The sequence below is a fragment of the Aeromonas sp. FDAARGOS 1418 genome, assembly GCF_019048585.1.
In the GTDB taxonomy this organism is placed as follows: domain Bacteria; phylum Pseudomonadota; class Gammaproteobacteria; order Enterobacterales; family Aeromonadaceae; genus Aeromonas; species Aeromonas caviae.
Map to the genome: position 1 here is coordinate 2,022,516 of NZ_CP077387.1, position 113,664 is coordinate 2,136,179.

A 113,664-nucleotide genomic window follows, 5' to 3' on the forward strand; every position below is an offset into this window, starting at 1 on the left:
CCCTCATCCCCCTCTCCTATCTCATCCACTTCAAGCGCGAGCGCATGAAGCTGGCGCTGGGCTACCTGATGGCGGTGATGATGCTCTTCTCCCTCATCTGCCTGCACAGCTTCGGCGCGGATCAGGAGATGCAGGCGGGCTACATGGCCTTCCCCTATCTGCTCATCAGCCTGTTCGCCATCTTCCCCATTCCCCTCTCCCTCAGCCTGCAACTGGCGGGGGGCATTCTGGCCACCATGCTGGCGGGCAACTGGCTGCTGGTGGGCCAGCCTCTCTGGAGCGTGCAGACCCTCAACCAGGTCTGGCTGCTGGGGCTCTTTGCCATCGCCAGCGCCTGGGTGCAGTGCGGCCAGCTCAACATGCTGCTGCAACTCTATCGGGAATCCACCACGGACGAGCTGACCGGCATGATGAACCGCCGCCTGCTGATGAAGCAGCTCGAGAAGGCGAGGGCCGCCATGATCCGTAAACAGGCCCCCTTCGCGGTGCTGCTGCTGGATCTGGACCGCTTCAAGCGCATCAACGACACCTTCGGCCATCTGGCGGGGGATGCGGTGCTCAAGGAGGTGGCGGCCACCCTGTCGGAGCAGCTGGAGCCCGGCATGGTGCTCGGGCGTTACGGCGGGGAGGAGTTTGCCATCCTGTTGCCCGGTTGCACGGATCTGGTACAGGCCAAGCGGGTGGCGGAGCGGCTGCGGGTCGCGGTGGAGGCGCGGTTGGTGAAAAGCCCCACCTCCGACGAGCTGCTGGAGGTGACGGTGAGCATCGGTCTGACCCTGGCCCAGCGTGGCGAGGGGGTGGAGGATCTGCTCAACCGGGCAGACGAGTGCCTCTACATGGCCAAGATGGCGGGTCGCAACTGCGTGGTGGCCGAGGCAGGGAAACCCGCGGGCGATGCAGGGCGCACAAAAACGGATGCCGCCTGAGGGCGGCATCCGGTGATGACGGGGCAGGCGTCAGGCCAGGGTGTATTTGCCGGAGAGCTGCTGGGCCAGCAGCTTGAACATGTTGAACACCGCCATGGTCTTGCCGGTCGGGGTGCCGTCCTCTGCCAGGAAGAACTCCCCCTTGAACACCAGTATGTCCCCCTTCTGCTCCACCGAGTCGGCGCGCATGCCGTGGATGAAGTCCTCGTGTTCACGAATGATCTTGTTGGCCATCTCCAGCAGGGCAGTCTCGGTGATCCGCTCTTTTTGTGGTTGCATGCTCGTCTCCTTAAACGACTACTGGGCAGGGGCACAAGGGTCGGCATGGCCGGCGCACCCCGCCTCTGATTGAAGAGGGGGCCAGCATACTGCAAAGCGGGATTTTCTGTCATTGATATGACCCCGCATTTTCCCGCTTTGCGCTCTTCCCTTATCCCAGCACCAGATTGCGCAGCCAGCGCCGCTGGCGAATGCGGCGCTGCACCAGCAGCACCTTGGAGAGCTCCTCCAGCAGGACCACCGCCACCACCCAGGAGAGGGGCCAGCCCAACAGGCTGACCGCCACCCAGGCCAGCGGCAGGCCGATGCACCACATGCCGACGATGTCGATGAAGATGCTGTAGTTGACGTCCCCCCCCGAGCGCAGTACCCCGACGATCCCCACCATGTTGAACACCTTGAGCAGCATGCCCAGACACAGGATGGCGAGCACCTGGCCGGCCTCAGTCATCAGCTCGCCCGGCAGGTTGCCGACCCATTGCAGCAGGCTGCCCTGCATCAGCCAGACGGCGGTCCCCACCAGCAGGGCGCCGACGGGGGCCAGCAGAAGGAAGAGCTGGGAGTGCTGCCAGGCCTCGTCATACTCCTCGGCCCCGAGCCGGTGACCGAGCAGGGTGGAGCAGGCCACCGCCAGCCCGAAGAAGAGGGAGATGAGGATGCTCTCCAGCGTGCCGAGGGTGGTCATGATGGCCAGGGCGTCGGTGCCGAGGTGCGCGTAGAGGAAGCCGTAGAGCAGCATGCCGAAGGCCCAGAGCCCGTCGTGCAGCAACAGCGGCAGGGCGATCAGGGTGAAGCGCACCACCTCCTTGCGTCTGAAGGCGGCGAGCCAGTCTTGCTTGCGCGGGATGAGACGGGGCTCGGCACGCCACACATAGGCAAGCAGCAGCGCGGTCTGGAGCAGGCGCGAAAGGGTGGTGCCCCAGGCGGAACCGGCTACTCCCATGGCCTCGGCGCCGAAATGGCCGAAGATGAGGGCATAGTTGAGGATGACGTTGGCGATGATGGCGATGATGCCGATGCGGGTCGGCGCCGCGGCATTGCCCACCGAGCGCAGGGCCGACTCCAGGGGCACCACCACGGCGGTGCAGAGGATGGTGGCGCCGGTGATCATCAGGAACTCGTCGGCCAGCTCGCGCAGCGCGGGCTCCTGGCTGGCAAACCCGAGCACGCTGCCCGGTGAGAACACATAGACGAGGGCAAAGGGCAGGCTCACCGCCAGGGCGCCCACCAGGGCCAGGGCCAGGGAGCGGCGCACCCCGGCCATCTCGCCACGGCCGAAATATTGTGCCGCCAACACCGAGACCCCGCCCGAGAGCCCCGCTATCACCAGCAGATTGAAGAAGAAGACCCGGTTGCCCAAGCCGACCGCCGCCACAGCCGTGGTGCCGAGCTGGCTCACCATCATGATGTCGATGAGGCCGAGCAGGGAGAACATCATGGATTGCAGCGAAACCGGCAGGGCCAGTCGCCACAGTCGCGTCATGAACTCGCGATCGGTGGTTTGTTTTAAAATCGCTTGCCAATAATTCATTTATGTTAACCGGGTTGGTAAAAATCAGGGTTTGTCGTGGGTATGATAGGGGTGATATCGGGAGGCTTCACTGTGAGCCCCTCTCGGCTTTCTTGTGCAAAACTATCCTGTTGAGGTGCTATGCCATTTATCAACGAGTGTCTGGAAATCGCCCCGGCCTGCGAAGAGCGGATGCTGGGGCGCGAAGGGCTGCCCCTGCTTGGGGAGGCGGGCGTCTTCCTGACCGGCCTCTCGACGATACGGGAGCACTACCTTATCCGCCGCAACCGACCGGAGTTTCACATCCTGATGGTGAGCCATGACGAGGGGGGCGCCCTGCTCACCGATGGCGGGGAGCAGCCCATCCCGGCGGGAGCCCTGGTCTTTCTCCCGGCCGCCGTGCCGGGGGGCCTCAGGCTGGTGGGGGAAGCCTGGCATACCAGCTGGATCCTGCTGGACGACGTGCCGCGCTGGCAGCATCTGCACCGACTTGGTCATCGCATCTGGCAGGGGGAGGAGGGGGAGCAGCTCTATCACCTGCTCAGCCTGATGCAGGGGGAGGGAATACGTTCGCCGCTCCAGCCCCAGCTGCTGAGCCTGTTGCTGGCGCTCTTGGAGCGGACCCTGCAGGGGGAGGTGCGCGGCACGCCGGAGCTGCGGCTACAGGCGCTGTTTCGGCGGGTGGAGGCACGTCTGGACGAGCCCTGGAGCGTGGCCCTGCTGGCTGATCAGATGGCCTGCTCGGTACCCCATCTGCACCGGCTCTGTCAGCAGGTGTTCGGCATGGGCCCCATGGCCTGGCTCACCGGGCTTCGCATGAACAAGGCGCGCCAGTTGCTGCTCTACACCAACTGGCCGCTGGCCGAGCTGGCGGCCCGGGTCGGATACAGCGACGGCGCCAACTTTGCCAACCGTTTTCGCCGCCTGACGGGTCAGACTCCGGGGGCCTTTCGTCGACTGGGTCGCAAACCTTTCGCAAGGGAGGTGCAAACCCTTTGAAATTGTTGGCTCAAGCCCATAGGATCGACGGGCCACACAGTCAAGGTACAGATCCATGTTTGAAGATAATAATCAGAAACGTCCCCTCTACATTCCCTACGCAGGTCCAGCCCTGCTGGAGACGCCGTTGCTCAACAAGGGCAGCGCCTTCACCAGCGAAGAACGCAGCAGCTTCAATCTGGAGGGTCTGCTGCCCCAGAACATCGAAACCATCGAAGAGCAGGCAGAGCGTGCCTATCGCCAGTTCATGGCGTTTGGCAACGACATGGACAAGCACATCTATTTGCGCAACATCCAGGATACCAACGAAACGCTCTTCTACCGCCTGCTGAACAACCACCTCACCGAAATGCTGCCGGTCATCTACACCCCGACGGTCGGCAAGGCGTGCGAGGAGTTCTCCAACATCTATCGCCGCGCCCGTGGCCTCTTTATCTCCTATCCGGACAAGGACAGGATCGATGACATGCTGCAAAACGCCACCAAGCAGAACGTCAAGGTGATCGTGGTCACCGATGGCGAACGCATCCTGGGCCTCGGGGATCAGGGCATCGGCGGCATGGGCATTCCCATCGGCAAGCTCTCCCTCTACACCGCCTGTGGCGGCATCTCCCCGGCCTACTGCCTGCCGGTGGTGCTGGATGTGGGCACCAACAACCAGCAGCTGCTGAACGACCCCTTCTACATGGGGTGGCGCCATCCGCGCATCTCCGGCGAAGAGTACGACGAGTTCGTCGACGCCTTCATCCAGGCGGTCAAGCGCCGCTGGCCGGACATCCTGCTGCAGTTCGAGGATTTCGCCCAGGGCAATGCCACCCCGCTGCTCAACCGCTACAAGGATGAGCTGTGCTGCTTCAACGATGACATTCAGGGGACCGCCGCGGTGACCCTGGGCAGCCTCATCGCCGCCTGCAAGGCCTCCGGTGCCAAACTCTCCGAGAAGCGGGTCGCCTTCCTCGGGGCAGGCAGTGCCGGGTGTGGCATCGCCGAGCAGATCGTGGCGCAGATGAAGGCCGAAGGGCTGACCGACGCCGAGGCGCGGGGCCGGGTCTTCATGGTGGACCGATTCGGTCTCATCACCGACAAGATCCCCAACCAGCTCGACTTCCAGCGCAAGCTCTCCCAGCCGGTCGAGCGGATCAAGGAGTGGCCGGTGGGGGACAACATCTCCCTGCTGGAGGTGATGGAGCACGGTCGCCCGGACATCCTGATCGGGGTCTCCGGCCAGCCCGGCCTCTTCACCGAAGAGGTGGTCAAGACCATGCACAAACACTGTGCCCGTCCCATCATCTTCCCGCTCTCCAACCCCACTTCCCGGGTGGAAGCCACCCCGGCGGATCTCATTCGCTGGACCGACGGCCAGGTGCTGGTCGCCACCGGCAGCCCGTTCGCACCGGTGGAGTACAAGGGCAAGCGCTACGTCATCGCCCAGTGCAACAACTCCTTCATCTTCCCGGGGATCGGCCTTGGGGTGATCGCCTCCGGTGCCAACCGGGTGACCGATGCCATGCTGATGTCGGCCAGCCGTGCCCTAGCGGATTGTTCACCCCTGGTGAAGGGGGAAGAGGGCTCCTTGCTGCCGGATCTGGCGGACATCCATCAGGTCTCCCGCTACATCGCCAAGATGGTGGCCAAGACCGCCATGTTGCAGGGCAAGGCGGTGCAGACCCCCGATGATGTGATCGATCAGGCCATCGAGGCGAACTTCTGGCGTCCCGAGTACCGCCGCTATCGTCGTACTTCCTTCTGATCCCAAGGGGACAGACATGCAGAAGGGATGCCTCGGCATCCCTTTTTTGTGCACGGCAGTGAAGGAAGAGGAGGTTATTGTGCCGGTTGCTCGGCGGGGGCAGGCTCGGCAGGATTGCTGACGCCGGTGACCCGGATTTCGACCCGGCGATCCGGGGCCAGGCAGTCGATGAGGGCAGCCCTGGCCTTGATGGCATCACACTGGGTGCCGGTGACCGGGTTGCTCTCGCCGTTGCCCTGGATGCTCACCTTGTCGGCGGGCAGCCCCTTGCCAATCAGGAAGTTGGCGACCGTGCTTGCACGGGCCTCCGACAGTGCCTGGTTGTTGGCATCCGAGCCGATGCGGTCGGTGTAGCCCATCACCACGGCGTTGCCATCCTTGGGTTTGACGTCGACGATCTGCTGGTAGAGGGCGTCGAGTGCCTGCATCCCCTCCGGTTTGAGCTCCGCCTTGCCAAAGGCAAACAGCACATCCGAACTCAGGTTGAAGGTTTGATCCACCGGCTCGGGAGCCGGGGGCGGCGGTGCCACGACCAGAGGCGCGGCCACCGGCACTGCGGCGACGGTGCGATTGGGGTGAAGCACCAGCTCGATGGTGGCGGTACTGATGTCGCTGACCCAGCGTTTGGTACCGCTGCCCACCTTGTCGTTGTCAGGATCGTCCCCGACTCGCACCATGTAGCGGTAGCGGGTCTGGATGTCTACCCAGTCGCTCAGTCTGGCGGTCAGGCCCAGACCCGCCAGGGGAGCCAGGTTGTCATCTCCCCCGTTGACGGAGTCGACGTGATAGAGATAACCGCCCCCTTCGGCAAAGACAGAGAAGATGTCCCCCAGGGGCAAGCGGCCAATGACCGACAGGGTTGCCCCCTTGCTGTTGAAGTCCTGGCCGGCGATATCCCAGTCACCGGTGGAGAGGTAACCGAGTTCGGTCCCCAGGTTCTCGTTGTAGTTGTAGCCGACAAAGGCGTTGATGGCGGTCGCGTCCTTGCCGACGTCCTTGCTGAAATCATCGATGTCATGGGCAAAGGCCCAGCCACCCCCAGCCCCCACATACCAGTCGTGAACAGGTGCCGCCTGGGCGGCACTCGTCGCCAATGCCAATGCAATCCACACAGGTTTCAGTCTTATGTTCATCGCGTATCCTCGTCGATGTTGGGTGTTATAGGGCTCCCAGCCCTTTGCTATGTATAGCCAACATTATGTATAGGCGATGTGAGCGCATTAACCATTTAAGTGACGCATCTGTATGGAAAATCGGTGAGACAGGCAGGTGGGCTGCCCGCGCTGGCGGTGCCGTCCGGGCATTAAAAAAGGGGCCGGAATGGCCCCTTTTTGCAACAGGTGGTTGTCCCCTTATTGCTGCACTTCCTGTACGCCGGTGACGCGCACTTCGACGCGGCGATCCGGTGCCAGGCAGGCGATCAGCTGAGCCTTGGCCTTGATGCCGTCACACTGGGTACCGGTGACCGGGTTGGCTTCACCACGACCTTCGATGGATACCTTGCCAGCCGGCAGACCCTTGCCAACCAGGAAGTCGGCCACGGTGCGGGCACGGGCTTCAGACAGCTTCAGGTTGTAGGCATCGGAGCCGATGCGGTCGGTGTAACCCACCACCACGGCGCTGCCATCTTTCGGCTGGACGTCGACGATCTGCTGATACAGGGTGTTGAGCGCAGCAGCCCCTTCCGGCTTCAGGGTGGATTTGCCGAAGGCAAACAGCACGTCCGAACTCAGGGAGAAGTTCTTGTCGACCATGACGGGCTCGGGAACCGGCTCGGGAGCCGGTGCCGGGGCCGGTGCCACATAGGTGGTGCGGTTCGGGTGCATCACCAGTTCCAGGGTGGCGACGCTCATGTCGGTTTTCCAGGTTTTCTGATCGTCACCCAGATCCCACATGTAGCGGTAGCGGGCCTGCAGGTCGATAAGGTCGGAGAGCTTGGCAGTCAGACCCAGACCCGCCAGCGGCGAGGTGCCGTTGTCGCTCTGGCCGTTGCCGTTGACGTGGTTGAAGTAGGCACCCCCTTCGGCGAAGACGGAGAAGATGTCATTCATGGGCAGGCGTGCGATACCGGACAGGGTGGCACCCTGGGTTTTGAAGTCGACGCCATCGACGCCAGCCTTGCCGGCATAGAGATAGCCGAGCTCGGCGGCAAAGTTCTCGGTGAAGTTGTAACCGCCGAACAGGGAGAGCGCGGTGGCGTCCTTGTCAGCATCCTGGCCAAAGGTATCCAGGTCGTGGCCATAGGCCCAACCTGCACCCATACCCGTGTACCAGTCGTCGGCCGCCTGAGCGGTGGTGGTTCCCATGGCTGCAATGGCCAGAGCAATCAGGGTTGGTGCCATTTTCATTTTCATCGTTTTATCCTCGTTGAGTTGCCGTGCTATGGGCGTACTGCGCACTCTTTGTTATACCGGTCGCAGATGACACTTCATGTGCGACACCGTGAGCGAATCACGGACGGCTTGAATAAAAAATGGATGGAAACCTGGATTCTCATGAAGCTGTTTCTCCATGGACAACTAACCGGGCACTGAGCACTTTTAATAGTTCATCCAATGTCTTACAAGCGTTGCTACTGTATTCTTTTGAATCAGCGTGATCAAGTTTCTGCACAGATATGCAGCGCCGATACCGGTGTCGCGGGGCCGCAATACGGGGGTAAAGGGGAGAAAGGTGAGACAGAGAGTGTCGCTGGGGGGAGGAGAGAGACAGCAAAAGGGGATGCCGTGGCATCCCCTTTTTTACGTTACCTGAGCGAAGTCAGATTACTTTTGAACTTCTTGTACGCCGGATACGCGAACTTCTACGCGACGGTCCGGAGCCAGGCAGGAGATCAGCTGAGCCTTGGCCTTGACGCCGTCACACTTGGTGCCGGTGACCGGGTTGGCTTCGCCGCGACCTTCGATGGCAACCTTGCTGGCAGCCATACCCTTGCTGACCAGGAAGTTGGCAACGGTGCGGGCACGAGCTTCAGACAGCTTCTGGTTGTAAGCGTCGGAACCGATACGGTCGGTGTAACCAACAACAACGGCGTTGCCGTCTTTCGGCTGGAACTCAACGATTTGCTGGTACAGAGCGTTCAGGGCTTGCACACCTTCGGCCTTCAGGCTGTCTTTGCCAAAGGCGAACAGCACGTCGGAGTTCAGGGCGAAGTTCTTCTCAACGATTTGCGGAGCCGGGGCCGGTGCTTCTTCAACAACCGGGGCCGGAGCAGGCGCTACGTAGGAAGTACGGAACGGGTGGTAAACGGCTTCCAGGGTCGCAACGCTCTGGTTGGACTTGTAGCGTACGTTGTCGGCGTGCAGGTCAGCCACGTCCCACATGTAGCGGTAGCGAGCTTGCAGATCCAGCGCGTCGTTGACCTTGTAGGTCACACCGGCACCGGCCAGCGGGGATACTTTGGTATCGCTGGTGCCCAGACCGTCGGTGTGGCCCCAGTAGGCGCCAGCTTCACCGAACAGGGAGAAATCGTTGCCCAGCGGCAGACGAGCGATACCGGACAGGGTGGCACCCTGGCTCTCGTAACGGTTGCCGTCGGTGTTGCCACGGCCGGTGTACTGGTAGCCCAGCTCGGAACCGAAGTATTCGTTGAAGTTGTAACCAACGAAGGCATTGGCAGCAGCCGCATCTTCTTCGCCAACGTTCACGCCTTCGATCTTGTTCAGACCGTTGAAGTGAGTTGCACCAACACCGGCGCCGAAGTAGATGTCGTCAGCGGCGTGAGCTGCAGTTGCACCCATGGTGGCCATAGCGATGGCGATCAGGGAAGGAGCCATTTTCATCATAAAATAATCCTCGTTGAGATGGCACGTTGTTCACGTGCTTCGCACTTTGTAATTTATGTAAGCTGCTGGCTCTGTCGACCAACGACGTTGGTGCGAACAGGGATCCTAGATCCATCCAGGAGGCACGTATCTGGGTGCACAAGTGCGCGGGTTGCACTGTCGACAATGCATACTCCGCCACGAACAGCCGACGTCATTCCGATGACGTGGCGCACTTTATGCCCATTTCAAAACATGATCAAGCTCACAGATAAGGGATGGGGCAAATTGTGTCGTAGGGATAACTGGCTGTTTCTTGGGATTTATTAGTGATCCAAGTAGGCGCGATGCAGTTTCTTCTCAAGCTTCATATAAGCCTCAGCCCAAGCGTGCCGCGGGGTGGCGTCACCCGCCCTGACTGAGAGGACAGCAAGATAGTCTGCCTCGGTTGCTTCGCACAGCAAGGGTGTGAAACTGAGCAAGAAGTGACGGGCGAGGTAGGGATCGAGAGGCCAGATGTTGAGGATGGCCCGCGCCACGGGCTGGACGGCGGTGGAGCAGATGAAGTGCCGATGACCCGCTTCCAGCCATTGGGCCATCTCGGCGAGGCTTTCTTCCGGCACGATGCCGCCATCGCCTTTCTCCCTGGCCAGCGTCATCGTATGACCATTGCCCAGTGCCAGGGTGCCGTTTTCTGCCACGACGCCGTCGTGGCTGCGCAGGGGAAGCGTCGCCTGGCCTTCAAGATAGAGGCTGCAGCTGTCCGGGAGGGCCGCCAGCACGGTGGCGGCGTCCCCCTGCATGGCCATGGGCAGCCAGAACGCTTCGGCCCGGGTCTGCATACCCTGGGCGAGCTGACGGGGGAGGGAGTCCGGGTCGGAATGAAGACGGGAAATGATGCCGGGAAATGCCATGTTGATGACTCTCTTGGAAATAACCGGCGAATTATACGAGGGATGGCCGGGCAACAAGAAAGGTTTCTTTTCGAGACTGTTTACCTGAGGCGACGCAGCGATTACCATCCCCGAGGTTTGTGAAGGGTTGTCGTCGAAAGACGCTGATTATAGATAGAGGCTCGACCATAACGAGTCCGTTCAAAACTGATACACTTGACTACGAGTCGTCGCGAAAAATAAAGGTGGAGTCAATCCGCCGAACGGAGTATGGAACACATGAATTCAAATATCGTAACTGTTGGCAAGAAGATCCGTCAGATCCGCGAAGCGGTAGGCCTGAGCCGTCCCAAGTTTGCCGATCTGCTGGGCGTCCCCCCAACCACCCTGAAGAACTATGAACTGGGTTACCGTGAAGTCGGAGGCGCCTTCCTGGTTGCCCTGGCCCACCACCCCGATCTGCACAAGTTCACCCTCTGGCTGCTGGCTGACAAGAAAGTCGCCGAAATCGGCCAGATCGGTCCGGACGATATTGCCAAGGCTTGATTCGGTTCAACCTTGATAAAAATGCCGCCCTCGAGGCGGCATTTTTTATTTGTCAAAATGGATGATTATTTAATTAAATAATGGGTTGTGTGCGGTCAACGGCGATTTTCACTAAATCATCTTGTCGGGCTGGATTAATCCACGGAACACTCCGACCCTTTTAATTCAGGCGGTGATCCACACAGCGAGACAACGATGAGCCAATCCATTACCAAAGCCCGAGATGGGTTTACCAGCACCTTTGGCGTGCTGGCCGCGACCCTGGGGTCTGCCGTCGGGCTCGGCAATATCTGGAAGTTTCCCTATCTGACCGGTGAGAACGGTGGCGCCGGTTTTCTGCTGGTCTATGTCGTCGCCACCCTGCTGGTGGGATTGCCGGTGATGATCTCCGAGATCATGCTGGGGCGCGAGGCCAGGACGGATGCGGTCAGCGGGCTCATCAAGCTGGCTCCGAAGGGGCAACCCTGGTGGCTGATCGCCGCCATGGGGGTGAGCGCGGCCTTCCTCATCATGTCGTTCTACTCCGAGGTGGCGGCCTGGGTGTTTGCCTACATCTTCAAGGCGGCCAGCGGCGAGATCCTCTCCACCGATCCCGCCGTCACGGGTGCTGCCTTCAATTCGCTCATCACGGATCCCTTGCAGAGTCTGCTCTGGCAGTGGCTGGTGCTGGCCCTGATGGGGGGGATCTTGCTGATGGGGGTCTCCAGGGGGATCGAAGCGGTCACCAAGCGGTTGATGCCACTGCTCTTCATCCTGCTGCTGGTGGTAGGCGTGCGCAGCCTGACTCTGCCCGGAGCGAGCGAAGGACTGCATTTCCTGTTCTCGCCGGATTTCTCCAAGGTGACCGCAGGCGTCGTGCTGACGGCCATGGGGCTGGCGTTCTTCAAGCTCTCCATCGGGATGGGCTGCATGATGACCTATGGCAGCTATTTTCGCGATGATCAGCACATCCCTCTCACCACGGTACGGGTGATGTGCGCGGATCTCTTCGTCTCCATGCTGGCGGGGATCGCCATCTTCCCGGCGGTGTTTGCCTTTGGCTTCGAGCCGAGCGCAGGCCCCTCCCTGCTGTTCATCACCATACCCGCAGTCTTTGCCAGTATCCCCTTTGGACACCTCTTCATGGTGCTCTTCTTCGTGCTCTCCGCCATCGCAGCCACCGGGGCCATGCTCTCCATCCTGGAGGTGCCGGTCTCGGTGCTCTCCGAGCGCTTTCACATGAGCCGCACAAGGGCGACCCTGATCAACCTGCTGGTGCTGGGGGCGGTCGGCTCGACCTGTGCGCTCTCGAGCAGCACGCTGGCGGATGTGCAGGTTGGCGGGAAAACCTTCTTCGATCTGTTCGACTTCGTCTCTTCCAACGTGCTGATGCCCCTTGGCGGCATCATCCTCTGCCTCTTTGTGGGCTGGGTATGGGGATTTGAGCGGATGACGACGGCGCTGACCAATGGGGGCAAGCTGGCGTTGCCCATCCTCAGCCCCCTGTTTTTCATCATCCGCTATGTGTCGCCGCTGCTGATCCTGGTGGTGATGCTCAAGGGGCTGGGGCTGTTCTGAGGCGCGTCGCCCGAAACAAAAAAGCGCCTATTGGCGCTCTTTTTATCTTTTACCCCGATATGCCTTCATATCAGGCAGAGTCGTGACAGCTCCTCCTTGAGCTGCTCCAGGTTGCGCTCGACACAGGCTTCCCCCTCGTCGATGGCGTCGCTCGCGCGGTGGAAATCCATGATGGAGAGGTTGCCAAGGCGCGGGCAGAGCTGGATCTCGGGGGGATCCCCGGCCATCCGGGCACGGGTGATGCGCTCCTGCATGATGTTGATGGAGCCCGTCATCACCCCCCACATGCCGGGGGTACTGGGTTCGCGCTCGCCCCGGTTCAACCACTGGCTGAGCAGCCCCCCCTGCACGGGCTCGTCCGGTTCGTCGGTCCAGGGCTGGTGCATATCGGTGTTGAGGTTGACGGCGATCACCACCTCGGCTCCCATGGCGCGGGCCAGGGAGATGGGGACAGGGTTGACCACGGCCCCGTCCACCAGCCAGCGATCCTCCACCCGGGTCGGGGTGAGCAGGCCGGGCATGCCGCAGGAGGCGCGCACGCACTGGCGAAGCGGCCCTTCCTGCAACCAGATCTCGCGACCGGTATCGAGTTCGGTGGCGACGCAGGCAAAGGGCAGCGGCAGGCTTTCGATGGCGGGATCCCCCAGATGGCCGGCGGCGATGCCAAACACCTTGTCACCGCGAAACAGGCCGCCGGAGAGGGCAGGATCGAGCAGCCCCATGACCTGCAGGCGGCTGAAGCCGCGCACCCAGCTCTCCAGCTTGTCCAGTTCACCAGCGGCATAGGCGGCGCCGACAAAGCTGCCGATGGAGCAGCCAGCCACCAGATCCGGCTTGACGCCCAGTCGCTCCAGGGCACGGATGATGCCGATGTGGGCCCATCCTCGGGCCGCACCGCTGCCCAGGGCCAATCCCAGACGGGGTTTTCGTGACACAGTTGCGTCTCCTGACATGAAGTGGGAGTCCAGCTTACTCCGGCTTCTCCTGTCCGTCATCCCGCCACGCTTCGCTGCGATTGCGGCCGTTGGCCTTGGCCTGATAGAGGGCGATATCGGCGCGGCGGATCACCTCCTGCAAGGAGATGGCTGGTGATTGACGACAGTGGCCCAGGCTGACGGTCACCTTCAGCTCGGCCGCGATGGCGCTCCAGGGATGCTCTGCTATGCACAGGCGAAGCCGCTCGGCCAAGGGGGCCAGAGGGATCGCTTCATCGGCGACGAGCAGCAGGAACTCCTCGCCGCCCCAGCGGATCAGGTGGCACTCCCGTGTCAGCAGGGACTGGCAGAGCTGCACCAGACGGATGAGGACCTGATCGCCCACCCCGTGGCCGAAACGGTCGTTGACCTGTTTGAAGTGATCGCAGTCAAACATGATGGCGCCGATGCGTTGGCGGCCTGCCAGGGCCTGGCGGTGTTCGAAGGCATCGAAGTAGTGGCGGTTGAAGGCGCCGGTCAGGGCATCGTGGCGCGACAGGTAGTTGAGGCGCCGGTTGAGGCGCTGGGCACGCAGGCTGGAGACGGTCGCCACCACCAGACAGAAAATGGTGATGAGCGCCGTCGCCGATTGCCACAACAGCGTCTGCAGTAGAGGCAGCAGCGGGATGCGATGGATGAGGGAGAGCGGTGTCTCCGGGATGGGATAGACGAGCTGCAGGGCGCCCTGTTGCCACTCATATTCCGCTGACTGCGCCGTCCTGGCCGGGGGCGGCGCGGTACCGGACTGGCTGCTGGCGAGGATCTGCTGATGGGCGTTGAGCAGGAACAGGGTACCAATCCGGGGGGCGAGGCGGTGCAGGGTCTGCGCCAGCGTGACGGTCTGGATGTCGATGCTGAGCAGGCCAATGATCTGGCCGCCCTGGGTAATGGGCTGGGAGAGGGTGATCATCTGCCCCCGTCCGGCAAAATCCTGGTAGGGGCGCGAGAGCATGGCGTGCTCCAGGTGGGGATGCCTGGCCATCGCCTCCTGCCAGTAGGCCTTGCTGTAAATCACGGGATCGAAGCGAAACTGGCTGGACGGCACCCAGGGATAGAGGTAGATGAAATTGTCCGTACCGGTGAAGTAGATCCAGGCCACGTCCCTGTCCAGCAGCTTGCTGGCCGTGGCGAGCAAGGGGGAGAGGCTGAGGGCGAGATGTATTCTGGCTTGCCGCTCGCTGCCGTCATGGGGTAGCGGGCCCTGCCCGGTCAGGTTGCCGATGAGGGCGGGGGGCAGATCGACGGGGATGCGATCCAGGTTGATGCCGTGCTCCCCGTCGGATTGCAGCGCCTTATAGAGCTGGCGAGAGAGCACGGACTGGGGATTGCTGCGCAGGCGCTCCTCCGCCTGGCCGCGCATGGCCTCGAGGAAGGTCTCCATTCGCTGGTGCTGGCTACTGAGCTGGGTCGCGGCGTTGATGGTGTCACGCTTGTTTATCTCGGTAACCTGGCGAAACGCATGTTGCAGGGCGAGCAGCAACAGCAGCAGGCCGAGGCCCAGCAGCAGCCACTGCAATCGGTATCTGGCAAAGGCGGGGGAGGGAATGGACATGGGCGTACCGGAAGATGGCGAGAGTCGGCATCAGTGTAAGGCAGAACCCTGACGTGCGTGCCGACAAGATGCGTTTTTGATGATCTTCTCACCGGACTGTTACGTTTTGTCACATTTATACATAGTCACGGCATAGTCAGGGGGTAACATGGTGCCATCCTTGATGAAGCTATCTCTTCTTCCTCTCTTTTTGACTGCATGGATCTTGTGATGAAAACGCGCGTGTGGCTGTGGCTTTTCCCTCTTCTACTATTGCTGGCGGCGGGCGACTGGCATCTGCGGCAGGCTGAACCCGCCAGCAAGCCTGCACCAAGAGAGATCAACATCAGGGCCGAAACCGTCAGGCAGAGCCTGGCCGAGCCCTCCATCAAGCTGGTGAGCAAGCTTGCGGCCAATCGCTCCGTGGCCATCAGTCCCGAGGTGACCGGCCGCATTGCCACCATCGCGGTGAGCTCCGGCCAGCAGGTCACACAGGGGCAGACCCTGATCGCCCTGGATGCGGGCAAGCAGCAGGCGGAGCTGGCCGAGCAGAGCGCCAGCGTGCGCGACGAGGCCCGCAAGCTGCGGGACATGCGCAAGCTGGTGGCGCGAGGCGCCGTCACCACCTCGGAGCTGGAGGGGCAGGAGGCGACTGTTGCCCAGGCCCAGGCCCGGGTCGATGCGGCCCGTTACGAGCTCTCCCTGCGCACCCTGGCCGCCCCCTTCGACGGCACCGTCAGCCTCATCGATCTCAGCGAAGGAGCCCTGGTCAACAGCGGCGACGTGCTCTTGCATCTGGACGAGCTGGCAAAACTGCGGCTCGATCTGGCGGTGCCCGAGCGCTACCTCTCCCTGCTGCGCCCCGGCATGGCGGTGACGGCAACCAGCTCGGCCTGGCCGGATCAATCCTTTTCCGGCGTGCTGGAGACACTCGACAGCCGGATCTCCAGCGACACCCAGAACATCAAGGCCCGCGTCATCCTGCCCAACACCGGCGGCCAGCTGCGCCCAGGCATGCTGATGAACGTGGATCTCTCTCTGCCACCCCAGAAGATGACCCTGATCCCCGCCCAGTCGGTGGAGTACGCCGGCGAGCAGCGCTTCGTCTATCGCCTGGAGGCGGACGGACGGGTGAAGCGCGTGCCGGTGGAGCTTGGCGACACCCATGGCGAGGCCGTCTGGGTGCTCAAGGGGTTGAACGTCGGCGATCGCATCGCGGTGGAGGGGCTGGTCAATCTGCGCGACGGCGCCCAGGTACGTGATCTGGGCGAGGTGAAAGGCTGATGTGGCTCTCCGATATCTCAGTACGCCGTCCCCTGGTGGCGGTGGTCATCAGCGCCCTGCTCACCGTGTTCGGCCTGGTGGCCTTCAGCAAACTCACCGTGCGGGAGATGCCGGATGTGCAGACCCCGTCCGTCTCCATCACCACCACCTATGAGGGAGCGGCCCCCGAGGTGATGGAGAGCCAGGTCACCAAGCCCATCGAGGATCAGCTCTCCGGCATCAGCGGCATCAAGAACATCAACTCGGTGACCCGCAAGGGGCGCTCCTCCATCACGGTGGAGTTCAAGCTCGGCTGGAACATGCTGGAGGGCACCTCCGACGTGCGTGACGCCATCTCCCGGGCCAGACCCAAGCTGCCAGACGGGGCGGACGAGCCCATGGTGACCAAGGACAACGGCAACGGGGATGTGGCCATCTGGCTCAACTTCAGCAGCACCCAGATGGATCGTACCGCCATGACGGATTACGCCAATCGCATGCTGGTGGACCCCTTGAGCCTAGTGGACGGGGTGAGCGAGGTCTCCCTCTCCGGGGACCTGACCCAGGTGATGTACGTGCGGCTGCGCCCCGCCGACATGGCGGCCCGCGGCATCACGGTGGCCGACGTGCAGGATGCCCTCAAGCGGGAGAACATCGAGCTGCCGGGCGGCGAGATCCGCAACAACACCATGACCATGGCGGTGCAGATTGCACGGCTCTATCACAGTGCGGAAGATTTTCGCACCCTGCCGGTCAAAACCGCCACCAATGGTCAGAGCATCTATCTGGCGGACATTGCGGATGTGGAGGTGGGGGCCAAGAACGAAGACAGCGCCTATCAGCGCAACGGCCGCGAGAGCCTGGGGATTGGCATCGTCGCCCAGTCCACCGCCAATCCTCTGGCGGTGGCCCAGGGCATCGAGAAGAAGCTCGTGGAGATGCAGCGCTTCCTGCCGGAGGGGGCCACCCTTGAGGTCGATTACGACTCCACCATCTTCATCAAGCAGGCCATCGACGAGGTATACGAGACACTCGCCATCTGCGCCCTGCTGGTGGTGGCCGTGCTCTATCTCTTCCTCGGGCAGGGGCGCACCACGCTCATCCCCGCCATCACGGTCCCCGTCTCCCTGATTTCGGCCTTCATCGGTGCCTGGTATCTGGGCTTTTCCATCAACCTCATCACCTTGCTGGCCCTCATCCTCGCCATCGGCCTGGTGGTGGATGACGCCATCGTGGTGGTAGAGAACATCCACCACCACCTGCAACGGGGCGAGTCCCCCTTGATGGCGGCCTGGCACGGCACCCGGGAGGTGGGCTTTGCCGTCATCGCCACTACCGCCGTGCTGGTGATGGTGTTCGTGCCCATCGCCTTTATGGACGGCATGGTGGGGCGCCTCTTCACCGAGTTCGTCATCCTGCTCTCCCTGGCCGTGCTCTTCTCCTCCCTGGTGGCGCTCACCCTGACCCCGGCCATGGGCTCCTGGCTGATGCGTGCCGTGGACAAGCCCAACGCCCTGACCGCCACCCTGGACAAGGGACTTGGCTGGGTGGAGGAGCGTTATCGCCGCGTGCTGGGAGCCGTGCTGCGCCGCGCCGTCTGGATGCCCCTGGTGTTGCTGCTCTGCCTTGGCGGCATTGGCGCCCTCTTTGGCAAGCTGCCCGCGAGCCTTACCCCGACCGAGGACAGGGGCGTGCTCTATGTGTTCGTGAAAGGGGCGGAGGGCACCAGCATCGAGCGGATGAAGCGCAACATGCAGCAGGTGGAGGCCGCCATCCTGCCGCTGCTCGGCAAGGGGGTGGTGCAGGCCATGAGCTTCAGCACCCCGGCCTTCGGGCGCGGCGGCGATCAGACCGGCATGGCCATCATCCAGCTCAGCGACTGGGCGGTGCGGGACGAAACGGCCACCGAGTTTGGCCGCTCCCTGAGCGGTCGCCTCGCCGGCATCCCCGACGTGATGATCCGCACCTTCCAGCCGGGGTTCAGAGGCGGCTCCACCGCGGCGGTGCAGTTCGTGCTGCAAGGCTCCGATTACGGCGAGCTCAACCAGCAGGGGCTGGCGCTCAAGGAGGCGGCGGCCCAAAGCGGGCTGATGCAGAGCCCGGATCTCGACTATGCCGAGAAGACCCCGGAGCTGCAGGTGACCATAGAGCGGGAGCGAGCCACCCAGCTCGGCATTCCGGTCTCCACCATCGCAAGCTCCCTGCAGGCCCTGCTCGGCGGCGTCAGCCAGACCACCTATGTGGACAGGGGCGAAGAGTATGATGTCTACCTGCGCGCCAACCAGACCCAGTTCAACGGCATCTCCGACATCAGCCGCATCTATTTGAAGGCCGCGAGCGGCGAGATGGTGAGCCTCTCCACCCTGGCGACCGTCACCCAGGTGGCGAGTCCCCAGCGCCTCAACCACTACCAGCGCCAGAAGGCGGTCACCCTCACCGCGGACGTGGCCCCCGGTCACACCCTGGGGGAGGCGCTTGACTTCCTGGATGGCTGGGCCGCAGATCACCTGCCCACCGGCATGTCGGTGGATTATGCCGGCGAGTCCAAGGACTATCGCGACAACCAGGGGGAGATGGCACTGGTGTTCGGCCTGGCCCTGCTGGTGGTCTATCTGGTGCTGGTGGCCCAGTTCGAGAGCCTGCTGACCCCGGCGGTGGTGATGATGACGGTGCCGCTCGGCATCTTCGGCGGCCTGCTCGGCCTCTGGCTCACGGGGCAGGAGCTCAGCATCTACAGCCAGATAGGCATGATCATGCTCATCGGCATGGTGACCAAGAACGGCATCCTCATCGTGGAGTTCATCAACCAGCTGCGCCAGCGGGGTGAAGGGTTCGAGGAGGCGATCATCAAGGGGTCGGTGCGCCGCCTGCGCCCCATCTTGATGACCTCACTCACCGCCATCATCGGCGCCGTGCCCCTGATGCTCTCCATGGGGGCGGGGTACGAGAGCCGGATGGCCGTTGGGACCGTGGTCTTCTTCGGCTTGTCCTTGGCGACCCTGGTGACCCTGCTGGTGGTGCCCGCCATCTATCACCTGATCGCCAGACGCGCGGGGATGACGGGGGCGCGGGACCGACTGGTGGACGAGGTACTGGCCACGGCAACCCCGGCCAGTCCCTCCCCGGTGCCGGGGGCGGTGGCCCCCGAGGGGCGGGACAAACCGGCGGCATAGCGTGCCGACCCGGATGACAGCAAGCAGGGCGCCAATGGGCGCCCTGCTTGTTGATGAGATCTGAGTCTGTCACGCCGAGCTGTCGCGCCCGCTCGAAGGCGCCCCTTCCCCTCGCGTTCTGTAGGGGCAAAAAGCCGTCGCCCCCGCCTGGCTCTGCCGGTATAATGCGCGACCCGAATTGTTCCAGGTGGTCAAAATGCAGCCGGTTACCAACCTCTTCTCCTATCCCCGTTACTGGGCCGAGTGCTACGGCACGGCGCCCTTCCTGCCCATGTCCCGCGCGGAGATGGACAAGCTTGGCTGGGACAGCTGCGACATCGTGCTGGTGACAGGCGACGCCTACGTGGATCACCCGAGCTTCGGTATGGCGGTGATCGGCCGCATGCTCGAATCCCAGGGTTTTCGGGTCGGCATCATCGCCCAGCCGGACTGGTCATCGAAAGATGACTTCATGCGCCTGGGCAAGCCCAACCTCTTCTACGGGGTGACGGCGGGCAACATGGACTCCATGATCAACCGCTACACCGCCGACAAAAAATTGCGCCACGACGACGCCTACACCCCGGGGGATGTGGGCGGCAAGCGGCCGGATCGCGCCACCCTGGTCTACACCCAGCGCTGCAAAGAGGCCTATAAAGAGGTGCCGGTGGTCATCGGCGGCATCGAGGCATCCCTGCGCCGCATCGCCCACTACGACTACTGGTCCGAGACCATCCGTCGCTCCATCCTCATCGACGCCAAGGCCGACATCCTCATCTACGGCAACGCCGAGCGCCCCCTGGTGGAAGTGGCTCACCGCATCGCAGGCGGCGAGACCATCGACACCATGCAGGACATTCGCGGCACCGCCGTCATCCGCAAGGAGCCGTTGCCGGGCTGGCGCGGGGTGGATTCGAGCAAGCTCGACCAGATTGGCCGCATCGATCCCATCCCCAACCCCTATATGGAAGGGGCGCCATGCAGCGATGACGAAGGTACCGCGCCGGTGGAGCAGGAAGCCAAGCCCATCCTGGTGCAGCCCCCTAAGCAAAAGCCGTGGGAGAAGACCTATGTCAAGCTGCCGGCGTTCGAGCGGGTGAAGGAGGACAAGGTGCTCTACGCCCATGCGTCGCGCATCCTGCACCACGAGACCAACCCGGGCTGCGCCCGCGCCCTCTCGCAGGCCCACGGCGATCGCATCATCTGGGTCAACCCGCCTGCCTTCCCCCTCGAGACCGACGAGATGGACGGGGTGTTCGGCCTGCCGTACCAGCGGGTGCCGCACCCGGCCTATGGCAAGGAGAAGATCCCGGCCTACGACATGATCAAGACCTCGGTCAACATCATGCGCGGTTGCTTCGGTGGCTGCTCCTTCTGCTCCATCACCGAGCACGAGGGACGCATCATCCAGAGCCGCTCGGAAGAGTCGATTCTGAAAGAAATCGAAGAGATCCGCGACAAGGTGCCGGGCTTTACCGGCGTCATCTCGGATCTGGGCGGCCCCACCGCTAACATGTATAAGCTCCGCTGCAAGAGCCCCAAGGCCGAGCAGACCTGTCGGCGCGCCTCCTGCGTCTGGCCGACCATCTGCCCGCACATGGACACCGACCACAGCCCGACCATCAACCTCTATCGCAAGGCGCGCGACCTCAAGGGCATCAAGAAGATCCTGATCGCCTCCGGGGTGCGTTACGACATCGCGGTGGAAGATCCGCGCTACATCAAGGAGCTGGCCAAGTACCACGTCGGCGGCTACCTCAAGATCGCGCCGGAACACACCGAAGAGGGCCCGCTCTCCAAGATGATGAAGCCGGGCATGGGCAGCTACTACAGCTTCAAGGAGCTGTTCGACAAGTATTCCAAAGAGGCGGGCAAGCAGCAGTACCTGATCCCCTACTTCATCTCCGCCCACCCGGGCACCACGGATGAGGACATGGTGAACATGGCGCTCTGGATTAAAGCAAACCGCTTCAAGCTCGATCAGGTGCAGAACTTCTACCCGTCGCCACTCGCGAACGCCACCACCATGTATTACACCGAGAAAAACCCGCTCAACAAGGTGAGCCGCCAGGGTGGAGACGTGTTCGTGGTGAAAGGGGAGCGCCGCCGTCGCCTGCACAAGGCGCTGCTGCGCTATCACGATCCGGCCGGTTGGCCGATGATCCGCGAAGCCCTGCTGGAGATGGGCAAGGGTCACCTGATCGGCAACGGCCCCGACTGCCTGGTGCCGCCGGAAGGCCGTGGTGAAGCCAAAGCCGAGCGCAGCCGCAACAAGGGCCTCAAGCCCGCCCTGACCCGCCACAGTGCCATCATCCATCAGCGCAGCAACGGGGCGGGCAACAAGGCCGCCCGCAGCGAGACTGGTGCAGGGAATGCCCCGGCAACCAGCAGAAATGGCGGCAAGGCTGGCAATGGCAAACCGGTGGGCGCCCAGCTCCAGAAAGGGGCTGGCAACGGCAAACCCGCCGCGCAGGGCGCAAGGCTGGGCACTGGTCAGGGTAAACCGGCCGGCAAGCCCGCCCATAAGGGTAAGGCCCCGACCCGCGCCGGCTCTGCCAAGCCGGGGGCCAAACCCGCCACTCAGGGCGGCAAGCCTGCTGCCAAAGGCAACGGCGCCAAGCGACCGGCTCGGTGATACTTTCTGATTGGAAAGAAATGCAAATAAAAAGGCGACCTGATAGTCGCCTTTTTATTTAGTTATTATATGTGACTTTAAATTATATTTATTGGTTAAGTATTTTTATTAATTTATTTCTTCATGATGAATGTCATTATTAATTTTTAATCTTTGAGAGAGTTTTATTAGATGTAAGTTTTCAGGTTCCATCTCGAGACCTTCTTTGACATATTTTATAGCTACCGATTCTTGCCCTGATTTTATAGCTAGCCATGCCATTCTTGATAAATCGGTCCCTTCGGCTTCTGATACTCTATTATCCATCATTTGTAATATTTTACTTGCCATTGCATTATTTTGAATTCTGTCAGACTCTGCAGAGTCTTTTATAAATGAGAAAAATCTGTTAGCTGTATTTGATAAATCATAGAAAGGTACATGAGAGAACTCAGCTCTTTCAGTAAAGGCATGAACCTCACCCAAAGTATCACCCGTCTGATAACAGCAGTGACCTAAAAGACGCCAACCCTCCGATATTTCGAAAGTGTCATTACTATTCTCTAATAAGCGGTTCAGTGCTTGCTTGGCTAACTCATATCCATTTTGATTTCTAAGCTCCATTTTCCATCTGGCAACAATAAGCCATCCTGAAGGATAGGCTCTGCACATTATTTCTATTATTGGTTGATATTTGGCATACTCATCACCAGACTCTACCTTTATTGCAATATTTTTAATTAAATTTTCAATCTTCTTTGCTAACCCTAAAGTCATATCATCTTTACGACTTGGCCCCATCATCTGAAGAATTTCAACGTCAGAAAGTATAGACTGTTTTGCTGGACTTATATTTAGTTTCTTCTTGCCGAAAACACTAGCTACAAGAGGTAGTCGTATGAATTCTTGCTGATCACTTGGGGTGATATATACTTCGGCCATGGAATATTGAAGTAATGATTCAACACCTTTTTCAACTTCTAGACGTTCATTTGTAGACCGATAGAGTACAGCCTCTAGGGCAAGTTTTGGTACAGGTGAATTCCATGCGGATAAAGTTAGAAAAGCTCGTTGTGAACATGGGCTGAGTGACGAATAAGTTCTCTCAAATAAAGCGGTTAAGATATCTTCAGTACCTGCAACGAGTCGGGTTATGCTTCCTGCTGACTTATTTTTTGCTACTTCACCAAGTAGAACCTTTATGACATATGGGTGGCCTTCAGATTTTTCAATTAGCTCTCTTGTGTATTTTCCATCAATGTACCTATCAACGCCTAATTTTATTGCTGTTTGATTTATCAGCTTTGTAGCCTCGTCTTCGGTCATACCACCAACCTCTACTGGGTAATCTCCTTTGAATTCACGAAGCCTCGTTGTAATTAGTGCCTTGTTAGGTAGGCGAATAAATGAGTCAATCCAGCTAAACATTTCTGCCGGGTTTTGTGTTGTTTCAAAATTGTCAAAAACAAAAAGGCATGAACCAAAATCTGATGTTTGTAATTGTTTTTCCAAATATTCTCTTGGGTTGAATAGTTTTTCTTTAATTCTGTCATCCGTTAGTACTAGGCTAGCATAGTATTTACCCATGTCATCTGGTGATAATACTAATGGTCTGACTGGTTTGGGACCTGTTAATTGTAAATCTACGTCTCGGGAACTTAACCACACAATACCAAGATACTTATTGTCTTTGTAAAGTTCTTGAATGATCTTCAATGCTAAGGAGGTTTTACCTATACCTCCTCGACCTAGCAATGTTATTATTGGTCTTTTGTTATCATTAATTAAATCTAGTAATTCATTCTCTAATTCTGGTCTGGATATATAATCATTAGGTAAGTCAGGTGCATTTGATAAACAGTTCCCAATTGGTATCAATTCACCTTTTCCTTCGGTGTTACTTGCAGGTAATGTACCTGGTGGAGTCAAGAATGCAGTGCCATCCCCATCAATCCGATCATCAGTCTCATAAGAGAGTAATTCGTATTTTTTATTGCTCATCCCGCCATTCGATATATAGAAGTCTCTAAGGTCTGAGTTGGTTTCTATTAAGTTTACCTTCCTTAATTCTCCAATTTTTAAGTATATGCCATTGGCATAATTTAAGTCATTCTTTTTAGTGAAGTGTGAAAACTCAGAAACATCACCATTAATTGGTGTTACTCTATATTTTCCGCTCAAGTTCCTATGTAAATGAAGCCATGGTCTTTTGAATATAGAGAAGTTATTATAGATGAGCATAATGCTATTAATTAAGTGTGGTGCGGCATTTGAAGCATTCTCTGATTGTGTGGCACCGTGAGCTCTTGTTTTGTTTCTAAGTGTTGAAAAAAGTCTAAACCATCTTTTTAGATCAGTTCTTGAACTAAACTCTTCAGAATCAAGCCCTAGAATATCAATAGCTTTTTTCAACTCATAGACAGAATCGTATTGCCACTCTCCTTTAGAGCATGACTTTGTTATTTCTGATTGTTCTATCCTTGCTTCAACTGTAAGAAATTGAGACGCAGCTCCAGTTACAGCATCATCTAGCACTCTACCCCAGTCACCGATCCCATCAGCCCTAACCAATTGATGCTCGAGCCTATAGCGATTTCTATCTTTATCTTCGGATATCGTAGATACAATTCCAAGAACAATTGTCTTAGTTAGTGCCTCTGCGGTTAATAATAATGAAAAAAAGTAGCTAAAATCGGACTCTGATTTAGATATGTCGGCTCTGTTCAATATTCTTTCGATTAATAGATGTGACATAGGCATGTATCTCTTTTTGAAGTTTGAAGTCCTAGAGTATGGAGGTAAGTCAACATTCTTATATCGCTGCATCAGCGGTGCTTGTCATACAAGTAACACGCTACCGCCCATGGATGACAGCTTCCAATATGCTCCCTTGACCAGCGATGGGCCGCAACCCATCGCAGTTCAACAGGTTCCAGATAGCCACTGTAAGCCAAACGAAGCTGCCTATGCGAGCCTTGAAGTGACGTAATTATCAGAAGTGTCTCGTTTTTTGACCTCTATCAAACTCTTCTTTATCTGCGACCTTGCCGCCAACCGGACAGAGCTCGGGTGCTGGCTGCTGGCCATCCGGCGTCGGCGCTTTGGCACTGGATACCCTGAGATTGTTTTACTGATGCAATGCATAAGCGAGCACCCGTTGCGTAGATGGAGCAATCAAGGTGTGGTGTGGGCAGGGCAATAGAGACGGGGAGGGAAAAGCGGTCCCTCCGATCAGGGGTAATCGGTGGCTGACAAGGCAGTAAACGGGTGGTTTACTCGATACGCATCACATCGGGATGGGCTGTGCTGGCGGCTTCGTGATAGATATCGTCAAGCCAGCGCGGGATCTCATCCTCAGTCAGAAAGTCGGGAATAATCACATCCCATATACGTGAGTATTTGCGCTCGGGTAGGCTGACGTTAAACAGCAGCCACTGCTTCCCCTCTCGTTTTACGCCAACCCAGAAAATCTGGGACACCCACCTTTTTGTGTAGGGCGTAACGCCACCGAATCTCACGCTAGCGCCCGTGGATGACAGCTTCCAACATGCTTCATTGATCAGCGGGGCAGCAACCCATCGCAGCTCAACAGGTTCTGGATGGCCATGAAATCTGGGACATGAAATCTGGGACACCCACCTTTTTGACAGCGACGTAGCCCTGTACTTGGCTTAAGGTGTCACGACGAAATCTGGGACACCCACCTTTGTGACAGCGGCGTAGCCCTGTACTTGGCTTGAGGTGTCACTGCCCAGGGGGTGAGCCATGACCATTGCTCGTTCACGTCAAATCAGTTTGCAGGATACGCCTTACTACCATGTGGTCAGTCGCTGTGTGCGGCGGGCGTTTCTGTGCGGGGAAGATGCCCACTCCGGCCAGAGTTACGAGCATCGGCGCCAGTGGGTGGTGGACAAGTTGGGCCAATTGTCGCGACTGTTTGCCATCGGTGTGTGTGCCTATGCGGTGATGAGCAATCACTATCACTTGGTGCTCAAGGTCGAGCCGGATACCGCTGCCAATTGGAGCGAGCAGGAGGTGGCCGAGCGTTGGGCGGCGCTGTTCCAGTGGCCGCTGCTGGTACGACGCTGGTATCAGGGGGAATCCCTGATTGAGCCCGAACTGGTCGTGGTGCAACAACTGATAGGGCAGTGGCGGGAGCGCCTGCATTCCATCAGCTGGTTTGTGCGGTTGCTCAACGAAAACCTGGCTCGGCAGGCCAATCGGGAAGATGGTTGCAAGGGCCATTTCTGGGAAGGGCGCTTCAAGAGTCAGGCCTTGCTCACCGAATCAGCCCTGCTGGCCTGCATGGCCTATGTCGATCTCAATCCGATACGGGCGGCGATTGCCGACCGGCCCGAGCATAGCGACTACACCAGCCTCAAGCAGCGTTTCGATGGCGAGCAGTCCGCCGCCCCATTGTCGCCGTTGTTGTTGCCATTTGCGCACGACGCGCGACCCGATAGCCTGCAATATGCCTTTGCGGATTACCTGATGCTGGTGGACTGGACAGGTCGCGCCATCCGAGTGGACAAACGGGGCCATATCCCGGCTTCTCTTGCTCCCATCCTGGCGCGGCTGGGGTTGGACGAGGTGCGCTGGCTCAAGCAAGTGACGCTGTTTCGGCGCCAGGGCATCAGAGTGGTGGGTGACAAAGAGCATTGTCAGCAGTTTGCCTGGCACTGTGGCCAGCGACGGTGTCATCAAACATCCCTTTGAGTGATGAATGCTCGCATCATAACAACGTCCGGTATCGCGCCAGCTCCCCGCCGGTGTGATCGCATCTGAATTGGCGTCATCGATGCCAAGACATTCTTTTTAATCCCCCGAGTTTCACAAATGCCATCGCAAATGCTGGATGACGAGTTGTGCTGTGCTGGGCGCTGGATGAGGGCTTTCTCTAAAAGATGGCTGTCCTGATAAGGTGTTGTCAGCAGTTTGCCTGGCACTGTGGCCAGCGACGGTGTCATCAACCATCCCTTTGAGTGATGAATGCTCGCATCATAACAACGTCCGGTATCGCGCCAGCTCCCCGCCGGTGTGATCGCATCTGAATTGGCGTCATCGATGCCAAGACATTCTTTTTAATCCCCCGAGTTTCACAAATGCCATCGCAAATGCTGGATGACAAGTTGTGCTGGGCGCTGGATGAGGGCTTTCTCCAAAAGATGGCTGTCCTGATAAGGCCTAATAAGGCGGTCTCCTGATAAGGCGCTGATAAGGCGGGTTGGGGAAGAGGGGCTATCGGCCCTTTGTTATCAGGCCCTTTTTCACAACGCTGCGACATCGTGGGTGTTGCTTGAGCAAGTATTTTTTGCAGCAGTGAAACAGATGGATCTTAAATGGTTCCTCCAATGGAACAATTCGTACACAAAGATGGCTGTCCCAAATGATGGAAGGCTTTGTTATCTTGCTGGATACGTTGGCAAGGGCGAGTCACGTGGAACGTTCAAGTCAGGAGCAATCAGATGGCGATAACAACGCGATCCCGAAGAGAGAAGGTAGGCAGCGGGCTTGGGCTGGTGATGGGGCTCATCGCCTTTAACCTGATCGTGCCTCTGCTTCCGGTTGCAACAGAGATGTCGGATATGACCCGGATGATAGGTGCCATGGTCAGCGCCATGCTTTGCGCCGAGCTGGGCGCCAGGATTGGCAAGTGGCGGGATGCCAAAGAGCAGGCCGGATCGGCAGAGTAACTCGACGTGAGAAGAGCGCCAATCGCCCGAGTGCGGCGGTGTGTGCGGGTGTAACAGGCAGGGCGACAGTTGTCGCCCTGCCTGTTTTGCTATCGCGGTTTGCCACTCAAGCGCCGCGCCGCCGGGGGGCGCTTCGATGGAGGAAGGTGGCCAGGGTGTCGCGGGGCGATGCCGCATTGCATCAGAATGAGCCTGGAGCGAGATGGCGCCAAGGCTGGATCTGCGAGGGAAATCCTGAGATCGTGCAGGCAGTTATCTGGTTATCCCCTTGAGAGGAGTGCCCATGCGCATTGCCCTGATTGGCCTTGGCGATATCGCCCGGAAGGCCTATCTGCCGCTGCTTGCAAACGACGAGCGAGTCACCCCGCTGCTCTGTACCCGGAGTCCCTCGGTGCTCGGCAAACTGGCGCGCCAGTACCGGATTGGCGAGTGTTTTACCGAGGTCGATGCGCTGCTGGCGAGCCGACCTGATGCGGTGATGATCCACGCTGCCACCGCCGTGCACGGCAAACTGGCGGAGCTGTGCCTGCGTGCCGGCATTCCCACCTTTGTGGACAAGCCGCTGTGTGACAACGCAGAAGAGGTGGAGGCGCTCGCCAATCTCGCCATCGCCAGAGACTGCCCGCTGTTTGTGGGCTTCAACCGTCGCTATCTGCCCGCCATGGCCGCCGCACGCGGCCAGCCGCTGACCGAGCTCCATTGGCAAAAGCACAGGCACGCCCTGCCGGGGGCGCCTCGCCAGTTCTTGTTCGACGACTGTATCCATGTGCTCGACAGCCTCTGCTGTTATGGCGGCGAGCCGGATGGGGAGCTGCATGCGGTGCTGCGACGCAGCAGTGAGCAGCCCGAGCTGCTGGCCGGGGTGAGCGTCGCCTGGCAGAGTGGGCAGATGGCGGTGAGCGGCAGCATGAATCGCAGCGCCGGCATGACCGAGGAGCGCATCGATGCCTATGGCGACAACCTCTCATTGCATATCGAGAACTGCACCCGTGGCCTGCTTGCGCGAGACAACACAGTGCAGACTCTGGCTCCGGGCGACTGGCAGCCCGTGCTGGCGAGCCGAGGCTTTGTCGCCATGCTCGAGCACTGGTATGGGCAGATTGACGTCGGGCGGGCAGACGGGGCGCTGGTCGAGAGCTACCTGCAAAGCCATCGACTGGCGGAGCGCCTCGTCGCCCTGGCAAAGGGATGACCCGGAGGCAAGGGGCTGGTGACACCGGCAGGCATCACTGGCCAGAGAAGCGGCAGAGCACTGTATGAGATGGTGGCTCCTTGCGCAGTCAGCCGGGAAAGGTGCCAGCGAGCGAGCCAAGCGAAGGCGGGTTTGTTATCTTGGCGGCCATCAAGAGCTGCAGGGCAAGAGATCGCAATGAAGAAGGTGTCGAAGATGAGATGGCTGACCGCAGTGGGCGGGGTATTCCGTTCATGAGCATCATTCTGGGGATCGATCCCGGTTCGCGCATCACCGGTTACGGGGTCATTCGCATCGTCGCGGGCAAGGCGGAATATCTGGGATCGGGCTGCATCCGCACCGATCTGGGGGAGCTGCCGTCTCGCCTGAAGCAGGTCTATGACGGGGTGAGCGAGATCATCACCCAGTTCAAGCCGGACGAGTTCGCCATCGAGCGGGTCTTCATGGCGCGCAACGCGGACTCTGCCCTGAAACTCGGCCAGGCCCGTGGCAGCGCCATCGTCGCGGCGGTCAACGCCCTGCTGCCGGTGAGCGAGTACTCGGCGACCCAGATCAAACAGGCGGTGGTGGGCACCGGTGGCGCCGCCAAGGAGCAGGTGCAGCACATGGTGACCCATCTGCTCAAGCTCTCTGCCACCCCCCAGGCGGATGCGGCGGATGCTCTCGGGGTGGCGCTCTGCCACTTCCACACCCGTCAGAGCCTCATTCGCATGGCCGGGCGGGCCAGCGGATCGGTGCGCGGCCGTTATCGCTGATCCCCGGGGGAGGGCTTCTGGTGTTGGCAGGGGAGCGCGGGGAGCTGCTGGCAAAATCGCTGGTCGGGTCACAATCTGTCGCGTCCCTCGATGGGACTCCCATGGAGAAGTGCACCGGGTGGGGGAATATCTTTCTACTTTATCAATAACTTGTGACATTCATCACATATCCGCGATGAATCGGGTCGGTTTCGTCTTGCTCCGCCACACTCCCATAATATGGCGCCTGTTCAATAACAGTGTCCGTATGAGCCTTTCAGGTTCGCGTGTTAGTCATCATGGGAGAGACAAGAGTGAAACCTTTTGCTGCTGAATTTATGGGAACCTTCTGGCTGGTGCTGGGGGGCTGCGGGAGCGCCGTGCTGGCTGCCGCCTTCCCCAATGTGGGGATTGGCCTGCTGGGCGTGGCCCTGGCGTTCGGCCTGACTGTGCTGACCATGGCCTATGCCATCGGTCATATCTCGGGTTGCCACCTGAACCCGGCCGTGACCGTCGGACTCTGGGCTGGTGGTCGCTTCCCGGCCTCCAACGTGCTGCCCTACATCGTGGCCCAGGTGCTTGGCGGGATCGTGGCAGGTGGCGTGCTCTATGTCATTGCCAGCGGACAGGCGGGTTTTGATGTGAGCGCCGGCTTTGCTTCCAACGGCTATGGCGAGCATTCCCCCGGCGGTTACAGCCTGCTGGCCGCACTGGTGTGTGAAGTGGTGATGACCGGTTTCTTCCTGTTCGTCATCATGGGCGCCACCGACAGCCGTGCACCGGCCGGGTTTGCTCCCATCGCCATCGGTCTGTGCCTGACCCTCATCCACCTCATCAGCATCCCGGTGACCAACACCTCGGTCAACCCGGCGCGCAGCACTGGCGTGGCGCTTTTTGTCGGTGACTGGGCCGTGGGCCAGCTCTGGCTGTTCTGGGTTGCCCCCATTGTCGGTGCCATTCTGGGTGCATTGGCCTATCGTGTGATCGCCACGAAAGAGTGATGTGTTGCTAGTTAACGTGTGGTATCGACACGCCCTCGGGCGTGTTTTTTTATGCCTGAAGGAATACCGGGCAGGGCGCCATGCTGACGATAGGGTACGGCATGATCACAGTCCCTTGGCGCTCAGCATCTCTTTGTAGCGCTGATGCAGCAACTTGACCCGTTCCACATAGGCCCGGGTTTCGGCCAATGAGGGATGCCGCCGTGCTTGTACCGTACCGGTCCTACAACCCCTTGGCGCTCAGCATCTCTTTGTAGCGCTGATGCAGCAGCTTGACTCGTTCCACATAGGCCCGGGTTTCGGCATAGGGCGGGATGCCGCCGTGCTTGTACCGTACCGGTCCTACAACCCTTTGGCGTTCAGCATCTCTTTGTAGCGCTGATGCAGCAGCTTGACTCGTTCCACATAGGCCCGGGTTTCGGCCAATGAGGGATGCCGCCGTGCTTGTACCGTACCGGTCCTACAGTCCCTTGGCGCTCAGCATCTCCTTGTAGCGCTGATGCAGCAGCTTGACTCGTTCCACATAGGCCCGGGTTTCGGCCAATGAGGGATGCCGCCGTGCTTGTACCGTACCGGTCCTACAACCCTTTGGCGTTCAGCATCTCTTTGTAGCGCTGATGCAGCAGCTTGACTCGTTCCACATAGGCCCGGGTTTCGGCCAATGAGGGATGCCGCCGTGCTTGTACCGTACCGGTCCTACAGTCCCTTGGCGCTCAGCATCTCTTTGTAGCGCTGATGCAGCAGCTTGACCCGTTCCACATAGGCCCGGGTTTCGGCATAGGGCGGTATGCCGCCGTGTTTTTGCACCGCACCGGCGCCTGCATTGTAGGCGGCGGTGGCCAGGGCCACATTGCCGTCATACTGCTTGAGCAGACCCGCCAGGTATTTCACCCCGCCAAAGATGTTCTGCTCCGCCAGCAGGGCGTTGCCGACCCCGAGCTCGCGCGCCGTGGCGGGCATCAGCTGGGTCAGTCCCATGGCGCCCTTGCGGGAGACGGCCAGAGGATTGAAAGCGGACTCGGCATGGATCAGCGCCCGGATGAGGGCAGGCTCGACCTGATAAGCCTTGGCTGCCGCCTGTATGGTGCTGGCATAGTCATAGAGGAAGAGGCCTGTCGTGCGCCAGTTGACCTTGGACGCCGGATCGCAGGCATAGCAGTCGTTGAACAGCAGCAGTTCGTAGTGACCCTGCTCCGGCATCATGTCGGAATAGCGTATGACCCCGTTCTTTTGTACCGACTTGTAGACCTGGATCTGACGGCTTGCAGGCTTAGCGGGTTCAGGGGAGGGGAGCGGCGCCGTGGTGAGCGCCACGGTACGCGGCGTGGGAACCGGGGAGGAGACAGCCGTCTCCGGGGTCAGGATCACCACCTCTGCCGGCGGCGGTATCTGAGCCGGGGCTGCGTGGGAAAACAGCGGCATCATGCCCAGCAACATCCATGCTTTCAACGGCTTGCTCCTTAAGCCTCGTTAGCCACGTTGAGTAAAGCATTCGGGATGGTGCAGAACAAGTGCCCGTGAACAGGGGAGGCTGGAAATGTGATGGCAGAGGGACGTCCCACCTGAGTGCTCACTCAGGACAAGGGGCGCGGCTCATGGCGTCAAGGGGCGGATGATCGCAACCTCGTCTTTTCCATCGAGTTATTGGCTTTTTTGTAAGTTAAAGGCGTGTTATCTTGCTGTTGCTCCACTCTGGTCTGATCTCTTCGTGGAGCCAGCGAGCGAGCAGGAGAGGGCCGGTATGGCCAGAGCGAAATGGGCATGACAAGCAGGCGAGCGATGGAGCTCAGATTCGAAGAGTACTGTGATGCGGATCTTTCCCTCATCAGAGACTATTACGAGACGACGTTTTCCCACTATGTGCCGGATTTGGCAGAACGGATTTTTGTGGTCCGTGACGCGCACTGGCTGGTGGGGGCGGTGCGCCTGCGCGATGAACAGGATTATTACCACTTGTGCGGCTTTCGTCTGCTCCCTCACTACCAGTCCCTGGGGCTGGGGTCCCGCTTGCTGCAGCATGCCTGCCGCGATCTTTCCGACAAGCCCGTGATCTGTCATGCCCTGCCGTTCGAGAAACCCTTCTACCTCAAGGCGGGATTTGACCACCTTCCCCTGCATGAACTCGACGGGCCCCTCCACTCTCTCTATCACCAGCAGCACGAACAGGGTTACCAGATCGAGCTGCTGGTGCGCCAGGCGAAGGCGCCTGTTTTCAACTGACGTCTTATTGGGGTTTGGTCAGCAGGTGGATCTTGCCTGGTGACAGCTCCAGCCCCAGCAGATTTTCCTTGAGCCAGGCCTGATTGGGATCCTTGTCATCCAGCTTGTAGACAGGCTGGGTCTCCAGCCGTTTCTCCATGCTCTGCAGCAGCATCCTCAGCATGAAACCAAACTTCTGTTCCGCCGCGGCAGGCTCCAGCTTGTAATCGATGAGCTTCATGTTGTCGAGGAAGAGCGCACTCTTGGCCTTGTCGTAGCGGGGCCTCGCCTCATAGGTCATGTTGAGGCGCGCGTCGTACTCGGTCTGATCCGGGAGCGCGATTTTCAGCTTGCCTTTGCCAAACACCCTGGCGGTATCCGGGCTCTGGCGACCAATCTGCACATCGCTCTGCTCGAGTTGCACATGGGCCTTGATGATGCCGGGCAATTCCAGCTGTTTGTCCACTTGCACCTGGGACTGCAGGTACTGATTTATCTGCTGCTCATTGATGTCATATGAGCCTTGACCTAGCATGGCCAGACTCAGCAGCATAGATTGCAGGATCATGCTAACGACCTGATAGAATGGGTGTGCCCCATAGCATACCATCCCGACCCTGTGGGGTCTGCCCGTGCCATCTGTCCAATACACCAAGGAGTCGCCTTGCTCGACGGTCTGGAATACGACATTCAGTTGCTGTTTTCCCGCTTTCTCGGCTGGTTATTGCTGTTGTTTCACACCGTGATCGTGGCTGGGATCTCCCTGCGGGTGGTGATGAAGCGGCGTCCCATCGGGGTATCCCTCGCCTGGTTGGCCCTCATCTATGCCATCCCCTTCGCCGGGGTCGGTTTCTACGTGCTGTTTGGCGAGATACGCCTCGGTCGCAAGCGGGCGGAGCGGGCCCAGGCCATGTACCGTCCTTACGCCATCTGGATCCGCCAGCTCGCGCGCCTCTTCCCCCAGCACTGCTGCGAGGTGGGCAGCAAGGCACGCCCGCTCCACGATCTGATCCAGGGGCGCTTGGCCATGCCCATGCTCTCGGGCAACCGGATGACCCTGCTGCACAAGCCTAAGAGCATCGTAGAGGAGATAGTGCGCGACATCCGGGGCTCCTCCCAATCCTGTTATCTGGAGTTCTACATCTGGCACCCCGGCGGGGATGTGGACGAGGTGTGCGAGGCGTTGATGGAGGTGGCGGCACGCGGCGTGGATTGTCGTGTCTTGCTCGACTCCATCGGCAGCAAGACCTTCTTCCGCTCCTCCTGGCCCAAAACCTTGCGCGCCGCCGGCGTCAAAGTCGTGGAAGTGTTGCCGGTCGGCGCCTGGCGAATCCCCTTCCAGCGCCAGGACTTGCGCATGCACCGCAAGCTGGTGGTGATCGATGACAAGGTTGGTTATACCGGCTCCATGAACATGGTGGATCCCCGTTTCTTCAAGCAGGATGCCGGGGTCGGCCAGTGGGTCGACATCATGATCCGGGTGCAGGGCCCCGTGGTGCCGTTGATGTGGTCCACCTTCGTCTGGGACTGGGAGATGGAGACCGGCGAGCGGCTGCTCGACAGTCTGCAACACGAGCCGGAAGCCTGGCCCCAGACCAACTATCGGGCCCAGCTCATTCCCTCAGGCCCCTTCGTCGGCGGTGACTGCATCCAGCAGAGCCTGCTGCTCGCCATCTACCAGGCTCGTCACCATCTGGTGCTGACCACCCCCTATTTCGTGCCGGACGATCCGCTGGCTGCGGCCCTCTCTTCGGCGGCGGCCCGCGGCGTGCTGGTACAGCTAGTTCTGCCTGCGCGAAACGACTCCCTGATGGCCAACCACGCCAGCAACTCCTTCATGGAGGATCTGCTGGCGGCAGGAGTGGAGATATACCGCTATGATGCCGGACTGCTGCACACCAAGAGCGTGCTGGTGGACGATGATTTCGCCCTGGTAGGCACGGTCAACCTCGACCGGCGCAGTCTCTGGCTCAATTTCGAGATCACCCTGCTCATCGACAACCCGGTGTTTGTCGCCGAGATGAACCAGCTGGTGCAGGGCTACATGCTGGAGGCGACCCCCATGTCACTGACGAGGTGGCGTGCCCGCCCCTGGTACAAAAAATTGCTTGAGAACATCTTCTACCTGTTCAGCCCCCTGCTGTGACAGCCAGAGCGTGGACCCCAAGCCGTTGTCTGGCTTGTGTTGATGCCCATCCTCCCCGTAGAGTGCGCCCATGCACCCGCCATTGAACCATTGTGGAGAAACAGAACTGATGAAGAAAAAAGTGGCCTTGGCCGTCGGAGCCGTGTTGGTGGTGGGAGGGCTTGGCGCCTGCTGGTACACGGGCAATACGTTCGACCGGATCCTGGCCGAGCAGATCGCCAGGGCGCAGCAGGAGAGCGGAATCGAAGTCACCTGGAGCCCGGAGACGGAGAATCTGTTCACCCGCGACGGCGTGCTCAAGGTGGTAGTGCCGCCCCAGACGCTGGCGAGTTTTGATCCCCAGCTGGCGGGAAGCGAACCCATCGAGATGCAGTTCGCGTTCAACAGCCGCCTGTTGCCGCTCTATATCAAGAGTCACCTCCAGCTTGATACCGCACAGGGCACGCTGGCGCCCATCCTGACCTCTCTGGGGATGCAGCAGTGGCAACTGGGGGCAGAATCGGCGAGCAGCCTCTGGACCATGAGCAACAGCTCCCGCTTCTGGGTGAGTGACTTCAAGGTCAAGGAGGGGCTCAACGAGTTCACCTTCCTGCCCTTGAACGGCGACTATCGCGGGGATCTCGACGGCAATGGCCATCTCACCGCCCACTGGTTGGGGATGACGGTCCACGATGCCCAGAGCAAGACAGATCTGGCCTTGGCGGATCTCAAGGGCAGTGCCGACATGGCCGAGATCAGCGGCCTCTGGCTCTCTCCCCGCAGCGATGCGACCCTCACGGCCTTCTCCCTGACCCAGCCGGGGAACGTCAAGATCACGCTGGAGGGGCTGACCACGGCCACCGAGCTGGCGGGGGACGATCTTCAGACGCTCTCCACTCGCTATCAGATGAAGGTGGCGACCCTCAACATGGAGAGCGAGGAAGACCGGCTCGCGCTGACCCAGGGAAATCTGGATCTCTCCCTCAAGGGGCTGGATCTCGAGGGGTATCAGACGCTGCAAGAGGCCAGCAGCAAACGGGTGGATGAAGCGGCCATCCAGGAAGCGCTGGACAAGATGCTCCAGAGAGGGGCCACGCTGGAACTGGCGGATCTGAGTGCGCGATTGAACGGTGAGCCTGTCAGCCTGCAAGGGGAGGCCAAGCTGGCGTCCACCACCCTGGCACAGTTGATGGGCAGCGAGGAGGGGATGCAGGCACTCTCCGGTCTGCTTCATGCCCACCTTGGGGAGAAGCTGGGCCAGGCCGTTCCCCAGTTGGCCCCCATGCTGGAGCAATTCATTGCCATGGGATATCTGAAGGCGCAGGAGTCACAGCTTCAGGCCGAGCTCAAGCTCGACAAAGGGGCCGTGACCGTCAATGGTCTGCCGCTGCACCCGTGAGTGCCGCGCAATGAAAAAGGCTCCCTCGGGAGCCTTTTTTCTGGGGGCGCGCAGCCGCTTATTTGAACACGACGGTCTTGTTGCCGTAGACGAAGACCCGCTCGTTCAGCACCAGTTCCAGCGCCCGGCTCAGCACGGATTTCTCCACGTCGCGTCCGGCCTTGGCCATGTCATCGGCACTGAAGGTGTGATCGACGTGGATCACGTCCTGCTCGACGATGGGGCCTTCATCCAGATCGTCGGTGACGAAGTGGGCGGTAGCACCAATCAGCTTGACCCCGCGGTCGAAGGCCTGACGATAGGGGCGGGCGCCGATGAAGGCAGGCAGGAAGGAGTGGTGGATATTGATGATCTTGCGCGGATAGGCTTCGACGAAGCTTGGGGTCAGCACACGCATGTATTTGGCCAGGATGACGTAATCCGGCTGGTAGCCATCGATGAGCGTGCGCACTTGCTCCTCATGCTCGGTGCGGCTCAGATCCTCGTGGCTCACGCAGTGGAAGGGGATGTCGAACTTGCCGGTCAGCTCGGCGAGGGTGTCGTAGTTGCCGATGACCGCGACGATGTCCATGTCCAGGGCGCCGGCATAGTTTTTCATCAGGATGTCGCCGAGGCAGTGAGTCTCCTTGGTCACCAGGATGACGATGCGCTTCTTGCCCGCCTTGACGAGACGACGCTGGGCGCCGGCAGGCAGGGCATCATCGAGGTCGGCCAGCAGGGTCTCGTCGTTGAAGCGCCCTTCCAGCTCGGTGCGCATGAAGAAGCGGCCGTTTTCGTGATCCACGAACTCGTCGTTCTTGTTGATGTTGAGTTGGTGCTTGTAGCAGATGTTGGTGATCTTGGCGATGAGACCCTTGGCGTCGGGGCAATCGGTCAGCAGTATTTTCTTTTCCATCTCTGTCATGATTCCGTTTGTGATGTTGGCACCCGGTCTGCGCGGGCGCGCGCGTTTTTGCTGGCACTATGCCACAAACGAAATCAGAAAGGACAGCGCGCCGTGTATCGGGTGGTGCTCGCGCGAAAATTGCAGTGCAGCCAGCTCCCGGTTTGTCTTTGATGGGTTTTTGGCTGGCATCCTGCGTCTTTTTTCTTTAGGCTGTCTGCGCTTATTCTCAGGGCGGGGCGAAATTCCCCACCGGCGGTATCCCGATGTGACTCGGGGAGCCCGCGAGCGCCCGACCCGGCATTCATCCGGGACGGGGTCAGCAGATCCGGTGAGATGCCGGAGCCGACGGTCATAGTCCGGATGAAAGAGGATAAGACAGATATTGCTGGCCAGACCCTGCCGGGTTGGCCGCCGCATGGCTACTTCTGTCTGCCTTTCCATGCCCTGATTCTGGTCCTTGTCTTTTTTAGGAGTCTTACCATGAATCAGTCTCTACTCAGTGAATTCGGTGATCCCATTGCTCGCGTCGAAGCCGCGCTGGCCGCCCTGCGTGCCGGTCAGGGTGTGCTGGTGGCCGATGATGAAGATCGCGAGAACGAAGGCGATCTCATCTTTGCCGCAGAAACCATGACCAACGAGCAGATGGCCATGATGATCCGCGAGTGCTCCGGCATCGTCTGCCTCTGTCTGACCGACGAGCGGGTTCGCCAGCTCGAGCTGCCGATGATGGTGGAGGCCAACTCCAGCCACTATCAGACTGCCTTCACCGTGACCATCGAAGCGGCGCAGGGGGTGACTACCGGGGTGTCCGCCGCCGATCGCATCACCACCATCCGCGCGGCCATCGCCGACGGCGCCCGGCCCTCCGATCTGCATCGACCCGGCCATGTCTTCCCGCTGCGCGCCCGCACGGGTGGGGTGCTGACCCGCCGTGGTCACACCGAAGCGACCGTCGATCTGATGCAGCTCGCCGGGCTCAAACCTTACGGAGTATTGTGCGAGTTGACCAAGGAAGATGGCTCCATGGCCAGGCTGCCGGACCTGGTGGCCTTCGGTCGCCAGCACCGGATGCCGGTCCTGACCATCGAAGATCTGGTGCAATATCGTCAATTGCTGTCAGAACGTTCAGCCTGAGCCTCATACGAAATTGTAATAAGCCCAAATTTTGGTTACGCTTTGTGCGAACCTCATCCAGGGACACTCATTTTTGCTTAAAGTTTGTACGGAAAGTGTGCAACTAAAAAAAAATGAGGGTTTTAACGCATTTATCTGTGATGAGGCCTATCCAAACTATGATTTTTTTGTGCCATAATCACGCCGCTTGCTAAACGTCTGGCGAGTTAAAGGGAGCTTTTAAAAATGAAAAAAATGTTGTTGGTAGGTGTTGTTGGTCTGTCCGCTCTGCTGGGCGGTTGTGCAAACACCAGCGAACTGGAAACTTCCGTTCAGAATCTGTCTAACAAAGTTGACCAACTGGCTCAAGATGTTAGCGCTGTTCGTGCTGATCAGTCCAAGATCGCTGCTGATGTTGCAGAAGCCAAGCAAGAAGCTATGCGTGCTAACCAGCGCATCGACAACATGGCTACTTCCTACAAGAAGTAATCCATGCGAAAAAATGGCGCATTTCAATGCGCCATTTTTTTTGCCTGAAATTCGTCAAATACCCGCTTTTTTTCCCGCTAAATATCCGCCTGACAAGGCAATGCCGACGAATCGGCATCCCCTCATCTGATTTTCCTGTCGCTCAATAGAGCAGGCTGTAGAGCTTGCGACGATAACTCTGCGCTGCAGGGTGCGCACCCATGGTTGCCAGCACATCGAGATAGATCTTCTTGGCATCGCCAAAGGCGAGATCACGTTTGAGGATGGTGAACAACAGGGCCAATGCCTCCTCTTGTCTACCAACCTGGCTGTAGAGCACCGCCAGCTCCTGGGCGAGGGCATGGTCATCAGGCTGTTCAGCGTGGCGCAGCTCCAGGGCGCGCAGCTCAGGACTGTCGCTGGCCTGCAGCGCCAGCGAGAGGCGGGAGCTCAGGGTCTGGTAATGATCATCCTGTGCCACCATGGGGATGGTCGAGAGCAGGCTCTGCGCCTCGTCAAGGAGATTGAGATCCAGCGCCGCCTGTATCAGCCAGAGCGTGATGTCGTGACGCTCGGGGGCGAGGCGATGGGCCTGGCCAAGATGGGTGTGCGCCACATCGGCTTGCCCGTTCTCCAGCGCCTGCTTTGCCTGATCGAGCAGCAACTCCTCCTCTTTGGGGGCAAAGGCGGCGAAATACTGGCGCAATGTGGCTTCATCCTGCGGCCCTTCCAGAATGGCCTGTTCATCCGGGCGCCCCTGATGGAACAGCACCAGCGCGGGCAGTGCGCGCAGGGCAAGCTGGCTGGCCAGAGGCTGCAACTGGGGGTCGTTCATGTCGACTTTGGCCAGGGTCACCGCCGCATTGGCCGGGCCGACCAGCGCTTCCACTTGCGGGGTCATGGCCTGGCACTCCGGCATCTGGGGGGCGTGGAAATAGATGACGACCGGCTTTTTCATGGACGCATCGAGCAATTCTGCGTGGAAGTTCTGGGGAGTGATGTCGACGATCATGAGGCTGACTCTCGAAAAATGGTGTGGATCAACATGGGGTCCAGCGGGATGGAATTCAAGCGCGCATCCAGCAGATGGGCATCGACCCGGCGAGTCGGGGCAGCCAGGCTGAGCCATCCGCTGCCCGCGGGCCAGTCGCGGATTTCATAGTGGCGATTGTCGAGATGATTTTTGAGCTGCCATGCCTGCTCCGGAAGGAAGCAGATTTTGTCGAGTCCGGCGGAAATACCATCGCCATGCGCCTTGAGCACAGCTTCCTTGCGAGACCATAGCCGATAGAAGGCCGAATGTTGCTCCTCTCGGGGCAGGGCGTTCAACCATTGGTATTCGCTTGGCGCATAGAAGCGTTTGGCCAGCGGCAGTATGGGGCGGTGACGCAATCCCATCTCGATGTCCACCCCAAGGGGGCCCTCCTCACAGAGGGCGATCACCAGCCACTCTCCGCTGTGGCTGAGGTTGAACTGCCAGCGATGACTGAGCAGTGTCGGTTTGCCATGCGCACCGATACCAAAAGTCAGGGCATCGGCCCGGCAATGGAGTCGCTCGGCCAGCAGGCGGCGCAGCAGCACCCGGCCGAGCAGGTACTCATGCTGGCGACCCGCCTGGTGGATCTCGTGCCAGTGACGGCGTTCATCCGGGGCGAGTTCGGATGCCAGCCTGATCACCAGGTCTGCATCAACGCTTGCCGTATTTAACAAATAGAGATCCGCAGATAGCATAATATTTCACTTAAAAATGGGGGTGAAATAGTGATAACAGTCCGTTTGATGCGCTCAAAACCGATGCTTTCAAGATTGTATATTGTTTGGGCATGATCACATAAATTGCGCTAAACAGAGCATTTCCTTGCAAAAATGTGAGGTCGATTGGGATTTTCGCTTGCCTCGATAGAATTCTTGGATATAGTCGGGTGCTGTTGCCTTATAAATTGCCCTTTCGGGCTGCATTTTAACAAGTTTCACTCTTTTTGCGGGGATAAAGGATTGCGCCACCTGATGCTACTGCTGGTCGCGCTCGGAATGGTGGGTTGTGCATCGGCACCCCAACCCGAGGTCGCGAGCAAGATCGAGGTTTCCATGATGGAACCCGTGATTGAACCCGAAGTTTCACCAACCCCTGACGTCAACGAAATCCTGACCGTATACAAAGAGTGGCGCGGCGTTCCTTACCGGATGGGAGGCAGCAGCCAGCGAGGCATCGATTGCTCCGCCTTCGCCCGTGAAGTGTTCCGCAATGCCGTCGGCATCGAATTACCCCGTGATACCCGCTCCCAGGTCCATGAAGGTACCCGGGTTTCCAAACAGGATCTGGTCGAAGGAGACCTGGTCTTCTTCAAGATCAACCGCCGCCTCAATCACGTGGGCATCTATGTCGGCAATGGCGAATTCATCCATGCCTCCACCCGTGCCGGGGTGACACGCTCCAAGCTCGACAGCAGTTACTGGCGCAGCAAATTCTGGCAGGCACGCCGGATAGACATCTGAGTCAGGCTGGACAAACGGCTCGCAGTACGGACTGTTTTTCCAACCTCACTTGAACCGGGCCCTCAGGGCCCGGTTTTTTTATGACCCTCGTTTAGACTTTCCCTGGTCGACTCTCTATAGTGTGGCCCCCTTGATCCTCGGCAGGTCCAGCATGACACCCCAGCAGAAAACCGGATTGCACCCGCGCAATCGCCATCAGGCACCCTACGACTTCGACGCGCTCTGCCAGCGTACCCCGGCGTTGACGCCTTTCGTGTTCACCAACGAGCACGGCACCCGAACCCTGGACTTTGCCGATCCGGCCGCCGTCAAGACGCTCAACCGGGCATTGCTGGCACTGCATTATGGCATTGCGCATTGGGATCTGCCCCCCGGCTATCTCTGCCCGCCTATTCCGGGCCGGGTAGACTACCTGCATCGAGCCGCGGATCTGCTGGCCGAGAGCGCGGGATGCGTACCGACGGGCAAGCAGGTTCGAGTGCTGGATGTCGGTGTCGGGGCCAACTGCATCTATCCCTTGCTGGGCGCCCGGGAGTATGGCTGGCGCTTCGTGGGCTCAGACATCGATCCTGTGTCGGTGAAGGCGGCGACCCTGCTAGCCACCAGCAATGGATTGGGCAACCAGATCACATGCCGTCATCAGGGTAACCCCAAGCATGTCTTTCGCGGGATCCTGGGGCCGAAGGAGCACTTTGCCCTGACTCTGTGCAACCCGCCGTTTCATGCTTCTCTGGCGGAAGCGAGCAAGGGGACGGAGCGCAAGCTGCGCAACCTGGGCAAGGGCCAGGCAGTGGCCGGGGCGCCCGTGCTCAATTTCGGCGGTCAGAAGGCCGAGCTCTGGTGCGAGGGGGGCGAGGCGGCGTTTCTGGCGGCCATGATAGAGCAGAGCAAGGAGTTTGCCAGCCAATGCCTCTGGTTCAGCTCGCTGGTGTCGAAAAAGGAAAACCTGCCTACCGCACGAAAGGCGTTGGCTCGGGTGGGGGCGCAGGATGTCAGGGTGATCGACATGGCGCAAGGCAACAAGGTGAGCCGGGTCCTCGCCTGGAGTTTCCTGGACGATGGGCAGCGCAAGTCCTGGTGGACAGCCCAGGGGAGATGATCGAGGACGGGGCTCAGTGGCGACACGGGCCCCGTCTCTTTTTCGGATCAGATGTTGATTCGTTTGCAGCCTTCCATTCAATCGTTTTCCTGCCCGTGTTTGCTCACATGTTAGTGACCACTCTCGCGCCTGGTACAGGTGTACGCCGAGATTTTTTTGTACTTGCTGATGAAACTTTCATAAAATAGGACTGGTTAGACCTCTTTACAGGCTTTGAATCGAATAGGGATCGGTAAATGAAAGTTGTCGATTTTCTGAAGCACAAGCGCGAAATTCTGGCGCAACACCCCTTTGAGCTCAAGGATTGGCTCTCTCCGGCGATCCGCGACTACTGGCGTGAGTTTCAGCAAAAGGCACACCTTCACCCCTTGCTGGGAAGAGTGCTGGATCTGCAGGGGGAGTCCCAGGATGCCCGCCAGCAAGAGGCTGCCAGAGTCACCCAGGTCGCGAATGGCCAGCCTGCCCTGGCGCAGGATCCCGTGGTGGAGCTCGAAGGTGAAGCGGCGGCACTCTATGCCGAGTTGCAGACCCGCATCGGTGAAGAGACCCATGTGGGCGAGTGGCTGCAGGTCACCCAGGCGTTGATCAACCAGTTCGCGACCGTGACCGGCGATCATCAGTGGATCCACACCGATCCCGAGCGTGCGGCAGCCGAGTCTCCTTTCAAGACCACCATTGCCCATGGCTTCCTGACTCTGGCCCTGCTGCCCCAGTTGACCGGTTCGGTGGACGAGAGCACGCCGGAGTTCCCGACCGCCCGCATGGTGGTGAATTTCGGCCTGGAACAGGTCCGCTTCCCTTACCCTATCAAGGTGGACAGCAATATCCGTGCACGTACCAAGCTGTCGCGTGTCACGCCCATCAAGGGAGGCATCGAGCTCCTCAAGGAGATCAAGATAGAGATCGAGGGGATCCGTCGCCCTGGCTGCGTCATCGAGTCGGTCACCCGGATCTATTTCTGACGCGCTCGTCTTGCGTCCATGAACACAGGCCCACTTCGGTGGGCCTGTGTCGTTTCTGGCGGGTCAGAAACTCGCTCCCAGGGTGATGAGGTGACGCCACTCCTTCTCGCTCACATCCCTGTGCAGGCCGTGGTAGTCGAGCCAGGCATCGTCCCAATCCAGTTCGCTTGACCAGGAGAGGCGCAGGTGATCGTTGAAATAGTACCTGAGGCCCAGGCTGCCGCTGACGGACTGCTTTCTGGTCAGGTAGGGGGAGGGTTGATCGACGAATTTTTCATAACTGCCCTTGCCAAACAGCTCGAATTTTTCTTCCCAGAGGGTCCAGGGCTGCCGGTAGTCCCACCCCAGGCTGACGAAGGGGTAATTGATGATCCTGTCGTCAAACAGGTCGGAATTGCTCCACACCTCCGGCCTGAAATAGGCCCGCTCCAGACCGAGCTGTGTAATGAGCTCCAGCCGGCGTTGCCTGTCATTCCAGAAGCGGTAGCCGGGGCCGGAAGCATAGTCAATCTCCAGATAACCGGCATCGATCATGTTGTAATCGATGTCGACGGAAGATCGCAGGAACCAGTGATCGTCGAAGAAGAAGTCGAGCTTGGGTTTGAGCTTGTATTCGTGGCTGTCGGTGATGTTGTTCGCCGTTTCGTAGATGTACTCGCCATCCAGGCTGTAACGCCAGTCCAGATTGGCAAACTCGGTGGAGACCTTGAGATTGACATTGTTGGTCTTCTTGGTGTTCTCCTTGAGCTTGATGTTGAGATCCCCGTTCCCTGTCAGCAGCCAGGCATTGGCCTCGTCAGGAGAGTCCAGCAGGGGGATCCCCGTCTTGGTGAGCGGCTTGGGTTTCTCCTGCTTGTCCAGACGCCAGCGTTTGATGGCGTGGCGCGGGACCGTCATGGCCTGACTGTAGGCGGGCTTGATGCGGATCTGCTCGTCCGTGATCTCCTCTATGGTCCCGCTCACTCGATCGCCGTTGTGCATCCAGAGGATGTCCGCCATCGCCGCGGAGCCAGGCAGCAGAAGCAACAGGCAAACCACATGACCCGTTCTGTTCATGGTGGTCAGGCCTTCAGCCGCTCACGGGTTTGGGCAGCCCGCTCTTGCGCTCGAGCAGGGCGGTCACCCGGGCACTGTCGATGTCGGGGGCAGCGATGAACTGCTCGGCTTCGGGGGAGAGCACCAGCGGCGCCCCTTGTGCCATCTCCGCTTCGGTGCGGGAGAGGGGGGAGTGTACCTCCAGCCAGCGACGACCGTCGGGTTCCACCGCCATCTTGACCGGCTGGTTGATGACCCGGACCGGGGTGCCGACGGGAACAAGACCAAACAGGGTTTCGATGTCATCCGGGCGCAGCCGGATACAACCCGCGCTGACTCGCAGACCGACCCCGAAATCCTTGTTGGTGCCGTGGATGAGGTAGTCCTTGTTGCCATAGCCAAGACGCATGGCGAACTTGCCGAGGGGATTGTCGGGGCCGGGGGGGACCACGGCGGGCAGATCGATCCCCTTCTGCTCCAGCCAGGACTTGCGGACCATGGGGCCGGGCACCCAGGTCGGGTTGGGATTTTTCGCAATGACGGTGGTGGTCATCTCCGGCGTCTCGCGGCCGATGTCACCGATCCCGATGGGCAGCACCATCACCTCCTGCTTGCCCTTGGGGAAGTAGTAGAGGCGAAGTTCAGGCAGGTTGATGACGATGCCTTCTCGCGGCACATCGGGCAGCAGCATCTGGGTCGGCAGAGTGAGCCGGGTGCCCGGGGTGGGCAGATAGGGGTCTACGCCGGGATTGGCTTCGAGCAGTGCCAAAAAGCCTGTCCGGGTATGCTTGCCAACCAGTTCCAGATGATCGCCAGGCTGTACGATGTAATCTTCCAGGGCGCCGATGAGACGGCTGTCCGCTGGCGGCAGGGGATAGGTGTTGGACCAGACAGGTGCGGCCCAGAGGCTGGCGGCAGCCAGCAGCAGTGAGACGATACGAGTGTTGAGCATGGTTGTTCCTATCGGCTGGGGCGAGGGACGGGTTCCCTTCCAAAAAATGAGCAGAGATTGTCAACGAATCCCGCGGGGATTACCAGTCCGGCACCATGACTGCCTGGAGGGCGGTGGCGAGCGCGTCACAGGGTGTCACTGGCCCATCAGGCTCGCCGTATTCACCCGCCCGGAACCGGGTACAGGGTGGAGACAGTGAGCGAGGAGGCGCTGCCGGGTGAAAGTCACTGGCGTTGGGAGGGGCGGGATCGCCAGATGGCGGTTTTATCGCCAGTCGTCTGATCTGCAACGAGATTTACATTGATTTCCCGGCTAGGGTTGGGTCAATATGAGTGCCCGTGGAGAGATGCCGGAGTGGCCGAACGGGATTGACTCGAAATCAATTGTGGCAGCAATGCCACCCAGGGTTCGAATCCCTGTCTCTCCGCCATTTATTCCCCTCAAGCCCGCGTCCGTCGCGGGTTTGTCATTTCTAGCCCCGCCTCAGCCATCTCCCAATGTCTTTCCCGATTTGGGGCCTGTGGTCACGGTGTCGCGTAGTCTCACCCCATTCTCTCGAATGTCCATTCACCTGATTAGCCACTTGCCGGCTCAGACAGGTCTCCCGGGCTCATCACCAACATGGTGATGGGGAATGGGCCCGCACCTGCAGGGTCATCTGGCCGCCCCCGCGATCTCAGCCATCGCGATCCCCCTGAGAGGTGCAGAAAGCGTGCGAGTCGATGTGTCCAGAGCTGGCCATTGGTGCTTGGTTTTCTATCCCGCAGCCATCATCAGAGCAACGTGGCTGCGGGTTGGAGACTCATGCCTTGCGGCTGGCGAGCTGGCGAAGGCGCTGGGTGCTCTGGTGCAGACTCTGGTGCTGCACCTCGTTCAGGGGGCAGTGCTTGAGCACGTATTCGGCGCTGGCCACCACCGTCTTCCAGCGCGGTGCCTTGGGCAGGGTGTCGAGGTTCAGGTACTTGTCGAGGGTGCGGGTCTGGGGACTGGAGCGGTCCATGTAGACCCGCCACAGCTTGCTCTTCTCCGCCAGCACTATCTTGCCCTTGCCGGTGCTCTGCTGCCAGGTCTCCAGGGTGAGACGCATGGTGTCCACCAGGGCGCGGCGCAGAGGTTCGTCATCCTGCTGGCGAATGAGATCGTCCGCCAGCGACCTGAACTCCCCTCCCAGCCGGCTCAGTTCCCCCAGCAACTGGCCATCCTCGATGATGGCCTGGCGAGAGAGGCTCTTGAGGGCGTTCTCCAGTGCAGCCATGCGATTGTCGTCCTGGCGCGGTTCTGTGCCAAGGGTCAGCGCATAGGCGTGCTGCCCCCCCAGATTGATGGGCAGGGCGCGGGCGTTGAGGGTGTCTCGCTGGCCCGCCACCAGGAAGTCCAGCTCCCGCTCCGGCTGCGCGGTCATGTCGGGCCACTGGCTTGCCAGCGGGGCGGCCAGCCACTCGTCCAGCATCTGCCCCTCCATGGCTTCCGGCTCCTGACCCAGCAGGCGCGCCAGGGCCCGGGAGGCAAACAGCACCCCTCCTTGCTCATCGAGGAAGACCATGGGGTCGGCCCCCTCGCCAAGCAGGGCGAGGAGCCGCTCCTGATCCTGGTGCAGTTGCTCCTGGAGCAGCAGACGGTGCTCTATCTCCTGTTTGAGCAAGCGGTTCTCCACCAGGGAGGCGCGCCCGGCGCTGGCCTCCAGCAGGGCCCTCACCCGGGCGAACAGCTCCTCCTTGCAGAAGGGTTTCACCAGATAGTCGTTGGCCCCGGCGTTGAAACCCTCTTCAATCTCCTTGGGCTGGTTGAGGGCGGTGAGCAGCAGCACCGGCAGCTTCTCCTTGGGGTGCTGCTGGCGCAGACGGCGGCAGACGTCGAAGCCCGAGAGGGTGGGCATCATCACATCAAGCAGGATGAGATCCACCGGCTCCTGAGCCAGCTTGGTCAGGGCGTCGTGGCCGTCGCTGCTGGGCAGGATGCGATAACCGCAGGGCTGCAGCAGGTGGCGCAGTATGTGCAAATTGATGGGCTCGTCATCCACCACCAGGATGACGGGGGCATCTTGCGGCGGGGGCGGCAGATCCTCGCTCTCCCAGTCCGGCAGGATGACGGGCTGCTGGCGCACCAGCTGGTGCTCTATCTGGCGGCTGTCGAGGGTCAGACTGCCCGCCTTGCCGCTGGCCAGCGGCAGGGTGAAGGCGAAGGTGGAGCCGACGCTCGGCTCGCTCTCCACGAACAGCTCCCCCCCCATCAGGTGCACCAGCTGGCGGGTGATGGAGAGACCGAGCCCCGCTCCCTGCTTGCTCACTTCCGGGCTCATCTGCACCAGGGGCTCGAAGATGTGCTCCAGATGGTCCCTGGCGATGCCGATGCCGGTGTCGGTCACCTTGATGCGCAGGAAGTTGCCCTCCACCAGGGCGCTCAGCACCACCTTGCCCTGGGGGGTGTACTTGATGGCGTTGCCCACCAGGTTGTAGAGCACCTGTTCGAGGCGCTGCTCGTCCGCCAGCACAGGGGGCAGTTCGGCGGGGCTCTTGTCTACCAGGGTGAGGGGCTTGGCCTGCACGAGGTGCTGACAGAGATCCAGCACCAGCCGGATGACCCCCTTGGAGGAGACCGGCTGGGGGTGGATCTCCAGCTGGCCGTAGCGCATCTGGTGGTAGTCGAGCAAGTCGTCCACGAGGCGCGCCAGACCGTCGGCGCTCTTGATGATGAGGCCGAGTTGTTTCTGCTGCCCTTCGGTCAGGTCCTGCTGGCTGGCGAGCATGGACTCGGCCATCCCCTTGATGCCGTGGATGGGGGTGCGCAGCTCGTGGGAGGTGTTGGCCAGGAGCTCGTCTTTGAGCTTGTCCGCCTGTTGCAGGCTGAGGTTCTGCTTGTGGGTCAGCTTGACCTGCTGTTGCAGCTCCTGGGTCTGGCGTTCGATGAGCTCGATCTTGTCCTTCACCGAGCGCTGCATGTGGCGAAATGCCTGTGCCAGCCGGTCGATGTCATCGTCGGTGCGGGGGATGGTGATGGGGTGATCCAGGGCGCCGTCCGCCACCTGTTCGGCGGCGGCGGTGAGGGATCGCAGGGGCGCCGTGATGGAGTGGGAGAGCCAGCGGGAGAAGAGGATCAGCAGCAGCAGTGAGCCAGCTCCCAGCAGGATCACCAGGGTCTCGAGCTGGCGGATGGGGGCATAGGCCTCGCTGGTGGAGATCTCGGCGATGAAGGCCCACTCGGTATCGAACACCTTCACCTGGGTATAGGCGGCCAGCACCTCGTCATCGTGGTAGGAGAGGAAGGGGCCGACCCCCTGCTCCCCGGAGAGGGCCTTGATGATGAGGGGGGTCTGCAGCGGTCGGAAGTCGGGGCTGAAGCTGTTCTCCACGCTGAATTCGGGGGCGAGCCAGGCGTTGGCGCGCATCCGCTTGTCCGGGCCGATGAGAATGGTCTCGCCGGTTGCGCCGAGCCCCTCCCGCTCCGCCATGATCTGGTTGAGCTTGTCCGGCAGCAGCTCGAAGATGACCACGCCGCGCACATAGTCGTACTGCATCACGGGGGCGGCGAGGTAGGCGACCACCTGGCCGGTCAGCTCGTTGCGGCCAAAATCGGTGAACTCGAAGATCTGCTGGGGCTTCTGGCCGCCATCGAGGCGGCGCTTGATCTTGGCGAAGGTGTTGCCAAGACCGCTGGACTGGTAGGGGCCCGAGAGCAGGTTGGTGGCGAAGTTGGCCTGCTTGGTGACCGAGTAGACCACGTCACCGTTGAGGTCGACCAGGAAGATGTCGCTGTAGTTGGATTTGCGCACCATGTCGGCGTAGCCGCGATGGAAGCGCTGGTGGACGCGGCCATACATCTCGTCCGCCAGGATGAGGGCACTGATGGAGGGCTCTATCTCCACCTGACTATCAGGTTGTTGCAGCTTGTCCCAGGAGCCCGGCACATAGCGGGCCTGGGCGCGGGCACGGGCCTCCTGCGGCGTGGTGCCGAGTTTCTCGAAGGCACCGGTGAAACCGTAGAAGCGACCGATACTGTTGCCGGCAAAGTCCTGCTGGGAGAAGTTGATGATCTGCTCCTTGAGGTTGCCGAAGTAGTCTTGCAGCTGGTTTTTCTTGATGTTACGCACCGAGACCAGATGGTTGGAGGTCTGGGTGGTGAGATCCTTGCCGTGGCTATAGAGGAAAAACAGGGTGACGACCAGGAAGGGCACCAGGCCCAACATGAAAAAAGCCAGCATCAGCTGCGGTCTGAGCCCCCGAGGCCTGAAGTTCCATTTCATCGCATGATTTTCAATTGAGAATCCAGTTACTAAGCGCGATGAGTTTCTGACTAAAGGCTAACTATTTCAATGGCTTTATCTTAAATTCGCTCGTCGGGTCACAGGGATCGGGGGGATTTTCGACCAAGGCGTCTAAAGGGTGAGCAAACAGCACGGGAAAGGGCTCAAAGTGAGAAAAAAGGGTTGTGCCCGGGCTCGGGGTACGTATAATGCGCCTCGTTGTCAAGTAACTGGCACGCAAGCAGTCATGCGGGAATAGCTCAGTTGGTAGAGCACGACCTTGCCAAGGTCGGGGTCGCGAGTTCGAGTCTCGTTTCCCGCTCCAATACTCCATGGCACCAACCATGGACATCACTCTCAAGGCAATGCCTTGTCAGCATGGCGCGTTAGCAAAGCGGTTATGCAGCGGATTGCAAATCCGTTTAGTCCGGTTCGACTCCGGAACGTGCCTCCATCTTCTCCCTGTTTTCCATATCCCTGACGTTGTCCATCCGCCATGGCGGCCCAGGATGATGCTTCATTGCATGTCAGTCAGCCGTGAACAACCCTCCCGTTGCCACGTCTTGTGCAGATGCTGATCCATCTCGGCCAATGCCTCGCCCCTGGATCCGAACCTCTCTTCGCCCCTCTGTTCTGCCAGCGTGGCCATCTCCTTTATCAGCAAACCGCATTGCCACAGGCTGGCGGTGGGGACCCCGTGATAGGGGATGTCGATGGCATCGTCACGATTGAGCCGCCACTCCTGCCACTGGCTCCAGGCGAGCACGCCCAATGCCCCCAGCAGCGCTGCATCTGCAAGTTTCATCCTGTGTTCCCCCGTTCTGGTCCAGTCCTCGTTAACTCTGGAACAGGGGCCGCGTTTTGCCACCTTTGTTGTTTTTTAGTTAAAGAATGTAACCCGGTTTCATTTTTAGGCTTTTAGCCCCATTTTTTATCAAAAAATGGCGCTGTCGGTGTAGTAATCCTACAATGATTGGCGTAATCTTTGTTCAGTGGTCTTACCAGTGAGGCGTTACATCATGTTTCATCCCTTCTCCCTGACTCAGATAATCCTTCGCCGCATCTTCGTCCTGATGGCGGGTCTGCTCGCCTTCCCGGTGATGCTGTTTCGCCGGGATCGCGCCCGTTTCTACAGCTACCTGCACCGCATCTGGAGCAAGACCAGCACCAAGCCGGTCTGGCTCAAGATGAGCGAGCGAGGGGAGCGGATCTTCTACTGATCCTCCCCGTGACGCCCGCTTCACCCGGCGCCAGACTGGCGTGACAGGCAGGCAGGGCGCACCTCCCGATATAAAAAAACCGACACCCTGGTGTCGGTTTTTTTATGGGGCTCGAACTGCCACCGGCCTTGTATCCATGGCTGGTCCACGTTGTCTCTTGTCCCTGTGGGCGACCCTTTATACCGCAAATGCCAACGCATTCTCAGCCGCGCCCGTGCGACATGACGGGAGGAAGGGTTGGCGGTACTCAGGGCGCAGGCCCCAGGGTGGCCAGCGCCGCGCGCAGACGGGCGAGGCCGATGGGCTTGAACAGGCAGTCGTTCATGCCGGCGGCGAGGCAAAGCTCCCGCTCGCGAGGCTGGGCATGGGCGGTGAAGCCCCAGACGAGCAGGTCATGGCCAAGGGCGGTGAAGCCCCAGACGGGCAGGTCATGGCCAAGGGCTCGCAGGCTGCGGGTCAGCTCGAAGCCGTCCATCACCGGCATCTGGCAGTCGGTGATGACCAGATCGAAGGGGTGGCTGGCGAGGGCGCGCAGGGCCTCCAGGCCATTGCTGCGTACACTGACGTCGTGTCCCAGATGCTTGAGCTGCTGGCGCAGCAGGATCTGGTTGGCGTGATTGTCATCGACCACCAGGATATGCAGCCGATGGGGGAGGGGTTGAGCCTGGTGGGGCTGGGGCGTCGGCATTGCCGTGATCGGGGCGGGGGGTTGCTGGGCGAGCGTGAGGGGCAGCCTTATCTCGAGCCGGGTACCTTCGCCGGCCTGGCTGTGAACGGCTATCTCCCCCCCCATCATCTGGCACAGGATGCGGGCGATGTTGAGGCCCAGCCCGCTGCCGGGGAACTGGCCCTGACCGTGGGCGCGATAGAAGGGGGTGAAGAGCCTGGGCAGCTTGTCCGCGGGAATGCCGGCTCCGGTGTCGGTGATGGTGAGGTGCAGCACAGGAGGCTGCTCGCCCCCGGTCAGGGTGGCGGTGATGGCGACCCGGCCCTGCTCGGTGAACTTGATGGCATTGCCGATGAGATTGAAGAGGATCTGGCGCAGGCGAAGGGGATCGATCAGCACCCTTGGCATGTGGGTGTCGGGCAGCCTGACCTCATAGATCAGCCCCTTCTGCTCGGCCATGCCCGCAAAGACCCGGGTGACGGACGAGAGCAGGGGCGCGAGATCGCAGGGGGTGGGCGTCAGGGTCATCTGGCCCGCCTCTATGGAGGCGATATCCAGGCTGTCCCCCAGCAGATCCAGCAGGCCGTTGGCGGAGTCGGCGGCGATGCGCAGCAGCTCGCCGCTGTGACGGCTGAGGGCGGGATCCTCGGTGGCCAGCTCCAGCATGCCGAGGATGGCGTTCATGGGGGTGCGGATCTCGTGGCTCATGGTAGCGAGGAAGTCGCTCTTGGCGCGGCTGGCGCTGTCGGCCTGCTGTTTGGCCTCGCGCAGCGCCTCTTCCAGCCGCTTGCGGTCCGTGATGTCTATCCAGCCGTCGATCACCCCGCTGATGGCCCCCTCCCCGTCGAAATAGGGCACCATCCAGTGATAGATGTCGCTCTGGGTTCCCCTGTGATGGAAGAGGCGATCCGCAAAGATGGGCTGCCCCTCCTGCAATACCCTGGCAAAGTCCTGCTCCAGCACGGCGATGCTGCCTGCATCGAGCACCCCTGACAGCCCCTGGGCGAAGGGCTGACCCAGAATGGCCTTTGGCTCGGCGCCGAGCTGGGTCAGGTATTTGCTGTTGCACAGCAGCACCTTGCCGCTCTTGTCCCGCACGACGATGGGGTGGGGCAGGCTCTCCCCCAGTGCCCGGATGAACCTGACATGGGCCTCCAGTTGCTGGCGGGAAGCCTGCTCGGCGCTGGCCATCCGCTTGAACATGCGGTTGCGATAGAGCAGCACCAGCGCCAGGGTGAGGAGCCCCACGAACACCAGGTAGACGATGTGGGCGTGGCGATCCATGAAGCCGGGAACCGGCAGTTTGCGGTTGCGCCACTCGTAACTCATCATGGCGAGCTCGTTGGGGGGGATGGCGAGGATGGTCTTGTCGAGGATCCCCATCAGCATCCCCTGTCCGGGCAGGCTGGCAAACCCCATCCGGATCGGCTCGTCATCGGCGGGGCCGGCGATGCGCAGCGGGCTCTGGGGGTCATTGTCCAGCGCATGGCGGGCAAAATAGAGGGGCACGATGGCGGCATCCACCCGTCCCTGGGCGAGCACTTCCATTGCCTCTGCTGCGCTCTCCACCTGGGTGATGCGGCTGCCCTCCAGTCTCTGTGCGAGGGGCACATGGTGCGTCATCGCCACCGTCTTGCCCGCCAGACTCCGGAGGGTGTCGATCCCTTGTTCCTCCTGGCGGGTGAGGATCACATAGATGTTGTCGGTGGCGTAGGGCACCGAGGTGCGCAGCCCGTAGTGTTCAGCCACCTGCTGGGAGATGGCGCCGATGAGGTCGATGGCGCCTGACTGCATGGCTTTTGCCAGCTGACGCTCGGAGTCTGCCCGCACGAACTCGAAGGTGAGGCCGGTGCGTGTGCGGATCTTGTCCAGCATGTCCACCGTCATGCCGACCAGCTGGCCGTCATGATCCAGGGCGCCATAGGGGTAGAGGTTGTCCATCAGCCACACCCTGATGGGGGGCGCTTGCCGCATCCAGGCCCGCTCGGCGGCATCATAGAGATCGGCGCTTCGCTCATGTCGCGGATGGGCCCGTTCCACTGGGTGAAGAGGGTGTTGCGCGCCCGGTCGTCGATGGCCGCCAGCCCCCGGTTGACCAGGCTGAGCAGGGCGGGCTCGGTGGCCGGGACGGCAAAGCGGAACTCGGCAGGCGCCAGATCGGGCGGGGCCTCGCCCCGCTGGCGAAGGTTGTCGAAGCGCTCGCTGTTGAGGTAGTGGGTGGCGTGGGCATCCCCCAGCAGGATGTCGTCGCGGCCGAAGAAGACTGCATCGAACGCCTCCATGTTGGAGGGATAGGTCACCAGGGTGAGAGTGGGGTAGTAGCGGCCAAAGCGCGCCCTGTCTATCTGATCCCGGACGGCGGCCACCCGCTGTCCCGGTGTGAGCAGTGCCCCCCGATAACGTCTGGGCACGGAGAAGACGAGGGGGCTGCTGAAATAGGGGTTGCTCAGGCGGATCGCCCGGGTGTCACTGTCCGCCAGGGTGAGATTGCCGAGGCTGGCGAGGTGTATCTCCCCCCGTGCCAGGGCACGGAGCAGGTGCGCCTTGTCGGGGAAGGCGCTCAGGGCAACGGGTTTGTCCAGCATCCGGGCCAGCAGGTCGATGTAGTCGGCACTGAGCCCCTCGACGCGCTGGCGAGCGATCATGGTGAAGGGGCGGTAGTCCTCTTGCAGGATGCCGACCCGCAGTTGGGACTGCTGGCGCAGCCATCCGAGCTCCGCCTCCGACCAGCGGGGAGGCAGCGGGGCGGGATCGTAGCGGCTGTGCAGGGTCAGGGCCTGCACAGGTTGAAGGCAGAGCAGACAGAGCAGGATCAGTGTTCGATATAGGTTCATCTAGCCACCCGACGCGACAGCCATCCCTGCCAAGCCTCATCCAATGGCCGCCATTCTACCGGAAAATGGCTATAACGAGTCCGCTATTTCTCCACGCGCGTCGGCGGTAGCACGGCAAGCAGGGCGGCCTGGCCGCCCCGCCCTCAACCGAACTGGTAGGCCCCCATGTAGAGGCTGCCGTAATCCCAGCTCTCGTGCAGCTTTCGCGGTCTGTCGGCCCCCGCCGCGCCGAGCGCCACAAACAGGGGGCGCAGGTGATCGTCATGGGGATGGGATTCCACCGCGCCCGGCGCCCGGGCCCGGTACTCTTCCAGCGCCCCCCTCTCTCCCTCTGCCATGGTCTGCTCCAGCCAGCGAGCAAACTGACTGGCCCACTGGGGAACCGGCGAGCCGTCCGGCCCGAGGGCACGCAGGTTGTGGGTGATGGCGCCGGAGGCGAGGATGCCGATCCCTTGCTCGCGCAGCCCCTGCAATGCCTCCCCCAGTTGCCACAGCTGGGCCGGGGTGAAGCTGGCCGGGATGGCGATCTGCACCAGGGGGAGTTCACTGTCCGGATCCATCAGGGAGAGGGGGGACCAGACCCCGTGATCCAGCTCGCGGCGCACCGGGGTGGCGGGCAGGCCGGCCAGCAGCAGCTGATCGCTCACCGCTTCCTGCAACCATTGCGGGCTCGTCGCGGGCCAGCGGATCTGGTAGAGGGGCTCGGGGAAGCCGTAGAAGTCGTACATCAGGGCCGGGTTGGGCTCGACGTTGATCTGCAGCTCGCTTCGGCTGAACCAGTGGGCCGAGATCACCACCAGCCCTCTGGCACCCTCGAGGCGCAGTTGCTTCAGGAACCGGGTCGCGGGCTGATCGCGCAGGACCAGATCCGGGGCGCCGTGGGAGATGAACCAGACAGGGGCGATAGACATGACAGACTCCATATGCGTTGTGCCGATGCGCGCGGCGCACCGACAACCCGAGGCCAGGGCGACATGCCGCTGACGATGTGGTCATTATCTGCCCCTATTAATGGGTTAACAATCAGGCTTTATGGATAAGCACTCTTCACTTTTGGTTGATAGTCTGGCATCAGGGCGAGGGAGACCGGGGCAGAAACGACAACGCCGGCGCAGTGCGCCGGCGTTGTGATCAGGGTCCGTCGGACGTGGCCCCTGACGGGATGCCCCGCAGCGCCACCGCCAAGATCAACGCGGGCCCCGGGCGGGTTTATTGAATGCCCAGCAGCTCCACGTCGAAGATGAGGACTGAGCCCGGCGGGATCTTGCCGGCGGCGCGATCGCCATAGGCCAGGTTGGCGGGGATGTAGAAGCGGGTCTTCTCCCCTTCCACCATCAGTTGCACCCCTTCGGTCCACCCCTTGATCACCTGGTTGAGGCCGAATTCGATGGGCTCGCCACGGGCGACGGAGCTGTCGAACACGGTGCCGTCCAGCAGCTTGCCCTCGTAGTGCACCTTCACCTTGCTGGTGGCGGTGGGGTGAACGGTGCCGGTGCCCGGGGTCAGCACTTCGTACTGCAGGCCGGAGGCGGTGGTGGTCACCAGGGGTTTTTCCTGGTTGCTGGCGAGGAACTCGGCCCCCTTGCGCACGTTCTCTTCCGCCAGCTTCCGGTTGTTGCTGCTGGAGTAGAAGTAGTAGGCGGCGCCGGCGATCAGCAGGGCTATCAGAATGAATTTCATCGGGTTTTCCTGTTCCTTGAAATCAGAGTGCGAGTGAGGGGGCATCTTATCCCAGCCAGGGGGAGAGGGCGAGGGGAGGCGCCCCGGGATGTGACCTGGCGGGCAAGGGGGCGGGGGCAGCTGAGTGCCCCCGCGCGGGGTTACTTGACGGCCACCATCATCAGGGCGGGCAGGGCGAAGAAGAGCCCGGCCACGTAACCCAGCGCCAGCAGCTTGTTCTCGCTGCCGACCCGGGCCAGGGCTTCGGCGGCCTTGATGGGCAGCTCCCGCAGGAAGGGCACCCCGTAGATGAGCACCACGGCGAAGAGGTTGAACAGCACGTGGACCAGGGCGATGGTCAGGGCGAGCTGGGCACCGGCACCGCTGATGGCGGTGGCGGCCAGCAGGGCGGTGATGGTGGTGCCGATGTTGGCCCCCAGGGTGAAGGGATAGAGCTGGCGGGTGTTGAACACGCCGCCTCCCGCCAGGGGGATCATCAGGCTGGTGGTGGTGGAGGAGGACTGCACCATCACGGTGACCAGGGTGCCGGAGGCGATGCCGGTGAGCGGGCCACGGCCCAGGGCCTTGTGCAGCAGCTCCTTGGCACGGCCCACCATGACCTGTTGCAGCACCTTGCCAAGGGCGGTGACGCAGAACAGGATGAGCAGAATCCCGATGAGAATGGTGGCGATGGCGCCCCCCTTGCCCGGCAGGAAGGCGACGGCGCTGTCGATGAGATCCAGGGAGGGGGAGATGAGGGGCTTCATGAAGTCCATGCCCTTCATGGACATGTCGGCGGAGCCCAGCAGCAGACCGGACAGCCACTCGGCACTCTTTTGCAGCAGACCGAACATCAGCTCCAGGGGCAGGAAGATGAAGACCGCCAGCAGGTTGAAGAAGTCGTGCACGGTGGCGGCGGCGAAGGCGCGGCGGAACTCGCCTCTGTCCCGGATGTGCCCCAGGGAGACGATGGTGTTGGTGATGGTGGTGCCGAGGTTAGCCCCCATCACCATGGGGATGGCCATGGCCATGGGCAGGCCCCCTGCCACCAGGCCGACGATCACCGAGGTGACGGTGCTGGAGGATTGCACCAGGGCGGTGGCCAGGATGCCGAGCAGCAGCGCGACGAAGGGGTTGTTGGCAAAGGCGAAGATCTGGGCCGCGCCCTCGGCGCCGCCGGAGAAGCCCTTGAAGCCGTGGGAGACGGCGCCAACGGCGACCAGGATCAGGTAGATCAGCGTGATCACCGCGAGCCAGTTGAACAGGGGGCCGGGACGACGGATCTGCTGGGGTGCGGAAGATGCGGTGCTGTGCATATGGCCTCTTGGGGTCGTTCTGCGTTGAAAATGGACGGGCGCATTACAACAAGGCTCCATGACAGAAATATGACAGCGTGACACTTTTATGATGCTTTGGTGACAGGGCGGCAGGGGGCGTCGCAGACAAAAGGTGTCGGAGCAAACGCCGATATGACGCCATCCGGCTCATCACCGGCCCCCGCCCTTGCACTGGGATCCCAGGGTTATATGCTGCCGGACTTTCCTGTCTTGAAACTGAGGAAGTGATGATGCGTGCATGGGTTTTGTGCCTCTCCCTGGGTCTGCTGTCTGCCGGTGCGCAGGCCAGCGTGTTCAAGTCCGAGTGCAACCTCGACAAGGCGGTCAGGAACGAGGCGATGAACGCCACCCTGGGGGTCAAGGGCAACTGCGATGCCGACAAGCTGGTGCGCAAGCAGAAGGAGAAGGCCAATGCCGAGGTGAAGAAACACACCACGGACGTGCTGGACAAGAAGACGGCGGGACTGAAAGAGACCAGGCAGCACACCAATGCGGCCCTGAACAAGCAGAGTGCCGGTGTGAAGCAGGCGCAGGACAAGGTCAACCAGACCCGCAAGGATGTCAACGCCGTGACCAGGGATCCGGTCAAGGCGGCCGCCACGGCCGTGCTCAATCAGGGGTGAGGGTCCGCGCACCGGACGTCTGAATGCAAGAAGGGGAGCCATGGGCTCCCCTTCTGTTTGGGCGTGTGTGCCGCCTTACTGGCCGTCGGCCGCTTCCTCGTACTGACGGAAGGGGATGCGGAACACGGCGAGGCGCAGGAAGAGGTAGGTGACCCCGATCCCAGCCCAGATGAGGCCAAGCTCCAGGGAGCTCTGCTCCAGGTTGATCCAGAGGGCGCCGATGGTGGCGGCCCCCAGCAGTGGCAGCACCAGGAACAGCAGGTGCTCCTTGAGGCTCTTGTTGCGCTGCTCGCGCACCCAGAACTGGCCGATCACCGAGAGGTTGACGAAGGTGAAGGCCACCAGGGCGCCGAAGTTCACCAGGGCCAGGGCCATGTCCAGATCGAACGACACCGCGGAGAGGGCCAGGGCCCCCACCAGCAGCACGTTGATGGCCGGGGTGCGCCAGGTGGGGTGGATATAGCCAAACACCCGCTCCGGGATCATGCGATCGCGCCCCATCACGTAGAGGATGCGCGACACGCCGGCGTGGGCCGCCATGCCGGAGGCGAGCACGGCCGCGGTGGTGCACACCAGCACCACGCTCTGGAACAGGGTGCCGCCCACGTAGAGGGCGATCTCCGGCAGCACGGCGTCCGGCTCCTTGAAGCGGGCCAGATCCGGGAAGAAGAGCTGCAGGCTGTAGGAGACGGTGACGAAGATGATGCCGCCGATGAGGGCCGTCAGCACGATGGCACGGGGGATCACCTTGCCGGCATTCGGGGTCTCTTCGGAGAGGGAGCTCAGGCCGTCGAAGCCCAGGAACGAGAAGCAGAGGATGGTGGCGCCGGTAAACAGCGGCAGCATGCTGGCAGACTCCACATGGAACGGACGGCTGCTCATCAGGGTGCCGGCCCCTTCACCGTGACTCAGGCCCCAGGCGATGAGGCCGAGGAAGGTGACGATGATGGCGATCTGGATGAAGACGATGAAGCCGTTGAGGTTCGCCACCAGCTTGATGCCGCGCAGGTTCAGGAAGGTCATCACGGTCACCAGACCGAAGATGAAGATCCAGGGCTCCACGGTGGGGAACATGGCGGTCAGGTAGATCTTGGCCAGCAGGATGTTGATCATCGGCATGAACATGTAGTCCAGCAGGGAAGACCAGCCCACCATGAAGCCCACGTAGGGGTGGAACACCTTCTGGGCATAGGTGTAGGCGGAGCCTGCGGACGGGAAGCGGCGCACCAGGTGGCCGTAGCTGAACGCGGTCAGCAGGATGCCGCCGAGCGCCAGCAGGTAGGCGGTGGCCACGCGACCATCCGTGATGTCACCGACGATGGCGAAGGTATCGAATACCGCCATGGGCGTGAGGTAAGCCAGACCCATCACCACGACCTGGAACAGGGTGAGGGTCTTGAGCAGCTTGGCACCGGCCATCACGCTTTCTCCTCTGCACAGGCCCCGTGGGCGAGATGGGACGGGATCAGGGACGCGGGAACGCGTCGCTGGACACAGGGGGCGCCCATCTGTGGCACAGATGCGTGGCGCACGCCGGCGGGGACCGGCAGGAAAGCAGTGAAATGCCCCATGTTTTTCCTCACAACGTCGGGAGATTGCTTGGCAATCTGGGTATCAATTCCGGCACATGGCCGGCCTCTTGGTGAATGGTGGTGTGCCCCAGAAAAGCAAAGAACCGATGTTGTTGAAACATCGGCTCTCAAGGGGCGCCGTATTGTGCCCTCAGAGGGGGGAGGAGACAAGCGAAAAAGGCCGCCAGCGGGGAATTTGTTCCCCCGGTGAGCGATCACTTCGCCACCGCTGCCGGAAAGTCGATGACAACCTTGTCATCAGGCGGGACCCTGCTTTGCCGCCATGTGAAACCGGCGCCCTGAGGGCGCCGGTTTCGCTCAGGAGGCGTCCTGCTCGGGGCGGCCGAGGCGGACCCGGAACACGGTGAGGCGCAGCAGCAGGTAGATGGCACCGAGGGCGGCCCAGATCAGCCCCAGCTCGAAGGAGGCGGGCTCCAGGTTGAGCCAGAGCACCCCGATGCAGGCCGCACCGCACAGGGGCAGGGCGAGGAACAGCAGGTGATCCTTCAGGGTCTTGTTGTGACCCAGCCTGAGATAGAAGTGGGCAATCACCGCCAGGTTGACGAAGGTGAAGGCCACCAGGGCGCCGAAGTTGATGAGCGCCAGCGCCATCTCCAGATCGAAGGCCACCGCCGAGAGGGCCAGCATGCCCACCAGCAGCACGTTGAGAGCCGGGGTCTGCCAGGTGGGGTGGATGTAGCCGAAGACGCGGCTCGGCAGGGCGCGATCCCGGCCCATCACGTAGAGCAGGCGCGACACCCCGGCGTGGGAGGCGAGCCCCGAGGCGAGCACCGCCACCGTGGTGCAGACCAGCACCACCGCCTGGAACAGCTTGCCGCCCACATAGAGGGCGATCTCCGGCAGCACCGCATCCGGCTGCTGGAAGCGGGAGATGTCCGGGAAGAAGAGCTGCAGGAAGTAGGAGACGGAGATGAAGAGCACGCCGCCGATGAGGGCGGTGAGCACGATGGCCCGGGGGATCACCCGATCCGCGTTCGGGGTCTCCTCCGACAGGGTGGTGATGGCGTCAAACCCGAGGAACGACAGGCAGAGGATGGAGGCACCGGTCAGCAGGGGATTGATGTGCATCTGCTCGGAGAAGAAGGGGCGGCTGCTCGCCACCGTGCCGAGCCCCTCGCCGTGGCTCACGCCCCAGGCGATGAGGCCGATGAAGACGGCGATGATGCTGAACTGCATGATGACGATCAGGCTGTTGAAGTTCGCCACCAGCTTGATGCCCCGCAGGTTCAGGAAGGTCATGACGGCGGCCAGGGCCAGGATGTAGGTCCAGGGGGCCACGCCGGGGAAGAGGGCCTCCATGTAGATCTTGGCCAGCAGCATGTTGATCATGGGCATGAACATGTAGTCGAGCAGGGAGACCCAGCCCACCATGAAGCCCACATAGGGGTGGAACACCTTCTGGGCATAGGTGTAGGCGGAGCCTGCCGAGGGGAACTTGCGCACCAGGTGGCCGTAGCTCATGGCGGTGAACAGCATGCCGATGAGGGCGAGCAGGTAGGCGGTCGGCACATGGCCTTCGGTGATCTCGGTGACAATGCCGAAGGTGTCGAACACCGCCATGGGGGTGAGATAGGCCAGCCCCATGATGACCACGTGCCAGAGTTTCAGGCTTTTTTTCAGACCGGCGGGGTGCGGGTGCATCAGGCGATCCCCCGCAGGCTGGCTGACGGGATCAGGCTGACGGTGAGGTCATCCTGCACGGTGGGGGCGCCAGTCCGGGATGCGGACGGATGGCGCAGACCGGCGCGGGCCGGCAGGAAAGCGATGATATGCCCCATGGAGTTCCTCACTAAGAAGCGGGTGTCGTGAGATGGCGTGCCACCTCGTTATCATTTCCGGTCTGTTCCGGCCTCGTTATGGATTTGTTTGGCGCAAAAAAAGAACCGGGCTCCGATGAGCGGACGGTCCTTGAATACGGCGGCGCATTGTGCATTCGTGATGCCCCCTTGACAAGCATATCAAGGGAGCAAAAACGCATTTTTTTGCACGTGGGCGAACGCGGTCTTCCGGATCAGGCCAGGGAGGCGGACAGGGCCTGCTCCAGCAGGTCGAGCCCCTCGTCGACGATGGCCGCCGGGGCGGTCAGGGGGGCGAGGAAACGGATCACGTTGCCACGCACGCCGCAGGCCAGCAGCACCAGCCCCCGCTTGCCCGCCTCGGCCACCAGCCGCTTGGTGAGATCCGGGTCCGGTCTTTCGGCATCCCCCTCCTTCACCAGCTCCATGGCCACCATGGCGCCGGGGCCGCGGATGTTGCCGATGCAGTCAAACCGTGTCGCCAGCTGGTGCAGGCGTGCCTTGATCTGCTCCCCCTGGGCCAGGGCCTTCTGGTTCAGGCGCTCCTCCTCGATCACCTCCAGCACTGCCAGGGCGGCGGCGCAGGCGATGGGGGAGCCCGCATAGGTGCCCCCCAGGCCACCGGGCTTGGCGGCGTTCATCACCTCGCTCTTGCCCACCACGGCAGAGAGCGGGAAGCCGCCGGCCAGGCTCTTGGCGAGGGTCATGATGTCGGGTTCGACACCGCTGTATTCGGTGGCGAAGGTCTTGCCGGTGCGACAGAAACCGGTCTGGATCTCGTCGCAGATGAGCAGGATGCCGTGCTGGTCGCACACCTGACGCAGGCGCTGCATGAAGCTGGCGGAGGCGGGGTAGAAGCCCCCTTCCCCCTGCACCGGCTCGATGATGATGGCGGCCACCCGGGTGGGTTCGATGTCGGCGCTGAAGCAGAGATCCAGCGCGGCCAGGGCATCGTCTTCACTCACTCCCAGGTAGTCGGCGGGGAAGGGGAGGTGATAGACCTCCCCCGGGAAGGGGCCGAAGCCGGTCTTGTAGGGCACCACCTTGCCGGTGAGGGCCATGCCCATCATGGTGCGGCCGTGGAAGCCCCCCTTGAAGGCGATGGTGCCGCTGCGACCGGTGTGGGCGCGGGCGATCTTGATGGCGTTCTCCACCGCCTCGGCGCCGGTGGAGAGGAAGAGGGTGCGCTTGGGGGTGGGGCCGGGCACCAGAGCATTCAACTTCTCCGCCAGCTCGATATAGCCGGAGTAGGGGGTGACCTGGAAGCAGGTGTGGCTGAACTTCTCGAGCTGCTCGCGCACCGCCGCCACCACCTTGGGGTGGTTGTGGCCGGTGTTGAGCACGGCGATGCCGGAGGCAAAGTCGATGTAGCGGTTGCCCTCCACGTCCCACAGCTCGGCGTTGTGCGCCCGGTCGATGAAGACCGGCAGCAGGGTGCCGACCCCCTGGACCACGGCCGCTTCGCGGCGGGCCTGCCACTGCTGATTGTTGCTTGAATGACTCATCTTTCCTCCCTGAGGGGCATGGGCCCCGCTATTCCTGTGCCATCTGGCCATATGTGTGCCGCCAACTGCCCTCGGGCAGGGCGGCCTGTTCGCAAAAGGGGGCCCCGGGTGTGCCCTCAGGGCCCACAAGGCGCTCGGTCGTGACCGGCGACCCCCTCTTTCTATCTGTAAAAACGATGGGCTGCGTCATAACGCATCTGTTTTAACGATGCGATTGCCCCTTCACTCCCCTCAGCGAATGCCGCCAAAGCAGAGGTATTTGGTCTCCAGGTACTCCTCCAGCCCTTCGGCCGCCCCTTCCCGGCCCAGCCCCGACTCCTTGATCCCGCCAAAGGGGGCCAGCTCGGTGGAGATGATCCCCTCGTTGATCCCCACCATGCCGTATTCGAGCCCCTCGGCCACTCGCCACACCCGGGCGATGTCGCGGCCATAGAAGTAGGCGGCCAGGCCATAGGGGGTGTCGTTGGCAAGCGCAATGGCCTCGGCTTCCGTCTCGAAGCGCACCAGAGGCGCGACGGGCCCGAAGATCTCCTCGTCCAGAATGGGGTTGCCCCGGGTGACCCCGGTCAGGATGGTGGGGTGATAGAAGAGGGGACCGGCGGGGTGGGCGTCGCCCCCCACCAGCACCCGGGCACCGGCGGCGACCGATTGCTGCACCAGCTCGGCCACCTTGCTGGCGGCGGCCGGGTTGATGAGGGGCCCGATCTGGACGCCCTCGCCCATGCCGTCCCCCACCTTGAAGGCCTTGACCGCGGCGGCGAGCTTCTCGGCGAAGGCGTCATAGACGCTGGCCTGCACCAGGATGCGGTTGGCGCAGACGCAGGTCTGGCCGGCGTTGCGGTATTTGGAGGCCAGGGCCCCGGCCACGGCGGCATCGAGGTCGGCGTCGTCAAAGACGATGAAGGGCGCGTTGCCGCCAAGCTCCAGGGAGAGGCGCTTCATGGTGTCGGCGCACTGGCGCATCAGCAGTTTGCCGATGCGGGTGGAGCCGGTGAAGGAGAGCTTGCGCACCACGGGGTTGCTGCACAGCTCGTTGCCCACTGCGCTCGCCTGATGGGAGGTGACGATGTTGATGACCCCGGCGGGAATGCCCGCCTGCTCCGCCAGTACCGCCAGCGCCAGGGCGCAAAGGGGCGTTTCGGCGGCGGGCTTGATGACGATGGTGCAACCGGCGGCCAGCGCCGGACCCGCCTTGCGGGTGATCATGGCGATGGGGAAGTTCCAGGGAGTGATGGCGGCCACGACCCCCACCGGCTGCTTGATGGTGGCCAGGCGCCGATCGGCGGAGAAGCCGGGGATGGTGCGGCCATAGGCACGCTTGCCCTCTTCCGCGAACCACTGGATGAAGCTGGCGCCGTAGGCCACCTCTCCTTTGGCTTCCGCCAGCGGCTTGCCCTGCTCGCAGGTCATGATGCGGGCGAGCTCCTCCTGGTTGGCCATGATGCGCTCGAACCAGGCGTAGAGTTTGCTGCTGCGCTCCTTGGCGGTGAGGGCCGCCCAGGCGGGTTGCGCCGCGTGGGCGGCCGCGATGGCGAGGCGGGTGTCCTCCCCGTCCATGTCGGGCACCTGGGTGATGACCTGGCCGGTGGCCGGGTTCAGGACCTCGAACCGGCGCCCGCCCAGGGACTCGCACCAGCGGCCGTCGACATAGGCCAGGGATTTGATCAGGGAGAGAGCAGGTTGTGATGCTGACATAAGTAAGGGGCCTCGATAGTGGGTCTGGGTGGCGCGTTTATGTGGGCACCGCCGTATAGAATAATAAGCACGTAACGACCATAAAATGAGCCGAAATGTTTTTCAAGTGTTAAATATATTTGAGTGAACTGGGCGTCACATGCTAGAAATGGGGCTGTGAGCGCGATTGTAGCGGTTTTCATTGCGCAGGGTGTGCAAAATAATGAACGCTCTGGGTTGTGCAGAATAGTGAACGGGGCTGACGTGCCTGACTCACTATATTGACCAGTTGGCCCCAGGTATTCGAATGACCATGGAAGGAGATGGGCGATGGAGCAATCCCGTGGCGAGGTCCGGTGGCGGACCATGACGGACAACCCCCTGGCGGAGCACGAGAGAAACATGGGGGAGCGGCTTGCCCGGATCCGCAGGGAGCTCGGGCTCTCCCAGCGCCGGGTGGCGGAGCTGAGCGGCCTGACCCACGGCGCCATCTGCATGATAGAGCAGAACAAGGTGAGCCCCTCGGTGGCCTCCCTGCAAAAGCTGCTGAGCGTCTACGAGCTGCCGTTGTCGCGCTTCTTCGCCGAAGAGGAGGTGGCGAGCACGCCCAGCGTGGTGATCAAGGCGGAGCAGCTCATCGAGCTCGGCAGCCAGGGGGTCTCCATGAAGCTGGTGCACAACGGCAACAATCGGCGCCAGCTCGGCTTCATGCTGGAGACCTATGCCCCCGGCACCGACACCGGCGGTGTGGTGAAGCATCAGGGGGAGGAGGTGGGCACCGTGCTGGAAGGGTCGGTGCTGCTGACCCTGGCCGGCCAGACCTATGAACTGTGCGCCGGGGACAGCTATGTCATCGACACCGGCGAGCCCCACAGTTTCAGCAATCCCTCGGGGCAGGTCTGCCGCATCGTCAGCGCCCACACCCCGGCCAGCTTTTAATGTGAACAACCCGTTGTGTTGGAAACGAACCGGTAAGGAAACAGGGATCATGACCGAACATGTAAAGAGTTACTACGCAGCCAGTGCCAACAAACACGCGCCCTATCCCACGCTCACCGAGCAGCTGGAGTGCGACGTCTGCGTCATCGGCGCAGGCTACACCGGCCTCTCCAGTGCGCTGCATCTGGTGGAGAAGGGGTACAAGGTGGTGGTGCTGGAGGCGGCCAGGGTCGGCTTTGGCGCCAGCGGCCGCAACGGCGGCCAGATCGTCAACTCTTACAGCCGCGACATCGACACCATCGAAGCGAACTGCCCGCCGGATCAGGCCAGGCTGCTCGGCTCCATGTTGTTTGAGGGGGGCCAGATCATCCGCGAGCGGATCAAGCGCTACAACATCCAGTGCGATCTGCAGGAGGGCGGGGTCTTTGCCGCCGAGACCGAGAAGCAGCTTCACGAGCTCAAGGCGCAGAAGGCGCGCTGGGAGAAGTGGGGCAACGACCAGCTGGAGCTGCTCGATGCCGACGGGGTGCGCGAGGTGGTCGCGAGCGATCGTTACGTCGGCGCCCTGCTGGACAAGAGCGGCGGCCATATTCACCCCCTCAATCTGGCGCTGGGGGAGGCGGAAGCGATCCGCATGCAGGGGGGGCTTATCTTCGAGCAGTCCGCCGTCACCAGCATTACTCCGGGTCAGCCGGCGTTGGTCAAGACCGCCAAGGGGGCGGTGAAGGCACGCTTTATCGTGGTGGCCGGCAACGCCTACCTCGGCAATCTGGTGCCCGAGCTCGCCGGCAAGAGCATGCCTTGCGGCACCCAGGTGATCGCCACCGAAGTGCTGGGGGAGGAGCGGGCCCGTTCACTCTTGCCACAGAACTACTGTCTGGAGGATTGCAACTACCTGCTCGACTACTACCGCACCTCCGGCGATCACCGGCTCATCTATGGCGGCGGCGTGGTCTACGGGGCGCGGGATCCGGCGGACATCGAGCGGCTGATCATCCCCAAGATGCTCAAGACTTTCCCGCAGCTGGCCGACGTCAAGGTGGAGTACACCTGGACCGGCAACTTCCTGCTCACCCTGTCGCGCCTGCCGCAGTTTGGCCGCATCGGTCACAACATCTACTACATGCAGGGCTACAGCGGTCACGGCGTCACCTGTACCCATCTGGCGGGCAAGCTGCTCTCCGAGGTGCTGAGCGGTCAGGCGGAGCGCTTCGATGCGTTCGCCAGGCTGCCGCACTACCCCTTCCCGGGTGGCCGCCTGCTGCGCATCCCCTTCACCGCCGCCGGCGCCGCCTGGTACACCCTGCGCGATCGCCTGGGGGTGTGATGTCACCGATGGCCCGCCAGGCAGGCTGGCGGCAACAAGAAGAGGGAGGCGTTATGCCTCCCTCGTTTTTTGCCGTCAACCTGCCGGGGTCCTGACGGGGCTAGAAGCGGTAGGGGAAGCGGATCCCGATGGTGTAGTCCGGTGCATCCGTGGTGAGCCCGGCAGACCAGTTGACCGCCATGGAGAGGTTGTCGGTGATGGCCCAGGTCGACCCCATGCCAAAGCTGGCGGCGTTGGCATCGGAGCCGGTGACCTTCTCCATGGCAAAGCCTTCGGACCCCTGCTCGGACTCCATGGTGACGCGCTGGTTGATGTTGAAGGAGAGGCTGAAGCGTTCGTTGAGGGCGAATGCGACCCCCAGGCCATATTCATACCAGTCCCCCAGCTGGATACTGCCGGGCTGGTTGCCGGGCTGGTAGGAGATATCGTCAAAGTCCTGCTTGAGGCTGTGGCCATAGTTGAGGCTGGCAAACAGGATGGCGGGATCCATGGTCTTGACCAGGGAGAAGCCGGTGGAGAGCTGCCAGAGCCCGTTGCCGGTGGCGAGCTCCTTGGGGGTCACCAGGTTGCCCGATTCCGAGGTGTTGATCTCGATGCCGTAAGGATCCTTGCCGGTCGGCGCCTTGGCCCGGAAGTTCCACACCAGATCCGGCCAATCCTCGCTCTCTGCCATGACCCTGTAGTAGATGGCGAGGCTGAGATCCCCCAGACCGCCATCGCTGACGCTCTGCTCCTCGAAGTCGCGGCTGGAGTTCTCCTTGCCGGTGCTCTGGTAGTTGGTGTTGCGGAACATGTAGGGGAGGGCCAGCTCCAGTTGCCAGCGATCGTTGAGGGTGTAGCGGGTGATGACATCCGCCGTCCACTGATCGGAGCGCACCCGATCCAGGTTGATTTCGCCAAGGAAGATGGCGTCCAGGGCGAGGAAGCCGCGCAGGGCGAGATCCTTGCGGTTGTAGTGCTGGTAGGAGAGGCCCACATCGACGGTCAGGGCGCGGTCGAACACATTGTGCTGTTCGATCATCAGGTCTTCGGTGCTGCGGCCGACTTCCGGCGTGCGCCGTGAGGCGTCCTGCTGGGTGGAGGCGACGGCGGCCCCGGCTCCGGCGGTTGCCGTCGTGGCACCGGCGGCCTTGACGGCCTCCAGGCGGGCCTGGAGCTGATGAAGGGCCTGGTTTTGCTGGATCAGTTGCTGGCGCAGGAGATCCAGCTGTTGTTGCAGGGCCTCCTCCTCGGCCGTGGCCCCCCAGCAGGCGAAGGGGGCGAGGGCAATCAACAGCATGCGAGACTGTTTCATCGGGATACGTCCTTGTTGTTTATCATCCTTTCTTATAGTTCAGCCCCGGGAACTCACCTGCTCTCAGCGCGAAAACCAGATGCGGGTCTGATTGAGCGTCTGCAAACCGTCCCCCCTGACCTTGTTGAACTGCAGCAGCCCCCGGCTGAAGTCGGTACCGCGCAGGCTCTGCTCCAGCAGGACCCGGCCGTCGGAAGAGTGTAGTTGCAAGCCGGCATAATTCCCCGAGACCCGGTAGGTGGCGGTGCCAAGATCGCCCTGGTGCTCGTAGCTGCCCGCCTGGACCAGGTGTCCCGTCATGGTGGGGGTGGTCAGTTCAATACCGGTCTGGTTGACCGAGCTGTTGCCGCTCCCCTCCAGTTGAACGACCTGCACCAGCCCGGCCCCCTGCACCTGGGCCTCCTTGGCGGGCGTGGCCGCGGGCTTGACCTCATCCTTGACGCGCACATCCAGCTTGGGTTTGTTTTGCACAATGCTCAGCGCCAGGTTCATGGCCGCCGTCTGCTGGGCCTGGGCCGTGGTCAGTGACGAGATGAACTCGATGCCGAAGTAGCTGATGCCATGGCTGCTGACATAGCGGCCGCGCAGGTGGGCCAGCTCCCCGTCCGCCAGTTCGGGCGCAAAGTGGTCTGACAGATGGGCCAGCGGGTCCGGTGCTGCCAGCAGCGGAGAGGCGATGCCACCCAGGCTGCAGAGGAGGCATAGGGCGGGTCGGGTATTCATGATGACCTCACATTAGCTCTTTGTGCTGAAAACCGAATTCCAGCAGGGATGTTTCATTGACCGGGGCGAAGAGCCCATCCTTGCCTCTGACAGAGAGCGGGGGAGAGGGGTTGGCAAGGGGGGCATCGGGACGATAGCCCGCGCCGATGACGGCGAGGAGGATGCCGTTCCAGCTCTCCTTGAACTCCTTGAACGTGATCACCCGGTTGCCGAGGGCCGGGTCTGCCAGATAGACGCGATCATGGCGATCGATGGCCCGCAGCACGGCAAAGTGCTGATAGCCGCGAATGTTGAGCAGGACGATGGTGGGCACCCTCACCTGGCGCAGTTTTTCATCGCCCAGTCGATACCCTCTGACCCGCATGCCGAGCATTTGCAGGTACTGCTTCATGTCGAGCATGGAGAAGCCGTAGTGCTTGACCTGCTCCGGGTCTGCCATGGCAAGCATGCCATCCATGACCCAGCGTTCATTGGTTGCATGGCCGTAGGCGTAGCGCAAGATGGTGGCGACGGCGGCGGCCCCGCAACTGAAATCCGTATGTTGGCGCTCGATGTTGGCGTACCGGCGCTCCAGAATGCTCTGTACCGGTTTGTTGAGATCCCCCAGCGCCGGGAGATGCTCCCCCAGTGGCACCGAGCCTGCCCAAACGGCAGGACAGCACAGCAACAGCAACAGCAACAGCCAGCGCATTCAGACCTCCAGTGTCAGGGAAAAAGGGGGCACTGGGCCCCCTCGCATCGACTTACTTGGCAAACCCTGCGGCCAGCGAGAGATTGTTCGCTTGCAGGTTGTTGGTCCCCGAGGAGACGTTCACCCCGATGTTGCCCACGGCACCGTTGAAGGCGCCGCCATCGATGGTTGCCCGGTTGAAGGTTTCGCGGCTGGTGTAGGTGTTGACCACGGGAATATACCCGACGGCGTACCCACTGAGCTTGATGTCACCCTCTTCCTTGAACTCGAACTTGCCATCATCTTTCGGGTTGTTGTTGCCGTACCTGTCGTTGTCATTGTCGTGGCCATGTCCTTTCTTGACATCATGACCGGTACCGCCCCCCTCGTAATCGCCCCAAGCCTTGAGACCGAGGAACACACCTGCCTTGTCAACCGTCTTGGTTGCGCTCAGGCTTTGGTTTTCGGTCATGTTCTTGGAGACGCTCTGGCTGTTGGCCACGGTGGCCACGGCCATGTTGCCGGTGGACACGGAGGCTGCCATGTTGTTGGCCTGGACGTTACCCGAGCCCGAGGTCACGTTGACCCCGATGTTGCCTGCGGCATCCTTGAAGGCCCCATCGCCCACACCGGCCTTGTTCTGATGGCCGTGATTGGTCGTCCAGTTGTTGCTGGCGCTCTGGGTGGAGAAGACCTCGGCATCCGACGATCCGCCAGGGGCGCCGTGTTGTTGTTGACCACGACCCATGATGAACTCGGCATCGACCTCGTCATAGGCGGCCAGGGAAGCGCTGTTGCCCTGTACGTTGGAGTCACCGGCTGCGACGTTGGCGCCGATGTTACCGGATGCACCCTTGAACGAGCCGTCGATCTTGCTCGTGTTCTCCGTTCTTGTATTGGCGGTGCCTATCATGGAACTGGACTGCTGGTTGTCCACGACGGCCATGCCGAGTTTGTTGACGTTGATGTAGCCGCCGACATTGACCCTGCCTTCGTATTCCACATCGACTTCTGCCTTGACCTTCTTGGTCAAGATTGCCCCTGTCTCATCTCTGTCACCGCGGTAATCGGCGGATGCAGTGCCCGACATGGCCATGATGACCGCGGCGGCTAATGAGCTATAAATAAGTCCACGCATAATGAGTCTCTCCATTGAACTTTCAGCGGAAGATATGCCCATCGGCTGATACCCCCGGGCCTGGCTTCCTATCCCTGCGGCATCATGGGGATGCCGTTACTGCGCCAGCCAGGGGCAGGGAAACCATGTTGACTGACTGGTTTCCCTGTCCCGTGACCTGGTTCACCTGAATGACCCCCTTGCTGCCCGTGAGGGCGGTGTCATCCAGATAGATGCTGGTAGTGGTGTTGGCGGGGGGCTTTCCCCCTGGGGTCTTCGCGACACTGGAGCTGAGATTGATGTCGGCCACGACACCCAGGCCGCTGTCATCGAGGGACAGGGCGAAGGCGTTCAGTTGCTGGTTGCCCTCACCCGCCCCCTGATTGATGCCGACCAGTCCCCGGTTCTGGCTCAGGGCCGAGCCCAGGATGGCGACGCTCTGGCTGCCGTTCAGATTGGTGGTGGATTGATTCAGCTGGCCAAATTGAATGACGGCCGGACCCGAAATGGCGATGGCGGCAAGATTGCCTTGCTGGTTGTTATTACCGGCAACCATATTGACGCCCATGGAACCACGAATATTGCTCAATGCCTGGGCACCGAGATCGACCCGGTTTTGTGCCAATGAGGGGGTGGCAAATGCCAGAAAAGGAAATGTTGCCAATGCAATATATGTCTTCATGTTCTGTCTCCATCTGCCAGGAGGGCTTATTGGAGAGAGCAACGACCATGCCAATTGGCAATGCTCTGATTTTTAACTGTTTTTTATTTGATATGATTGTTTTTATGTCTCAATGTTGAGAGCGACATATTATGTCGCCAAGTAAGCGCTTATTTATCAAAGGATTTATTTTTTCTCACCGATATTTTTGCCGTCTCAATATTGTGGTGCCATCAGTCTAAAGGCGGGATGGTTTATAGTTATCATCGTCTGGCCATATTAAACGGCGCCATTTGATGATAAAGGGAGTTATCTGGACAAGTCGTCAGACTCCTTCGTGCAGTGGCGATAACAAGGAGTTGTCCCTATGACAGAAACGGCATTGTTGCTCATCAATTCATGTGCCGTACTGGAAAGCCTGCTGGAACAAGGCGAGTGGCAGGTGGAGCAGGCAAGCTCCCTGGTGGTGGCAGAGAAAAAACTGCAGGAAAAGGACTATCCCCTGGTGCTGGTGGTGATCGAGCATCAGCAGCACGAAGCCCTCTACAACCTGATTGCGCAGCACTCCGGCGCCTTGTGGATCGGCCTCATCCAGCGGGACTGTCTCGCCAGCGAAGCCCTTCGCAATTTGCTGGCAGCCTGTTTTCATGATTTTCACACCTTTCCCCTGGACAGAGACAGGCTCTCCCACAGCCTGGGACATGCCCTGGGGATGGCGCGCCTCATCCGGCGACACCGCCCCCGACTGCAACCCCAGCTGCGTTTCATCCAGGGGGAGAGCGCCCCCATCCGCCAGTTGCGCGACCAGATCGTGCGGTTGCAGCATTGCCGCCTGCCCGTACTGGTGACGGGACCGAGCGGCACGGGCAAGGAGCTGGTGGCCCGGGAGCTGCACTACAGCACGTTCGGGGAGGAGAGCCCTTTCGTGGCGGTCAATTGCGGGGCCATGCCCCATCAGCTCATCCAGTCCGAGCTGTTCGGCCACGTCAAGGGGGCCTTCACCGGGGCACAGCACCACAAGATAGGCAAGATAGAGGCCGCCGATGGCGGCACCCTGTTTCTCGACGAGATAGGGGAGTTGCCACTGGAGGATCAGGCAACCCTGCTGCGCTTCTTGCAGGAGCAGTGCATAGAGGCGGTGGGCAGCCACCTGACGCGTCGTGTGGATGTGCGGATCATCGCGGCCACCAATATCGATGTGGAGCAGGCGGTGGCCAGCGGCGGATTTCGCATGGATCTCTACTACCGGCTCAACGTGGTGCGCCTGCGCACCCCGGCCTTGTGCGAGCGGGCGGAAGACATCCAGCTCCTTGCCGATGACATTCTGGCGGAAGTGCGGGGCGGGCGGGTGCTCAGCTTCACCCGCAAGGCGCGCCAGGCCATGCAGTCCTATGGCTGGCCGGGGAATGTGAGGGAGCTGCGCAACCGGGTTCAGCGGGCGGTGGTCATGTGCAGCGGCCCCTTCATCGAAGCCGATGACATGGAGCTGACCAACATGGACAGCCTGCTGCTCGACGGCTCGCTCAAGGCGGTGCGCGAAGCGGCGGAGCGTCAGGCCTTGCAACGGACGCTGGCCCGCTTCCCCGATCAGCTCGAGGAGGTGGCCCGCACGCTCGATATCTCCCGGGCCACCCTCTATCGCCTGCTGGACAAACACGATCTGCTGTGAGGGGACGGCAGTATCGCCCCGTCATGCAAAAAGCCCGGGCAGCAGGCCCGGGCTGCTTGTCTGGCCCCGTCGTGGGGGCTCGTGACTTCCGATGAGCTTCAGGCCATCTCCATGGCCAGGTGACAGAGTCGCCGCGCAGCCTCCTCCTCGCTCTTGACCACCTGATGCACGCCGCGCACGCGCAGATGATGCACCTCCTCGTGCTGGTGGGCACAGGCGGCGATGCGCATCAGGGCGCCGTATTCCTGCGCCCTGATGGCTATCTCACCGGCCAGCAGGCTGTCATCCAGGGTGATCAGCAGCCAGCTGGCATTGGGCAGCGCCGCCGTCAGCAGATCCTGCTGGATGGGATGGCCCGCCAGACAGGTGATCCCCATGGCGCGCCAGGGGGCCAGCAGTCGCTCATCGGTGTCGATCACCACCATCTCCCTGCCTTGTTCATGCAACTGCAAGATGAGGTGCTGACCTATCTCGTCGGCGCCCACTACCACCACATGGCCCTGCAAGGGGCAGAGGTGAGGTGACTCATCGGTGCGTGGCTCGGGATGGCGCCTCAGCCAACGCTCTACCTGGTTGAAGACCAGCGGATTGAGCACGATGGAGAAACAGGCGCCGACCAGCACCAGATCACGGGCGACCCCGGGGACCAGTTCGAGCATGACCCCGAGACCCATCAGGATGAAGGAGAACTCACCCACCTGGGCCAGGCTGGCGGAGATGGTCAGCGCCGTGCGCTGGCTGTGGCCAAAGAGCCGCACGATGGCGAAGGCGGCCACCGATTTGCCGATCACGATGACGAACAGGGTGGCCAGCACGGCCAGGGGCTCGCGCAGCAGGATGACGGGGTCGAACAGCATGCCCACGGAGACGAAGAAGAGCACGGCAAAGGCGTCCTGCAGGGGCAGGGTGTCGTTGGCCGCCTTGTGGCTCAGATGGGAGCTGTTCATCACGACGCCGGCGAAGAAGGCGCCGAGGGCAAAGGAGACGCCAAACAGCTTGACGGCGCCAAAAGCGATGCCAAGGGAACAGGAGAGGACGGCCAGGGTGAACAGCTCGCGGGAGCCGGTGGCGGCGGTGCGGGCCAGCAGCCAGGGGATGAGGCGTCGCCCGCCGATGACCATCAGGGCGATGAAGGCAGCCACCTTGGCCAGGGTCAGGCCGATATCCGCCATCACCTGGGCCGGGGTCAGTGCCTCGCCCCCCTGCTGCAGGTTGGCGAGGATGGGGAGCAGTACCAGGGCCAGCACCATCACCAGATCCTCCACGATGAGCCAGCCGATGGCGATGCGTCCCTCGTTGGTGTCGAGCTGGCCGCGACTCTCCAGGGCGCGCAGCAGCACCACGGTACTGGCGGTGGAGAGGGCCAGGCCAAACACCAGGCCGGCGGTCACGGTCCAGTCGAGCAGTTGGGAGAGGCCAAGGCCGAGCAGGGTCGCAAGGGTTATCTGGACGATGGCTCCCGGGATGGCGATGTGTTTCACCGACAGCAGGTCTTTCACGGAAAAGTGCAGGCCGACACCAAACATCAGCAGGATGACGCCGATTTCGGCCAGCTCGGGGGCGAGCCGCAGATCGGCGACATAGCCCGGCGTAAAGGGGCCGCATACCACGCCGGCCGCGAGGTAGCCCACCATGGGGGAGATGCGCAGGCGGCTTGCCAGCATGCCGAAGAGGTAGGCCAGCACGAGGCCGCCTACCAGGGTGGTGATAAGGGGGAGTGAGTGGTCCATGTCGTCACCTCGCTAATGGCAGTCAGGGGCTACCAGATCACCCGAAGGCGAAGAGGGCAGCTGTCAATGAGCAGGGGGCGAAAGAGACAGAAGTTGGCCGTATCAAGGGGAAATCTTGAGGGCAACAGATGCCGTTTCTATTGAAAAGTAATGCATTTATATGCCATGAGCAACACTGTTCCAGTTTTTTCGTTGATTTTGATGAAAAGCATCTTTAATGCATTGCGATTGGGTGAAATGAGTGTGCAGTTAAAGAAAAATTGGCAGGAATAATCAATCGATGATGATATTGGGAGGCAAGGGAGAACAGCTATGAGCACACGGCATGGAGGAGGCGGGCCTCCTCCATGGTGAACGAGGGTGCTGAAGGGGCATCACTCTCCCCTGGCGACCCCCTCACGTCTGGGGTCTGCGGCCCCCAGCCAGCCGTCGGCATGGCGCTGGACGCCCTGCAGCCCGGAGGTCTGCTCGTTAAGCAGGACCTCATGCCCTCTGGCTTTGAGCCCCTGTACCACGGCGTCGGGCGTGCGCCCCTGCTCCAGCTCGGTGGGGCCGTTGCGACTGCCGAAATTGGGCAGGTTGATGGCCTGCTGCAGGTCGAGCCCCCAATCCTGGGTGCCGAGCAGCGCCTTGCCCACGTAGTTGATGATGGCCGAGCCTCCCGGGGAGCCCAGGCTCATCTCGAGCTCGCCGCTTGCCTTGTCAAACACCAGCAGGGGCGACATGGAAGAGCGGGGGCGCTTGCCGGGCTCCACCCGGTTTGCCACCGGCAGGCCGGCGGCGTCCACCGAGGTGAAGGAGAAGTCGGTGAGCTGGTTGTTCAGCAGGTAGCCGTTGACCATCAGCCGCGAACCGAAGCCATCCTCGATGGAGCTGGTCATGGCCACCGCCATGCCGCTCTTGTCCACGATGGAGATGTGGCTGGTGGAGGGCAGCTCCGGGGTGGCGTCCCGGCCCCTGGCCAGCGCTCGGGGCGGGTTGCCGGGCTGGGCGACGCCCATGGAGCGGTTGCCGATAAGGTGCCCCCGCTGCGCCAGATAGCCCTTGTCCAGCAGACCTGTCACCGGCACGTCGACGACGTCGCCGTCGGCCACATACTGGTTGCGATCGGCGAAGGCGAGGCGTGCAGCCTCGCTGTAGAGGTGAATGGCCTCGCTGGAGGCGGCCAGTTGACCCTGCTCCCCCTGTACCGGTTTGAGGGCGGCCATGTCCCGGCTCTCCAGCATGCCGAAAATCTGGCCAAGGGCGATGGTGCCGGAGGAGGGGGTCGGGAAGCCGCAGATCTCGCTCTGGCGATAGTCAAAGCAGAGCCCGTCCCGCAGCTTGGCCCGGTAGCTGGCGAGATCGGCGGCGCTCAGCACCCCGGGGTTGGTCGGGTGGGCGTGCACCTTGGCCACCATGGCCTCGGCCAGCGGGCCGCGATAGAAGGCGTCGGGGCCGTCGCTTGCCAGGGTACGCAGCACCCTGGCCAGGGCCGGGTTGGTGAGCCGGGTACCTGCCGTCTTGGGAGTGCCGTCCGCCTGATAGAAGTAGGCACGGGCGTCCGGATCCCCGGCCAGATAGGGATCTTTTGCCAGCAGGGTGGCGAGGCGGGGGCTTATCACGAACCCTTGCTCCGCGAGGGTGATGGCGGGTTCGAACAGCGTGGCCCAGGGCAGCTTGCCATAGCGCTCGTGCGCCAGGGCCAGGGCACGCACCGTGCCGGGGGCGCCGACGGAGCGCCCGCCCACCACCCCCTCATAGAAGGCCATGGGTTTGCCCTCCTTCATGAAGAGCTGATCGGTGGCAGCGGCGGGGGCCGTCTCCCGGCCATCCACCGCCGCCACCTGCTTGCCGTCCCACACCAGCATGAGGGAGCCGCCGCCGATACCCGAGGATTGGGGCTCCACCAGGGTCAGCACCAGCTGGACGGCGATGGCTGCATCGACGGCGCTGCCCCCCGCCTTGATGATCTGGTAGCCCGCATCCACCGCCAGCGGGTTGGCCGCCGCCACCATGAAGTCACGGCCCTGCCAGCCCGGTTTGTCAATCCAGCCGCTGGCCGCCTCCGGGACGATCAGGGTCTGGGGAGGAGGGACATAGTGAAAGCCATCCTGGGAGGCGCAGCCGCCAAGCAGGCCGAGGGCGACCAGCAGGCCGAGGGGTTTGAGGGACATGACAGGCTCCTTGTCGGTTTCTTGTTCACCTGCCGAAATGTGTCACACTTGGAGCTTGATTAAAAGTTTGTCTTAATACTCATATGGTTACAAAACTATCAGGGAGGCGCTCATGACACACCGGGGGACGCTGGCGAAACCTTGCATGGCGGGGCTGCTCTGCCTGTTGCTGACGGCCTGCGGGGAGCCGACCTTCAGACCGCTGGCCCAGGGGGAGACCCTGCTCGCCTTCGGGGACAGTCTGACCGAGGGGCGCGGGGTGAGCCCGTCCCAAAGCTACCCCAGCGTGCTGGCGACCCTGAGCGGCCATCCCGTGGTCAATGGCGGGGTGTCCGGAGAGCTGAGCCAGGCCGGCAGGGCCCGCCTGCCCGGGTTGCTGGCCCGGCACAGACCCGCTCTGGTCATCCTGCTGGAGGGGGGCAACGACATCCTGCGTGGCAGCGGGGAGGCGGCCCTCAAGGCCAATCTCGCTGCCATGATAGAGGCGGTGCAGGGGAGCGGGGCCCAGATCCTGCTTGTCGGGGTGCCCCGAAAATCCCTGTTTGCCGATGGCGCTCCCCTCTACGAGGAGCTGGCAGAGCAGTACGGGCTGGTGCTGGACAACGACAGCATCGGTGAGTTGCTGCGAGACCCGGCCCTGAAGTCCGATGCGGTGCATTTCAATGCCGAGGGTTACCGCACCCTGGCGCAGCGACTTCATCGACTGTTGCAGGAAAGGGGGGCACTCTAGCGAGGTGTCATGCTGCCGGGGCAGTGCGCCATGCTGCCGCAATCAATGGGGTCAGGGTATTGCGCGGCGCGCTACCCCGGAGGGGACCAGCCCGCGGCGACGGTGCCGATGGAGATGAAAAAACCGCCGTGAAGGCGGTTTTTTGCAATCAGGCTGAGCCAATTTGCTTAGATGGACTGCTCTTCACCGCCCAGGGCGGCAAACAGGGCCGGGATGAACTGGGAGAGCTCGGCGGTGACCAGGGCGAAGTCGGCATCCAGACGGGCGGCGGGATCTTCGCTGGTGACGTCGTCGTTCTGCTCGCGCAGCTCTTCGCTGAACTTGAGGCGCTTGATGGAGAGATCGTCCCCCAGCACGAAGCTCAGGGTTTCGCCCCAGTTGAGGGCCAGCTTGGTCACCAGCTTGTCGTTGGCCAGGTGATTCTTGATCTCCTCGCTCATCAGATCCTGCTGCTTGCAGCGGATGATGCCGCCGTGCTCCATGGCGCTGCGCAGCTCGGCTTCGTCCTCCAGGGTGAAGGCGGCGGGCAGGTTGCCCTCGTTGAGCCACTCGGTCATGGTGATCTCGGGCGGGTTCTTGAGGGCCACCGGCACTACCGGCAGGGAGCCGATGGATTTGCGCAAGAGCGCCAGCAGATCGTCCGCCTTCTTGGCGGAGCCTGCATCCACCACCATCAGGTTGTCGGCAGGGTTTATCCAGGCGAAGGTCTGGCTGGTACGGCTGAAGGCGCGGGGCAGCAGGGTGTGCATGATCTCCTCTTTCAGCGCTTCTTTTTCTTTCTTCTTGAGGGCGCGACCCTGCTCGAATTCAATGGCCTCTACCTTCTCCGCCAGCATCTCCTTGACCACGGTGCCGGGCAGCATCTTCTCTTCCTTGCGAGCGCACAGCAGGATGTGGCCAGAGGCGGCGTGGGTCAGGGTGGAGCCGAATTTGCCAAGGGGCTTGACCCACCCGAACCGGGAGATGTCCTGGCTGCCGCACGGGGTGAAGGCGCAGGCTTCCAGCTGGGTTTCCAGCTGCTCAACGGTCAGGTCGAAGGGGCGGGTAAAGCGGTAAATCTGCAGGTTTTTAAACCACATGGCGTCCTCGGTCTCTAGATTGTCCGGCGGGCATTGTACTAGAGAGGCGCTTTGTGATCAGCCAATCATTCTCGCTAAATAAAGGGCGATCGACTTCACATGGCCTCACGTTGACCGCCCGTCTCCCGGTCGAACTCCCCTAGACTGCGAGTGTTCGAATTGTTAACAAGGATGCGACCATGTTGAGACAGAGCCGGCCGGAAGACATGGAAGAGATCGTCGAGATCTGGCTGCTGGCATCCTTGCAGGCCCACGATTTCGTCGACGCTTCCTGCTGGTGGCAGGCTCAGGAGGAGCTGCGCACCCGCTATCTCGATCACGCCCGCATCTGGGTGTTCGAGGAGCGAGGGGACCTGCTCGGCTTCATGGCGCTGGTGGATGATTACCTGGCTGCACTCTTCGTGCGCCCCGACCGGCAGGGGCGGGGGGTGGGGCACGCCCTGTTGCAGGAAGCCAGATCCAGATGTGCCGAGCTGCATACCCGGGTCTTCGTGGAGAACGAGCCGGCGGTGCGTTTCTACCGCCGCCACGGCTTTGAAATCGGGGGGGAGGTGCCCGATCCCCTCACCGGCCATCTTCAGTACCAGATGCATTACCAAGCCGTCTGAATCTGACGTCTGGGGCTGCCCCGGTTGAAAACGGGGGGCTCCATCCTCATCTTGTCTCCATCCCGGGGCGCCCTCGCCCCCGCTCTCTTCTCCTTATCGAGCCGTTTTCCATGAAGATCCTGCACACCGCCGACTGGCACCTCGGTCATCAGCTTCACGGCCACGACCGCCGCTTCGAACACGACGCCTTCCTCGACTGGCTGGCCGACACCATCAAGACCCGCGACATCGACGCCCTGCTGGTGGCGGGCGATCTGTTCGACACCGCCAACCCTCCCGCCAGTGCCTGGCAGCAGCTCTACCGCTTCCTGGCACGGCTGCGGGCCGAGCACCCGGCACTGGAGATGGTGCTCATCGGCGGCAACCACGACTCCCCCTCCAAGCTGGATGCCCCCCATGAGCTGCTGCGCGCCTTCGACCTGCATCTGGTGGGCAGCATCAGTCGGGACGACGAGGGGCACCTCGAGACCGAGCGCCTGCTGGTGCCGCTGCGAGGCAAAAACGGCGAGGTGGCCGCCTGGTGCGCCGCCGTGCCGTTTCTGCGCAGCAGCGATCTGCGCCCCGACGGGCTCAGCGAGGGGCAGGACAGACTCATCGAAGGGGTGCGCCAGGTCTATGAAGCGGTGCTGAGCGAGGGGCGGGCGCGCTGCCATCCGGATCAGGCCCTCATCGCCATGGGCCACGCCTATCTGGCGGCGGGCCAGCTCTCTGAGCTCTCCGAGCGGCGAGTGCTCGGCGGCAACCAGCATGCCCTGCCTGCCGAACTGTTTGCCGCCGCCGACTACACGGCGCTGGGTCACCTGCACCTGGCCCAGAGTCCGGCCGAGGGGGTGCACTACAGCGGCTCGCCGCTGCCGCTCTCGCTGGCCGAGGCGAACTACAACCATCAGGTGCTGGAGGTGACGTTTGAGGGGGGCAAGCTGGCCCGGCTTGAGCGGATCCCGGTGCCCCGCGCGGTGGAGATGATCCGCCTGCCCCAGAGCGGCCTCGACGAGGCGCTCCAGGCCATCGAGGCGCTGGCGCTGCCCGATTGCCCGCAGCAGGCGCAGCCCTTCCTCGAGGTGCGGCTGCTGCTGCCCAAACCCGAGGCCCGCATCCGCGAGCGCGTACTGGCCGCCATCGGCGACAAGCCGGTGCGCCTTGCCCGCATCACGACCAGTTATCAGGGCTCGGGCCAGGGGCTGGCGGACGGTGCCTGCCAGCGCCGGCTCGATGAGCTCTCCCCCACCGAGGTGTTTCGCCTCTGCTATCAGCGTCAGTTCGATGGGGAGCCGGAGGCCGAGCTGGTGGCGTCGTTTGAAGAGATCCTGGAGCAGGTGAAGGAGTCCAGCCAATGAAAATCTTGTCGCTGTCAGGGGAGAATCTGGCCAGCCTGACCGGTCAATTCACCATCGATTTTGCCGGTGGCGCCCTGGGGGCCGCCGGCCTGTTTGCCATCACCGGCAATACTGGCGCTGGCAAGAGCACCCTGCTCGATGCCATCTGTCTGGCGCTCTTTGATGAGATGCCGCGCTTTATCGCCAATCGCAAGAACGTCGCAGAAGTGGGTCGCATGGATGACGAGGAGAAGCTCAAGGCCAACGATGTGCGCGGCATCCTCAGCCGCGGCCACGCCAGCGGTTTTGCCGAGGTGCAGTTTCGCGGCTGCGATGGCCGGGTCTGGCTGGCCCGCTGGGCGGTGCGCCGGGCGCGCAACCGCGCCGAGGGGCGCTTTCAGGCCCAGGAGCGCAGCCTGACCGACGTGGTGTCGGGCCAGGTATTCAGTGGCAGCAAGCGGGAGCTGCAGGATCGCATCGACGAGCTGGTGGGGCTCTCCTGGGAGCAGTTTCGCCGCGCCGTCATCCTGCCCCAGGGGGAGTTTGCCGCCTTCCTCAAGTCGAGCGCCGACGAGCGTTCGGCCCTGCTCGAACGGATGACCGGCACCGAGCTCTACTCCGCCATTTCGGTCCAGACCCATGAACGGGCGCGGGAGGAGCAGCAGAAACTTGCCGCCATCAGCCAGCGGCTCGGCGACATGGCGCTGATGGACGAGGCGACCCGCGAGCAGTGGGTGAGCCAGCAGATAAGCCTCGCCACCAGCCTCAAGCACGAGCAGCAACAACAGCAGCTGATGCAGGACTTGCGCGATCTCAACGGCCGTATCGCCGCCCAGTTGCAGGCCTGTGAGGAGGGGGAGGCGGCCCTTGCCGCCGCAGAGGTGGCCCACGGTGCGGCCGCCCCCGAGCGGGAGGAGTTCGCCCGCGCCGAGCAGGCCCAGGTGGCCCGCGCCGATCACGACGAACTGGCCCGCCTCACCCTGGAGGTGCAGCAGCAGGAGAAACTGTTGGCTGAGCTTGGCCCCGAACTTGGCAAGCTGGAGGAGCAGACCCAGCAGAGCGCCCTCACCGAGCAGCAGCTGCTGGCAGAGAAGATCGCCGCCGAGCGCGAGTGGGGCGCCCTGCAGCCCGAGCTCAAGCGGGCGCAGGAGCTCGATACCCGCATTCGGGAAAAGCAGCAGCAACTGCAGAAGATCCAGCAGGAGGGGGCGCAGGAGCGGGAGGTGCAGCTCACTCTGGAACAAGTCTGGCGCCAGCAGCGCCAGCAGGTGGAGCAGCTCAAGGCCCAGCACCAGCAGTGGGGTGCCTGGCTTGAGGAGCACAAGGAGCTGGCGCCGGTGGCCCGCCAGTGGCAGCCCCTGCTCACCGCGATGCAGGATTGGGCCGAGGATGCCGACAGGCTGCAGCAGCTTCTTACCCTGCGCGAACACAAGCTGCGCGCCCTCAGGCAGTTGCAGCGCCAGCTGGAGCAGGGGCAGCAGGAGCGCGACTACTGGCAGCGCGAGCAGGCGCGGCTGCAGCAACAGCAGCACGAGCTGCAGGAGCAGCAGTGGGAGGGGCGCCTGGCCAAGGCGCAGGAGCAGTGGCAAGGGCAGACCGAGCAGCTGGGCCAGCTGCGCCAGCTGCTGGAGCTGGCGGACTATGGCCGCAATCACGGCGAGCAGCATGGTCGCCTGCAGCAGGAGATCGCCCAGCTGGAGCAGGCGCTCGGCAAGCTGGCCATCCTCGGCGACGAGCTGACGCCTGCCCGCGAGCGGCTCGCTCTGCAACGGGACGAGGCACGCCACGCGCTGGAGCAGTCCCGTGCCATCGCCAGTTTCGAGCAGCATCGCCACATCCTGCGCGACGGTGAACCTTGCCCGCTCTGCGGCGCCGAGGAGCACCCCTATCACCAGAGCCAACCACAGGTGGCGGGCATTCTGGGGCAACTGGCGGAGCGCGTCCGCAGCCTGGAGCTCGAGTGGGAGCGGCTCAATCACCAATACATTCAGTGCGAGAGCGAGCGCCAGGAGCTGGCCCGCCAGCTGGCGGTGCGTCAGCAACATCTGCCTGAGCTGGAGACGCGCGCCGAGCAGCTGACCTTGCGCTGGCAACAGCTGGGAGGCGATACCCTGCTGGGCCATCCGCTGCCGCTGCGTCAAAGCCCAATCGAGTGGAATGAATTGATGAATACCCTGCTGGGCCGTGGCCAGAGCCTGGAGCAGGGGCTGGCCCGCAGCCAGCAGCAACTGCGCGAGGCCCAGCAGGGGCAGCAGCAGTTGCAGGCCGTGCGCCAGCAGCTGAGCCAGCTGGCCAGCCAGCACCAGCAGTTCGAGCAGCAGTGGCAGGAGGCCGACCGCCAGCGCATCGCCCTGGAAGGGGAGGTGAAGGCCATGGGCGAGCAGGAGACGACCTTGCGCCAGCGCCTCGAGCAGGGGGGCAACCGGCTCGACGAGCAGATGGGGGGCCAGCCCTGGCGTCAGTGGCTGGGCAGCCAGCAGTGGCACGAGTGGCAGCGGGCCTGCGAGGCCTGGCTGCACGGTCAGAGCGAGTGGGAGCGGCTGACCGGCGAGATTGCCAGCCTCACCCCGGCCCTGAGCGCCCAGGAGGCGCGCCTGCAGACCCAGCGCGAGCTGCTGCACAAGCTCGAGCGCGACTACAAGGAGCATGAACAGCAACGGCAGGGGATGGTCACCAGCCGCGCCACCTGTCTGGGGGGGGAGGAGATTGCCCTGGTCGAGAGCCGCTGGCAGCAGCGGCTGCAGCAGCTGGCCAGCGAGCTGGAGACGATGCAGGGGGCGGCCCGCGCCCTGCGTGAGCGCCAGACCGAGCTCAAGGCCCGTCTCAGCCATCTGGAGCAGGAGAAGCAGGTGAGCAGCCGGCGGCGGCGGGAGGTGCTGGGGCGCTGGGCTGCCCACGCCAGCAGCCTCGGCATCGCCGAATATGACCTGCGCCGCCTGCTGGCCATGAGTCCGGATGAGCTCAAGGGGCGCCGCGCCGCCTTGCAGGCGCTGGAGGATGCCCGCGCCGAGGCGCGTACCCGCTTGACCGAGCGGCAGCGGGCGCTGGCGCTGGAGGAGAGCAAGCGGGATCGTTACCGCGAGCATCACCCCGAGCTGGCCGCGTTGGCACCAGAGGAGCTCGACAGCCGGCTGACGGCGCTGGAGGCGCACTGCCGCGCTCTCGACGAGCAGCTGTTCCAGTGCAAGAGCACGCTGGCCCAGGCCGAGGCGGCGGCCCTCAAAGCGGGCACCTTGCAGGAGGAACTGGCCGCCCAGCAGGCGGTGGCGGATCACTGGCAGCGCCTCTCCGACCTTATCGGCTCGGCCAGCGGCGCCAAGCTGCGCACCTTCGCCCAGAGCCTCACCCTGGAGCGGCTGCTGCTGGAGGCCAACGCCCAGCTCGCCGAGCTCTCCCCCCGCTATCGGCTGGAGCGAGTGCCCGGCACCGATCTGGCGCTGCAGGTGGTGGATCTCGACATGGGGGACGAGGTGCGCTCGGTGGACTCCCTCTCCGGCGGTGAAAGCTTCCTGGTGTCGCTGGCGCTGGCGCTGGCCCTCTCCAGCCTGTCGTCGCGCCAGACCCAGGTCGAATCGCTGTTCATCGACGAGGGCTTCGGCACCCTCGATCCCGACAGCCTGGATCTGGCGCTCTCCAGTCTCGACTCCCTGCAGGCGGCTGGTCGCCAGATCGGGGTCATCTCCCACGTGCAGACCCTGGTGGAGCGGATCGGCGTGCAGGTGCGGGTGGAGGCCCTCGGCGGCGGCGAAAGCCGGGTGGTGTTGCCCGGCTGACGACGTGTCGCCCATGACCCTCCATGAACAAAAAGGCCCCTGTCACAGGGGCCTTTTTGTTGGCGTGCAACTTGTTGCTGGTTATTTGCGCTCGGGCAGCATATTGGTCAGGGTGTTGTCCTTGAGCACATGGTGGTGGTAGATGGCTGCCGCCGCGTGCAGGGCAATCAGGGCATAGCCAATGTTGGCCAGCGTCTCGTGCAGCTCCTTGATGGTGACCTTCAGGCCGTCGTCGGGGGCGATGAGGGCGGGGAGCTCCAGGCCGAAGAAGGGGATGGGCTTGCCGCCCGCGCTCAACAGCAGCCAGCCCAGCAGCGGAGTGAGGAGCAAGAAGCCATAGAGCGCCAGGTGGGCGAGCTTGGCCAGCGTGAGCATCAGGGGGGAGAGCTCGGGCACGATACGCGGTGAAGGGCTACCCACGCGCACCAGCAGGCGCACGACCACCAGCGCCAGGATCAGCAGACCCACCATGAAGTGAAACTCCTTCATCAGGTCGCGGCCGGCCGACCCTTTGGGGAAGATGTCCCTGAACTCCATCAGCGCATAGACGGCGATCATCAGCAGCAGGGTCAACCAGTGCAGCCCTATGCTCAGGCTGCCATAACGTTGTTCGGTATTTCTCAGCATCGTTGTCTCCTCGCCACTTAAGCGGTTTATCTCTTTTCATCCCGTCTCATATCGAGCCAAAGGACCCGCAGGTATCCCTCTTGAGGGTACTCGGCTTGCTTATGCCCGTGTTGATCTCGATAACATTTCTGCCTGTTTGCCGTCATGCTGACCTGTGCGGGAGCCCATGGAGTATCGGGAGATGGAAGGGGCAAAAAAAAACCGAAGCACCAGGCTTCGGTTTTTGGCGGTCGCTGGCGTCAGGCCAGGGCGCATTATTTCTTGATGCGGATCACCGGGGTCTCGCCCACGGTCACGGCGCCAGTCATCTTCACCAGCTCTTTGATCTCGTCCATGTTGGAGATGACCACAGGTGTCAGGGTAGACTTGGCTTTGGCTTCCAGAACGGCCAGATCGAACTCGATGATGGTGTCACCGCGCTTGACCTGTTGACCTTCCTGAGCGATACGGGTGAAACCTTCACCCTTCAGCTCGACGGTGTCGATACCGAAGTGAACGAACAGCTCGATACCAGAGTCGGACTCCAGAGAGAACGCGTGGTTGGTCTCGAAGATTTTGCCGATGGTGCCGTCGCACGGAGCAACCATCTTGTTGCCGGCCGGCTTGATGGCGATGCCGTCGCCGACGATCTTCTCGGCGAAGACGACGTCAGGCACATCTTCGATGGGGACGATTTCGCCGGACAGCGGAGCAAAGATTTCGATGCCGCCAGTGTCAGAACTGTCGTCGGAAACCAGTTTCTTCAGTTTGTCGAACAGACCCATAGTAAAAGCTCCTAGAGATGATTGTCGCTGTTTGCAGCCGATCTTAGCAGACTGCCTTCTGCTTAATAAAGTTATCTACGCACGCTTCGATTTCGGCTGCGGTGGCAAAGCTCAGCGCCTGGTCGGCCATGGCCTTCACATCTTCGAAGTTGGTGTTGCGGATAAGCTTCTTGATACGCGGTACAGAGATGGCGCTCATGGAGAACTCATCCAGACCCATACCCAGCAGCAGCAGGGTGGCGCGTTCGTCACCAGCCAGTTCACCGCACATACCGGTCCACTTGCCATTGTCATGGGAAGCGTCGATCACCATCTTGATCAGGGTCAGGACGGAGGGTGACAGCGGGTTGTACATGGCGGAAATCATCTCGTTACCACGGTCGACAGCCAGGGTGTACTGGGTCAGGTCGTTGGTACCGATACTGAAGAAATCCACTTCCTTGGCCAGATGATGAGCCATCACGGCCGCGGCCGGGGTCTCGATCATGATACCGACTTCGATGGATTCATCAAAGGCTTTGCCTTCGGCACGCAGTTCGGCTTTCAGCGTCTCCACGGTAGCCTTCAGGCTGCGGAACTCTTCGACGGAGATGATCATCGGGAACATGATGCGCAGTTTGCCGAAGGCAGACGCACGCAGGATGGCCCGCAGCTGGGCGTGCATAATGTCGGTGCGATCGAAGAAGATACGCACGGCACGCCAGCCCAGGAAGGGGTTCATCTCTTTCGGGAAATTCATGTAGGGCAGTTCTTTGTCGCCGCCGATGTCCATGGTACGGACGATGATCGGTTGATCCGGCATGGCTTCGGCCACTTCTTTGTAAGCCTTGAACTGCTCGTCTTCGGTCGGCAGCGCGTCACGGTCCATGAACAGGAACTCGGTACGGTACAGACCCACGCCTTCGGCGCCGTTGCGGATGGCGCCTTCGGTATCCTTGACGGTCCCGATGTTGGCGCACACTTCGACCTGGTGGCCATCCAGAGTGATGGCAGGCAGGTCTTTGAGCTTGGCCAGCTCGTCCTTCTCGGCCTGGAACTGGGCCTGGAACTTCTTGGCTTCGTTCAACTGGTCGGCGGTCGGGTTGATGATGACCTGGTTGTTGATCGCATCCAGCACCAGCATGTCACCGTTCTTGACGCGCTCGGTGATGTCGTTGGTGCCCACGACGGCCGGCAGCTCCAGGGAGCGGGCCATGATGGAGGTGTGGGAGGTACGGCCACCGATGTCGGTGACGAAGCCCAGTACGTATTTCAGGTTGATCTGAGCGGTTTCAGAGGGGGTCAGGTCTTTGGCGACCAGGATGACCTCTTCGTCGATGGTGCTCAGGTTGACAACGGCGATGCCCAGTACGTTCTTGACCAGACGGGTGCCGATGTCACGGAAGTCGGTGGCGCGCTCACGCAGATAGGGGTCATCCAGATCGGCCATCATCTTGGCGTACTGTTCGATCACCTCGTGAACGGCTCTGTCGGCAGAGGCCTTGTGTTCTTTGATGAAGGATCTGATATCCCCTTCCAGCTCTTCATCTTCGAGCAGCATGATGTGGCCTTCGAAGATGGCCTCTTTTTCTTCACCGAAGGTGCGACCGGCCATCTCTTTGATGGCTTCCAGCTGTGCGGCTGACTTGGTGCGGGCTTCGAGGAAGCGGTTGATCTCGGCATCAATCTGTTCGGCGGGAATCTTGCCCTGATTGATAACGATTTCATCTTCTTTCAGAAGAAGCGCCTTGCCGAATGCGATACCGGGGGACGCAAGAATGCCAGATATCATAATCCTTCCTATTAAAACGACTGTGGGGGAGGAATAAAGCTGGATTACTCCAGCTCGTCCATCAGGGCAACCAGCTTCTCAACGGCTTTCTGAGCGTCCGGGCCGTCAGCCTGGATGGTCACGTTGGTGCCTTTGGTCAGACCCAGGGTCTGGAGCTTGAACAGGCTCTTGGCGCTGGCGGATTTGCCACCGGAGACCACAGTGATCTCGCTTTGGAATTCTTTGGCTTCTTTCACGAACTGAGCTGCAGGACGGGTGTGCAGGCCGTTTTCAGCAGTAATAACAACAGACTTCTCGTACATGGTTTCACCCCATATTATTGATATTGTTTGGAGAGATGGTCGCCAATGAGGCTTCCTGTCTCACCGTGTCAGTATGGATATGTTGTAAAGTAACGAAATCAGACCTGCAATGGTTTAATCCAGGTCAATTTTCTGTGCAGTATTCGGCGTCGTGGACAGGTATTTTTTCGCTATCAGGCTGCAAGCCGCGTCAGGCCTGGCCTGAAATTATTTTATAACGAAAAATAACACTTTGTTACCTTGTGATACCTTGCCAGCAAACACCTCGTGACGCCGCACAGGATATGAGATTTATCACAGAATGTCTGCTTTTTTTGTCATATCCAAGTTTGTTATTTTACCCCAAAAAATAAGGGGCCGAGTGGCACTGGTGGCTAGAGAGTTTAGCGCATAATGAAAACGGCGCTCCGAGGAGCGCCGTCGTTTTGGTGTTGGCTGATCAACTACTGCTGCAATTCCTGCTCGCTGAACACACCGGCGAAGAGGGCGCTGGAGAGGTAACGCTCGGCGGCGCTCGGCAGGATGACGACAATCGTTTTCCCTTCGAACTCCGGCAGCTCGGCCAGACGGTTGGCAGCGACCACGGCAGCGCCGGAGCTGATACCGGCCAGGATCCCTTCCTCTTCCATCAGGCGGCGGGCCATCTCGATGGCTTCGTCACTGCTAACCTGCTCGACGCGGTCCAGCAGGCTCAAATCCAGGTTGCCCGGGATGAAGCCGGCGCCGATGCCCTGGATCTTGTGGGGACCGGGCTTTATCTCTTCACCCGCCAGTTTCTGGCTGATGACGGGAGATTCGCTGGGCTCGACCGCCACGGAGACGATGGCCTTGCCTTTGGTCTTCTTGATGTAGCGGGAGACCCCGGTGATGGTGCCGCCGGTGCCGACGCCCGCCACGAACACATCCACCTCGCCATCGGTGGCGTCCCAGATCTCGGGGCCAGTGGTCTGCTCGTGGATTTCCGGGTTGGCCGGGTTTTCAAACTGTTGCAGCAGCACGTACTTGCCCGGCTCGGATTCGAGGATCTCGTTGGCCTTGGCGATGGCGCCCTTCATGCCGAGGGGACCTTCGGTCAGTACCAGGTTGGCACCCAGGGCCTTGAGCAGTTTGCGGCGCTCGAGGCTCATGGTAGCCGGCATGGTCAGGGTGATGGGATAGCCGCGGGCCGCAGCCACGAATGCCAAGGCAATGCCCGTGTTGCCGCTGGTGGGCTCGATGATCTCCTTGCCCTTGGTCAGCACGCCGCGTTTCTCGGCATCCCAGATGAGGTTGGCACCGATCCGGCACTTGACGCTGAAGCTCGGGTTGCGGCTCTCGATCTTGGCCAGCACGCGGCCCTTGGTAACACGGTTGAGACGAACAAGCGGGGTGTTGCCTATGGTCTGGCTGTTGTCCTCAAAAATTTTGCTCATGGTGCTATCCCTGTGTTTGTTAAGGCGATGAAACAAGATTACCCTGTGGTTTCTGAATGAGAAGTGACGAATCGTTATAACAATATGTTATTACAACATATAGAACTTATTCTCTCTTGCCGAGGGGGCTCCCGCTGCCTGGGCATCCAATGGAAGGGATCTCATGGGATTTGCAGGAAGCGACCGCTATCTCGCATCACAGGCACTGAAGATGGCCGTCGATGCCGCCATCGTGCTGGAGAAGCCGCTGCTCATCAAGGGTGAGCCCGGTACGGGCAAGACAGTGCTGGCGGAGGCGGTGGCCGAGTCCCTGGGCGCCGAGCTCATCAGCTGGCACATCAAGTCCACCACCAAGGCCCAGCAGGGGCTCTACGAATACGATGCCGTCGCCCGGCTGCGAGACTCCCAGCTCGGTGACCCCAGGGTAGGGGAGATTGGCCACTACATCCGCCGGGGCAAGCTGTGGCAGGCCTTCAGCGCAGAGCAGCGGCCAGTGCTGCTCATCGATGAAATCGACAAGGCGGACATCGAGTTTCCCAACGATCTGCTGCAAGAGCTGGATCGGATGGAGTTCGATGTCTACGAGACCGGCGAGCGCGTGAAGGCGCGCCAGCGACCCGTGGTCATCATCACCTCCAACAACGAAAAAGAGCTGCCGGACGCCTTCCTTCGTCGCTGTTTCTTCCACTACATCCGCTTCCCCGACAAGGCCGAGATGCAGGCCATCGTCAAGCTCCACTACCCAAACCTCAAGGAGAGCCTGCTCGGTGAGGCGATGGAGCTCTTCTTCGAGCTGCGTGCGGTAGAGGGGCTGCGCAAGAAGCCGTCCACCTCCGAGCTGCTGGACTGGATCCGGCTGCTTTTGGCCGACGATATCGCCCCCGAGGCGATGCGCACCCGCGAGCCGGGCAAACTGGTGCCTGCCCTCTACGGCGCCCTGCTCAAGACCGAGCAGGACCTGCATCTGTTTGAGAAGCTCGCCTTCCTGGCGCGCCGCGGCGGCTGAATGCTCATCGACTTCTTCCTTCACCTGCGCCGCCACAAGCTTCCTTGCAGCCTGCGGGAGTTGCTCGACCTGCACGGGGCGCTGGCAGCCAGACTGGCCAGCCTCGACATGGACGAGTTTTACCAGCTATCCCGCTGCCTGCTGGTGAAAGACGAGGCGCACTACGATCGCTTCGATCGCGCCTTCGCCGAGTATTACGAAGGATTGGCCGCCATCCCCCTGTTGCCGGAGAGCCTGCCTGACGACTGGCTGCGCCAGGAGTTCGAGCGACTGTTAAGCCCGGAGGAGAAGGCGTTGCTCCAATCCCTCGGCGGGCTCGACCAGCTGCTGGAGACCCTCAACCAGCGGCTAAGCGAGCAGAAAGCGCGCCACGCGGGCGGCAACAAGTGGGTCGGCACCGGGGGCAGCAGCCCGTTCGGTCACGGCGGCTATCACCCGGAAGGGATCCGCATGGGGGGAGAGGGCCAGCACGGGCGGGCGACCAAGGTGTGGGAGGCGCGCCACTTTCGCAACTTCAGTGACGACTCGCCCCTGGGGCAGCGCGCCATCCAGCTCGCCCTGCGCAAGCTCAGGCGCTGGGTGCGCCGGGGCAATCCCGACGAGCTGGATCTCGACGACACCATCCAAAGCTCGGCCAGGCAAGGTTGGCTCGATGTGAAACTGCGGCCCGAGCGCCACAACGGGGTCAAACTGTTGGTCTTCTTCGACGTGGGGGGCTCCATGGATGCCCACGTGGCCGAGGTGCAGCGCCTCTTCTCGGCCCTGCGCCACGAGTTCAAGCACCTGGTGTTCTTCTATTTTCACAACTGCCTCTACGACTTCGTCTGGCAGGACAATGCCAGGCGCCTTGATGATCGGCTCGATACCCTGCGGCTGCTGCGCACCTACGGCAGCGACTACAGGGTGATGGTGGTGGGGGATGCGAAGATGGGCCCCTATGAAATCACCTGGCCAGGTGGCAGCGTAGAGTACTGGAACGAGGAGCCCGGCCAGGTGTGGCTCGGGCGCCTGCAACAACATTTCCCCAAGATGGTGTGGGTCAATCCGCTGCCAAGGCAGGAGTGGCTGTGGCACCCCTCCATCAAGTTGATGAACGAATTGATCGGCGGGCGGATGCACCCGCTGACCCTGGCGGGTCTGGCTGCGGCCATCGACCAGCTGTGACCCTCTGAACCCTAAAAAACAGACAAGCCGGGATTGCACCCGGCCAGGAGCAAAGATGACCTCTATCGTAATCAGTGGCTCAGGCCTCTATACCCCTCCCTTTGCCGTCAGCAATGAAGCGCTGGTGGCGGCCTTCAACCAGTACGTGGATCTCTACAACGAGGAGAACGCCTCCGCCATCGATGCAGGGCAGCTGCCTGCCAAACAGCACTCGAGCTGCGAGTTCATCGAGAAGGCCTCCGGCATCAAGAGCCGCTATCTGGTGAGCAGCGAGGGGGTGCTGGATCCCGACATCATGCAGCCGCTCATGGCGGAGCGCCCGGACGATCAGCCCTCCATCATGGTGGAGATGGCGGTGGCGGCCGCCGAGCAGGCGCTGATTGCCGCCGGTCGTGAACCGGGGGAGATCGATCTTGTCATCGTCGCTGCCTCCAACATGCCGCGCCCCTACCCGGCGCTGGCCATCGAATTGCAGCACTATCTCGGCGCGAGCGGCCTGGCATTCGACATGAACGTGGCCTGCTCTTCCGCCACCTTCGGGATCAAGACCGCCGCAGACATGCTGGCGGCAGGCACCGCCCGGCTGGCGCTGGTGGTCAATCCGGAGATCTGCTCGGGTCACCTCAACTTCCGCGATCGGGACAGTCACTTCATCTTTGGGGATGCCTGTACCGCCGTGCTGCTGGAGCGGGAGGCCGATTGCCAGGTGGCCAACCCCTGGCAACTGGTGGCCAGCAAGCTGGTGACCCAGTACTCCAACAACATCCGCAACAACTTCGGCTTCCTGAACCGGCTCAGCCCGCGCACCCGCTACGGCGACGACAAGCTGTTCCGCCAGCAGGGGCGCAAGGTGTTCAAGGAGGTGCTGCCCCTGGTGTGCGATCAGATAGCCTCCCAGCTGGCGGAGCAGGGATGGGCGGCCGATGGCTTGAGCCGGCTCTGGCTTCATCAGGCCAACCTCACCATGAACCAGTTCATCGGTCGCAAGTTGCTGGGCCATGACGCCAGCCAGCAGGAGGCGCCTGTCATCCTCGACCGCTACGGCAACACCAGCTCGGCGGGTTCCATCATCGCCTTCCACCTCTTCAACCAGGATCTGCCGAGCGGGGCTCGCGGGGTGCTCTGCTCCTTTGGGGCCGGTTACTCCATCGGCAGCCTGCTGCTGCAGCGGCGCTGAGCACCCTGTTTTGCCCATAAAAAAGCCACCCGGAAGGGTGGCTTTTTTCATGCTGCCAGAGAGGCTTTTTTCAAGCGGGTTCGATGGCCAGTACCTGACATTGCGGTTCTTTTATCTGAAATCGCACGTTCACATCGAACAATCTGACACCGTACACCTTGTCATCCGGCTTGCCCTTCTTGTAAGCAGGGCGGGGATCCTGGGCCAGCACCTCCCTCACCAGTTCGCGCAGCTCCGGGTGGGCCTTGAGCCAGGGGGCGAGCTGCTGCTCGGCCTGGGCGCTGAAGCTCACCGCCAGCGGCGGGGTGGGGGCATCGGGGGCGAAACCGCCACGGGCGTGGGGCAGGCTGTCGGCATAGGGGACATAGGGCTTGATGTCGACGACCGGGGTGCCGTCGAGCAAGTCCACGGCGCCCAGCTCGAGCCAGAGCTTGCCGCGCTCACGTCCCACCCCGTGCAGCTCGACCACGGAGAGGCCAAGGGGGTTGGGGCGGAAGGTGGAGCGGGTGGCAAAGACCCCGACCCGCTCGTTGCCGCCGAGGCGCGGCGGGCGCACCGTCGGGTGCCAGCCCTGATCCATGGTCTGGTGAAACACGAAGCTGATCCAGAGATGGGAGAATTGCTCGATGCCGCGCAGCGCATCGGGCTGATCGTAGGGAGGAAGCAGTTCGAGGCGGGCGCGAGCCGCGCTGACCAGGCCGGGCTGGCGGGGTATGGCGAACTTCTCCTTGTAGGGAGAGCGGATGATCCCTAGGGTATCGATATCGAACTTCATGGCGGATCCTGGCTGAAAACCCGGGCAATGTAGCACAGGCACGCCGAAAACGCAGGGGGAGTACCAGGACGCGGCCCCTGTGATCCCGATCCCAGACCCGGTGCCCGGGGACTGTGTCCTGGTGCCAACTTGCGTAGGGTGGGGCGGCAAAAGGGGTGGCGGGGGAGCGGACAAGGAATCTGCGGCCCGCACCATGACGATATGCCTGGCGGCATCAGGGCGTGTGCTCACCATGCCAGGCCATGGCCGTTTCGGCTGCCCGTGGAGGGGCTGCAAGGAGAGGGCGCCATAGAGGAGAGACAGGGATGAAATTGTTGATTATCGGCGGCACCGGCTTTCTGGGTCGCCACCTGACCACGCTGGCCCTGGATTGGGGGCACGAGGTGACGCTGTTCAATCGCGGCCACCGCCAGCACCCGGATTGGCGGGAGCTGACCCAGCTTCACGGGGACAGAGACGGGGACCTGGCCCCCTTGCGGGGCGAAGGGCGGCACTGGGATCTGGTCATCGACACCTGCTGCTATCGCCCCGAACAGGCCGAAGGGCTCTCTGACGCTCTGCTGGGGCGCTGTGATCGGCTCATCTTCATCTCCACCATCAGTGTCTATCGCGATTTTTCCCAACCCGGCATGGATGAGTCGGCCCCCCTGCACGAGATGGCAGGAGCGCCCACCGACTACGGCCCCCTCAAGGTGCTGTGCGAGTCGGTGTATCGCGCCCGCTGGGGAGATCGCCTGTGCACCCTGCGCCCCGGCGTGCTCTGCGGCCCCTTTGACCCGACAGCTCGTCTTGCCTGGTGGGTGAGGCGGGTGCAGCGGGGCGGGCACTGGCTCTTGCCGGGGCTGGGGGAGGACAGGCTGCAATACCTGGATGTGCGCGACTGCGCCGAGTTCGTGCTGCGGGCTGCCGAGCAGCGACTCGCTGGGTGCTTCAACCTGATCAAGCCCGGCATCGCACTGAACGACTGGGTGGAGCGCCTCGCTGCCCGGCTGACGCCAGCGACCCCCTTGCAGCTCGAGTGGGCTCCCTGGCGTGACCTGATGGCGGCAGGGGTGGCGCCCTGGCAAAGCTATCCCACGCTGCTGCCAAACGAGCTGCCCGAGTATGCTGGGTATGGCACCATCAGCGCCGAGGCCGCCATCGTCCATGGCCTGAACTTTCGCCCTCTGGAGGAGACGGTTGACGATCTGGTGGTATGGCTTGCCAGCAACCCCCGGGGGCCGCTGCCAGGCATGACCCCTGATGAGGAACAGGCCCTGCGACGAGGGGGGGAGCTTCCCCTGTCATCGAATGCGTACTAGCCGACATCATAAAGAAGAGGGCACCCCAGGGTGCCCTCTTCTCATGTGGGGTGTTCATCCATGACGGGGCTCAGCGCAGCAATGCCCCCGCGTCGGCCAGCAGGGTTCTCAGCACACTGCGATGGCAGCGGGACTCCTGTTCGCAGTAGCACCCCACCGAGAAATGGGTGGTGTGGGAGAGGGCAGCCAGCAGGGCCAGATCGTGCCTCGCGGCCGGGGCGGCCATCTCGGCCTTGTACTGCTTGCAGAAGGCGGTCCACCGGGCCGGGGTGTCGGCAGTCTGACCGAGTTTCATGGTCTCGGCGCTGGGGGCCAGATTGGGGAACCAGACGTCGTACCAATCCTGGCTGGCGAACGCCGCTTTGGGCACGCCGCGAGGGGGGCGACGCACGGTGCCGATGCGAAGCCCCTCATCCTCGAGGCGGGGGCTGCCGAGTCGCACGATGGCGATCGCCATGGCAGGACTTACTTCTCTTCGGCCACTTTCAGCGCCTGACCGTAGCAGATCACCTGCTTCAGGCAGCCGGGCACGTCGCTGAACTCGGCGCACTTGTCGAAGCTGACGCCGTTGCCCCCCATGTCCGCCACGCGGCGGCGGGCCAGGGTGCGGGCTTCACCGGCATTGGGCACCGCCTGGTTGGCATCGCTCTGGCAGGATTCCCCCTCGACGGTGCCGAGGTAGAGGTAGTTGAGGTCGGCGAGCTCGCTCTGCTCGTAGACCCGCACGCTCCCCGGCTTGAAGTACTCGTCGAAGTTTTCCTTGTCCAGATTGCTGTTGAAGGCGAAGTCGGCGCAACCGGAGGCAATCAGGGGCATCATCAGGATCAGGCGTTTCATATCGGCATCTTGTTGGGTGGCGAGTGGGCCATTATAGGGGGCAGTCGCCGATGGCGACCAGCCCCATTTTTAGCCATATCAATGGATTGTAGCGAGACGACTCCCGGATCAGGCGGGAGCCAGTCGCCGGTGCAGGCTGCGGTAGTGATCATCTTCCAGTAGCTCCTGGTGGGGGGCACACAGACGGATGCGACCCTCTTCCATCAGGGCTACCCTGTCCATCCGTTCCAGCCCCAGCAGGCGGTGGGAGATGAGAAGCTGGGTGCGATCCGCCCCCAGGGTCAGCAGCAGATCCATGATCTCCCGTTCGGTCTGGGTATCGAGCCCTTCGGTGGGCTCGTCCAGCAGCCAGAGCGGTGCATCGTGGAGCAGGGCGCGGGCGATGCCGATGCGGCGGCGCTCCCCGCCGGAGAGCGGACGCCCGCCATCCCCGAGCCAGGCATCCAGTCCCTGTTCGGCCTGCTCACCCTCATCGTGGAGCAGAGTTCCGAGCCCCACCTGGGTGAGCACCTCGATGAGCCGTTCGTCGCTGGCTCCGGGGGCGGCCAGGGTGAGGTTGCCACGCAGGGTATCGGCAAACAGGTGGACCCGCTGGCTCACCACGGAGCAGGAGGCGCGCAGCGCCTCTTCGCTGTAATCGGTGAGGGGCTTGCCATCGAGCAGGATCTCCCCCGATAGGGCCGTCCATTCCCGGGTCAGCAATCCCATCAGGGTGGACTTGCCACAGCCGGTTTGCCCCAGCAGCGCCAGCTTCTCCCCGGCATGCAGTTGCAGGGTGCACCCTTGCAGCACGGGAGCATCCTGGCCTGGATAGGTGAAATGCAGGTCGCTTATCTGCACGGCACCCCGGGCAGCGGGGGCTTGCTGTGCTCCCCACTCCGGCGCCTTGGCCTCTTGCAGGATCTCGTTGAGACGGCGGGCGGAGGTGAGGCTGGTGGAGAGGTGCTGGAAGGCACCGGCCAGCGGCAGCAGCGCCTCGAAGCTTGCCAGGGTAGCGAACACCATGAGTGCCGTGATGGGGTCAGGGGCACTGCCACCGACGCCGTGACCGGCCAGCCAGAGCATCAGGGTCAGAGTCCAGCCGCTCAGCAACTGCACCGAGAAGGCGGCCAGGCCGCTGACGCGGGCCATGCGGGCCTGGGCCCGGATCAGGGCCTGCTCCGCCTGCTGCAATCCGGTGAGCGCCTCGGGAGCGGCGGCGAACATCTGCAGTTCGGCTTGGCCGTCCAGATAGTCCACCATGCGGGTACGCAGGTTGGACTTCTCGGCGATGAGCTGGCGGCCCGGCGCGCGCCCGGCAAAATAGAAGACCAGGGGCAAGGCCAGCATGCCAAAGAGCAGAATGGCTCCCAGCGTCAGCGCCAGGCGACCATCGAAGAAGGAGAGGAAGAAGACCAGCCCGGCGCAGCTCAGCAGCGCCGCCCCAATGGGGGTGATGAGGCGCAGATAGACGTGATCCATGGCATCGATGTCGGCCACCAGACGGTTGAGCAGGTCAGCCTGGCGAAAACCGGCAAGGGAGCCGGGGGAGAGAGGGGAGAGCTTTTGCCAGAACCAGACCCGCAGCCGGGTCAGCACCCGGAAGGTGGCGTCGTGGCTCACGACCCGCTCGCCCCAGCGACTGGCGGTGCGCACGATGGAGAAGAAACGCACGCCCCCCGCAGGGGTCATGTAGTTGAAGGTGTCTCGGGTGGCGACCGCCAGCCCGGCGACGGCGGCGGCGGAGAGGAACCAGCCGGAGAGGGAGAGCAGGCCCATGCCGGCCACCAGGGTGACCAGGGCCAGCAGCAGGCCGATGGAGAGGCTGAGCCAGTGCTGGCGATAAAGGCGCAGGAACGGCAATAGATCAGTCATCGAGAGAGTCTCCGAAACCTTGGGATTGCGACAGGAGGCGGGCGAAGGGGCCCTGGGCCTCGCCGAGTGCGGCAAAACGTCCCTGCTCCACCAGCTTGCCGTGCGCCAGCACCAGGATGTTGTCCATCTGGCTGAGCTGATCGAGGCGGTGGGTGATCATCAGCAGGGTCTGACCTTGTGCGGCCTGTTCGAGGGCGCTCATGACGGCCCGCTCAGAATGGCGATCCAGGCTGGCAGTGGGTTCATCCAGCACCATCATCTGGGTCGTCTTGAGCAGGGTGCGGGCAAGGGCGATGCGCTGGGCCTGGCCGACGGAGAGACCGCCCGCCTGATCCCCGACCCGATAGTCCAGCCCTTTCTCATTGACGAACTCCCAGGCCTGGGCGCGCTTGAGCGCGGCTTCCAGCTCGGCGTCGCTGGCGGATGGTCTGGCCAGCAGCAGGTTGTCCCGCAGGGAGCTGTGGAAGAGTTGGGGATTCTGGGAGAGCCAGCCTAGCTGCTGGCGCCACTGGCTGATGTCCAGGGTACGAAGCTCCACTCCGTTGACGCACAGGGAACCGCGATAGGGGGCAAAACCGAGCAGGGCATTGACCAGGGAGCTCTTGCCCGCGCCGCTGATGCCGACCAGGGCGGTGCGCGTGCCGGCTTCCAACGTGAAATCGAGGGGACCGACCAGCACCTTGCCCTCGGCGCTCAGCACTTCCAGGCTGCGGGCTTCTACCTTGACGGGGCCATCCGCATGGAAGGGGAGCGTCCCGGAGGCGGGTTCGCTCACGTCGGCCTCGAGAAATTCCAGCAGTTGTTCGGCGGCGCCAATGGCCTGTGCCTTGGCGTGATAGTGGGCACCGAGTTCCCGCAGCGGCGCGTAGAACTCGGGGGCGAGGAAGAGCACGAACAGGCCGGTAAAGAGGGTGACCTTGACGCCATAGCTGCCAAAGTTGAGGTGATCGATGTAGGAGAAACCGAAGTAGACGGCCACCAGGGCCACCGCGATGGCGGCGAAGAACTCCAGCACGGCCGTGCTCAGGAAGGCGAGGCGCAGCACCTCCATGGTGCGCTCGCGAAAATCTTCCGATGCATCGCGGATGGCCTCCCCTTCCGCCCGGGTACGCATGAAAAGCTGCAGGGTGCGCAGTCCCTTCAGGCGATCGAGGAAGTGGCCTGAGAGGCGCGCCAGCGACTGGAAGTTGCGGCGGTTGGCATCGGCGGCACCCACCCCCACCAGGATCATGAAGAGAGGAATGAGGGGGGCCGTGCCGAGCAGAATGAGGCCCGCCGCCCAGTTGACCGGGAACACGGAGACCAGGATCACCAGGGGAATAAAGACGGCGATGGCCATCTGGGGCAGATAGCGGGAGAAGAAGTCCTGCATCTCTTCGATCTGCTCGAGCAGCAGGCTGGCCCAGCTACCGGCGGGACGACGCTGGATATAGGCAGGGCCGAGCCTGGCGAGGCGGGTGAGCACCAGCTCGCGGATGGCCTGGCGAACCGCACTGCCCGCCTTGAAACTCGCCACCTCGCGGCCATAGGCCAGGGCCGCCTTGGTCAGGGTCACCAGCAACAGACTGATGAAGAGGGGGGCGGAGTGCTCCGGCGTGGAGCCTTCGATGATGAAACCGTGCAGCAGGGTCGCCAGCAACCAGGCCTGCATCACCATCAGGACGCCCTGACCCAGCCCGAAGGCGATGGAGATGCCGATCCAGCGCCGACCATGGCCCGATTGTTTGCGCAACCAGCCATAGAGATGTTTCTGTCTGTTCTTGTCCATTACCACCCTCCTCAAACGAGTGGCGCAAGACTATCGTCGCCCCCACGGCTTGGCAACCTTGCAGAACCGGGCGGAGGAACATCATTGTGTGAAAAATCGGCTTCATGCTCATTAGTTGGCCGAACAGCTTGATTTATGGCAAAAAATGCGAGGTCGGTGATTGCGCTCGGCGGCAAAATGCATATAGTAGAGGCCACTGACGCGGGTGTAGTTCAATGGTAGAACGGTAGCTTCCCAAGCTGCATACGTGGGTTCGATTCCCATCACCCGCTCCACATTCCAGATAGCGGCACGCGCCGTTGTCCATATCAGCCAGATGGCTGTCTGTCGTGGGGATTCCCCATCACACCAAGCACGTTTTGATGCCTAGCGGGCATCGTATAATGGCTATTACCTCAGCCTTCCAAGCTGATGATGCGGGTTCGATTCCCGCTGCCCGCTCCAGTCTTCACACAAAAAGCCCACTCCTGCGAGTGGGCTTTTTGTTGTCTGTTTTTTGATGCCGGCGAGAGTGCCAGAGCGGCCAAGCTGAAAGGCGCAGACATGGAAAAGGCGCCACAGGGCGCCTTTTCAACTCGGGAGTGGGGAGGATTACTCCTGCTCCAGCTCGCCGCAGAAGCGATAGCCTTCGCCATGGATGGTGGCGATGATCTCCGGGGTGTCGCCCACGCTCTCGAAGTGCTTGCGAATACGGCGGATGGTCACGTCCACGGTGCGGTCGTGGGGCTTGAGTTCGCGGCCGGTCATCTTCTTGAGCAGCTCGGCACGGGTCTGGATCTGGCCGGGGTTCTCGCAGAAATGCAGCATGGCGCGGAACTCGGAGCGGGGCAGCTTGAACATGTCCCCTGCCGGGCTGACCAGGGCGCGGCTGTTGATGTCCAAAGCCCAGCCATTGAACAGATAACGTTCTACCAGCTTCTTCTCTTCGCCACCGGCGGCCACGTTCATGGTGCGACTCAGCAGGTTGCGGGCACGGATGGTCAGTTCACGGGGATTGAACGGCTTGGTGATGTAGTCATCTGCGCCGATCTCCAGCCCCAGGATCTTGTCCACTTCGTTGTCGCGACCGGTCAGGAACATCAGGGCGATGTTGTCATCTTCACGCAACTCGCGCGCCAGCAGCAGGCCGTTCTTGCCCGGCAGGTTGATGTCCATGATCACCAGGTTGATGGTGTGGCTGGTCAGGGCCTGGTGCATCTCGTCACCGTTGTTGGCTTCCAGCACGATGTAGCCTTCGGCTTCGAAGATGCTCTTGAGGGTGTTGCGGGTGACCAGCTCGTCTTCGACGATCAGAATATGTGGTGTTTGCATGAGTATTCCCAGATTCTTATCAGTTAATTATCGAAATTTTAACACTCTTTGGCGTTATCCGACCGGTCCTGAAAATTTATTACGTCATCCTGGGTATGAATATCAGGTCGAATCATCGCGAATTTGGTAACTATGTCGGCAAGCATCCCTGTGCCGTACATGGGCTCTCAACAAGTCTGAACAAGAGAAGCCCGGAGAGGTAGTCCATTACAAAAGTTGCTGCATTTTATCAGTTAACAGGCGCATAACAACACTCTTTGCCGTCAGATAGCAACTTTTTAACTCAGCTTTGATATAAGTCAATCCCCGAGTTCGCTGCATCATACTTGGGCTGACCCGCTTTTTCGCCCTTAATAAATGTAATGGGATGTAACATGTGGTTGACATGACTTTGTGGGAAAACTACAGAAAAGTGTGCTTCATCGCCCCCTTTGCGCCTCCCAACTGCCCAGCCTATGCCATTGTCACGGCCTGGAACCCGGCCAGCCGGTGGGTGGGGCTGCGCCGCAATGCCCGTCGCCAGCGAGCCCTTGTCCGGCAAGTGGGCGACTGTCCCGTCATGGGAGAGGTCTGGGGGAGCGATGAGGATGAGCGCTGGCAGGAGGCGTCGTTGTTGTTGCCGCTTTCGCTGCCAGAAGCGATCCGGCTGGCCGCCCGATTTGGCCAGAATGCCCTCTATTGGGTGCGTGAAGGAGAGCTCTGGCTGGTGCCCGTGTTGCTGGAAGGGCCGCCCTGTCATCTGGGGGCGCTTGCGTCCCGCTGGCGGCTCAGGCCTTCGGGCTGACATGGCCCCCCGCCATCCGCACAGGGCACCCGGCCGGTGGATTGTCAGCGCCCCGACATGATGAAAGAATGAGCGGACACATTTCACTCCATGGAAGGATGATGATCATGCTGGACCTGCTGCCCGACCTTTGCGATGAACATGGCGACGCCCTTAGGATCGCTGACCCCCTGTTTCAGGACTATGGCGGCAAGGCGCTGTTTTACGGCGAGGCCGTGACCCTCTCCTGCTTTGAAGACAACAGCCTGGTGCGTGATCTGGTCAATCGTCCCGGCCATGGCAAGGTGATGGTGATCGACGGGGGCGGCTCCCTGCGTCGGGCGCTGCTCGGGGATCAGCTGGCCATCAAGGCGGTGGAGCAGGGGTGGGAGGGGATCCTCATCAATGGTGCCGTGCGGGATGTGGGGACGCTGGCGACCCTGGCGCTGGGGGTCAAGGCCCTGGCCCCCTGCCCGGTCAAGACCGAAAAACGGGGCCTGGGCACGCTGGACACCGTGGTCTCTTTTGCCGGAGTGACCATAGCGCCCGGCGACTATGTCTACGCCGATCTCAACGGTGTGCTGGTGAGCGGCGCCAGGCTCCTCTGAACCTCAGAAGTTGAAGCCCACTCCCAGAGTGAGAAAGTGTTCCGTGCTGAAGGCACTGAGTCCGTAATTGGCGGTGATGGCCAGGGAGGGGGTCACCAGCAGGCTGCTGTTGAGCTCAACCAAGGTGCTGGCCTTGCTCACCTCCAGTTGCTTGAGCTGGCTGCCGATGTTGAGTGACGGGGAGAGGCGATAGCGCACCCCAGAGCTGATATTGAACCCGGCCTGCCCGCTTTGGGGGCCGATGGCGGGGCCGGCCTCCATATAGAGGCTGATGTCATCCTGAAGCGGGTATTGATAGCCGGTATTGATGAGCCAGAGGTCGAAGTTGTCGCCAAGATGGCTCTGGTTGCCGAGCAGTACGCCGGAATAGCTTTTGACGTAGAGCGGGTTGTCCGATTCGGTCTGGAGAAAACTCCAGTCGGCGGCCTGAGCCGAAAAGACGAGGCTGGATGCCATGGCGATGACGAGAGACTTGACCATTCGTTTCCCCTCCCTGGGTCCGAACAGGACTACAAGCATGGCACATGCCAGCGGGGAGTAAAGGGAACCCCGATCACAATAAAAGAGTTTTGATTGACGCCGCAGTCATGGTACACAGGCCCCTCACTCCGTGTCGTTACGACACGCTCCATCACGAGGTGAACTGATGAACAACAAACTGATCCTGCTGGCCGCTCTGGCCCTGGGAGGCTGCGCCATGACTACGGGTTCCACGCTGGCACAATTGCAGGCATCGACCTGGCAACTGCAAGGGGCGAGCGGTGATACCTTCACCCTGCAGGTCGCCGGTGACAAGGTGGCGGGCAAGGGCGGCTGCAACCGCTACTTTGGCGGCATCACAGAGCAGGGTGACGGCGTGTTGACGCTGGGCGCCATGGGTTCGACGCGCATGATGTGTGCGGGGGATCTGGCCGGCAAGGAGATGAACTACCTGCAGACCCTGGAGAAGGTGGCGAGCTTCCAGATCAGCGGCAAACAGCTGGTGCTAAAGGATGCCGACAAGGCCACCTTGCTGACCTTTGACGCCGTGAAATAAGCCGGGATCTCGTCAAAGGCTGTCGCAGGCGGCCCCTGCGCCAGCGTGCAGAAGAATGTGAAAAGGGACGCCATGGCGTCCCTTTTTGTGCCTGATGCCGGGTCATCCCCCTCGCTGGAAGCGAAACCGCTTCTTGCGCCGGTAGGGATAGACATCCTCGAACATCCCCTCCTTGATGTTGCTCTGCAGCATCTTCCAGTAGTTGGCGTCGAAGAGCTCCTTGTGCAACTGCATCATGATCTCCCGCACCTGGGGTTTTTGCAGCAGAAAGGTGGCGAACTCCTCCGGGAAGATGTCGTTGGGTGCCACCGAATACCAGGGTTCGGCGCTCCACTCGTCCTCCGGGTAGCGCGGTGGCGGGATCTGGCGGAAGTTGCACTCCGTCATGTAGCAGATCTCGTCGTAGTCGTAGAAGACCACCCGGCCGTGGCGAGTCACCCCGAAGTTCTTGAACAGCATGTCGCCGGGGAAGATGTTGGCCGCCGCGAGCTGGCGGATGGCGTTGCCGTACTCTTCCAGGGCGAGGCGGGTCTGCTGTTCGTCCGCCTGATCCAGATAGAGGTTCAGGGGGATCATCTTGCGCTCGGTGTAGAGGTGTTTGATCACCAGCTTGTCGGCGGTGAGGGTAAGCGCAGAGGGGGCCACCGCCTTGAGCTCGGCCAACAGCTCCGGCGAGATGCGATCGAGGGGAAACTCGAAGTTGGTGAACTCTTGGGTATCTGCCATGCGGCCCACTCTATCGTGCTGTTTTACCAGCCGGTATTTCTCCTTCACCTGCTCGTGGCTCACCTCCTTGGGCGGGGTAAACTCGTCTTTTATTACCTTGAACACCACATCGTAGGAGGGGAGGGTGAACACGCTCATCACCATCCCCTTGATGCCGGGCGCAATGACGAACTGCTCCCGGCTCTGGGCCAGGTGCTGCTGGTAGTGACGATAGAGCTCGGTCTTGCCGTGTTTCTGGCAGCCGATGGCGTTGTAGATTTCATAGTCCGGCTTGCGGGGCATGATCTGGCGAAGGAAGGCCACAAAGAGCGCCGGTACCGGGGCATAGACCATGAAGTAGGCGCGGGCGAAGCCGAACACGATGGAGGCAAGCTCCGGCTCGAAGATGACGGTGTCCACATAGATGCTCTGACCGGTGCTGAGCAAGGGCAGGATGAAGGGGTAGACTTCGCCCTTCACCCGGATGAGCCCCACCAGATAGGCTCCCTTGTTGCGATAGAACACTTCCCTGAGCAGTTCGATGGCGAAGGGCTCCTCGTGCAGGATGGCCGGGCCGCTCTCTGCCAGATGGCGGTGGATGTCCATGATGTCCCGCTGCTTGTCTTCGAAAGGGAGAGTGAAGCTGTAATCTCCGAGCAGCTGGCTCAGGGTCTGGGGCAGGTGGGAGAGATCGGTGCGATAGATACGCAGCAAGGATCCCAGATCAGGCTTGTCACCCCGGCTCACGAAGGGGTGGATATAAAGGTTCTCGTCGCGGATGTTGCGATGGCGGAAGATGCGGCGATAGACGGAATTGAAGAAGGACTCAGCCACCTCGAAGTTCTCGCAGCGGGGCAGGAGGTCGCTGAAGGCGCCTTTCACCTGCTTGAGCAGGGCCTGGGTCGGCAGCTGCTCCCCCATCATCTGTTTGATCTGCGCCGTGGTGGCGCCGACATGGTGATCATAGAGGCGGATGCGCTCTCGACCGGCGAGCTGCACCCCCAGCCAGTCGCTGTTCTCGAAACGGCTCTTGCTGCCCTGGGTTATCTCGAGAAAGCGGCTGTAAAACGACTCAAAACGTTGCAGGATCGTCTCGGCGACCGCCTGCTCCAATGGCTGCTGCATCTCTCTCTTCCTTGTGATCTGTCGGGCCCATGGCGTCAGTGCCCTGAGGCGGCGGACTCGCGTCCAAGGCCACTATGGCAACATCCAAACATCTGTTCAAGTGGCAATATTTCGGGATAAACGGTAGATTGCGCCCCTGTTTTGCCGACGGTTCGCCGCAGTTCGCGGCGTCGGCCCCATCCTGGAGAGAACCCGATGAAACTCTATTTTGTGCTGGTGTCGCCCGCCCGTGCCGCCAACGTGGGGGCTGCTGCCCGCGCCATGAAGACCATGGGCTTCGATGCCATGCGACTGGTGGGGAGCCGGGTGCACGAAGAGGAGGAGGCGAGCTGGGTTGCCCACGGGGCGCAGGAGATCCTGACGGATGCGCAAGCCTTCGACACCCTGGAAGAGGCCCTGGCGGACATGGATCTGGTGGTCGCCACCACCGCCCGGCAGCGCGGCCGCTACCAGCACTACCTCACCCCGGCGGACATTCGCGACCAGATCCGGGCCAAGCCCTCCCTCGAGAAGGTGGCCATCGTGTTTGGCTGCGAGGAGTCCGGACTCTCCAACGAACAGCTCGCCCAGGTGGATCTCATCAGCTACCTGCCTCTCAAGGTCTCATACCCGTCCCTGAACCTGGGTCAGGCGATCATGCTGTATGCCTATGAGCTGAGTCCGCTGCTCGATGACCAGAAAGTGAGCGACGAGCAGGACGTAGCAGAAAATTTCGAGAGTGCCGGGCAGGTTCGCGTGCTGAAATCAAAAACAGCAGAATTGCTTGGTGAACTCGGAGTTTCGCAGGATGAAAAACTGCATCAATGGGTGATGGACCGGGTTCCCATGCTGCCGCAGCGGGATCTCAATATGCTCCATCTGCTCTGCAAAGACCTTGCCCGCAAGTTTGGCAAGGAGGTTTAGGTTGACAGCCCCTCGCCGGGCGCGGTATTGCTAACAACCAGATTCGTTCAAGAGTGTTCGTCATGCAGCTATTCACCAACGTCATCACCACCACCATTATTACCGGTACCACCACAGGTGGCACTGGGGCCGGTTGATGCGCTGACGAACAAGCACAGAAATCAGAAAAAGGCCCGTACCCACCCAGTACGGGCCTTTTTTGTTGGATTGTTTTTAGACCAATTAGCAGATCAATTTGCAGGGAATACAGGGAGATAGCGATGAGAGTGTTGAAATTTGGCGGGTCGTCACTGGCCGACGCAGAGCGTTTCTTGCGGGTTGCCGATATCGCGGTGAATACCCACGGCCAATCCCAGGTGGCCCTGGTGCTGTCGGCACCGGCCAAGGTGACCAATCACCTGGTCGCCCTGGTGGAACAGACCAGTCGCGGCATGGATGCAAGCAGTACCCTGTTCGAGATCAACGGCATCTTCTCCCGCCTGCTGGCGGGGCTCAAAGCCGCCTATCCCGCGCTGGATGACAAGGCGCTGCAGGCCCGTCTCACCGCCGAGCTGGATCAGGTCGAGCGGCTGATGCAGGGCATTCGTCTGCTGGGGCTGTGCCCGGACAACGTCCAGGCCCGCATCCTGAGCCGTGGCGAGAACCTCTCCATCGCCTTCATGCACGAGCTCTTGCGGGTGCGCGGCCTCGAGCTGGATCTCATCGTGCCCGAGCAGTTGCTGGTCACCGATGGCGGCTACCTCGAAGCCCATGTGGACATCGAAGCCTCCCGGGTGCGCTTCGCCGCCAAGGGCCTGCGCTCTGATTGTCTCTACCTGATGCCGGGCTTCACCGGTGGCAGCGACAAGGGCGAGACCGTGCTGCTGGGCCGCAACGGCTCCGACTATTCCGCAGCCGTCTTGGCCGCCTGCGTCGATGCCGAGTGCTGCGAGATCTGGACCGACGTGGAGGGCTGCTACAACTGCGACCCGCGCCTGGTACCGGATGCCTACCTGCTCAAAACCCTCTCCTATAAAGAGGCGATGGAGCTCTCCTACTTCGGTGCCAAGGTGCTGCACCCGAAGACCATCGCCCCCGTGGCCCAGTTCCACATTCCCTGCCTCATCAAGAACAGCTTCAACCCCCAGGGTCCGGGTACCCTCATCGGGGTCGATCAGGGGGATGACGATCTGAAGGTGAAGGCCATCTCGGATCTCTCCGGCATGTGCATGTTCAACGTCTCCGGTCCCGGCATGAAGGGCATGGTGGGCATGGCCGGTCGCATCTTCTCCGCCGTCTCCCGCGCCGGGGTCAGCATCGTGCTGATCACCCAGTCGTCCTCCGAGTACAGCGTCAGCTTCTGTATCCACAGCTACGACAGCGACAAGACCCGCAAGGTGCTGGAGCGCGAGTTCGAGCTGGAGTTCAAGAACCAGTTGCTGGACCCGCTCGAGATCATGACCGATCTGGCCATCATCTCCCTCATCGGTGACGGCATGCGCACTTCCAAAGGGATGGCGGCGCGCTTCTTCACCTCCCTGGCCCAGGCCTCCATCAACATCGTCGCCATCGCGCAAGGGTCGAGCGAGCGCTCCATCTCCGCGGTCGTGCGCTCCGGCAAGGTGGCGGAAGCCATCAAGGCGTGCCACCAGAACTTCTTTGGCAGCCAGCAGTTCATCGATCTCTTCGTGGTCGGGGTAGGCGGCGTCGGTGCGGCCCTGGTGGATCAGATTGCCCGCCAGCAGCCGGTACTGGCCGAGCAGGGCACCGGTCTGCGGGTGGTCGGCATCGCCAACAGCCGCCAGATGGCGGTCAACAAGGATGGTCTGGCCCTCGCCAACTGGCGTGAACAGCTGGTGGAAGCCCAGAGCAGCTTCAGCCTGGAGGCGGTGAAGAAGCTGGTGGAAGAGAGCCACCTCATCAACCCGGTGATCGTCGACTGCACCTCGAGCGAAGCCGTGGCCGTCCAGTACGCCGACTTCCTCGGGGCCGGCTTCCACGTGGTCACCCCGAACAAGAAGGCCAACACCGGGTCGCTGGATTACTACAAGGCGCTGCGTCGCACCGCCCGCCAAACCCGCCGCAAGTTCCTGTACGAGACCAACGTGGGCGCGGGCCTGCCGGTCATCGAGAACCTGCAAAACCTCATCAAGGCCGGTGACAAGCTGCGCGCCTTCGACGGCATCCTGTCCGGGTCGCTCTCCTTCATCTTCGGCAAGCTGGACGAGGGGATGGCCTTCTCCGAGGCTACCCAGATCGCCCGCGGCAACGGCTTCACCGAGCCGGATCCCCGCGATGACCTGAACGGCATGGACGTGGCTCGCAAGCTCCTGATCCTGGCCCGCGAGGCCGGCATGGCGTTGGAGCTCTCCGATGTGGAGGTGGAGCAGGCACTGCCGCCGGGCTTTGACGTGAGCGGCGACGTGGAAGCCTTCATGGCCCGCCTGCCCGAGGCCGACGGCTGGTTCCGCGACCAGTTCGCGGCGGCCCAGCGTGAAGGCAAGGTGCTGCGTTACGTCGGCTCCATCGAGGGTGGCAAGTGCAAGGTGGCCATCAAGGCGGTGGGTGGCGACGAGCCCCTGTTCAAGGTAAAAGACGGGGAGAACGCGCTCGCCTTCTTCTCCACCTATTACCAGCCCATCCCCCTGGTACTGCGCGGCTATGGCGCAGGGACCGAAGTGACCGCCGCCGGTGTCTTCGCCGACGTGCTGCGCACCCAGAACTGGAAGCAGGAGCTGTAACATGAGTTCAGAGATGAACCCGAATGTAGAAATCGGCGGCAGCGTGGTGGCCTATGCCCCGGCCTCCAGCGCCAACCTGAGCGTGGGCTTTGACGTCCTGGGGGCGGCGCTCGCCCCCGTGGATGGTTCCCTGCTGGGTGACCGCGTCCAGGTCAAATCGGCAGAGGTGCCTTTCGCTCTCTCCTCCGTTGGCCGTTACGCCCACAAGTTGCCGGACGACCCGAAAAAGAACATCCTCCACGACTGCTGGGTCGCCTATGGCGAGGCGCTTGAGAAGCGCGGCCTTGGTCTCAAGCCGCTGGAAATGGTGCTGGAGAAGAACCTGCCGGTGGGCTCGGGCCTGGGATCGAGCGCCTGCAGCGTGGTGGCGGCGTTGGAAGGGCTCAACGCCTTCCACGGTGCGCCCCTGAATGAACACGACCTGCTGCTGTTGATGGGAGAGATGGAAGGGAAGATCTCCGGCTCCGTCCATTACGACAACGTGGCGCCCTGTTATCTGGGCGGTATGCAGCTGGTGCTGGAGGAGGGGGGCGTCATCAGCCAGGGCATCCCGGTGTTTGACGAGTGGTACTGGGTGGTCTGCTACCCGGGCACCGTGGTCTCCACCGCCGCCGCCCGCGCCATCCTGCCGGCCCAGTATCGCCGCCAGGACTGCCTCACCTATGGCCGCCGGCTGGCCGCCTTCGTGCATGCCAGCTACAGCCGCCAGGAAGGGCTGGCCGCCAGCGTCCTGAAAGACGTCATCGCCGAGCCTTATCGCGCGGCCCTGATTGAAGGCTTCAACGAGGTGCGGGCCCAGGGGGCCCAGAACGGGGCGCTGGCCACCGGCATCTCGGGGTCCGGTCCCACCGTGTTCGTGGTGATGAAGGATCTGGCCCAGGCCGAACGCATGAAAGAGTGGATGGAAGCGCACTTCGTGCGCAATGAAGATGGATTTGCCCGGGTCTGCAAACTGGACATGGCCGGGGCACGGGTAACAGGAAGCGAGCTATGAATCTTTACAACATCAAGGACAAGAGTGAACAGGTGAGCTTCGCCCAGGCGGTGCGTCAGGGTCTGGGCCGCGAGCAGGGGCTCTTCTTCCCAGAGACCCTGGAGCCGCTGGCCGACGTGGATGCCCTGCTGGATCTGCCGCTGGCCGAGCGCTCGGCCCGCATCCTGAGCCACCTGCTGGGTGACGAAGTACCGGCTGCCAAGGTGAGCGAGCTTATCGACGCCGCTTTCACCTTCCCGGCGCCTCTGGTGAAGCTCAAAGACGGCACCTATGCCCTCGAGCTGTTCCACGGCCCGACCCTGGCGTTCAAGGATTTCGGCGGCCGCTTCATGGCCCAGTGTCTGGCTGCGTTCAGAACCAATGACAAGATCACCATTCTCACCGCCACCTCCGGCGACACCGGTGCCGCCGTGGCCCACGCCTTCTACGGCCTGGAGGGGATTGAAGTGGTGATCCTCTACCCCAAGGGCAAGATAAGCCCCTTGCAGGAGGCGCTGTTCTGCACCTTAGGCGGCAACATCCGCACCCTCGCCATCGACGGTGACTTCGATGCCTGCCAGGCGCTGGTCAAAGATGCCTTCGACGATGAAGGGCTCAAGACCGCCATCGGCCTCAACTCCGCCAACTCCATCAACATCAGCCGCCTGCTGGCCCAGGTTTGCTACTACTTCGAAGCCGTGGCCCAGCTGCCGAAAGCCGATCGCGCCAAGGCGGTCATCAGCGTGCCGTCCGGCAACTTCGGCAACCTCACCGCGGGTCTCATCGCCAAGGCGCTGGGGCTGCCGGTGAAGCGCTTTATCGCCGCCACCAACGCCAACGACACCGTGCCGCGTTACCTGAAAACCGGCCAGTGGGAGCCGCACCAGACAGTCGCGACCCTGTCGAACGCCATGGACGTGAGCCGCCCCAACAACTGGCCGCGGGTGGAAGAGCTGTGCCGTCGCAAGGGCTGGGCGCTGGAAACCTTGGGCTCAGGGATGCGTGATGATGCCCAGACTCGCGACGCGCTCAAACGCCTGCATCAGCTGGATTACCTGTGCGAGCCCCACGGGGCGATTGCCTGGGATCTGCTGAACGAGCAGCTTGGGCAAGACGAGGTCGGTGTGTTCCTCTGCACCGCCCATCCGGCCAAGTTCAAGGAGTCGGTAGACGAGATCCTGAATCTGGATGTGCCGCTGCCGGGCCCGCTCGCCAAGCACGCCGCGCTGCCGCTCCTGTCTCACGATCTGCCCGCTGACTTTGGCCGCCTCAAGACCTTCCTGCTCGGTTAAGCCGCCATGAGACGCTGACGATCCCCCGCTTTTTCACGAGAGCGGGGGATTTTTTTATGTCCGGTATTGATGTCCGGTATACCCCTGAAACAAGGAGCACGGCATGAGCCCGCATCCCCTTCGCACCCTGATCGAGACCTGTGACGCCGCCATCTCCCGGCGCGACTTCGACGCCCTGATGACCTTCTACGCCGAAGACGCCGCCCTGGTGGTCAAACCCGGCATGGTGGCGCGCGGCATTCCCGCCATCCGCCGCGCCTTCACGGCCATCTCCGATTACTTTGACGGCCGGCTTGAGGTGACCCAGGGGGCCATGGAGGTGATCGAGGGGGCCGACAACGCCCTGGTGATCATGGAGACCCGGCTGCGCTACCCGGACGCGCAAGGCGGCATGGTGGACGAGACCCGCCGCGCCACCTATGTGTTTCGCAAAGAGCCCGGCGGGCAGTGGCGCTGCACGGTGGACAACTCCTACGGCACCACGCTGCTGGGGGCGCAGCAGCCCGGCGAGCGGCCTGCAACTGACTAGCGCAGTCACACTGGCTCGACGTAGCCAGTGTGCGTGTATAGCGTGCGTAATCAAGGCTCACCATCAAGGCCGTGCTGCCAGACCGGTTAGTCAGATTGAGTAGCCAGATTGAGTAGCAAGAGCCAAGCCATCCAGGCCGGGGAACCCGAGCCGCACGCAGGGCACCGCTCTGCCTGGGAGGGGGCATCACAGCGCAGCCCACGGCGCAACTCCCCGTTTTGGTTGTGCCTCACAACCTGCTGGCAGAAAGTGCACCGACAGTGATTGCTGCGACATTTTTACGAATCTGGTTTGCACTCTCGTTGTTATTCTCGCCCCTGGCAGCACAACCCTGTCTGTGGGTCATTTCCAGCCCCCCGTGGCCCGTTGACCCGGTCTGCCGTGGCTGCTAATCAGGGGACTGCTTGACACCCTTCATGGACGAGCAGGGCCGCAGATGCCTCGACGGCGCGGCATATCGACAACAACAACACCACAGTGCAGGGAGCAAACCATCATGTGGCCGTACCGAAAAATAGTGACCCAGTCCCTCAAGACCCCCTTGATGATCGCCAGGATCATGTTTTACCTGGCCCTGTTATTGGTCTTCCCCCTGCCAATGATCATGCTATCGGACTCTCCGGCGGCAGAGATCGGGCGTTTCTCTTACATCCTGGTGACGTTTCCCATCGCCATGGGGCTGATGCTGATATCGAGCCTGATGGCCATCCTCATTGCCATGGTGGAGTCGCGCAACCAGCAGCCACCCCAAGGGCGGTGGTAAGAAGGTCCCTGCCTTTCAAGCCATCCAATAAAAAACCATCCCGTGCGGGATGGTTTTTGGACTTCCAAATTGGGACACCCACCTTTTTGCCCACCTTTTTGCCAGCAATTCGCCCAGCACTGTGGTCAACGACGATGCCATCAGCCACCGTGTTAATCCGATAGATCCCGTTTTACTCCTTTGGCATTTGTTTGGGGCATCGCCATGTCTGAACACGCAACCCCGCTGGGTAAATGTCGCTGGTGTACAAGGTATTTATCAGGTTCCAGGAAGATCAGTGTGTGATGAGAGATATAGCCAGTTAACGGCTGGCTCAGAAAGGTGGGTGCCCCAGGTTTTATCACCATCCCAGATTTCACAGATATTTAAGTTAAACTCAAATTTTCTTTATTTTCATAGAGGTTAAGTTTCCATGTTGGTCCTTTACATCAAAGGTTTTTACAGGAATGTATTCATGAATATCATAAACACTAAAGGTTCCTTCTCTGTTACACCATAAGCCGTGAAATGAAAATGCATCAAGCCCTGATGTGGCTCGAATGTATATTCTATCCCCTATATATATATGCCTATCATGGAACTCTTTATCGTTATCAAGATAAAAATAGTTGATATTTAGGTCGTTTCTCACTGCTTTTATATTATGATGTAAACTATTGAAGCTTTTAGTAAATGACGCCTTTTTTGTAATTACAGTTACTTGGGCGCCATGACACAACCCCATGATAACATATTTAATAAACTCAATTGATTTGCTGTTTATGTAGTTGTCGATAAAAATAACATTGGTTTCACCTTTAAAATATTTGCTCAGTTGTAGCGGGCTGTCCGAACCACCGTCATAAATTGTTTGCTCAAAAAGTGGGTTATCACCACGACCAAGAAATGATTGATAGTTGCTTATACTACTGACATCTATTCCATAGTCAATGTAAGATTGGCATTTAATTGTTTTTTCATCAAAAATAAAATGACCTGCAAAGTAGGCGCAAGATGCATAAATATCATCGTCACAGGTGATGTTGAAATATTTAAGAACTTCATTTTCATCAATGTATCTGACTCTGTTTGCAAAGTTTGCTCGATATAATAACCACTGATTAAATAAATCCAAGCGTGCTGGGTCATTTTGGAATTTGTTCTTTATATGCTCAATGTATTGAGGGCTTAAAACAAATTTAAACGCATTTGCCGTTGAGTTAATCTGCTTGTTAAGCATTATTTCAGTAATGGATGAAGGGCTGATGGCACAAATCATGACTCTACCTTCACACTTTTGTTTTTCATGATTTCCATTGTTGCATTATATGCAGCATCTAAAAATCCAGATGGCCAATTTGATGTTATTTCACCATATTCATTCACCTGTATATAGTTAATGTCTTTTTTGTTTTTATTTATATACATGATGTTTATGTCTTTATGGCTAATACCTTTAGAGCTGTGTATGCGGTGTTTGGAAATTTCTAACTGTATTCCACGAAGTAAATGTTCACTATGGGTTTCTATTAATAATTGTACTCCGCCATTTGCCATTGAACATAAAACCTGGGCGAATAAAAATTGAGCGTTTGGGTGTAAGTGTAATTCTGGTTGCTCTATTATTAACAGCTCATTTGGATTTAATAATGCCCCCTGAATCAATATTGGTAAGACTTGAGAGAAACCAAACCCAACATCGGTAATCGTATCTTCGCTTTGGAGTTTATTATTTTCTAGTTTTATTTTTACAAGTTCATCGATTGTTTGGGCTTTTACTTTTGTATTGGGGAATATAATGTTTAACCAAGTATTGAATTTCTCGAGTTTTTCTCGTTCGATAGTCGAACCTCTTGAAGCTGCAGCTTGTAGATTGGCTAATACACTCGCTGTGTAAGCTCCACTGATACCGATCGATTTACTATGTGATGAACGTTTGTAGCTTCGAAGAGGGCTGGAGCGAATAGGTGCCAAATAGTATGTATTACTATCTAAAATAGATAGCATTTTTTTCAATGATTCATTGAACATGTCAAAGAGTTCATCTGAAAGAGAACTTAACTCATATGTGTCAGAGCGAGAATCAAATGGTGGAGATGGGTACATCAACTGAAAATCAATTCTGTTTTCTTTTTCTATTCTCAAGTA

At 61.3% G+C, this 113,664-nt stretch carries 95 protein-coding genes, 5 tRNA genes, 5 pseudogenes, 1 riboswitch and 1 other annotated feature (2 of these 107 running past the window's edge); of the genes and pseudogenes, 48 read left to right on the top strand and 57 right to left on the bottom strand.

What is annotated here, in order from left to right; translation table 11 throughout:
• On the top strand, positions 1-926 hold the 3' portion of the coding sequence (locus tag I6L48_RS09685; RefSeq protein ID WP_113069860.1) for a diguanylate cyclase. The gene continues 214 nt to the left of window position 1, outside the view; the window shows 926 of its 1,140 coding nt (coding positions 215-1,140); its start codon lies beyond the left edge, outside the window; the stop codon is at positions 924-926.
• Positions 927-956: 30 nt separating this feature from the next.
• On the opposite strand, the gene I6L48_RS09690 is transcribed toward I6L48_RS09685, so the two are convergent.
• Together I6L48_RS09690 and I6L48_RS09695 are read right to left on the bottom strand one after the other, a co-directional pair.
• Positions 957-1,205 (bottom strand): YciN family protein, encoded by a 249-nt coding sequence (locus I6L48_RS09690; protein ID WP_010673495.1) that lies wholly within the window; start codon positions 1,203-1,205, stop codon positions 957-959.
• A 151-nt stretch (positions 1,206-1,356) separates the two neighbouring features.
• Complete coding sequence (locus I6L48_RS09695; RefSeq protein WP_029313969.1) at positions 1,357-2,736, bottom strand: MATE family efflux transporter; 1,380 nt, start codon at positions 2,734-2,736, stop codon at positions 1,357-1,359.
• Positions 2,737-2,856: 120 nt separating this feature from the next.
• Here I6L48_RS09695 and I6L48_RS09700 point away from each other — a divergent pair, with 120 nt between their 5' ends.
• Both I6L48_RS09700 and I6L48_RS09705 read left to right on the top strand, forming a co-directional pair.
• The gene (locus tag I6L48_RS09700; protein WP_162726164.1) at positions 2,857-3,714 is read left to right on the top strand and encodes an AraC family transcriptional regulator; all 858 of its coding nucleotides are present in this window, start codon (positions 2,857-2,859) and stop codon (positions 3,712-3,714) included.
• A 55-nt stretch (positions 3,715-3,769) separates the two neighbouring features.
• On the top strand, positions 3,770-5,464 hold the full coding sequence (locus I6L48_RS09705) for an NAD-dependent malic enzyme (RefSeq protein ID WP_039039301.1): 1,695 nt from the start codon (positions 3,770-3,772) through the stop codon (positions 5,462-5,464).
• A gap of 74 nt (positions 5,465-5,538) precedes the next feature.
• Here I6L48_RS09705 and I6L48_RS09710 read toward each other — a convergent pair whose 3' ends face one another.
• The 4 genes from I6L48_RS09710 to I6L48_RS09725 all read right to left on the bottom strand — a co-directional run bounded on the left by I6L48_RS09710 (position 5,539) and on the right by I6L48_RS09725 (position 10,142).
• Positions 5,539-6,597: an OmpA family protein gene (locus I6L48_RS09710; RefSeq protein ID WP_201922307.1), complete on the bottom strand. Its 1,059-nt coding sequence runs from the start codon at positions 6,595-6,597 to the stop codon at positions 5,539-5,541.
• A 219-nt stretch (positions 6,598-6,816) separates the two neighbouring features.
• Positions 6,817-7,818: a porin OmpA gene (gene ompA, locus I6L48_RS09715; RefSeq protein WP_039039303.1), complete on the bottom strand. Its 1,002-nt coding sequence runs from the start codon at positions 7,816-7,818 to the stop codon at positions 6,817-6,819.
• 411 nt (positions 7,819-8,229) lie between these two features.
• Positions 8,230-9,249 (bottom strand): porin OmpA, encoded by a 1,020-nt coding sequence (gene ompA / locus I6L48_RS09720; RefSeq protein ID WP_010673501.1) that lies wholly within the window; start codon positions 9,247-9,249, stop codon positions 8,230-8,232.
• 305 nt (positions 9,250-9,554) lie between these two features.
• Positions 9,555-10,142, bottom strand: coding sequence for a hypothetical protein (locus I6L48_RS09725; RefSeq protein ID WP_201922311.1), 588 nt, complete (start codon positions 10,140-10,142; stop codon positions 9,555-9,557).
• A gap of 258 nt (positions 10,143-10,400) precedes the next feature.
• Here I6L48_RS09725 and I6L48_RS09730 point away from each other — a divergent pair, with 258 nt between their 5' ends.
• Positions 10,401-10,667: a DNA-binding transcriptional regulator gene (locus I6L48_RS09730; RefSeq protein WP_010673503.1), complete on the top strand. Its 267-nt coding sequence runs from the start codon at positions 10,401-10,403 to the stop codon at positions 10,665-10,667.
• A 195-nt stretch (positions 10,668-10,862) separates the two neighbouring features.
• Entirely contained in the window at positions 10,863-12,224 is a 1,362-nt protein-coding gene (locus I6L48_RS09735) for a sodium-dependent transporter (protein ID WP_113069863.1), read from the top strand.
• Positions 12,225-12,289: 65 nt separating this feature from the next.
• Here the strand turns inward: I6L48_RS09735 and rssA are convergent, their stop codons facing one another.
• A complete protein-coding gene (gene rssA, locus I6L48_RS09740; protein WP_041213338.1) occupies positions 12,290-13,159 on the bottom strand; it encodes a patatin-like phospholipase RssA in 870 nt (289 codons plus the stop codon).
• A 34-nt stretch (positions 13,160-13,193) separates the two neighbouring features.
• Entirely contained in the window at positions 13,194-14,750 is a 1,557-nt protein-coding gene (locus I6L48_RS09745) for a sensor domain-containing diguanylate cyclase (protein WP_162726165.1), read from the bottom strand.
• A gap of 210 nt (positions 14,751-14,960) precedes the next feature.
• On the opposite strand from I6L48_RS09745, the gene I6L48_RS09750 reads away from it, so the two are divergent.
• The 3 genes from I6L48_RS09750 (at position 14,961) to I6L48_RS09760 (ending at position 21,779) form a co-directional block, all read left to right on the top strand.
• A complete protein-coding gene (locus I6L48_RS09750; protein ID WP_162726166.1) occupies positions 14,961-16,013 on the top strand; it encodes an efflux RND transporter periplasmic adaptor subunit in 1,053 nt (350 codons plus the stop codon).
• Positions 16,013-19,165 (top strand): efflux RND transporter permease subunit, encoded by a 3,153-nt coding sequence (locus I6L48_RS09755; protein ID WP_216988005.1) that lies wholly within the window; start codon positions 16,013-16,015, stop codon positions 19,163-19,165. The genes I6L48_RS09750 and I6L48_RS09755 overlap by 1 nt, the downstream gene beginning before the upstream one ends.
• Positions 19,166-19,361: 196 nt before the next feature.
• Positions 19,362-21,779 (top strand): YgiQ family radical SAM protein, encoded by a 2,418-nt coding sequence (locus tag I6L48_RS09760; RefSeq protein WP_113069866.1) that lies wholly within the window; start codon positions 19,362-19,364, stop codon positions 21,777-21,779.
• 108 nt (positions 21,780-21,887) lie between these two features.
• Here the strand turns inward: I6L48_RS09760 and I6L48_RS09765 are convergent, their stop codons facing one another.
• Entirely contained in the window at positions 21,888-24,512 is a 2,625-nt protein-coding gene (locus I6L48_RS09765) for an NB-ARC domain-containing protein (RefSeq protein WP_216988006.1), read from the bottom strand.
• 518 nt (positions 24,513-25,030) lie between these two features.
• Complete coding sequence (locus I6L48_RS09770) at positions 25,031-25,237, bottom strand: hypothetical protein (RefSeq protein ID WP_113070623.1); 207 nt, start codon at positions 25,235-25,237, stop codon at positions 25,031-25,033.
• 286 nt (positions 25,238-25,523) lie between these two features.
• Here I6L48_RS09770 and I6L48_RS09775 point away from each other — a divergent pair, with 286 nt between their 5' ends.
• From I6L48_RS09775 to aqpZ, 5 genes are all read left to right on the top strand, one after another.
• Positions 25,524-26,474 carry a transposase gene (locus I6L48_RS09775; RefSeq protein ID WP_216988007.1) on the top strand — a complete coding sequence of 317 codons (951 nt, stop codon included), beginning with the start codon at positions 25,524-25,526 and terminating at the stop codon, positions 26,472-26,474.
• A gap of 749 nt (positions 26,475-27,223) precedes the next feature.
• Positions 27,224-27,451 carry a hypothetical protein gene (locus tag I6L48_RS09780; RefSeq protein WP_010673513.1) on the top strand — a complete coding sequence of 76 codons (228 nt, stop codon included), beginning with the start codon at positions 27,224-27,226 and terminating at the stop codon, positions 27,449-27,451.
• A 283-nt stretch (positions 27,452-27,734) separates the two neighbouring features.
• On the top strand, positions 27,735-28,643 hold the full coding sequence (locus tag I6L48_RS09785) for a Gfo/Idh/MocA family protein (RefSeq protein WP_113069868.1): 909 nt from the start codon (positions 27,735-27,737) through the stop codon (positions 28,641-28,643).
• Positions 28,644-28,876: 233 nt separating this feature from the next.
• Positions 28,877-29,398: a crossover junction endodeoxyribonuclease RuvC gene (gene ruvC, locus I6L48_RS09790; protein WP_010673515.1), complete on the top strand. Its 522-nt coding sequence runs from the start codon at positions 28,877-28,879 to the stop codon at positions 29,396-29,398.
• 293 nt (positions 29,399-29,691) lie between these two features.
• Positions 29,692-30,378 (top strand): aquaporin Z, encoded by a 687-nt coding sequence (gene aqpZ, locus I6L48_RS09795; RefSeq protein ID WP_010673516.1) that lies wholly within the window; start codon positions 29,692-29,694, stop codon positions 30,376-30,378.
• 105 nt (positions 30,379-30,483) lie between these two features.
• On the opposite strand, the pseudogene I6L48_RS09800 reads toward aqpZ, so the two are convergent.
• The 6 genes and pseudogenes from I6L48_RS09800 to I6L48_RS09825 all read right to left on the bottom strand — a co-directional run.
• A pseudogene (locus I6L48_RS09800) lies at positions 30,484-30,587 on the bottom strand (lytic transglycosylase domain-containing protein); the annotation flags it as partial.
• Positions 30,588-30,601: 14 nt separating this feature from the next.
• Positions 30,602-30,706 (bottom strand): annotated as a pseudogene (locus I6L48_RS09805) (lytic transglycosylase domain-containing protein); the annotation flags it as partial.
• 14 nt (positions 30,707-30,720) lie between these two features.
• Positions 30,721-30,824: pseudogene (locus I6L48_RS09810) on the bottom strand (lytic transglycosylase domain-containing protein); the annotation flags it as partial.
• A 14-nt stretch (positions 30,825-30,838) separates the two neighbouring features.
• Positions 30,839-30,942, bottom strand: a pseudogene (locus I6L48_RS09815) (lytic transglycosylase domain-containing protein); the annotation flags it as partial.
• Positions 30,943-30,956: 14 nt separating this feature from the next.
• Positions 30,957-31,060, bottom strand: a pseudogene (locus I6L48_RS09820) (lytic transglycosylase domain-containing protein); the annotation flags it as partial.
• Between the two features lie 14 nt (positions 31,061-31,074).
• Positions 31,075-31,815, bottom strand: coding sequence for a lytic transglycosylase domain-containing protein (locus I6L48_RS09825; protein ID WP_041213327.1), 741 nt, complete (start codon positions 31,813-31,815; stop codon positions 31,075-31,077).
• Positions 31,816-32,139: 324 nt separating this feature from the next.
• Between I6L48_RS09825 and I6L48_RS09830 the strand changes: the two genes are divergently transcribed.
• Positions 32,140-32,598, top strand: a complete 459-nt coding sequence (locus I6L48_RS09830; RefSeq protein ID WP_029313989.1) for a GNAT family N-acetyltransferase — start codon at positions 32,140-32,142, stop codon at positions 32,596-32,598.
• Between the two features lie 4 nt (positions 32,599-32,602).
• Here the strand turns inward: I6L48_RS09830 and I6L48_RS09835 are convergent, their stop codons facing one another.
• Positions 32,603-33,145, bottom strand: a complete 543-nt coding sequence (locus I6L48_RS09835; RefSeq protein WP_042017301.1) for a DUF1439 domain-containing protein — start codon at positions 33,143-33,145, stop codon at positions 32,603-32,605.
• A 96-nt stretch (positions 33,146-33,241) separates the two neighbouring features.
• On the opposite strand from I6L48_RS09835, the gene cls reads away from it, so the two are divergent.
• Together cls and I6L48_RS09845 are read left to right on the top strand one after the other, a co-directional pair.
• Entirely contained in the window at positions 33,242-34,723 is a 1,482-nt protein-coding gene (cls, locus tag I6L48_RS09840; protein ID WP_010673520.1) for a cardiolipin synthase, read from the top strand.
• Between the two features lie 109 nt (positions 34,724-34,832).
• Positions 34,833-36,101, top strand: a complete 1,269-nt coding sequence (locus tag I6L48_RS09845) for a DUF945 family protein (RefSeq protein WP_113069869.1) — start codon at positions 34,833-34,835, stop codon at positions 36,099-36,101.
• 58 nt (positions 36,102-36,159) lie between these two features.
• Here the strand turns inward: I6L48_RS09845 and purU are convergent, their stop codons facing one another.
• On the bottom strand, positions 36,160-36,996 hold the full coding sequence (gene purU / locus I6L48_RS09850; protein ID WP_029313992.1) for a formyltetrahydrofolate deformylase: 837 nt from the start codon (positions 36,994-36,996) through the stop codon (positions 36,160-36,162).
• A 209-nt stretch (positions 36,997-37,205) separates the two neighbouring features.
• A riboswitch (FMN riboswitch) is annotated at positions 37,206-37,363 on the top strand.
• Between the two features lie 104 nt (positions 37,364-37,467).
• On the opposite strand from purU, the gene ribB reads away from it, so the two are divergent.
• On the top strand, positions 37,468-38,121 hold the full coding sequence (gene ribB / locus I6L48_RS09855; protein ID WP_010673523.1) for a 3,4-dihydroxy-2-butanone-4-phosphate synthase: 654 nt from the start codon (positions 37,468-37,470) through the stop codon (positions 38,119-38,121).
• Between the two features lie 225 nt (positions 38,122-38,346).
• Positions 38,347-38,589, top strand: coding sequence for an Lpp/OprI family alanine-zipper lipoprotein (locus I6L48_RS09860; RefSeq protein ID WP_010634682.1), 243 nt, complete (start codon positions 38,347-38,349; stop codon positions 38,587-38,589).
• A gap of 142 nt (positions 38,590-38,731) precedes the next feature.
• On the opposite strand, the gene I6L48_RS09865 is transcribed toward I6L48_RS09860, so the two are convergent.
• Both I6L48_RS09865 and I6L48_RS09870 read right to left on the bottom strand, forming a co-directional pair.
• A complete protein-coding gene (locus I6L48_RS09865) occupies positions 38,732-39,580 on the bottom strand; it encodes a tetratricopeptide repeat protein (protein ID WP_041214740.1) in 849 nt (282 codons plus the stop codon).
• On the bottom strand, positions 39,577-40,299 hold the full coding sequence (locus I6L48_RS09870) for a 4'-phosphopantetheinyl transferase superfamily protein (protein ID WP_041214741.1): 723 nt from the start codon (positions 40,297-40,299) through the stop codon (positions 39,577-39,579). The genes I6L48_RS09865 and I6L48_RS09870 overlap by 4 nt, the downstream gene beginning before the upstream one ends.
• Before the next feature lie 276 nt (positions 40,300-40,575).
• Between I6L48_RS09870 and I6L48_RS09875 the strand changes: the two genes are divergently transcribed.
• The 3 genes from I6L48_RS09875 to I6L48_RS09885 all read left to right on the top strand — a co-directional run bounded on the left by I6L48_RS09875 (position 40,576) and on the right by I6L48_RS09885 (position 43,125).
• Positions 40,576-41,064: a C40 family peptidase gene (locus tag I6L48_RS09875; RefSeq protein ID WP_039039319.1), complete on the top strand. Its 489-nt coding sequence runs from the start codon at positions 40,576-40,578 to the stop codon at positions 41,062-41,064.
• Between the two features lie 151 nt (positions 41,065-41,215).
• Positions 41,216-42,163: a 23S rRNA (adenine(1618)-N(6))-methyltransferase RlmF gene (rlmF, locus tag I6L48_RS09880; protein ID WP_113069870.1), complete on the top strand. Its 948-nt coding sequence runs from the start codon at positions 41,216-41,218 to the stop codon at positions 42,161-42,163.
• Between the two features lie 236 nt (positions 42,164-42,399).
• Positions 42,400-43,125 (top strand): MaoC family dehydratase, encoded by a 726-nt coding sequence (locus I6L48_RS09885; RefSeq protein WP_010673529.1) that lies wholly within the window; start codon positions 42,400-42,402, stop codon positions 43,123-43,125.
• Positions 43,126-43,188: 63 nt separating this feature from the next.
• On the opposite strand, the gene I6L48_RS09890 is transcribed toward I6L48_RS09885, so the two are convergent.
• Entirely contained in the window at positions 43,189-44,124 is a 936-nt protein-coding gene (locus I6L48_RS09890; protein WP_254203246.1) for a DUF481 domain-containing protein, read from the bottom strand.
• A gap of 70 nt (positions 44,125-44,194) precedes the next feature.
• On the bottom strand, positions 44,195-45,112 hold the full coding sequence (locus I6L48_RS09895; protein ID WP_042878776.1) for a L,D-transpeptidase family protein: 918 nt from the start codon (positions 45,110-45,112) through the stop codon (positions 44,195-44,197).
• 340 nt (positions 45,113-45,452) lie between these two features.
• Between I6L48_RS09895 and I6L48_RS09900 the strand changes: the two genes are divergently transcribed.
• Positions 45,453-45,542 (top strand) — tRNA-Ser (locus tag I6L48_RS09900).
• 372 nt (positions 45,543-45,914) lie between these two features.
• Here the strand turns inward: I6L48_RS09900 and I6L48_RS09905 are convergent.
• Entirely contained in the window at positions 45,915-49,352 is a 3,438-nt protein-coding gene (locus I6L48_RS09905) for an ATP-binding protein (protein ID WP_103244469.1), read from the bottom strand.
• 249 nt (positions 49,353-49,601) lie between these two features.
• Here I6L48_RS09905 and I6L48_RS09910 point away from each other — a divergent pair.
• Positions 49,602-49,677, top strand: a tRNA-Gly gene (locus I6L48_RS09910).
• Between the two features lie 55 nt (positions 49,678-49,732).
• A tRNA-Cys gene (locus I6L48_RS09915) sits at positions 49,733-49,806 on the top strand.
• A 63-nt stretch (positions 49,807-49,869) separates the two neighbouring features.
• Here the strand turns inward: I6L48_RS09915 and I6L48_RS09920 are convergent.
• A complete protein-coding gene (locus I6L48_RS09920) occupies positions 49,870-50,157 on the bottom strand; it encodes a hypothetical protein (protein WP_216988008.1) in 288 nt (95 codons plus the stop codon).
• 214 nt (positions 50,158-50,371) lie between these two features.
• Between I6L48_RS09920 and I6L48_RS09925 the strand changes: the two genes are divergently transcribed.
• Positions 50,372-50,572 (top strand): YbfA family protein, encoded by a 201-nt coding sequence (locus tag I6L48_RS09925; protein ID WP_010673543.1) that lies wholly within the window; start codon positions 50,372-50,374, stop codon positions 50,570-50,572.
• Positions 50,573-50,819: 247 nt separating this feature from the next.
• On the opposite strand, the gene I6L48_RS09930 is transcribed toward I6L48_RS09925, so the two are convergent.
• The 5 genes from I6L48_RS09930 to I6L48_RS09945 form a co-directional block, all read right to left on the bottom strand.
• Positions 50,820-53,180 carry an ATP-binding protein gene (locus I6L48_RS09930; RefSeq protein ID WP_254203239.1) on the bottom strand — a complete coding sequence of 787 codons (2,361 nt, stop codon included), beginning with the start codon at positions 53,178-53,180 and terminating at the stop codon, positions 50,820-50,822.
• Positions 53,180-54,073: a transporter substrate-binding domain-containing protein gene (locus I6L48_RS20785; protein ID WP_254203240.1), complete on the bottom strand. Its 894-nt coding sequence runs from the start codon at positions 54,071-54,073 to the stop codon at positions 53,180-53,182. The genes I6L48_RS09930 and I6L48_RS20785 overlap by 1 nt, the downstream gene beginning before the upstream one ends.
• Before the next feature lie 143 nt (positions 54,074-54,216).
• Entirely contained in the window at positions 54,217-54,984 is a 768-nt protein-coding gene (locus I6L48_RS09935) for a class III extradiol ring-cleavage dioxygenase (RefSeq protein WP_216988009.1), read from the bottom strand.
• A gap of 298 nt (positions 54,985-55,282) precedes the next feature.
• Complete coding sequence (locus I6L48_RS09940; protein ID WP_010673545.1) at positions 55,283-55,753, bottom strand: FKBP-type peptidyl-prolyl cis-trans isomerase; 471 nt, start codon at positions 55,751-55,753, stop codon at positions 55,283-55,285.
• A 140-nt stretch (positions 55,754-55,893) separates the two neighbouring features.
• Positions 55,894-57,048: a Na/Pi symporter gene (locus I6L48_RS09945; RefSeq protein ID WP_216988010.1), complete on the bottom strand. Its 1,155-nt coding sequence runs from the start codon at positions 57,046-57,048 to the stop codon at positions 55,894-55,896.
• A gap of 251 nt (positions 57,049-57,299) precedes the next feature.
• Here I6L48_RS09945 and I6L48_RS09950 point away from each other — a divergent pair, with 251 nt between their 5' ends.
• Positions 57,300-57,692, top strand: a complete 393-nt coding sequence (locus tag I6L48_RS09950) for a hypothetical protein (RefSeq protein ID WP_029314009.1) — start codon at positions 57,300-57,302, stop codon at positions 57,690-57,692.
• Positions 57,693-57,767: 75 nt separating this feature from the next.
• Here I6L48_RS09950 and I6L48_RS09955 read toward each other — a convergent pair whose 3' ends face one another.
• The 5 genes from I6L48_RS09955 to I6L48_RS09975 all read right to left on the bottom strand — a co-directional run bounded on the left by I6L48_RS09955 (position 57,768) and on the right by I6L48_RS09975 (position 64,280).
• A complete protein-coding gene (locus I6L48_RS09955) occupies positions 57,768-59,111 on the bottom strand; it encodes an APC family permease (protein WP_041213316.1) in 1,344 nt (447 codons plus the stop codon).
• A gap of 470 nt (positions 59,112-59,581) precedes the next feature.
• Positions 59,582-60,925, bottom strand: coding sequence for an APC family permease (locus I6L48_RS09960; protein ID WP_041214747.1), 1,344 nt, complete (start codon positions 60,923-60,925; stop codon positions 59,582-59,584).
• A complete protein-coding gene (locus tag I6L48_RS09965) occupies positions 60,925-61,062 on the bottom strand; it encodes a hypothetical protein (protein WP_164882979.1) in 138 nt (45 codons plus the stop codon). The genes I6L48_RS09960 and I6L48_RS09965 overlap by 1 nt, the downstream gene beginning before the upstream one ends.
• Positions 61,063-61,295: 233 nt before the next feature.
• Positions 61,296-62,585, bottom strand: a complete 1,290-nt coding sequence (gabT, locus tag I6L48_RS09970; RefSeq protein WP_039039330.1) for a 4-aminobutyrate--2-oxoglutarate transaminase — start codon at positions 62,583-62,585, stop codon at positions 61,296-61,298.
• Positions 62,586-62,816: 231 nt separating this feature from the next.
• Positions 62,817-64,280, bottom strand: a complete 1,464-nt coding sequence (locus I6L48_RS09975) for an NAD-dependent succinate-semialdehyde dehydrogenase (RefSeq protein ID WP_010673552.1) — start codon at positions 64,278-64,280, stop codon at positions 62,817-62,819.
• 309 nt (positions 64,281-64,589) lie between these two features.
• Here I6L48_RS09975 and puuR point away from each other — a divergent pair, with 309 nt between their 5' ends.
• Entirely contained in the window at positions 64,590-65,198 is a 609-nt protein-coding gene (gene puuR / locus I6L48_RS09980) for an HTH-type transcriptional regulator PuuR (RefSeq protein WP_029314011.1), read from the top strand.
• A gap of 49 nt (positions 65,199-65,247) precedes the next feature.
• Complete coding sequence (locus I6L48_RS09985; RefSeq protein ID WP_103244474.1) at positions 65,248-66,525, top strand: FAD-binding oxidoreductase; 1,278 nt, start codon at positions 65,248-65,250, stop codon at positions 66,523-66,525.
• Between the two features lie 100 nt (positions 66,526-66,625).
• Here I6L48_RS09985 and I6L48_RS09990 read toward each other — a convergent pair whose 3' ends face one another.
• The 5 genes from I6L48_RS09990 to I6L48_RS10010 all read right to left on the bottom strand — a co-directional run bounded on the left by I6L48_RS09990 (position 66,626) and on the right by I6L48_RS10010 (position 71,011).
• Positions 66,626-67,819: a transporter gene (locus I6L48_RS09990; protein ID WP_042864210.1), complete on the bottom strand. Its 1,194-nt coding sequence runs from the start codon at positions 67,817-67,819 to the stop codon at positions 66,626-66,628.
• 63 nt (positions 67,820-67,882) lie between these two features.
• Entirely contained in the window at positions 67,883-68,542 is a 660-nt protein-coding gene (locus tag I6L48_RS09995) for a hypothetical protein (RefSeq protein ID WP_010673556.1), read from the bottom strand.
• Between the two features lie 7 nt (positions 68,543-68,549).
• Positions 68,550-69,233 (bottom strand): C39 family peptidase, encoded by a 684-nt coding sequence (locus tag I6L48_RS10000; RefSeq protein ID WP_010673557.1) that lies wholly within the window; start codon positions 69,231-69,233, stop codon positions 68,550-68,552.
• Positions 69,234-69,285: 52 nt separating this feature from the next.
• Positions 69,286-70,245, bottom strand: coding sequence for a hypothetical protein (locus I6L48_RS10005; RefSeq protein ID WP_010673558.1), 960 nt, complete (start codon positions 70,243-70,245; stop codon positions 69,286-69,288).
• A 187-nt stretch (positions 70,246-70,432) separates the two neighbouring features.
• Positions 70,433-71,011: a hypothetical protein gene (locus I6L48_RS10010; protein ID WP_225159810.1), complete on the bottom strand. Its 579-nt coding sequence runs from the start codon at positions 71,009-71,011 to the stop codon at positions 70,433-70,435.
• Positions 71,012-71,357: 346 nt separating this feature from the next.
• Here I6L48_RS10010 and I6L48_RS10015 point away from each other — a divergent pair, with 346 nt between their 5' ends.
• Positions 71,358-72,659: a sigma-54 dependent transcriptional regulator gene (locus tag I6L48_RS10015; RefSeq protein WP_010673560.1), complete on the top strand. Its 1,302-nt coding sequence runs from the start codon at positions 71,358-71,360 to the stop codon at positions 72,657-72,659.
• A gap of 98 nt (positions 72,660-72,757) precedes the next feature.
• Here the strand turns inward: I6L48_RS10015 and ybaL are convergent, their stop codons facing one another.
• Positions 72,758-74,389 (bottom strand): YbaL family putative K(+) efflux transporter, encoded by a 1,632-nt coding sequence (ybaL, locus tag I6L48_RS10020; protein WP_182936017.1) that lies wholly within the window; start codon positions 74,387-74,389, stop codon positions 72,758-72,760.
• A 374-nt stretch (positions 74,390-74,763) separates the two neighbouring features.
• Positions 74,764-76,545 (bottom strand): gamma-glutamyltransferase, encoded by a 1,782-nt coding sequence (ggt, locus tag I6L48_RS10025; RefSeq protein WP_216988011.1) that lies wholly within the window; start codon positions 76,543-76,545, stop codon positions 74,764-74,766.
• 112 nt (positions 76,546-76,657) lie between these two features.
• On the opposite strand from ggt, the gene I6L48_RS10030 reads away from it, so the two are divergent.
• Positions 76,658-77,275 carry an arylesterase gene (locus I6L48_RS10030; protein WP_042014750.1) on the top strand — a complete coding sequence of 206 codons (618 nt, stop codon included), beginning with the start codon at positions 76,658-76,660 and terminating at the stop codon, positions 77,273-77,275.
• Positions 77,276-77,442: 167 nt separating this feature from the next.
• On the opposite strand, the gene rdgC is transcribed toward I6L48_RS10030, so the two are convergent.
• Complete coding sequence (rdgC, locus tag I6L48_RS10035; RefSeq protein WP_010673564.1) at positions 77,443-78,354, bottom strand: recombination-associated protein RdgC; 912 nt, start codon at positions 78,352-78,354, stop codon at positions 77,443-77,445.
• 179 nt (positions 78,355-78,533) lie between these two features.
• Between rdgC and I6L48_RS10040 the strand changes: the two genes are divergently transcribed.
• The 3 genes from I6L48_RS10040 to I6L48_RS10050 all read left to right on the top strand — a co-directional run bounded on the left by I6L48_RS10040 (position 78,534) and on the right by I6L48_RS10050 (position 84,051).
• A complete protein-coding gene (locus I6L48_RS10040) occupies positions 78,534-78,962 on the top strand; it encodes a GNAT family N-acetyltransferase (protein ID WP_010673565.1) in 429 nt (142 codons plus the stop codon).
• 110 nt (positions 78,963-79,072) lie between these two features.
• Positions 79,073-80,299, top strand: a complete 1,227-nt coding sequence (locus tag I6L48_RS10045; RefSeq protein ID WP_216988012.1) for an exonuclease SbcCD subunit D C-terminal domain-containing protein — start codon at positions 79,073-79,075, stop codon at positions 80,297-80,299.
• Complete coding sequence (locus I6L48_RS10050) at positions 80,296-84,051, top strand: AAA family ATPase (RefSeq protein WP_216988013.1); 3,756 nt, start codon at positions 80,296-80,298, stop codon at positions 84,049-84,051. The genes I6L48_RS10045 and I6L48_RS10050 overlap by 4 nt, the downstream gene beginning before the upstream one ends.
• An 81-nt stretch (positions 84,052-84,132) precedes the next feature.
• On the opposite strand, the gene I6L48_RS10055 is transcribed toward I6L48_RS10050, so the two are convergent.
• The 5 genes from I6L48_RS10055 to cysK all read right to left on the bottom strand — a co-directional run bounded on the left by I6L48_RS10055 (position 84,133) and on the right by cysK (position 88,927).
• Positions 84,133-84,678: a cytochrome b gene (locus I6L48_RS10055; RefSeq protein WP_113069911.1), complete on the bottom strand. Its 546-nt coding sequence runs from the start codon at positions 84,676-84,678 to the stop codon at positions 84,133-84,135.
• Positions 84,679-84,932: 254 nt separating this feature from the next.
• A complete protein-coding gene (gene crr / locus I6L48_RS10060; RefSeq protein ID WP_010673569.1) occupies positions 84,933-85,442 on the bottom strand; it encodes a PTS glucose transporter subunit IIA in 510 nt (169 codons plus the stop codon).
• Between the two features lie 43 nt (positions 85,443-85,485).
• Positions 85,486-87,213, bottom strand: coding sequence for a phosphoenolpyruvate-protein phosphotransferase PtsI (gene ptsI / locus I6L48_RS10065; protein WP_041213301.1), 1,728 nt, complete (start codon positions 87,211-87,213; stop codon positions 85,486-85,488).
• Positions 87,214-87,257: 44 nt separating this feature from the next.
• A complete protein-coding gene (locus I6L48_RS10070; RefSeq protein WP_005303128.1) occupies positions 87,258-87,515 on the bottom strand; it encodes an HPr family phosphocarrier protein in 258 nt (85 codons plus the stop codon).
• A 443-nt stretch (positions 87,516-87,958) separates the two neighbouring features.
• Entirely contained in the window at positions 87,959-88,927 is a 969-nt protein-coding gene (gene cysK / locus I6L48_RS10075) for a cysteine synthase A (protein ID WP_041213300.1), read from the bottom strand.
• Between the two features lie 163 nt (positions 88,928-89,090).
• Here cysK and I6L48_RS10080 point away from each other — a divergent pair, with 163 nt between their 5' ends.
• From I6L48_RS10080 to I6L48_RS10090, 3 genes are read left to right on the top strand one after another with little or no spacing between them, the layout of a single operon-like run.
• Positions 89,091-89,933 carry a MoxR family ATPase gene (locus I6L48_RS10080; protein ID WP_113069913.1) on the top strand — a complete coding sequence of 281 codons (843 nt, stop codon included), beginning with the start codon at positions 89,091-89,093 and terminating at the stop codon, positions 89,931-89,933.
• Positions 89,934-91,097 carry a VWA domain-containing protein gene (locus I6L48_RS10085; protein WP_113069914.1) on the top strand — a complete coding sequence of 388 codons (1,164 nt, stop codon included), beginning with the start codon at positions 89,934-89,936 and terminating at the stop codon, positions 91,095-91,097. It begins immediately after the preceding gene.
• 55 nt (positions 91,098-91,152) lie between these two features.
• Positions 91,153-92,274, top strand: a complete 1,122-nt coding sequence (locus I6L48_RS10090; protein ID WP_039039348.1) for a beta-ketoacyl-ACP synthase III — start codon at positions 91,153-91,155, stop codon at positions 92,272-92,274.
• A 70-nt stretch (positions 92,275-92,344) separates the two neighbouring features.
• On the opposite strand, the gene tsaA is transcribed toward I6L48_RS10090, so the two are convergent.
• Entirely contained in the window at positions 92,345-93,049 is a 705-nt protein-coding gene (gene tsaA / locus I6L48_RS10095; RefSeq protein ID WP_111736035.1) for a tRNA (N6-threonylcarbamoyladenosine(37)-N6)-methyltransferase TrmO, read from the bottom strand.
• A 305-nt stretch (positions 93,050-93,354) separates the two neighbouring features.
• Between tsaA and I6L48_RS10100 the strand changes: the two genes are divergently transcribed.
• Positions 93,355-94,350: an NAD-dependent epimerase/dehydratase family protein gene (locus tag I6L48_RS10100; protein WP_113069915.1), complete on the top strand. Its 996-nt coding sequence runs from the start codon at positions 93,355-93,357 to the stop codon at positions 94,348-94,350.
• Between the two features lie 70 nt (positions 94,351-94,420).
• On the opposite strand, the gene I6L48_RS10105 is transcribed toward I6L48_RS10100, so the two are convergent.
• From I6L48_RS10105 to cydD, 4 genes are all read right to left on the bottom strand, one after another.
• Positions 94,421-94,807, bottom strand: coding sequence for a DUF488 domain-containing protein (locus tag I6L48_RS10105; RefSeq protein ID WP_104454513.1), 387 nt, complete (start codon positions 94,805-94,807; stop codon positions 94,421-94,423).
• Positions 94,808-94,815: 8 nt separating this feature from the next.
• Positions 94,816-95,187, bottom strand: coding sequence for an Rcs stress response system protein RcsF (gene rcsF / locus I6L48_RS10110; RefSeq protein WP_216988014.1), 372 nt, complete (start codon positions 95,185-95,187; stop codon positions 94,816-94,818).
• Between the two features lie 108 nt (positions 95,188-95,295).
• Positions 95,296-97,041 carry a cysteine/glutathione ABC transporter ATP-binding protein/permease CydC gene (cydC, locus tag I6L48_RS10115; RefSeq protein WP_216988015.1) on the bottom strand — a complete coding sequence of 582 codons (1,746 nt, stop codon included), beginning with the start codon at positions 97,039-97,041 and terminating at the stop codon, positions 95,296-95,298.
• Positions 97,034-98,809 carry a cysteine/glutathione ABC transporter permease/ATP-binding protein CydD gene (gene cydD, locus I6L48_RS10120; RefSeq protein ID WP_042864200.1) on the bottom strand — a complete coding sequence of 592 codons (1,776 nt, stop codon included), beginning with the start codon at positions 98,807-98,809 and terminating at the stop codon, positions 97,034-97,036. The genes cydC and cydD overlap by 8 nt, the downstream gene beginning before the upstream one ends.
• A 201-nt stretch (positions 98,810-99,010) precedes the next feature.
• Here cydD and I6L48_RS10125 point away from each other — a divergent pair.
• Positions 99,011-99,084: transfer RNA gene (locus tag I6L48_RS10125), tRNA-Gly, on the top strand.
• Between the two features lie 94 nt (positions 99,085-99,178).
• Positions 99,179-99,253: transfer RNA gene (locus tag I6L48_RS10130), tRNA-Gly, on the top strand.
• 147 nt (positions 99,254-99,400) lie between these two features.
• Here the strand turns inward: I6L48_RS10130 and arcA are convergent.
• The gene (arcA, locus tag I6L48_RS10135; protein WP_010673581.1) at positions 99,401-100,120 is read right to left on the bottom strand and encodes a two-component system response regulator ArcA; all 720 of its coding nucleotides are present in this window, start codon (positions 100,118-100,120) and stop codon (positions 99,401-99,403) included.
• 385 nt (positions 100,121-100,505) lie between these two features.
• On the opposite strand from arcA, the gene I6L48_RS10140 reads away from it, so the two are divergent.
• Positions 100,506-100,904 carry a DUF3293 domain-containing protein gene (locus I6L48_RS10140; RefSeq protein WP_216988016.1) on the top strand — a complete coding sequence of 133 codons (399 nt, stop codon included), beginning with the start codon at positions 100,506-100,508 and terminating at the stop codon, positions 100,902-100,904.
• Between the two features lie 107 nt (positions 100,905-101,011).
• Entirely contained in the window at positions 101,012-101,491 is a 480-nt protein-coding gene (locus I6L48_RS10145; RefSeq protein WP_048208766.1) for a putative 4-hydroxy-4-methyl-2-oxoglutarate aldolase, read from the top strand.
• A gap of 3 nt (positions 101,492-101,494) precedes the next feature.
• Here the strand turns inward: I6L48_RS10145 and I6L48_RS10150 are convergent, their stop codons facing one another.
• Complete coding sequence (locus tag I6L48_RS10150) at positions 101,495-101,971, bottom strand: hypothetical protein (protein ID WP_039039355.1); 477 nt, start codon at positions 101,969-101,971, stop codon at positions 101,495-101,497.
• 166 nt (positions 101,972-102,137) lie between these two features.
• On the opposite strand from I6L48_RS10150, the gene I6L48_RS10155 reads away from it, so the two are divergent.
• Positions 102,138-102,527, top strand: coding sequence for an META domain-containing protein (locus I6L48_RS10155; protein WP_039039356.1), 390 nt, complete (start codon positions 102,138-102,140; stop codon positions 102,525-102,527).
• A gap of 102 nt (positions 102,528-102,629) precedes the next feature.
• On the opposite strand, the gene aceK is transcribed toward I6L48_RS10155, so the two are convergent.
• On the bottom strand, positions 102,630-104,357 hold the full coding sequence (aceK, locus tag I6L48_RS10160) for a bifunctional isocitrate dehydrogenase kinase/phosphatase (protein WP_104454506.1): 1,728 nt from the start codon (positions 104,355-104,357) through the stop codon (positions 102,630-102,632).
• 195 nt (positions 104,358-104,552) lie between these two features.
• Here aceK and I6L48_RS10165 point away from each other — a divergent pair, with 195 nt between their 5' ends.
• The 6 genes from I6L48_RS10165 to I6L48_RS10190 all read left to right on the top strand — a co-directional run bounded on the left by I6L48_RS10165 (position 104,553) and on the right by I6L48_RS10190 (position 111,537).
• Positions 104,553-105,260 (top strand): tRNA/rRNA methyltransferase, encoded by a 708-nt coding sequence (locus I6L48_RS10165; RefSeq protein ID WP_039039357.1) that lies wholly within the window; start codon positions 104,553-104,555, stop codon positions 105,258-105,260.
• Between the two features lie 68 nt (positions 105,261-105,328).
• Positions 105,329-105,463, top strand: a sequence feature (Thr leader region).
• Between the two features lie 57 nt (positions 105,464-105,520).
• Positions 105,521-107,980 (top strand): bifunctional aspartate kinase/homoserine dehydrogenase I, encoded by a 2,460-nt coding sequence (thrA, locus tag I6L48_RS10170; RefSeq protein WP_216988017.1) that lies wholly within the window; start codon positions 105,521-105,523, stop codon positions 107,978-107,980.
• 1 nt (position 107,981) lies between these two features.
• Positions 107,982-108,974, top strand: a complete 993-nt coding sequence (gene thrB, locus I6L48_RS10175; RefSeq protein WP_029314022.1) for a homoserine kinase — start codon at positions 107,982-107,984, stop codon at positions 108,972-108,974.
• On the top strand, positions 108,971-110,245 hold the full coding sequence (thrC, locus tag I6L48_RS10180; RefSeq protein WP_128345245.1) for a threonine synthase: 1,275 nt from the start codon (positions 108,971-108,973) through the stop codon (positions 110,243-110,245). Before thrB ends, thrC begins: the two co-directional genes overlap by 4 nt.
• Positions 110,246-110,348: 103 nt before the next feature.
• Entirely contained in the window at positions 110,349-110,774 is a 426-nt protein-coding gene (locus I6L48_RS10185) for a DUF4440 domain-containing protein (RefSeq protein WP_216988018.1), read from the top strand.
• A gap of 496 nt (positions 110,775-111,270) precedes the next feature.
• Positions 111,271-111,537, top strand: a complete 267-nt coding sequence (locus tag I6L48_RS10190; protein ID WP_010673592.1) for a hypothetical protein — start codon at positions 111,271-111,273, stop codon at positions 111,535-111,537.
• 376 nt (positions 111,538-111,913) lie between these two features.
• Here the strand turns inward: I6L48_RS10190 and I6L48_RS10195 are convergent, their stop codons facing one another.
• Both I6L48_RS10195 and I6L48_RS10200 read right to left on the bottom strand, forming a co-directional pair.
• A complete protein-coding gene (locus I6L48_RS10195) occupies positions 111,914-112,795 on the bottom strand; it encodes an MIT C-terminal domain-containing protein (RefSeq protein WP_216988019.1) in 882 nt (293 codons plus the stop codon).
• Positions 112,792-113,664, bottom strand: the 3' portion of a protein-coding gene (locus I6L48_RS10200) for a DUF3696 domain-containing protein (RefSeq protein ID WP_109113245.1). Its footprint extends 636 nt past the window's final position; 873 of the gene's 1,509 nt are visible here — the last part of the coding sequence; its start codon lies off the right edge, out of view — the gene reads right to left on this strand; it ends in the stop codon at positions 112,792-112,794. The genes I6L48_RS10195 and I6L48_RS10200 overlap by 4 nt, the downstream gene beginning before the upstream one ends.

Coding starts and splice junctions, on each gene's coding strand:
- I6L48_RS09690 (WP_010673495.1), bottom strand. CDS start 1,205: ATGCAACCACAAAAAGAGCGGATCACCGAGACTGCCCTGCTGGAGATG.
- I6L48_RS09695 (WP_029313969.1), bottom strand. CDS start 2,736: ATGAATTATTGGCAAGCGATTTTAAAACAAACCACCGATCGCGAGTTC.
- I6L48_RS09700 (WP_162726164.1), top strand. CDS start 2,857: ATGCCATTTATCAACGAGTGTCTGGAAATCGCCCCGGCCTGCGAAGAG.
- I6L48_RS09705 (WP_039039301.1), top strand. CDS start 3,770: ATGTTTGAAGATAATAATCAGAAACGTCCCCTCTACATTCCCTACGCA.
- I6L48_RS09710 (WP_201922307.1), bottom strand. CDS start 6,597: ATGAACATAAGACTGAAACCTGTGTGGATTGCATTGGCATTGGCGACG.
- ompA (WP_039039303.1), bottom strand. CDS start 7,818: ATGAAAATGAAAATGGCACCAACCCTGATTGCTCTGGCCATTGCAGCC.
- ompA (WP_010673501.1), bottom strand. CDS start 9,249: ATGATGAAAATGGCTCCTTCCCTGATCGCCATCGCTATGGCCACCATG.
- I6L48_RS09725 (WP_201922311.1), bottom strand. CDS start 10,142: ATGGCATTTCCCGGCATCATTTCCCGTCTTCATTCCGACCCGGACTCC.
- I6L48_RS09730 (WP_010673503.1), top strand. CDS start 10,401: ATGAATTCAAATATCGTAACTGTTGGCAAGAAGATCCGTCAGATCCGC.
- I6L48_RS09735 (WP_113069863.1), top strand. CDS start 10,863: ATGAGCCAATCCATTACCAAAGCCCGAGATGGGTTTACCAGCACCTTT.
- I6L48_RS09745 (WP_162726165.1), bottom strand. CDS start 14,750: ATGTCCATTCCCTCCCCCGCCTTTGCCAGATACCGATTGCAGTGGCTG.
- I6L48_RS09750 (WP_162726166.1), top strand. CDS start 14,961: ATGAAAACGCGCGTGTGGCTGTGGCTTTTCCCTCTTCTACTATTGCTG.
- I6L48_RS09755 (WP_216988005.1), top strand. CDS start 16,013: ATGTGGCTCTCCGATATCTCAGTACGCCGTCCCCTGGTGGCGGTGGTC.
- I6L48_RS09760 (WP_113069866.1), top strand. CDS start 19,362: ATGCAGCCGGTTACCAACCTCTTCTCCTATCCCCGTTACTGGGCCGAG.
- I6L48_RS09765 (WP_216988006.1), bottom strand. CDS start 24,512: ATGTCACATCTATTAATCGAAAGAATATTGAACAGAGCCGACATATCT.
- I6L48_RS09775 (WP_216988007.1), top strand. CDS start 25,524: ATGACCATTGCTCGTTCACGTCAAATCAGTTTGCAGGATACGCCTTAC.
- I6L48_RS09780 (WP_010673513.1), top strand. CDS start 27,224: ATGGCGATAACAACGCGATCCCGAAGAGAGAAGGTAGGCAGCGGGCTT.
- I6L48_RS09785 (WP_113069868.1), top strand. CDS start 27,735: ATGCGCATTGCCCTGATTGGCCTTGGCGATATCGCCCGGAAGGCCTAT.
- ruvC (WP_010673515.1), top strand. CDS start 28,877: ATGAGCATCATTCTGGGGATCGATCCCGGTTCGCGCATCACCGGTTAC.
- I6L48_RS09825 (WP_041213327.1), bottom strand. CDS start 31,815: ATGTTGCTGGGCATGATGCCGCTGTTTTCCCACGCAGCCCCGGCTCAG.
- I6L48_RS09830 (WP_029313989.1), top strand. CDS start 32,140: ATGACAAGCAGGCGAGCGATGGAGCTCAGATTCGAAGAGTACTGTGAT.
- I6L48_RS09835 (WP_042017301.1), bottom strand. CDS start 33,145: ATGATCCTGCAATCTATGCTGCTGAGTCTGGCCATGCTAGGTCAAGGC.
- I6L48_RS09845 (WP_113069869.1), top strand. CDS start 34,833: ATGAAGAAAAAAGTGGCCTTGGCCGTCGGAGCCGTGTTGGTGGTGGGA.
- purU (WP_029313992.1), bottom strand. CDS start 36,996: ATGGAAAAGAAAATACTGCTGACCGATTGCCCCGACGCCAAGGGTCTC.
- ribB (WP_010673523.1), top strand. CDS start 37,468: ATGAATCAGTCTCTACTCAGTGAATTCGGTGATCCCATTGCTCGCGTC.
- I6L48_RS09860 (WP_010634682.1), top strand. CDS start 38,347: ATGAAAAAAATGTTGTTGGTAGGTGTTGTTGGTCTGTCCGCTCTGCTG.
- I6L48_RS09865 (WP_041214740.1), bottom strand. CDS start 39,580: ATGATCGTCGACATCACTCCCCAGAACTTCCACGCAGAATTGCTCGAT.
- I6L48_RS09870 (WP_041214741.1), bottom strand. CDS start 40,299: ATGCTATCTGCGGATCTCTATTTGTTAAATACGGCAAGCGTTGATGCA.
- I6L48_RS09875 (WP_039039319.1), top strand. CDS start 40,576: ATGCTACTGCTGGTCGCGCTCGGAATGGTGGGTTGTGCATCGGCACCC.
- rlmF (WP_113069870.1), top strand. CDS start 41,216: ATGACACCCCAGCAGAAAACCGGATTGCACCCGCGCAATCGCCATCAG.
- I6L48_RS09885 (WP_010673529.1), top strand. CDS start 42,400: ATGAAAGTTGTCGATTTTCTGAAGCACAAGCGCGAAATTCTGGCGCAA.
- I6L48_RS09890 (WP_254203246.1), bottom strand. CDS start 44,124: ATGGCGGACATCCTCTGGATGCACAACGGCGATCGAGTGAGCGGGACC.
- I6L48_RS09895 (WP_042878776.1), bottom strand. CDS start 45,112: ATGCTCAACACTCGTATCGTCTCACTGCTGCTGGCTGCCGCCAGCCTC.
- I6L48_RS09905 (WP_103244469.1), bottom strand. CDS start 49,352: ATGAAATGGAACTTCAGGCCTCGGGGGCTCAGACCGCAGCTGATGCTG.
- I6L48_RS09920 (WP_216988008.1), bottom strand. CDS start 50,157: ATGAAACTTGCAGATGCAGCGCTGCTGGGGGCATTGGGCGTGCTCGCC.
- I6L48_RS09925 (WP_010673543.1), top strand. CDS start 50,372: ATGTTTCATCCCTTCTCCCTGACTCAGATAATCCTTCGCCGCATCTTC.
- I6L48_RS09930 (WP_254203239.1), bottom strand. CDS start 53,180: ATGGACAACCTCTACCCCTATGGCGCCCTGGATCATGACGGCCAGCTG.
- I6L48_RS20785 (WP_254203240.1), bottom strand. CDS start 54,073: ATGAACCTATATCGAACACTGATCCTGCTCTGTCTGCTCTGCCTTCAA.
- I6L48_RS09935 (WP_216988009.1), bottom strand. CDS start 54,984: ATGTCTATCGCCCCTGTCTGGTTCATCTCCCACGGCGCCCCGGATCTG.
- I6L48_RS09940 (WP_010673545.1), bottom strand. CDS start 55,753: ATGAAATTCATTCTGATAGCCCTGCTGATCGCCGGCGCCGCCTACTAC.
- I6L48_RS09945 (WP_216988010.1), bottom strand. CDS start 57,048: ATGCACAGCACCGCATCTTCCGCACCCCAGCAGATCCGTCGTCCCGGC.
- I6L48_RS09950 (WP_029314009.1), top strand. CDS start 57,300: ATGCGTGCATGGGTTTTGTGCCTCTCCCTGGGTCTGCTGTCTGCCGGT.
- I6L48_RS09955 (WP_041213316.1), bottom strand. CDS start 59,111: ATGGCCGGTGCCAAGCTGCTCAAGACCCTCACCCTGTTCCAGGTCGTG.
- I6L48_RS09960 (WP_041214747.1), bottom strand. CDS start 60,925: ATGCACCCGCACCCCGCCGGTCTGAAAAAAAGCCTGAAACTCTGGCAC.
- I6L48_RS09965 (WP_164882979.1), bottom strand. CDS start 61,062: ATGGGGCATATCATCGCTTTCCTGCCGGCCCGCGCCGGTCTGCGCCAT.
- gabT (WP_039039330.1), bottom strand. CDS start 62,585: ATGAGTCATTCAAGCAACAATCAGCAGTGGCAGGCCCGCCGCGAAGCG.
- I6L48_RS09975 (WP_010673552.1), bottom strand. CDS start 64,280: ATGTCAGCATCACAACCTGCTCTCTCCCTGATCAAATCCCTGGCCTAT.
- puuR (WP_029314011.1), top strand. CDS start 64,590: ATGGAGCAATCCCGTGGCGAGGTCCGGTGGCGGACCATGACGGACAAC.
- I6L48_RS09985 (WP_103244474.1), top strand. CDS start 65,248: ATGACCGAACATGTAAAGAGTTACTACGCAGCCAGTGCCAACAAACAC.
- I6L48_RS09990 (WP_042864210.1), bottom strand. CDS start 67,819: ATGAAACAGTCTCGCATGCTGTTGATTGCCCTCGCCCCCTTCGCCTGC.
- I6L48_RS09995 (WP_010673556.1), bottom strand. CDS start 68,542: ATGAATACCCGACCCGCCCTATGCCTCCTCTGCAGCCTGGGTGGCATC.
- I6L48_RS10000 (WP_010673557.1), bottom strand. CDS start 69,233: ATGCGCTGGCTGTTGCTGTTGCTGTTGCTGTGCTGTCCTGCCGTTTGG.
- I6L48_RS10010 (WP_225159810.1), bottom strand. CDS start 71,011: ATGAAGACATATATTGCATTGGCAACATTTCCTTTTCTGGCATTTGCC.
- I6L48_RS10015 (WP_010673560.1), top strand. CDS start 71,358: ATGACAGAAACGGCATTGTTGCTCATCAATTCATGTGCCGTACTGGAA.
- ybaL (WP_182936017.1), bottom strand. CDS start 74,389: ATGGACCACTCACTCCCCCTTATCACCACCCTGGTAGGCGGCCTCGTG.
- ggt (WP_216988011.1), bottom strand. CDS start 76,545: ATGTCCCTCAAACCCCTCGGCCTGCTGGTCGCCCTCGGCCTGCTTGGC.
- I6L48_RS10030 (WP_042014750.1), top strand. CDS start 76,658: ATGACACACCGGGGGACGCTGGCGAAACCTTGCATGGCGGGGCTGCTC.
- rdgC (WP_010673564.1), bottom strand. CDS start 78,354: ATGTGGTTTAAAAACCTGCAGATTTACCGCTTTACCCGCCCCTTCGAC.
- I6L48_RS10040 (WP_010673565.1), top strand. CDS start 78,534: ATGTTGAGACAGAGCCGGCCGGAAGACATGGAAGAGATCGTCGAGATC.
- I6L48_RS10045 (WP_216988012.1), top strand. CDS start 79,073: ATGAAGATCCTGCACACCGCCGACTGGCACCTCGGTCATCAGCTTCAC.
- I6L48_RS10050 (WP_216988013.1), top strand. CDS start 80,296: ATGAAAATCTTGTCGCTGTCAGGGGAGAATCTGGCCAGCCTGACCGGT.
- I6L48_RS10055 (WP_113069911.1), bottom strand. CDS start 84,678: ATGCTGAGAAATACCGAACAACGTTATGGCAGCCTGAGCATAGGGCTG.
- crr (WP_010673569.1), bottom strand. CDS start 85,442: ATGGGTCTGTTCGACAAACTGAAGAAACTGGTTTCCGACGACAGTTCT.
- ptsI (WP_041213301.1), bottom strand. CDS start 87,213: ATGATATCTGGCATTCTTGCGTCCCCCGGTATCGCATTCGGCAAGGCG.
- I6L48_RS10070 (WP_005303128.1), bottom strand. CDS start 87,515: ATGTACGAGAAGTCTGTTGTTATTACTGCTGAAAACGGCCTGCACACC.
- cysK (WP_041213300.1), bottom strand. CDS start 88,927: ATGAGCAAAATTTTTGAGGACAACAGCCAGACCATAGGCAACACCCCG.
- I6L48_RS10080 (WP_113069913.1), top strand. CDS start 89,091: ATGGGATTTGCAGGAAGCGACCGCTATCTCGCATCACAGGCACTGAAG.
- I6L48_RS10085 (WP_113069914.1), top strand. CDS start 89,934: ATGCTCATCGACTTCTTCCTTCACCTGCGCCGCCACAAGCTTCCTTGC.
- I6L48_RS10090 (WP_039039348.1), top strand. CDS start 91,153: ATGACCTCTATCGTAATCAGTGGCTCAGGCCTCTATACCCCTCCCTTT.
- tsaA (WP_111736035.1), bottom strand. CDS start 93,049: ATGAAGTTCGATATCGATACCCTAGGGATCATCCGCTCTCCCTACAAG.
- I6L48_RS10100 (WP_113069915.1), top strand. CDS start 93,355: ATGAAATTGTTGATTATCGGCGGCACCGGCTTTCTGGGTCGCCACCTG.
- I6L48_RS10105 (WP_104454513.1), bottom strand. CDS start 94,807: ATGGCGATCGCCATCGTGCGACTCGGCAGCCCCCGCCTCGAGGATGAG.
- rcsF (WP_216988014.1), bottom strand. CDS start 95,187: ATGAAACGCCTGATCCTGATGATGCCCCTGATTGCCTCCGGTTGCGCC.
- cydC (WP_216988015.1), bottom strand. CDS start 97,041: ATGACTGATCTATTGCCGTTCCTGCGCCTTTATCGCCAGCACTGGCTC.
- cydD (WP_042864200.1), bottom strand. CDS start 98,809: ATGGACAAGAACAGACAGAAACATCTCTATGGCTGGTTGCGCAAACAA.
- arcA (WP_010673581.1), bottom strand. CDS start 100,120: ATGCAAACACCACATATTCTGATCGTCGAAGACGAGCTGGTCACCCGC.
- I6L48_RS10140 (WP_216988016.1), top strand. CDS start 100,506: ATGACTTTGTGGGAAAACTACAGAAAAGTGTGCTTCATCGCCCCCTTT.
- I6L48_RS10145 (WP_048208766.1), top strand. CDS start 101,012: ATGCTGGACCTGCTGCCCGACCTTTGCGATGAACATGGCGACGCCCTT.
- I6L48_RS10150 (WP_039039355.1), bottom strand. CDS start 101,971: ATGGTCAAGTCTCTCGTCATCGCCATGGCATCCAGCCTCGTCTTTTCG.
- I6L48_RS10155 (WP_039039356.1), top strand. CDS start 102,138: ATGAACAACAAACTGATCCTGCTGGCCGCTCTGGCCCTGGGAGGCTGC.
- aceK (WP_104454506.1), bottom strand. CDS start 104,357: ATGCAGCAGCCATTGGAGCAGGCGGTCGCCGAGACGATCCTGCAACGT.
- I6L48_RS10165 (WP_039039357.1), top strand. CDS start 104,553: ATGAAACTCTATTTTGTGCTGGTGTCGCCCGCCCGTGCCGCCAACGTG.
- thrA (WP_216988017.1), top strand. CDS start 105,521: ATGAGAGTGTTGAAATTTGGCGGGTCGTCACTGGCCGACGCAGAGCGT.
- thrB (WP_029314022.1), top strand. CDS start 107,982: ATGAGTTCAGAGATGAACCCGAATGTAGAAATCGGCGGCAGCGTGGTG.
- thrC (WP_128345245.1), top strand. CDS start 108,971: ATGAATCTTTACAACATCAAGGACAAGAGTGAACAGGTGAGCTTCGCC.
- I6L48_RS10185 (WP_216988018.1), top strand. CDS start 110,349: ATGAGCCCGCATCCCCTTCGCACCCTGATCGAGACCTGTGACGCCGCC.
- I6L48_RS10190 (WP_010673592.1), top strand. CDS start 111,271: ATGTGGCCGTACCGAAAAATAGTGACCCAGTCCCTCAAGACCCCCTTG.
- I6L48_RS10195 (WP_216988019.1), bottom strand. CDS start 112,795: ATGATTTGTGCCATCAGCCCTTCATCCATTACTGAAATAATGCTTAAC.